This window comes from Arthrobacter sp. Y3221048 (genome assembly GCF_059092685.1).
On record NZ_JBNHHX010000002.1, the window covers coordinates 728,288 to 841,739 of the forward strand.

The window sequence follows — 113,452 nt, forward strand, 5'->3', positions numbered from 1 at the left end:
TCAGGCCGCGAACAACGTCCTCGAGCTCACCGGGCGGGATCTTGCATGCACACCCTCCGCCGTGCGCGTAGCCGGTGAGCCGGACTGCTGCGGCGGATTCTTCAGCTACGCCGGTGATCCCGTTCATGATCACAGCATAGGAGCGGCGGGCCGGTGTTACCATGCTCGTGGAGGCGTCCGGGTCCTGGTGGGCCCCCCGGTCTTCAAAACCGGTGAGGCCGAGTACCTCGGCCTGGCGGGTTCGATTCCCGTCCGCTTCCGCCAGCTGCTGCAGCTGAAGGTGACCCGGGGAAGGAGGGCCGTGGGCCAGAACGACCCGCGCCGACGCATTCCGCGCACCGACCAGCTGCTCGCCCACCCGGAGCTTCGCAACGCCCGCGTCCGCCTCGGCGACGATGTCATCCGCTCCACCGTTCGGGACGTGCAGGAACAGGCGCGTCGTGGCGACCTTGCTCCCGAAAACGTCGAGGCGACGGTTCTGTCCGCCGTGGCAGCCCGGGCGGCCACCTCGCTGACGCCGGTGCTTAACGCCACCGGCGTCATCGTCCATACGAATCTGGGACGCGCTCCGCTCTCCGGGTCCGCACGCCAGGCGTTGCTGTCGGCGGCCGGTTATGTCGACGTCGAGCTGGATTTACCCACCGGTGGGCGTTCCCGGCGCGGGGCGGGCGCGCGGAAGGCTTTGCTGGACGCCTGTCCGGCGGCCGAGGAAGCGCTGGTGGTAAACAACGGTGCCGCGGCCCTGGTGCTGGCCACCACCGCCCTTGCCGGGTCCCGGGAAGTGGTCATCAGCCGCGGCGAGCTCGTCGAGATCGGGGCCGGTTTCAGGCTTCCCGAGCTGATCGAGTCGACCGGTGCCCGCCTGCGCGAAGTGGGCACCACCAATCGGACGCACCTGGAGGACTACGCCTCGGCGATCAGTGCGCAGACCGGCTGCCTGCTCAAGGTGCACCCGAGCAATTTCCGGGTCAGCGGGTTTACCGCGGACGTCGGCATCGGCCAGCTCCGGTCCCTGGCCGAAGAACACCAGGTCCCGTTGGTAGTAGATCTGGGCAGCGGCCTGCTCCAGCCAGACCCGGTGCTGCCCCAGGAACCGGACATTTCCGGTGCGCTGGCTGCCGGTGCCGACGTCGTCATCGCCAGCGGTGACAAACTTTTGGGCGGCCCCCAGGCAGGACTGCTCTTGGGCCGAGCCGCCGTCATCACCCGCCTGGCCCGCCATCCGCTCGCGCGGGCGATGCGGGCAGACAAACTGACGCTGGCGGCGGTGGAAGCGACGATCACCGGAGAACAGACGCCGGTGGCAGCCGCCCTGCATGCCGATCCCGCCCGGTTGAGGCAGCGCACGGAGCGCTTGGCGGCCAGCGCCGGCGGTCGTGTGGTCGAGCACGACGGAAGGGTCGGTGGCGGGGGAGCGCCCGGGGTGCCGCTGCCCGGATGGGCCGTCGAGCTGCCCGAACCGGCCGCCGGATGGCTGCGGTCGGGCGACCCCGTTGTGTTGCCGCGGGTTCACCGCGGTGCCTGCCTGGTCGATCTTCGGTGCGTGCCCGAGGCCGACGACGAACGGCTGGCTGACGCCGTGCGTTCGGCTCTTGTACACGTCGAAAACCAGCAGAGAACCACAGGCTCCTGACATGTTCGTGGTGGCCACCGCAGGACACGTCGACCACGGGAAGAGCACCCTCGTGCGCGCCCTCACCGGAATGGAGCCCGACCGTTGGGCCGAAGAACGCCGCCGCGGCTTGACCATCGACCTGGGTTTTGCCTGGACCGTGCTTCCGTCGGGCAGGGACGTAGCATTCGTGGACGTGCCCGGACACGAGCGGTTCCTTTCAAACATGCTGGCTGGACTCGGTCCCGTCCCCGCGGTGTGTTTCGTCGTCGCCGTGGACGAAGGCTGGCAGGCCCAATCCAGCGACCATCGCGACGCCGTCGCGGCGTTGGGCATCAACCACGGGCTGGTGGTGCTGACCCGCAGCGACCGTGCCCCCGGCCGGGCCGGCGAGGTCCTCGCGCGGGTGCGGGCGGAGCTGGCCGGCACCGGGCTGCATGACGCGCCGGCAGTCACCGTGTCCGCGGTTACCGGAACCGGCCTCGACGAGCTGCGCAAGGTACTGGATACGACGCTGTCGTCAGTTCCCGCTCCGGACCCCTCGGGCCGGGTGCGCTTGTGGATCGACCGTTCCTTCACCGTCAGCGGTGCGGGAACCGTGGTGACCGGAACGCTGACAGCCGGATCGCTGGCCGTCGGCGACCGCTTGCAGCTCCTGGGCCACGGCAGCGTCCGGCCGGTGTCGGTGCGGGGCCTGCACAGCCGCAACGAAGCCTTTCCTTCCATCGGTCCTAGCAACCGGGTCGGCGTCAATGTGCGCGGCCTGGCCGTCGGCGACATCCGTCGCGGTGACGTCCTCTTGTCCGAGGACAGCTGGCCCCTCGTGGACAGCATCGACGTCCGCCGCACGATGGGTGCGGCCTTCCTCGACGGGCCGCGGCGCCTGCTCGCCCACATCGGCACTGCGGCCGTGCCGTGCCGGATGCGTCCGTTCAACGAGGAGCACGCTCGACTCACCCTCGAGCGGCAGCTCCCGCTGGTGATCGGGGATCGCCTGGTGCTTCGGGCCGAAGGCAGCCGGTCGGTGCTGGCGGGAGTCCAAGTCCTCGACGTCGACCCGCCCTCGCTCGACCGCCGGGGGGACAGTGCCAGGCGCGCCGAGAGTCTCGCGGCCATGCCTCCCGAGGGCGACGCGCTCATCGAGGTGGTCCGCCGGGGGGCTGTCCGGGTTGAAGACTTGCACCGGATGGGTGTTTCGGCGCCCGGCAGGGTCCCCGACGACGTGCGGGCGTTTGATGAGTGGTGGGTGCATGCCCCCGTCTTCGACGCCTGGCAGCGGCGGCTTCGGGCCGCTGCGCTGGAGCTGGGGGAGCGGGACCCGCTGGCGGCCGGCCTGTCCCGCGGAGCGGCCCTCGACCTGCTCGGACCGGCAGGGGGCGCGGTCCTCGACGCGGCCGTCCGGGAGGCGGGGCTGGAACAGATCGGCGGCTACATCCGCCTGCGGGGCCGGCCCGGCGATCTCGGTGCCGCGGAAGCCGGGGTCAGCACGCTGGAGCACCGCCTCAGGTCCGAACCGTTCGCCGCCCCGGAAGCCCACGATCTGAGGGCTCTCGGTCTCGGGAACCGTGAACTGGCCGCCGCCGAGCGCAGCGGGCGCCTGCTCCGGTTTGCCGGCGGGGTTGTGTTGCTTCCGCACGCACCCGCCCTGGCGATGCGGGAATTGGCCCGCCTGCCCCAGCCCTTCACGGCCAGTGAGGCGCGCCGGGCCCTGGGCACGACCAGGCGTGTGGCCATCCCGCTGCTCGAACACCTCGACGCACGGGGCTGGACCCGTCGGCTCGACTCCGGCCAACGGACCCTCGTGCAGCGAGCCCAGGCAACAGGCGGAGGCAGCCACGGGGACGACGGCGGACACAAATCAGTTAGCGACCGATAACTGAAGCTTGTCTCAGGCAACCGTTCTCACACGGCGCCTTACCCCTCCAACAGGCCTAGAACGCCGTGATTCCGGGCATCCGGCGGTTTGCGTCCGGGTCGGGCCGGAGTTTTCGCCCGGTGGCGGCCCGTGGCTTTAAGGTTGCATCTCGGTAACAACCGGATATGAAGCGAAGTTTTTATACCCAACCCGGGGGGTTCCGGTTTACGCTCTATTGCGTGTGAGACATGCCACGTTCGGCGGGAAGCTCGTTGAACTTCAGGCGACGCGGTCTATGTCCGTCCCCTGCAGCACTGCAGGGGGCCTTCCAAAGACAGAAACAAGGAGGCGGAATGCGTTTCGGACGTACTTCCAAAGCTATCGGGGTCGCGGCTGTAGCAGCCCTGGCCCTGAGCGCCTGCGCGAATTCGGGTGGCGGAAATTCCCCCGAAGGCACAGGCGATTCCACCGCGGCTGGAGCCGGTGGTTCCATCAGCGTCGCTGAAGTGAACGCCTTCAGCTCCTTCAACTCGGACACGGCCGTCGGCAACGTCGATATCAACTCGAAGATCTCGTACCTGACCCACGCGGACTTCAACTACATCGACAACGAACTCAACGTGGTCAAGAACGAAGAATTCGGCACCTACGAGAAGGTCAGCGAAGACCCGCTGACCATCAAGTACACGGTCAACGAGGGCGTCGCCTGGTCGGACGGCAACCCGGTCGACGCCGGCGACCTGCTGCTGGCCTGGGCCGTCTACTCCGGCCATTTCGACGATGCCACCTACAACGACGAGGGTGAAGTCGACAAGGGCACCGCCTACTTCTCCTACGCCGGCGACACCTCCGGCCTGGGCCTGACCGACAAGCCCGAAATCAGCGACGACGGCCGCTCCATCACGCTGAAGTACTCCAAGCCGTTCGCCGACTGGGAGATCTCCTACGGGGTCCTGGACAGCCCGGCCCACGTGGTGGCCGAGAAGGCCGGATTGGCGGACGAGCAGGCGCTGGTCGACCTGATCACCGAGAGCCCCAAGGGTAACCCGGACAAGCCGGCCGAGAACGAAGAATTGAAGGCCGTCGCCGATTTCTGGAATACCGGTTTCGACAGCAAGACCCTTCCTTCGGATGCCAGCCTCTACCTCTCCACCGGCCCGTTCATCGTGGACAGCATCACTCCTGATCAGTCCATGACCCTGGTCCGCAACGAGGCCTACGAATTCGGTCCGATGCCGAACGTGGAGGAGATCACCATCCGCTACATCGGCGCCGCTCCGGACCAGGTCCAGGCGCTGAAGAACGGCGAAGTGGACATTATCGCCCCGCAGGCCTCCGCGGACACCGTGGAACTGCTCGAAGGCCTGGAAGGCGTGACCGTCAACCGCGGCGAGCAGCTCTCCTACGACCACATCGACCTGAACTTCTCGGGCGTCTTCGAGGAAGCCAACGTCCGCGAAGCGTTCATGAAGGCCGTGCCGCGCAAGGCCATCGTTGACCGCCTGATGGCCCCGCTGGATCCGGAGGCCAAGCCGCTGGATTCGCAGTTCTTCGTGCCGGCGCAGGCCGCCTACGAGGACTCCGCCGCCAACAACGGCTCCGAGAACTACCAGGAAGCCGACATCGAGGGTGCCAAGGAGCTGCTGGCCGGCGCCACCCCCGAGGTTCGGATCATGTACAACAAGGACAACCCCAACCGTGTGGACGCCTTCACGCTGATCGAGGAATCCGCATCCAAGGCCGGCTTCAAGATCGTCGACGGCGGCCTGGGCGGCTCGGACTGGGGCTCCGCCCTGGGCGGCGGCACCTACGATGCCACCATCTTCGGCTGGATCTCTCCGGGCGTGGGCGTCAGCGGCGTGCCGCAGATCTTCCGCTCCGGTGCCGACTCCAACTACAACGGTTTCTCGAGCAAGGAAGCCGACGCCCTGATGGACGAGCTGATCGTCACCACGGAACCGGCGAAGCAGGACGAGCTCATCAAGCAGATCGACAAGATCGTCTGGGATTCGTTCTACGGCCTGCCGCTGTTCCAGCCGGTCGGCATCGATGCCTACAACAGCGACCGGATCGACGGTGTGAAGTACATGCCGAACCAGACCGGCGTCTGGTGGAACTTCTGGGAGTGGAAGGTTAAGTAACCGCCCCGCCTGTTCCTCGGCAGATAGCATGCAAGGCGTCGGGACCTTGAGCACCACGGTCCCGGCGCCTTGCGGCATTTACCACCGACTTTTCCCGCATAAGTGATTGGGATTTCCCAAATTCCGCTCGTGTGTAACCTGCATTACACTCACTGTGAAAATGCCGGATCCACAAGATCCGCAAACACATACCAACGAGGTTAAAACGCTATGGTGACCTACATTGTGCGGCGGTTATTCACCGCCGTGCTCATTCTCTTAGGTGCCTCCTTCCTGGTCTATCAGCTGACAGCGCTGTCGGGTGATCCCCTGCATGACCTCCGGGAGAGTAATGCCGCGAACAAGGAACAGCTCATGCAGCAGCGCATTGCGCTGCTTGACCTGGGGACGCCGGCGCCCATCCGGTACTTCGGCTGGCTGGCCGGCGCCGCCAAGTGCGTCGTCCCGTTCGTGGCGCAGTGCGACCTGGGCTACGCCGTCAACGGCCAGCCGGTCACCGTCGAACTGGGCCGGGCCATGGGCATGACCATTTTGCTGGTCACCGCGGCAACGGTCCTCGCCATCATCATTGGTGTTTCCCTGGGCATTGTTTCGGCACTGCGGCAATACAGCGCCCTGGATTACGGCATCACCTTCATGGCGTTCCTATTCTTTTCACTTCCCGTTTTCTGGGTAGCCGTCCTGCTGAAAGAATTCGGTGCCATCGGATTCAATAACTTCCTGAAGAACCCCGACATACCGCTGCAATCCATCCTCATCATCGGATTGATCAGCGCGGTCGTATGGTTCGTCTGCGCCAACGGCAGCTACAAACGGAAACTGGGCGCCGCCGGAATCGGTTTCCTGCTGGCTGCCGCAGTGTTCTGGGGTTTGTCAGTCACCCAGTGGTTCAAGACCCCCGGGCTCGGCCTGGTGGTTATTGCCATCAGCGGCGTCGGCATCGCCTTCGGCATCACCCTGCTGGCCGCGGGCCTGAAGAACCGCAAGGCCCTCTACTCGGCGCTGATCACCGTGGGCATCGGCGTCATCATCTACTTCCCGATCCAGCCGCTGCTGGCCCAGGCCACCGGGCTGATGATATTCCTGCTGGCCCTTGCCACCGTCCTGGTCGGACTCGCGGTCGGGTGGTTGATGGGCGGTTACGACCGCCGCCAGAGCATGAACGCCGCGGCGATAACCTCCTTCCTCGTCGGATGCCTCATCGCGCTCGACCGCTACATGCAGGCATGGCCTACCTACTTCACCAACGGGCGCGTCAACCAGCGGCCCATCGCCACCATCGGCTCGGAAACGCCGAACCTCAAGGGCGACTACTGGGTCCACGGCCTCGACACGTTCACCCACCTGCTGCTGCCCACCATCGCGCTGCTGCTGATTTCGCTGGCGTCCTACAGCCGCTACTCGCGGTCCTCGATGCTGGAGATCATGAACATGGACTACATCCGCACCGCCCGGGCCAAGGGCCTGGGCGAGCGCACCGTGGTCATGCGCCACGCGTTCCGAAACGCACTGATCCCGATCGCCACGATCGTCGCCTTCGATATCGGCGGGCTGATCGGCGGCGCAGTGATTACCGAGCAGGTGTTCGCGTTCGCCGGCATGGGCCAGCTGTTCATCCAGGCGCTGCAAAGGGTCGACCCGAACCCGGTGATGGGTGTCTTCCTCATCACGGGCATCCTGGCACTGGCCTTCAACCTTGTCGCGGACCTTGTCTACTCCGCGCTTGATCCGCGAGTGAGGGTAAAGGCATGAGCACCACAGCAACGAAACCCGTCGCAGCCACCAACGAGAATAAGGCCGGCCTCAGCCAGGGCCAGATCGTCCGCAGGCGCTTCATTGGCAATACGGCCGCCGTCATCAGCCTGGTGGTCTTCGGCCTGATCCTGCTGGTCGCCTATTCGTCCAGCGGGATGTTCGGCATGCCGGGCTGGTGGAAGTACACCCACAACGGGGTCAACGACATGGTGAACGGGGGAGCGCCCACCCTGCAGGTGTTCCCGTTCAGCCTGGGCGAACATCCGTTCGGCCAGGACCGCCTGGGACGCGACACGTTCGCCCAGACCATGCGCGGCGTGCAGATCTCCGTGGCGGTGATGTTCATCATCGGCCTCGTGGGCGGCGTCATCGGCGTGGTGGTCGGCGCGCTGTCCGGCTACTTCCGCGGCTGGGTCGAAGCCGTGCTGATGCGGCTGACCGACGTTGTCATCGTGATCCCGCTGATCATCATCGCCGCCGTGCTCGGCCAGGTCGCCGGGCGAGCCGTCGGGGCGAACGTGCAGCCATACTTCCTGGGCCTCTTCGTGGGCGCCGTGGTGTGGACCGGCCTGGCACGCCTGGTGCGCGCCGAGTTCCTGTCCCTGCGCGAGCGGGAATTCGTCGATGCCGCGCGGATCGCCGGCGCGTCCAGCGCACGCATCATCTTCAAGCACATCCTGCCGAACGCTGTGGGCGTCATCATCGTCTCCGTGACCCTGAGCATGTCGGCGGCGATCCTGCTGGAGACCAGCCTGTCCTACATCGGCATGGGCGTGAAGGCGCCGGACGTCTCGTTGGGCTCGCTGATCAGCCAAAACCAGGAAGCGTTCCAGACCCGTCCGTGGCTGTTCTGGTGGCCGGGCATGTTCATCGTGGCCATCTGCCTGTGCATCAACTTCATCGGCGACGGACTGCGCGACGCGTTCGACCCGCGGCAGAAGAAGTTCAATGCCAAGCGGGCGAAGGCAGCGGCGGTTTCCGCGCACCCCGAGACCGGAACCACCGCGACGACGGGTGTCTAGGATGCGCACCCGTCGCCTTCCCGACCACATGGGGCCCGGCTCAGCGGGCCAGCGTCACGACGCTGAGCACCGCGAGCACCGTCCCGACGGCGAGCACCGCCCAATTCGGTGTCCGTCCCACCGGGACGTTGTCGGCATCTCCGATGCTGATGCGGCCCGCGGCCAGAAGCTCCGCCCAGCGTTTGCGGACGTAGTACGCCGCTGCTCCGGAATCGGTGTTCGCGAGATCGCCCGGCCGGATCGACTGCGCCGGCCCGTAAGTGGTTTCCGGAAGCCCTTGGACGTGATCGGCGCGTGCACGGTGGACGCCGAACATGCCGGGAGCCGGCGCGGCCCACGAGGTGTACTTCCCGCGCGGAGTGACCAGGGTCAGCGCATATTTGGTGTCGACCGTCGCCAGTGCTGCCCAGGGCACGGAGGCAGTGCGCACCGGGTTGCGCAGCACCACGCCGTCGTCGCCAATCACGACGGCGGGATACCAGGCCAGCCACCAGGTCAGATAAGCGATGGCCAGCAGCGGCCAGGAGTCGAGCAGGCTGCCCGGGCCGTGCGTGAGCACCGAGGACGCCAGGCTGACCGCCACGATCGCCCAGACGATACCCGTGAACCAGGTCGCGGAGCGCGGACGGAAGACCGTGGAGCCGGCGGCAGCAGACGTTGTCATGCACCCATAGTTTCAGGACTGGGTCTCAGTTCTCCACTAGCATCAACCAACTGCGACAGGTTGGAAGGGAAAGACCAGCTATGACTGAAATCATTGATCCGACGCTGCCGGCAGGAAATCTGGAGACAGCCGGCGGCGCAGCACCCGTCCTGGAGGTCACCAACCTCAGCGTGGACTTCGGCGTGGACAAGGAGTGGGTGCCCGCCGCCATCAACCTCAGCTACGACGTTAAGGCAGGCGAAGTCCTGGCCATCGTGGGCGAATCCGGTTCCGGCAAGAGCGCCAGCTCCATGGCGCTGCTGGGCCTGCTGCCGTCCAACAGCCGTGTCACGGGGAGCGTCAAGCTCAACGGGCGCGAAATCCTGGGCCTCAGCAGCGCCAAGCTCCGGCAAGTGCGCGGCAATGACGTCGCCGTCATTTTCCAGGAGCCCATGACGGCGATGAACCCCGTGTACACGATCGGGTTCCAGATCGTGGAAACGCTGCGGCTGCACAACGCCATCTCGCCCGATGAGGCCCGGCAGCGGGCGCTGCGGCTGTTGGAGCTGGTCGAGCTGCCCGACCCGGAGAAAGCTTTCCGGTCTTATCCGCACCAGCTTTCCGGTGGGCAGCGTCAGCGCGCCATGATCGCCCAGTCGCTCTCCTGCGACCCCAAACTGCTGATCGCCGATGAGCCCACCACCGCCCTGGACGTCACCGTGCAGGCGGAAATCCTGGACCTGATGCGCAACCTGCGCAACAAGCTGGACAGCGCCATTGTGCTGATCACCCATGACATGGGCGTGGTGGCCGACCTGGCCGACAAGATCGCCGTAATGCGCCGCGGCCGCATCGTGGAGACCGGCACCGCGATGGAAATCTTCAACAATCCCCGGCACGAATACACGCAGGCCTTGTTGGCCGCCGTGCCCCACCTGGGCGGGCGTCCCGAGGACGGAACGGAAGTCGACCTCACGGCGGCGCTGGCCGCCGCGACCGGTGTCTCGTTGAGCATTGACGAGACCGAATTGCAGCGTCGCGAACGGGAAAACGCCGAAGCCCTGGCGCAGGCACGCCATGAGTCGACCAAGGGCGAACCCGTGCTTCAGCTGACCAATGTGGCCATCGAATATCCCAAACAGGGGCGGGTGCCTGCCTTCCGCGCCGTGGAGGGGGCCAACCTGTCCATCTATCCCGGACAGGTGGTCGGGTTGGTCGGGGAATCCGGATCGGGCAAGACGACGATCGGCCGCGCCGCCGTCGGACTGTTGCCCGTCGCGGAGGGCTCCCTGCACGTGGTGGGCCACGAGATCGCCGGCGCCCGGCCCAAGCAGCTGCACGCGCTGCGCCGCCACGTGGGCATGGTGTTCCAGGACCCGTCGTCCTCGCTGAATCCCCGGCTGCCGATCGGTGAGAGCATCGGCGAACCGATGTACCTCGCCGGCGTCGCCAAGGGCGCCACCCTGCAGCGGAAGATCGAGGCGCTGCTGGACCAGGTAGAGCTGCCGCGCGCGTACCGCAACCGCTACCCGCACGAACTCTCCGGTGGCCAGAAGCAGCGCGTGGGCATTGCCCGGGCGCTCTCGCTGGAACCGAAGCTGATGGTGGCGGATGAGCCCACCTCCGCACTGGACGTGTCGGTCCAGGCCACGGTGCTGGACCTGTTCCAGAACCTGCAGCAGGAACTGGGATTCGCCTGCCTGTTTGTCACTCACGACCTGGCTGTCATCGACGTGCTCGCCGACCGGATTTGCGTCATGCGCCACGGCCGGATCGTTGAGCAGGGCACCCGTGACGAGATCCTGCGCAACCCGCAGGAACTGTACACCCAGCGGCTGCTGGCGGCCGTACCGTTGCCCGATCCGGAGAAGCAGCGCGAGCGCCGCGAACTCCGCGCCCAGTTGCTCGCCGCCGGCGACTGACGGACACCTGCAATTCCGCCATTCATAGTGCCGAGCCCCCGCCCATGATGAAATAGCGGCGGGGGCTCAGCCGCCCCTGGCCGGCGCGGTGCCATGACGGCGCGGCCGGCCATCGCGCAATCCAGGAGTGTTAGTGGTACGCAGCATGAACATCGAGGCGATCGAAAAGGGCATTGGCGTCAGCTGGTCCGAGGTGGAGGAGTTCTTGGCCGGAATCGGCGCCAAGGAACTCACCCACAAGGACATCGCCGCTGCCTTGCACGAGTCGGGGCTCGCGGACGGTTGGTGGGCGCAAACGGCCACCGTCGCCTACGAACAGCAGATCGGCCGGCGCCAGCCGGGCCAGGACTGCGACGGGGAGTTCCAAACCTCGGTGAGCAAGACCGTCACCGGAAGCATGGACGAGGCGCGAAACAAGTGGGTTGCCGTGGTCGGCGGCGCGGAGGAATTCTCGGGCATCGCGGTCACCCGCGGACCCGAGTTAAGCGACACCGCCAAGTGGCGGTACTGGCGCTGCGGCTTGGCCGACGGCTCCCGGGTCAGCGTGCATATCTACGAAAAGCCGTCAGGCAAGTCCTCGATAGGCCTGCAGCATGAACGGCTCGAGTCGACCGAGCAGCTTGACCACTGGCGTGCCTACTGGAAAGCCAAGCTCGCCGAGCTCTCCTGAGGGGCCCGCGACCGGCCGTCACCGACGCCGGTGTTGAGTAAGTGGCCGTGTCCCGGCCCGCCGGGCCGCAAAACCCTCGGCGGTGGCCCGCTTTAGCATCCCTTTTCGCCAAATTGCAACCCAAATGGAAGCAAGGCCTGTTATCAGCGTCACAGTTGGCGCATATGCTGGTGCCACCTGAGCCTGCGCGGCTGCGAACCATGCCGGCGCGGACCGGTCCGGCGTCACAAGCCGCTGGATGGAGCACAGTACCTGAGGAGGCGGCATGCGTTTCGCTCGAACATCCCGACTGGTTTCACTGGCAGCCGCGGCAGCGCTCGCGGTGACGGCCTGCGGCGGTGGCGGTGGCGGCGGCGGTGGCACGGAGGGCGGAGGCGACGGGAACGCCGAAGCGGTGATCACGGCCAACAGCACGGAGCCGCAGAACCCGCTGGTCCCCACCAACACCAACGAGGTCGGCGGCGGCCGCGTGATAGACCTCATCTTCGAAGGCCTGATCAGCTACGATCCTGAGGGCAAACCGGTCAACGAGGTAGCGGAATCCATCGAGACTGAAGACGCGCAGAACTACACGATCACACTGAAGCCGGACCAGACGTTCACCAACGGTGACCCGGTGACCTCCAGCTCCTTCGTGGACGCCTGGAACTACGGCGCCGCCGTCGAGAACGCCCAGCTGAGCGCCTATTTCTTCGAAAGCATCGAAGGCTACGACGAGGTCAGCTCAGAGGGCGCGACCACGAAGGAGATGTCCGGGCTCAAGGTCGTCGATGACACGACCTTCAACGTGACGCTGAGACAGCCCGAATCCGACTGGCCATTGCGCCTGGGCTACACGGCTTTCGTGCCGCTGCCGCCCGTGGCCTTCGAGGATATGGAGGCCTTCGGGGAGAACCCGGTGGGGAACGGACCCTACATGCTGGGCGGTGACGGCGCGTGGCAACACGACGTGCAGATCGAACTGGTGCCGAACCCGGACTACCAAGGCACCCGGACCCCGCAGAACGGCGGGATTACCTTCAAGTTCTATTCGTCCTTTGAGGCGGCCTATCAGGACCTGCTCTCGGACAACCTGGACGTGCTCGACACCATCCCGCCGAGCGCGCTGGCAAACTTCAAGACCGACCTCGGCGAGGGCCGCTGGTTGGAAAAGCCCTATGCCGGCAACCAGACCATCGTCATTCCGCAGTACCTGGACGAATGGACCGGCGAGGCCGGCCAGCTGCGGCGCCAAGCCATCTCCCTGGCGATAAACCGGGACGAGATCACCCAGGTGATCTTCCAGGGCGGCCGGCAGCCGGCTGCCGAGTTCACAGCCCCCGTACTCACGGGCTACAGCGACAGCATCCCGGGCAACGAAGTGCTGCAGTACAACGAGGAGGAAGCCAAGCGACTGTGGGCGGAAGCCGACAAGATCGAACCGTGGGGCGACAGGACGTTCACCATCGCTTCCAACGCCGACGGCGGCCACAAGGAATGGATCGAAGCAGTCGCTAACGGCCTGAAGAACGTGCTCGGCATAGACGCCCAGTTCGAGTCCTATGCCACCTTCCCCGAGCTCAGGACCAAGGTCACGGCAAAGGAGATGACCGGCGCCTCACGTGCCGGCTGGCAGGCCGACTACCCGTCGCTGTACAACTTCCTCGGGCCGCTGTACGGCACCGGGGCGGGATCCAACGACGGCGACTACTCGAACAAGGAATTCGACCAGAAGCTGCGTGAAGGGCTGGGGGCGGCCACGCCGGAAGAGGGCAACCGGATCTTCAACGAGGCGCAGGAGATCCTGATGCAGGACCTGCCTGTCATCCCGTTGTGGTACCAGGTCCGGCAGGTCGGCTGGAGTTCCGTCGTGCAGGACGTGGACACTGCCTGGAACGGGGTGCCGATTTACCACCAGATCACCGGCAAGTGACCTCGAGGCGCTGCGGGCCCGGCCGCGGGCCGGCCCCGCAATGCCCCAAACCTGATCCCCCACCGAGAGGCAGGGTTGATGATCCATCACTTGGCGGCACGCAGGGCGCAAGGAGGAAGCTAGTGCTCTGGTACATCTTCCGGCGCTTCCTGCAGATGATCCCGGTGTTCTTCGGCGCCACGTTCCTGGTCTATTTCCTCGTTTTTTCCCTTCCGGGAGATCCCATCCAGGCACTGTTCGGTGACCGCGCCGTCAACCCCGCGGTGGCTGCCCAGCTTCGGGCGCAGTACAACCTGGACCAGCCGTTCCTCATCCAGTACGTCCTCTATCTGAAAAACCTCGTCACCTTCAATCTCGGCAACGACTTCTCCGGCAGGCCTGTTGCCGAGGTGCTGGCCCAGATCTTCCCGGTTACGGTCAGGCTGGCCATCCTCGCGCTGATCTTCGAAGCCGTCTTCGGCATCCTTTTCGGTTTGATCGCCGGACTGCGGAAGGGCCGGATTTTCGATGGGACCGTATTGGTCGCCTCGCTGATCGTCATTGCGATCCCGATTTTTGTCCTCGGTTTCGTCCTGCAGTTCCTCGTCGGCGTCAAGCTCGGCTGGGCCAGACCCACCGTAGGCGCCCAGGCGGGCTGGTCCGACCTGATACTCCCGGCCGTCGTGTTGGGCCTTGTGTCGCTGGCCTACGTGCTGCGCCTGACCCGAACATCGATCATCGAGAACATGAACGCCGACTACGTGCGTACCGCGATGGCCAAGGGATTGTCCCGGCCGCGCGTCGTCGTCGTGCACATCCTGCGGAACTCCATGATTCCGGTCGTGACGTTTTTGGGCGCCGATCTGGGAGCCCTGATGGGCGGGGCAATCGTGACCGAGGGAATCTTCAACGTCCCCGGCGTCGGCCAGCGACTGTACCAGTCCGTGCTGCGGGGCGAGGGCCCCACTATCGTGTCCATCGTCAGCGTGCTCGTGCTCGTCTACATTCTGGCCAACCTGCTGGTGGACGTGCTCTATGCCTGGCTCGACCCGAGGATCCGTTATGCCTAGAGAACCGCTGGAACGCGACAACCAGGCCATCGAGCATTTCGTTGCGCCCCTGGACGAAACTCCGGTGCTGGCCACCGACAAAGTCGACGAGGATGTGCAACCGCTCAGCCTGTGGGCCGAAGCGTGGCGCAACCTGCGGACACAACCGCTCTTCATCATCTCGGCGCTGCTGCTGTTGCTGGTCATTGTGGTGGCGCTCTTCCCGGGGATCTTCACACAGACGCCGCCAGCGCAGAATTGCCTGCTGGCCAATTCCGACGGCGGACCGGCGCCCGGGCACCCGCTGGGGTTCACCAAGCAGGGATGCGACGTCTATTCGCGCATCATCTACGGAACCCAGGCATCGCTTACGGTGGGTATTTTCGCCACGCTCGGTGCACTGCTGATCGGCGGGACGCTCGGCGCCATTGCCGGGTTCTACGGCGGTTGGCTGGATGCGGTGATCGCCCGGATCGGCGACGTCTTTTTCGCGCTGCCGCTGATCCTGGGCGCCATCATCATCATGCAGTTGCCGTTGTTCCGGGCCAACCGCAACGTCTGGACAGTGGTCATCACGCTGGTGGTCTTCGGCTGGCCGCAGGTGGCCCGCATCACCCGTGGCGCCGTCATTTCCGTGCGCAACGCCGACTTCGTCACGGCGGCCCGGTCGCTGGGCGTTTCCAGGCTCGCCGCCCTGGTCAAGCACGTCATCCCCAACTCGCTGGCGCCCGTCATCGTGGTGGTGACCGTGAACCTGGGCATCTTCATCGTCGCCGAGGCCACCCTGTCCTTCCTGGGCATTGGACTGCCGCCGGACGTGATGTCCTGGGGCAATGACATCTCCGCGGCCCAGGTGTCGCTGCGCTCCAACCCGGCCAGCCTGCTCTGGCCGGCGCTGGCGCTGTCCGTCACCGTGCTGAGCTTCATCATGCTCGGTGACGCCCTCCGCGATGCCCTCGATCCGAAGGCGAGGAAGCGATGACGCACCTTCGCGAGGTCGACGGCGCCGCGCCCCTGCTGCAGATCAAGGACCTGGCGATTACGTTCCGAACGTCCACCGGCGACGTGGAAGCGGTCAAAGACGCCCATCTGACGGTGATGCCGGGGGAGACCGTGGCCATAGTGGGCGAATCGGGCTCGGGCAAGTCGACCACGGCGCTGGCGACCATCGGACTGCTCCCGGAAAACGGCCGGGTCTCCGGCGGGCAGATCGTCTTCGCCGGGGAAGACCTGGCCGGCGCCAGCAGCCGGCGGATCGTGGAACTGCGCGGCAATTCGATCGGCATGGTGCCGCAGGACCCCATGTCCAACCTCAACCCGGTGTGGAAGATCGGTTTCCAGGTCAGGGAGACGCTGCGGGCCAACGGGCTCCGGTCCGACAATGCCGCGGTGGCCAACGTCCTGGCAGAGGCGGGGCTGCCCGATGCCGCCAGCCGTTCCCGGCAGTTCCCGCACGAGTTTTCCGGCGGCATGCGCCAGCGCGCCCTGATCGCCATCGGCTTGTCGTGCCGGCCGCGGCTGCTGATCGCCGACGAACCGACCTCAGCCCTCGACGTGACGGTGCAGCGCCAGATCCTGGACCACTTGGAATCGATGACCCGGGAACTCGGCACCGCCGTCCTGCTGATCACGCATGACCTGGGTTTGGCCGCCGAGCGTGCCCGCAAGGTGGTGGTGATGTACAAGGGCCGGGTCGTGGAGTCCGGTCCCGCCCTGCAGATCCTGCAAAATCCGCGCCACCCCTACACACGACGGCTGGTTGAGTCCGCGCCGTCCCTGGCCTCGCGGCGTATCCAGTCGGCGAAGGCCGCCGGCATCGAAACCTCGGAGCTACTGGCACCGGTCGGGCAGGAGGCCACATCCACCGACAACGTCATTGAAGTCAAGGACCTGACCAAGGTCTTCAAGCTGCGCAGCGGGTTTGGAAAGTCCACTGACTTCACCGCGGTGGACAACGTGTCCTTCAAGATCAAGCGCGGCACCACGATGGCGGTGGTGGGGGAGTCGGGATCCGGCAAGTCCACCGTGGCAAAGATGATCCTGAACCTCGAGTCGCCGACCAGCGGCCACATTGTCTTCGACGGCGTGGACATGACCGCCCTCAACGCCAAGGCCCTGCTTGCCTTCCGCCGGCGGGTCCAGCCGATCTTCCAGGATCCCTACGGGTCGCTGGACCCCATGTACAACATCTTCCGCACCATCGAGGAGCCGTTGCGCGTACACAACATCGGCGACCGCTTCAGCCGCGAAGCCAAGGTCCGGCAGCTGCTGGACCAGGTGGCGCTTCCGGCGTCCGCCATGCGCCGGTTCCCGAACGAGCTCTCCGGCGGCCAGCGCCAGCGCGTCGCCATCGCCCGTGCGCTGGCCCTGGACCCCGAGGTGGTGATCTGCGACGAGGCGGTCTCCGCGCTGGACGTGCTGGTGCAGGCCCAGATTCTGGACCTGCTGGCGGGCCTGCAGCAGGACCTGGGGCTGAGCTACCTGTTCATCACGCACGACCTGGCCGTGGTCCGGCAGATCGCCGACCACGTCACCGTGATGGAAAAGGGCAAGGTGGTGGAGGCCGGCACCACGGACAACGTCTTCGACTCCCCGCAGCGGCGGTATACGCAGGAGCTGCTGGCCGCCATTCCCGGTGCGAGCCTGGAGCTGCCGCCCGAGGTGGCCTGACCCCAGGACTCCAGCCCACTCACCGGCCCCGGCTCCGGGCCGGGTTAGGCCATGGGTGGCGTTGCGGATTACAATGGAGTGCCTACCCGCATCCGGGCACGGCGCTGGCTGTCCGATATTAGGCCCAGGTTCCATGTAATCCACGGAAGAGTAATCCCGCATGTCTGAAACCACCGCATCGACGCAGAGCGCCGTTCGCAGCGACCTTCGCAACGTCGCCATCGTAGCCCACGTCGACCACGGGAAGACCACCCTCGTGGATGCCATGCTGAAGCACACCGGTGCCTTCGCCAGCCACGGCGAAACCGAAGAGCGCGTCATGGACTCCGGGGAACTGGAACGTGAAAAGGGCATTACCATCCTGGCCAAGAACACCACCGTGTTCTACTCCGGCCCGTCCGCCCAGGGCGAGACCATCACCATCAGCGTGATCGACACTCCCGGGCACGCCGACTTCGGCGGCGAGGTGGAGCGGGGCCTGTCCATGGTGGACGGCGTGGTCCTGCTGGTCGATGCTTCCGAGGGCCCGCTGCCGCAAACCCGTTTTGTGCTGCGCAAGGCGCTGGCCGCCAAGCTCCCCGTCATCCTGGTGGTCAACAAGACCGACCGTCCGGACGCACGGATCGACGGCGTCGTCGCCGAATCGATGGACCTGCTGCTGGGCCTGGCCTCCGACCTTGCCGACGAAGTCCCCGATCTTGACCTGGACGCCGTCCTTAACGTTCCCGTTGTCTATGCCTCCGGCAAGGCCGGCCGCGCCTCGCTGACCCAGCCCGCCGACGGCACCCTGCCGGAGGACGAGGACCTGGAGCCGCTGTTCGCCACCATCATGGAGCACGTCCCGGCCCCGTCCTACGACCCCGACGGCGTGCTGCAGGCGCACGTGACCAACCTGGACGCCTCACCCTTCCTGGGCCGCCTGGCGCTGCTGCGCATCTACAACGGCACCCTGCAGAAGGGGCAGACCGTGGCCTGGGCCCGCCAGGACGGCCAGCTGAAGAACGTGCGCATCTCCGAACTCCTGGCCACCCGGGGACTCTCCCGCGTGCCGGCCGAATCCGCCGGCCCCGGCGAGATTGTCGCCGTCGCCGGGATCGAGGACATCACCATCGGCGAGACCCTGACCGACGCCGAGAACCCGCAGCCGCTCCCGCTCATCAAGGTGGACGATCCGGCCATCTCGATGACCATCGGCATCAACACCTCGCCGCTGGCCGGCAAGGTCAAGGGCGCGAAGGTCACTGCCCGCCAGGTCAAGGACCGGCTGGACAAGGAACTGGTGGGCAACGTCTCGCTGAAGGTGCTGCCGACCGAGCGCCCGGATGCCTGGGAGGTCCAGGGCCGCGGCGAGCTGGCACTGGCCATCCTGGTGGAGCAGATGCGCCGCGAAGGCTTCGAGCTGACCGTGGGCAAGCCCCAGGTGGTCACCAAGACCATCGACGGCAAGGTGCACGAGCCGATGGAGCACATGACCATCGACGTGCCCGAAGAGTACCTCGGCGCCGTCACCCAGCTGCTGGCCGCCCGCAAGGGCCGGATGGTGAACATGGCCAACCACGGCACCGGCTGGGTCCGGATGGAGTTCATTGTCCCGGCCCGCGGCCTGATCGGTTTCCGCACCCGGTTCATGACCGAAACCCGGGGCGCCGGCATCGCCGCGTCCATCTCCGAGGGCTACGAGCCCTGGGCCGGGCCGATCGAGTACCGCACCAACGGTTCGATGGTGGCCGACCGGGCCGGCGTGGTCACGCCCTTCGCGATGATCAACCTGCAGGAACGCGGTTCCTTCTTCGTCCAGCCCACCTCCGAGGTCTACGAAGGCATGATCGTGGGCGAGAATTCGCGGGCGGACGACATGGACGTGAACATCACCAAGGAAAAGAAGCTCACCAACATGCGTGCCGCTTCCTCCGACAGCTTCGAGAACCTCACCCCGCCGCGGAACCTGACCCTGGAGGAGTCCCTCGAATTCGCCCGCGAGGACGAGTGCGTTGAGGTCACCCCGGAGTCCATCCGCATCCGCAAGGTGGTCCTGGATGCCAACGAGCGGCTCAAGGCCGCCCGTGCGCGCGCCCGGGCATAAACTGAACCTATGACAGAGCAGAGGCAACCCGCCGGAGACCACGGCGGGTTGCCTTCCGCTGTTTCAGGCCAGGGCACCGAACGGCCCGAGGCACGACGGCGGCGTCCCGCCTTTCACGGGTGGGGCACGGCTGTCTTCGGCGCGCTGGTGACGGCGGTCGCGGGAACGGCCCTTCACTCGCAGATTCTCTATGTCGGGGAGTCAGGGTATCCGTGGGGCGCCGCGGCAGCCTTGCTGTTCGCCCTGGCGGTGATGGTCTGGGCCGGCCTCAAGACTCACAACGTTTTGATCGCCGGCCTGACGGGTGGTCTCACGTACGTCCTCGTCGGACTGATGGCGATGGCCCCCGGCGCCGAGCCGCTGATCGTCACCGGGACCACCGCGGCGGTGGAATTGCCGATCGCCATGGCGGGCCGGATCTGGATGATCGGACTGGTGTTCGCCACGATCGTGGCGCTGCTGGTCTGCGCCTGGGCGCTCAAGCCGCGGCGGGCCGGGACCTGATTCGGGCCGTCCGCGCGCCGGGCGTCAGTTGGCCGTCTGGTCCAGATGGTGGGCCATGAAGATTGAGGTTGCGGTGCCGTCCTCGTCGGCGGGCAACATCGCGTATTCCTCGAAGATTGCGCGGATCTTCCCCAGCATCTCCTGGCGGTGCGCGTCGTTGAGCTTAATGCCCATCCGGGTGGTTTCGATCTGGTCCGGGGCCAGGCCGTCGATTTCCTGCAAAAAGGTCTCTACCAGCACCGGTGCCGCGTCCGGCATCTTCGCGCCCCAGGACATCCGGGTGGCGCGGTAGGGGACTTCCTTGGCCCCCCGGTTGCCCTTTCGCGGTTCCTCGGCCTCCAGGAAACCGGTGTTGAGCAGCGTGCGCACGTGGTGCAGCGAGGTGGCCGGATTCAGGCCGAGCAGTTCCGCGATCTCTTTGTTGGTCCGCGACCGGTGGAGGCAGAGCCGGAGAATGCGCAGGCGTACCGGGGAGCTGAGCGCCCGCCCGGTGGCTTGCAGGTCCTGATCCGTAGGCATGTCTCCAGCATACGACACCAGCTGCCTAATGATTGACTTTCCCCAATCGCTGCCCGAGACTATGACCTGTGACTCAGGCACCCGCTCCACGGGGCTCCGGAACTGCCCCGGCAGCCGACGCTGCCCACCCGGGCGGCGCACCGCCGTCGTTGTGGCGGGACCCGAACTTCCTCACCTTCTGGTCGGCGCAGACCATCAGCCAAGTCGGCGTCCAGGTCGGCCAGCTGGCCGTCCCCGTTCTCGCGGTGATCGTTCTCGGGGCCAGCGAATTCCAAGTGGGTGTCCTCAATGCCAGCGCCACCGCTGCCTTCCTGCTGATCGGCCTGCCCGCGGGCGCCTGGGTGGACCGCTGGCTTAAGCGGCGGGTCATGATCACGGCCGACTTGGTCCGAGCCGCCGCCATGCTGTCCGTGCCGCTGCTGTGGTGGATGGGCGTGCTGCAGATGTGGCACCTGTACGCGGTGGCGGGCGTACTCGGCTGCGCCACGGTGTTCTTCGACGTGGCCTACCAGAGCTACATCCCGGTCCTGGTGCGCGGCGACCAGGTGGCGTCGGCGAACTCCAAGCTGGAGAGCACCGCGCAGCTGGCGAGGATGGGCGGACCCGCCGCGGGCGGCGGCCTGCTGCAGGTGATGGCGGCTCCGCTGCTGTTCCTCGCGGACACGCTCGGCTACCTTTTCTCGGCCCTGTTCCTGGTCCGCACCGCAGACCGCGAAGTGCCTGCACCGCGGCTCGGCCGGCGGCCGCTCGTGGTGGAAATCAAGGAAGGGCTCGGCTTCGTGGTGCGGCATCCGCTGATCAGCCGGATAGCGGCGTGCACGGGCCTGGCCAATTTCTTCGCCGGATTGGCCTTTACGCTGTTTCCCATCCTGGTGCTGCGCGAACTGGGCCTGGGCCCGGGCGCGCTGGGACTGGTCTACTCGGTCGCCGCGGCCGGTGGACTGCTGGGCGCGGTGGCGGCGCCCAAGCTGGCGAAGCTGACCGGCGAAGGGGCGCTGATTCCGCTGGCGAGCGTGGCGTCGGCGGTCTTCCTGGCGGCGATGCCGTTGTCGGTGCTGATGCCGGACACCGCCTCGGCACTGCTCCTGCTGATCGTCGGCGAGGCCGGCGTCTCCTTCTGCTCCCTGGTCTACAACGTGATGCAGGTGACGATGCGCCAGCGGGTCTGCCCGCCGCGGCTGCTCGGGAGGATGAACGCCTCGATCCGGTTCGTGGTGTACGGCGTATTGCCGCTCTCCGGGCTGCTGGCGGGCGTGCTGGGCGAAACCATCGGGTTGGTGCCCACCCTGTGGATCGGTGCGGCCGGGTCCGCGCTCGCCGCGGCGCCCGTGCTGTTCTCACCCCTGTGGGCGCTGCGGAAACTGCCGGACAGCTACGAAGGCTGACCGCCGGCCCGCGGGCGGCGCCGCGGAGGGGCGGGCGGCACCTGCTTGGCCGCGGCCACGGCCGACAAGGAAACGACGACGTCGCCGCGCCTGGTGCCCACCGTGCAGCTGTCGGCATCGACGGCCAGCAGCTCGCCGAGCACGTCGGTGAAGCCGCCCTCGATCCGGTAGCGGACCACCACGCGTGTTCCCGGTGCTGCTGCGGCCAGAAACGCGGCGGGGGTAGCGGGTATCACGTGACCATCTTAGGTGGGCCGTCCCCGGCTGGGGAGATAATGGTCCCAACCGATACGCTAGAGGGAACTGTTCAGAAAGGTGCTGACGGACGTGACGTACGTAATCGCACAGCCGTGCGTGGATGTAAAAGACAAGGCATGTATCGAAGAATGCCCGGTGGACTGTATCTACGAAGGTGAACGGTCCTTGTACATCCACCCGGATGAATGTGTCGATTGCGGCGCGTGCGAACCGGTCTGCCCGGTCGAAGCCATCTACTACGAAGATGACACTCCCGAGGAGTGGGCCGACTACTACAAGGCCAACGTGGAGTTCTTCGACGATCTGGGTTCCCCGGGCGGTGCCGCCAAGCTGGGCAACACCCACAAGGACCACCCGCTGATCGCCGCGCTGCCGCCGCAGAACCAAGACTGAACTCGATGAGTTCTTTCGGCCTGCAGTTGCCGGACTACCCGTGGGACGCCATGGCGCCCTACGCGCAAAAAGCGGCCGAACACCCGGGCGGCACGGTGAACCTGTCCATCGGCACGCCGGTTGACCCCACTCCGGCCGTCGTCCGGGACGCCTTGGCCGCAGCCGCCGACGCCCCGGGCTACCCGACGACGCACGGCACCGCCGAACTGCGGGAAGCGATCGTGGAGTGGTTCGGGCGCCGTCGAAACGTTCCCGGGATGGATCCGGAAGCGGTCATGCCCACCGTCGGTTCGAAGGAACTGGTCGCCTGGCTGCCCACCTTGCTGGGACTAGGGGCGGGCGACATCGTAGTGCGCCCCGTCGTGGCGTATCCGACGTACGACATCGGCGCCATCCTGGCCGGCGCGACCCCGGTGGCGGCCGACAACCTGGCGGATCTGGATGCGCAGACCAGGAGCCGGGTGAAACTGGTGTGGGTCAACTCGCCGGGAAACCCCACCGGCCTTGTGCGCGACCGGGCAGAGCTGCGCACCCTGGTGGAGGATGCCCGCAGCCTGGGCGCCGTCGTCGCCTCCGACGAATGCTACGCGGAGCTCGGCTGGGGCGCCTGGGACACCGCCCGCGGCGGGCAGGCCGTGCCGAGCGTGCTGGATCCGTACGTCGCGCAGGGCTCACACGAGGGCCTGCTGTGCACCTACTCGCTCAGCAAGCAGTCAAACCTCGCCGGCTACCGTGCCGCCTTCCTGGCCGGAGACCCGGCGCTGATGCCGAACATCATCAACAGCCGCAAGCATGCGGGCATGATCGTGCCGTTCCCGGTCCAGGCCGCGATGCGCGCCGCCCTGCGGGACGACGCGCACGTGCAGGAGCAGAAGGACCTGTACCGGAGCCGGCGCGAGCGGCTGCTGCCGGCGCTGGAGAATTTCGGCGTGCAGATCCGCCATTCCGAGGCCGGCCTTTACCTGTGGGGGACCGCGGGGGAAGATACATGGACCACCGTGGGCCGCCTTGCCGAGCTGGGCATTGTCATCGGGCCCGGCGTGTTCTACGGCGAGGCCGGCAGCGGCTACGTCCGGGTTGCGTTGACCGGCAGCGACGAACGGATCGACGCCGCCGTCGAACGGCTTTCCTGATCCCGGCGCCTGACTGTGGATATGAACAAAAATATATGTCTTGGATTAGATATATCCGTGACTCTACGGGTAGCGTTTTACCCGAGTATGTGCATGGTCAGTGCCACAAGCGCCGGCGTGCCCTAAGCTTCCAAACCTCCTGAAGGGGACTCAATGACTGAGCAGACCGGTGCCAAGCTGCACTTCGACGGCGGCGAACTCGAACTCCCACGGCTCAAGGCCGCCGAAGGCAACGACGGCTACGACGTATCCAAACTGCTGAAGCAGACCGGCGCGGTCACCTTCGACCCGGGGTTCATGAACACTGCGGCGACCACCTCCGCCATCACCTACATCGACGGCGACGCCGGTGTGCTCCGCTACCGCGGCTATCCGATCGAGCAGCTGGCCGAGCACTCAAGCTTCCTCGAAGTGTCCTACCTGCTGATTTACGGCGAACTGCCCACGCCCACCGAGCTGGAGTCCTTCGACCAGAAAATCCGCCGCCACACCCTGCTGCACGAAGAGCTCAAGGGCTTCTTCGGCGGATTCCCGCGCGACGCACACCCGATGCCGGTGCTCTCCTCCGCGGTCAGCGCCCTGTCGACCTTCTACCAGGACTCGCTGGATCCGTTCGACGACGAGCAGGTGGAACTCTCCACCATCCGCCTGATGGCCAAGCTCCCGGTCATCGCCGCCTACGCGCACAAGAAGTCCATCGGACAGGCCCTGCTCTACCCGGACAACTCCATGAACCTGGTGGAGAACTTCCTGCGCCTGAGCTTCGGCCTGCCGGCCGAGCCCTACGAGCTGGACCCGACCGTGGTGAAGGCGCTGGACCTGCTGTTGATCCTGCACGCAGACCACGAGCAGAACTGCTCTACGTCCACCGTGCGCCTGGTGGGCAGTTCCAACGCCAACATGTTCGCGTCCGTCTCCGCCGGCATCAACGCCCTGTTCGGTCCGCTCCACGGCGGTGCCAACGAGGCCGTGCTGAACATGCTCCGCCAAATCCAGGCCAGCGGCCAGGCCCCGGAGCAGTTCATGGAAAAGGTCAAGAACAAGGAAGAAGGCGTGCGCCTGATGGGCTTCGGGCACCGCGTCTACAAGAACTATGATCCGCGCGCCCGCCTGGTCAAGGCCACCGCGCACGAGATCCTGGGCAAGCTCGGCGGCAACGACGAACTGCTGGACATCGCCATGCGCCTGGAAGAGAAGGCGCTGGCGGACGACTACTTCATCGAGCGCAAGCTGTACCCGAACGTGGACTTCTACACCGGCCTGATCTATAAGGCCATGGGCTTCCCGGAGAAGATGTTCACCGTGCTGTTCGCCATCGGCCGCCTGCCCGGCTGGATCGCCCAGTGGCGGGAAATGATCAAGGATCCGCAGACCAAGATCGGCCGCCCCCGGCAGCTGTACACGGGTGCGCAGGAGCGCGAGTACCCGGCCCGCTAGTACGACGGCGGAGCACGCCTTAACGCCAACGGCCCCCGGCGCAATCCGGGGGCCGTTCGTTGTGCTTCAGGCGGAGATCATCGACGCGCTTAGCCGTTCGCAGCTTCCCGACCTTCGCAAGCTCAGGCCGGGTCCCTCGCTGCTCGCTTGCGCTCGTTCCTCGCTCGGCGATGCGCGCTTACGATAATCCCCGCCTGCCGCCTGCACCGTTTGGTCAGCCGGCGTAGCCGTTCGGGTTGTTCTTCTGCCAGCGCCAGTGGTCCTCGCACATCTGCTCGAGGTTCTTCACGGCCGACCAGCCGAGCTCGGCCAACGCGGCCGAAGGGTCGGCATAGCTGATGGCGGCGTCGCCCGGGCGCCGGTCGGTCAGCTCGTAGGGGATGTCGAATCCAGCGGCCTTGCCAAACGCGGCGAGCACCTCCAGCACGGACGAGCCCTTGCCGGTGCCCAGGTTCCAGCGGCGGACTCCGGGCCGGTCGGCAATGAAGTCCAAGGCCGCCAGGTGTCCGGCGGCCAGGTCCATCACATGGATGTAGTCGCGCACGCCGGTGCCGTCCGGCGTCGGGTAGTCGCTGCCGAAGACGCGGACCTTGTCCCGGCGGCCCACGGCCACCTGCGCCACGAACGGCAGCAGGTTGTTCGGCACGCCCGTCGGATCTTCACCGATCCGCCCGCTTTCATGCGCGCCGACGGGGTTGAAGTAGCGCAACAGGGCCACATGCCAGCGCGAGTCGGAATCGCCCAGATCGGACAGGATGTCCTCGATCTGCTCCTTGGTCCGGCCGTAGGGATTGATCGCGTCCAGCGGAAGCTTCTCGGTCAGCGGCACTTCCTCGGTGGCGCCGTACACGGTGGCAGAGGAACTGAAAACGATCGTGCGGACGTTGTGGGTGTCCATCGCGCGGAGCAGGTTCAGCGTGCCGCCCACGTTGTTGTGGTAGTAGTGCAAAGGTTTTTCGACGGACTCGCCGACGGCCTTCAAGCCGGCAAAGTGGATCACGGCGTCCACGGATTCGGCCTCCAACACCCGGTTCAGCGCGGCCTCGTCCAGGAGGTCGGCCTGGTGGAACCGTGCCTGCCGGCCGGCCAGCTCCTGGACCCGGCGCAGCGACTCTTCGCTGGAATTGGCCAGGTTGTCGAGCACCACCACGTCGTGCCCCGCCTCCAGCAGGGCGAGCGTGGTGTGCGAGCCGATGAAGCCGGTTCCTCCGGTGACCAAAATTCTCATGCCAACCAGCTTAGTAGCTCACCCCCCGTCTCCCCGGTACGGTCCGCAGCGGGTTCAGTACAGGGCTGGACAGCAAGGTCTAGAGTTGAAATACGGGCAGCGGGGGAACCCCGCGGGCGGCACCCGCAGCGGGAGCCACTGCAGATTAGCTGCGTCGTCGGTCCGAGCGAAAGGACGCGGACAGGATGCACGAGACGGGTGGGCCAGGGTGGCGGATCACCGCAGACACTTCGGGACACATGCTGCTGGCACTCTACCTTCGCGACGTCGCCGGCCTGGCCGGAGCCGGCTGGCCGGCGGTCTCGCCGGTGTTGCCGACGGTCCGCACCGCCGATCCCACCCAGCTGACCGCGCATGTCGGCGGCCCGGCGGCGCTGCGGGACGAGTGGGAGAAGTGGTGGGAGGACCTGGTCCGTGACCGCCCGGGCAACGCCGCGAAACTGGCACCGCCGTCCTTTCCCGCCTTCGCCGGCAGCCCCGCGCTGCAGCGGCTGCTGCAGGCCCACTTTGGCGCCGGGATGAGCTGGGCCCGGGCCCGGATGGCCGAGTACGGGAAATTGGCGCAGGAACGTGAGGCCAAGGGCACCACCGGGTTGATCCGCGAACTGGTCCAGGACCGGGAAATGGAACTCGGACGTGCCGCGCGGGCCTTCGAGCTGAAGCTCATCGAACTGCCGCTGTGCGAGCCGCGTGCCTGGTTCGTGGAGCCGGACCGGGTGCTGTTGTGCCAGACACTGATGGACGACGAAGGTGCCTTCCGCAGTTACCTTCAGCCGATCGTCGAGCTCATCGTCTAGCCGCGCGCGGGTAACTCAGGCGGCCGACCCCTGCGCCACGGTGATCACGACGTAGCCGGTGTCGCTATCAGCGCCGACCCAGCCGCCGTCGTCACGCTGCCAGCGCAGGCCCGCATGGGCAACCGACTCAAGGCCGAGCTCCTTGGCAGAAGCCACCGCCCACTGCGCCACGGCCCAGCCCCGCTCATCGGTTGCGGCCACCCGGACCTCCCGGCCGGCGACGGCCATCTCCAGGCCCGGATGCATGGCCTCCAGTTGCGCCAGGACGACAGCGGGGTCGCCGGCTGCCTCGGCATCCTTGAGCACACAGTTCAGGGCGGCAGGCGAGTGGCCGGTCAGTGCCGAAGCGAAGGCCTTGGCTTCGGGCTCATGGTCCGCGTAGGCCAGCGGATAGGCGCTGCGCTGGACGGTCTGGGCCGCGTCGGTCACCGGCATGGACTCATAGCCCGGGACCTGTTCGAGCACCTCGTAAAACTTGTTTGCCGCGTACACCGGGTCCTGCACCTGTTCCTCGGTGCCCCAGCCCTGGGACGGCCGCTGCTGGAACAGGCCCCGGGAGTCGGGGCCGGCCGTATCGCCGTAGTCGATGTTGCGCAGCTTCGACTCCTGGATGGCCGTCGCGAGGGCGATCGATGCGGCGCGTGCGGGCAGCCCGCGCCCGATGGCAATCCCGGAGATGAGCGCCGCGTTCGCGGCCTGGTCAGGTGCCAGTTCGAAGGTGTCTGAACCAACGACGGCGGTGCACCGCTCCCGGACCAGGGTTTGGGAACGGTCAATGAAGGTGGCGGCGAAGTAGGCGGCACCGCCGACCAGGGCCAACAGGACGATCAGGCTGAGCAGGCTGCGTGTCCTGCGTGCACGGGCTTGCCGGGACATGGCGGTGCCGTCCGGAACTGCTAGTTGGCGTGCAGGACCGCGTTGAGCTCGACGCTCTGGCCCTTGCGCGGCAGGACTTCCACCGCGCCGCTGGTGGAGTTTCGGCGGAACAGGAGATTGGGCATGCCGGAGAGCTCCACGGCCTTGACCTGGCGGTGGTCCCCGGTGGCAACGTCGATCAGGCTCACCCGGGTTCCGGCGGTGACGTACAGGCCGGCCTCGACCACGCAGTCGTCGCCGATGCTGATGCCGACGCCCGAGTTGGCGCCCAGCAGCACGCGCTCGCCGATGCTGATCCGTTCCTTCCCCCCGCCGGAGAGCGTGCCCATGATCGAGGCGCCGCCGCCGACGTCCGAACCGTCCGCCACGATGACGCCCGCGGAAATGCGGCCCTCGACCATGGAAGTGCCCAGCGTGCCGGCATTGAAGTTGACGAAGCCTTCGTGCATCACGGTGGTCCCGGCGGCCAGATGCGCGCCGAGGCGGACGCGGTCGGCATCGGAAATCCGCACGCCGGAGGGGACCACGTAGTCGACCATGCGCGGAAACTTGTCCACGCCGAAGACGGTGACCTGGCCGCGGCGGCGCAGGCGGCGGCGGACCGATTCGAAACCGTCCACGGCGCACGGGCCGAAGTTGGTCCAGACCACGTTGGGCAGCTGCCCGAAAATGCCGTCCATGTTCAGCGAATTGGGTGTGACGAGGCGGTGGGAGAGCAGATGCAGGCGGAGGTAGGCGTCAGCGGTGTCGGCGGGCGCAGCGTCCAGGTCGATGCTGCGTGTGAGTACCTCCAGATGGGTGCCGCGGTCCGCGTCGGCGCCGTCGGCGGCGTCGGCCTCGAGGCCGTCCTCCGCGTCCCGGGCGGCGCGGGCAGGGCCTAAGCCCGGGGCGGGATACCAGACGTCGAGGACGGTGCCGTTGTCGGTGACGGTGGCCAGGCCGGTGCCGTGGGCGGTGCGGGGCGCGGTGTGTGCGGTGGTGCTCGCGGTCATGGATGCAAGTCTACCGAGCGTGCCGGAGGCCCGGTGATGCCGGGAAGGTGAGCAGGCGGACGTCTGGCTAAGCTGGGGGAGTGACTCCCACCATCGCCCTGGACTTGACCGCCGACGTCGCCGACCTGACCGCGGCGCTGATCGACATCAACAGCGTGTCCGGCAACGAAACCGCCCTCGCCGACGCCGTGGAAGCCGCCTTGCGTGCCCTGCCGCACCTGAAGGTGGCGCGTGACGGCGACGCCATAGTGGCCCGCACGCAGCTGGGGCGGCCGGAGCGGGTTATCCTGGCCGGCCACCTGGATACCGTACCGTTGCCGGCCGTGCCCGGCTCCCGCGGTACGGTGCCGTCGGTGTGGGACGGAGACGTGCTGTATGGTCGCGGCGCCACCGACATGAAGGGCGGGGTAGCGGTGCAGTTGGCGCTGGCCGCCGAGCTGACCGCGCCGGGCCGCGACGTCACCTACGTTTTCTACGACCATGAGGAAGTGGACGCGTCGCTGAGCGGACTGGGCCGGCTGGTGCGCAACCACCCGCAGCTGCTGCAGGCCGACTTCGCCATCTTGCTGGAACCGACCGACGGAACCGTGGAAGGCGGCTGCAACGGCACGGCCCGGTTCGAAGCGAGCACGCTCGGCCAGGCGGCGCATTCGGCCCGCGCGTGGCGGGGCGTCAACGCGATCCACGCGGCGGCTGAGATCCTGGTCCGGCTCCGGGACCATGAACCGGCCACTGTCACGGTGGACGGACTGGACTACCGCGAAAGCCTGAACGCGGTGAAGATCAGGGGCGGCACAGCCGGCAACATCATTCCGGACAGCACCACGGTGGAAATCAATTACCGGTTCGCACCGGACAAGACACCCGGGGACGCCGAGCGGTACGTGCGCAACCTGCTGGAGGGCTTCACGGTGGTGTGCACGGATGCCGCGGCCGGGGCGCGGCCCGGCCTGAACCATCCCGCCGCCGCCGAATTCGTTGCCGCCGTGGGGGCGGAGCCGAAGCCCAAGTACGGCTGGACCGACGTGGCGCGGTTCAGCGAGCTGGGGATTCCGGCCGTCAACTTCGGCCCCGGCGACGCGCTGCTGGCCCACACCGACAACGAACACGTGCCGGCGCAGGCCGTCCGCGAGTGCCGGGCGGCGCTGCGCCGCTGGCTGACGACCTGACCGGCAGCGGCAGCCGGCGCGCCGGGCAACAGGGAAGGGGAGGACGCGCAGGCATCCTCCCCTTCCCTGTCGGACGGTCAGCGGCAGCCGGTCACACCTTGACGGCCATCGGCTGCGTGGTCAGCGGCGTGGTCTCGCCAGCGGTCCGGCTGCTCAGGAACTTGGAGAGCCAGTTGGCTACCCAGGACAAGGCGAAGTTGACGACGATGAAGAGGACGGCCGCTATCGTCAGCGACTGCAGGATCGGACCGGCGGAGCCGTAAATCTGCATCGACCGCAGCAACTCGGAGTAGGTGATGATGTAGCCGAGGGCTGAGTCCTTCAAGATCACGACGAATTGGCTGACCAGGGCCGGCAGCATGGCCACCAGGGCCTGCGGCAGTTCGATGCTGCGCAACGACTGGCCACGGCTCATGCCGATCGCCATCCCGGCTTCACGCTGGCCCTTGGGCAGGCCGAACACGCCGGAGCGGACCAGTTCAGCGATCACCGATCCGTTGTACAGCGTCAGGGCCGTCACGACGGCGTAAAACGGGATGTCCGCAGGGGTGCCGATTCTCAGCTGCCCAAACAGGAGCCAGAAGAAAATCATCATCAGCAACACCGGGACAGCCCGTAAGAGTTCGACGATCACTCCGCAGAGCCACCGGAGGGGGCCGTTTGAGGCGAGCCTGCCCACGCCAAAGAGCAATCCGAAGACCACGGACGTGAGGATCGAGACTGCCGCTGCCTTAAAGGTATTGATTAGGCCCGGCAGAATGGTGAACTGCCAGACCTCCCCGGTCAGGAACGGCGTCCACAGTTCGGGTGCCAACTGCCCTTTGTCGTTCAATCCGACGATGACGAAGATCGCCGCGCCGAGGAAGATCAGGATGCCGATGACGTTGGTGACCATGATCCGCGCACGGGCCTTCGGGCCGGGCGCGTCGAAGAGGACGCTCTGCTTGATGTTCATCGTGACACCGCCAGTTTCTTGGAGAGCCAAGTGGTCACCAGGCCGATCGGCAGCACGATGATCACGAAGCCGATGGCGAAGGTCGCGAAAATGGCCATGATGACATCCGGCCGGAACTCGATCATGGTTTTCATCAGCCCGGCGGATTCGGCGACCGACGCCGCCGTTGCCACCGTGGTGTTCTTGGTCAGGGCGATCATGGTGTTGCCCAGCGGTGCCACGGCGCCCCGGAAGGCCTGGGGCAGGATGACCATCCGGGCCGCCGGCAGGAAGCTCAGCCCGATGGCACGGGCGGCCTCGGCCTGTCCCAGGGGCACGGTGTTGACGCCGCTGCGGATGGATTCGCAGACGAAGGCCGCGTGGTAGACGGACAGCCCGACGATGGCCCAGAGGAAGAAGTTGAAGTCGAAATCGCCGGAGAGGTTCAGCTGAAGCTGGAAGACCGCCACCAGAATGCAGAACACCATGATGATGGTCAGCGGCGTGTTCCGGAAGACGTTGACGTACGCCGCGCCGGCCCAACGGAAGCTGGGCACCGGTGAAATGCGCATCAGGGCCAGGACGGTACCCAGCACCAACGAACCCAGGGCGGCCCAAAAAGCGAGCTGAATATTGACCCACAAGGCTCCGACGACGTCGTAGGTCTCCAGCGCCGTCAGGTAGCTCTGGAAGTACTCGGACAAACTGTCCATCCCCTTTCGGTGGGAAGAGGCAGGCCATGTTGTGGGGCGGGAGAGCCCCGCCCCACAACAGATGTTGCTAGGCGCAGGCTTCGCCCGGCTTCGGCGGGTTCAGGTCCTTGTTGTAGGAGTAGTCCACACCCTCGGTGTTCTTCGCGAGGGCTTCTTCCCAGGCACCTTCCTCGACCATCTTGTTGATGGCTGCGTTGATGTCCGCGCACAGCTCGGAGCCCTTCGGCAGGCCGACGCCGTAGTTCTCCTCCGAGAACGGGTTGCCGACCACCTTGTACTTGCCGGCGTTGTTCGGCTGCGCCGCGAGTCCGGCCAGGATGATGTCGTCGGTGGTCACCGCGTCGATCTGCCCGCCCTGCATGGCGGTCACGCACTCGGCGTAGCTGGGCCGCTCGACCAGGTTCACTCCGGCGGCGTGCTCGTCCTTGATGCGCTGGGCGGAGGTGGAGCCGGTCACCGAGCAGAGGTTCTTGCCGTTGAGCGCATCCGGGCCGGTGATTTCGGTGTCATCGGTCCGGACCAGCAGATCCTGGCCCGCCACGAAGTACGGTCCGGCGAAGTCAACCGTCTGCTTGCGCTCGTCGGTGATGGAGTACGTCGCGAAGATCATGTCCACCTGGTTGTTGGCGAGCATGTTTTCGCGGTTGGCCGACGGCGACTCGACGAATTCGATCTGGTCCTCCGAATAGCCCAGCTCGTTGGCCACGTACTTGGCTACATCCACGTCGAAGCCGGTGAACTGGCCGCCGGAGGAAAAGCCCAGGCCCGGCTGATCGTACTTGATGCCGACGCGGATGCCTTCGCCGCCGCCTGTGCCGCCGCCGGCAGTCTCGCCGCCGCCGCCTTCGCCGCCTGTGCCGCCGCCGCCACCGCACGCGGACAGCACGAGCGCGGCTCCGGCTGCCATGGCAGCCATTCCATAACGGGTCTTTCGCATATTCTCTCCTTGCGTTGTCGGCCCTCCGTCAGTGAAGGGCCAGGTGTGAGGGGTCAGTGTTCGAGGATTTTGCCCAGGAAGTCCTTGGCGCGGGTGCTCTTCGGATTGGTGAAGAATTCTTCCGGCGTGGCCTGCTCCACGATCTGGCCGTCAGCCATGAAGAGCACCCGGTCCGCCGCCTTGCGGGCAAAGCCCATCTCGTGCGTGACCACGATCATGGTCATCCCTTCGCTGGCCAACTGCACCATGGTGTCGAGCACTTCGTTGATCATTTCCGGATCCAGTGCCGAGGTGGGCTCGTCGAAGAGCATCACCTTCGGCTTCATCGCCAGTGCCCGCGCAATCGCCACGCGCTGTTGCTGGCCGCCGGAGAGCTGGGCCGGCAGCTTCTGCGACTGGTTGGCGACGCCTACGCGCTCAAGTAGGCTCATGGCCAGTTCCTTGGCCTCGGACGGCTTCATCCCCTTGACCTTGATCGGTCCCAGGGTGACGTTCTCCAGGATCGATTTGTGGGCAAAGAGGTTGAAGGATTGGAACACCATGCCGACGTCGGCCCGCAGCTTGGCCAGAGCCTTGCCCTCGGCCGGCATTCTCTCGCCGTCGATCAGGATCTCGCCGTCGTCGATGGTCTCCAGGCGGTTGATCGCCCGGCAGAGGGTGGACTTGCCGGAACCCGACGGCCCGATCACGACCACCACTTCGCCCTTGGTGACCTCCAGGTTGATGTCCTGCAGCACGTGGAGGGAACCGAAGTGCTTGTTGACGTTCTTCAGGGACACCAGCGGCTGGCCCGCCGGGACGGCGGACGTGGCTCCGGTTGCCGCCGCCGGAGCGGCAGGCGGCGTTTTACTGTGCGATGCGTCACTGGTCATGGAACGAATCTAGCGAAAGATTCCCTTCAAGCAATGCATTCGCGACCGAACCGCCGGAATCGTGATTTAAGAGCAACCTGCGCCCCGCACCGCTTGGACGCCGAATTGCCACTGAAACGGGGGAAACCGCCACGGATGGCCGGCGAATCTGTAGCCTTGGGAAATGACAAACCAGCAAGACATTCCGCTCCCGTCGCAACTTCCGGGCGCACCGAAAACCCGTTTCAAGGGACCAGTGGAGCTGCGGCGCCGCCAGGCGGACATCCCGCAGGCTGACCAGTACCTGCTGGACACCAAGGACCGGGCGGAGTTTACGCACACCGATCCCTGGCGCGTGCTGCGGATCCAGAGCGAATTCGTCGAAGGTTTCGGCACCCTGGCCGACCTCGGCCCGGCGATCAGCGTCTTCGGTTCGGCCCGCACCCGGCAAGGCAGCAAGCACTACGCCATAGCCGAAGAGATCGGGCAGCTGCTGGTCCGGCACAATTTCGCGGTCATCACCGGCGGCGGGCCCGGTTCGATGGAGGCGGCCAACAAGGGGGCCAGCGAGGCCGGCGGCGTGTCGGTCGGGCTGGGCATCGAACTGCCGTTCGAGCAGGGGCTCAACAACTGGGTGGACCTGGGCATCAATTTCCGGTATTTCTTCGCCCGCAAGACCATGTTCGTCAAGTACGCCCAGGGGTTCATCGTGCTCCCCGGCGGGCTGGGCACGCTCGACGAGCTGTTCGAGGCAATGGTGCTGGTCCAGACGAAGAAGGTGACATCCTTCCCGATCGTGCTGGTGGGCACGGCATTCTGGTCGCCGCTGATCGACTGGATCCGCAACACGCTCCTGGCGGAAGCAATGATCGCGGAGACGGATCTCGACCTGGTCAGTGTGGTGGATACCGCCGAGGAAGCAGTCGAGCAGATCATCTCCGGGTTGTCTCCCCGCTCCGGATTTTGACCCGGCGGGACGTCCTCTCTGGCACGATGGTGCTGTGAGCGCATTCCTCGTCTTCCTTGCCATTGCCGTTGCAGGTGCGGCCGCTGTTGCTGCATCCGGGCGGTGGGCCCGGAAGAAGGCAGCCGCTGACAGTGCGGACGGCGGCGGCACCGGCACCGCCTGGGAGCGAGGGCACGTGGCCGCCCTCCAGGGCCTGAGCGAGCACGAGGCACGGCTGCCGGCGGTTCTGCTGCCCGAACACCCCCGCGCCGAAGACCTGGACAGCGTCCGGTTTTCCACCGCCCTGCGGGGCTACCGGATGGACCAGGTGGATGAAGTGCTGGACGTCCTGCGGGCAGAGCTGGGAGCCAAGGAGCGCCTGATCCGGCAACTGAGCCAGGAACAGCCACAGCACGACGGCGGTGCCCACCCGGCTCGGGAAGGATGACGGGGGTGCAGGACCGCCTTCCGCGGACACGGGTGCTTCGGGAGGCCGTGCACGCGGAGCTTTCCTTCTGGCGCCGGCGGATCTCCGGCTGGCCGTGGTGGGTCCAGGTGTCCGCGCTCTACGCCCTTTCCCGGCTGTATTCGCTGCTGGTCTTCCTCGCGGTGGCCCGTCAGCAGGGCCCGAATCCGTGGACCCGCGCGCATCCTGACTATCTGTCCTTCATCGGAATCTGGGACAGCGCCTGGTACCGGCAGGTCTACCTGGAGGGCTATCCCACCGATATTCCGCGCGGCCAGGACGGGCGGGTCGACGAGAACCAGTGGGCGTTCTACGCTCTTTTCCCCGGCATCGTCCGCGTCCTGGCCACGGCCACCGGGCTGGGGTGGCAGTTGCTGGCACCGTTGGTTGCCACCCTCGCAGGCTTTGCCGCCGTGCTGCTCATCTACAAGATTTTCCGCCGCTATGCTCCCCACGGCACCGCGCTGTGGGCCGTGGTCTTCGTGGCGGTCTTTCCGGTCTCGCCGATCCTCCAGGTTCCGTACGCCGAATCGCTGAACCTGGCGCTGCTGGCGGCGGCACTGCTGCTGCTGTTGCAGCGGAAGTACGTGCTGGCGATCCCCGTGGTCGTGCTGATGTGCCTCTCCCGGCCCGTTGGCGTGCCCTTCGCCGCGCTCGCCGGCCTGCACCTGCTGTGGCGGATCAAACAGCGCCGCACCGATCCGCTCCAGACCCCGGAACTCCTCCGCGCAGCCGCGCTGGCGCTGGTCAGCTGTGCCGCGGCCCTCGCCTGGCCGGTGCTGGCCTGGTCCGTCACGGGCGAGATGACCGCGTACACCGAGACGGAAACCGCCTGGCGGGGCGAAGACCTGATCCTGTTCAGGCCCTGGTTCGACATGGGCGTGAACCTGTTCGGGCTGTTGGGCGGAATGATCGCCCCGCTGCTGCTGGTAGCCGCGGCGGCCTGGTTCCTCTGCTGCGCGCCGACCCGGAACATCGGGGCAGACCTGAGGCTGTGGTGCGCCTGCTACCTGGGCTATCTGCTGGCCTTTCTTCATCCGCAGACCAGCACCTTCCGGTTGTTGCTTCCGCTCTTTCCGCTGGCTTTGGCGGCGGCCTTCGTATCGCGCAGCCGGGCCTACCGTGTGTGCCTGGCAGTGATGTTCCTGGCGGGGCAGATTGTCTGGGTCACCTGGCTCTGGTCATGGGCCGAGCTGCCCGGTGGCGGGGACTATCCGCCCTAGCGCCAGCGGGTTGCCGAGGGACCGCGTGTCGCGGAAATTAGCACCCGGTTGTGATGTACGCGATAATGGGTAGTGGTTGGACATGGCGGCCGGGGAACCAAGGCCGCCGATGTGAGGTTGGCGGGCAGGGCGATCACGGATCGGGCTGCCCCATGGCGGAAGGGAATTCCCAGATGGCTGCGATGAAACCGCGTACCGGTGACGGACCGATGGAAGTGACCAAGGAGGGGCGGAGCCTCATCCTGCGGGTGCCCATCGACGGCGGCGGGCGTCTGGTGCTGGAACTCAACGCCGAAGAAGCGGGCAACCTCAAGGACTGCCTGCTCGGCGTCACCAGCGACGTGGCAAGCTAGGAACCGTTTGCTGTGAGCCGCGTTCCCTCCACCGCAGAGGAACAAACCGCCCGTCATCTGGAACAGGCCCTGATTGAACCGCAGATGGCGCGCGTCCTGGCCCTGCCGGCCCTCGGCCGCGGACAGTCGCCGGCCCAAGGTGCCGAGGAAGTCACCGTGCTGGCGGTACCCATCGGCGCAGGCGAGTTCAATGCTGAGCAGGTGACGCCGCAGCCGCGCCAGGGAGCCGCCGAAGCGGCGGCAGACTTTGGCGCCGACGTGGCGGCCCTGGCGGAGGTCCACGGGATCTCCGGCAAGGCAGGCGACGTGCTGGCGGCGCCGGCGCCGCCTCGCTCCGCGCAGCTGCCGGCGCGCCTGGTCTTGATTGGGCTGGGCAGTGGCAGCGCAGCGGAGCTGCGCAAGGCCGGAGCCGCCCTGGCCAAGGCGACGATGGGCACCGACCGGGTGCGCAGCACCGCCGTCGACGGCCTGCCGGACGAGTTGCAGCAGGCTTTCATCGAGGGATTCCTGCTGGGCGGCTACCGGCCGCCGCGCGCGGGCACGTCCGACGGGCCAAAACCGATGGCCGCGGTGCTGGAGCTTACCGGAATCTCGGCAGGGACTGCCGCAACGGCAGCTATCGGCGCCCGGGCCACGTGGTTGGCGCGGGACCTGGCGAACATGCCCTCCAACGTGAAGAGTCCGGAGTGGATGGCAGGCCAGGCCGGGCGCCTCGCCGCGTCCAGCGGCCTGGGTATCCGCACCTGGGACGAGCATCAGCTCGCTGCCGAAGGGTTTGGCGGTCTGCTGGCCGTGGGATCGGCGTCGCCGACTCCGCCCAGGCTGGTGCAGCTGGACTACACGCCCGCACAGGCCGGCGAGGACACCAGGCACATCGTCATCGTCGGCAAGGGCATCACCTTCGACACAGGCGGGCTGTCGCTTAAGCCGCGCGAACCGATGCTGCCGATGAAGACCGACATGGCGGGCGCCGGCGTCGTGCTGGCGGTGCTCGCCGCCGCAGCGGAGCTGCGCGTACCGCACCGTGTCACCGGGCTGCTCGCCTTGGCAGAGAACGCCATCGGCGCCGACGCCTACCGGCCCGGCGACGTGGTGACCGTCCAGGACGGCACCACGGTGGAGATCGGCAACACGGACGCGGAAGGGCGCATGGTGCTCGCGGACGGCCTCTCCTACGCCGCCGCCCGGCTGCAGCCTGACGTCTTGGTGGATATCGCCACCCTCACCGGCGCGGCGTCCATGGGGCTGGGCAGGCAGCATGCGGCGCTGTACGGCAACCGGCCGTCCTTGGTGCGCGCTTTCGAAGCCGCGGGCGAGGCCACCGGGGAGCGGGTCTGGCACATGCCGCTGGACGAGGTGGCGGACGAGTACGGCTTCGCGTTGGAATCCGGCATCGCGGACATCTCGCACATAGCGTCACAGCGTTCGAAGGTCGGCGGAGGATCGATCACCGCGGCGCTGTTCCTGCGCGAATTCGTCGGCACCTTCCCGTGGATCCACCTGGACATCGCCGGAACGGCCCGCGCGGACTCCGACCGGGCCGAGGTCACGAAGGGGGCCACGGGATACGGAGCCCGGCTGCTGCTGTCCTTCCTGCGCTCCTACCGCGGCTAGCGCAGGCGGTCGGACGGCCGGGCTGCCCGCCGGCAGGGCGCAGCGGAACGGTCAGCGTTTGACGGCCAGCAGCAGTCCCTCGCCGGTCGGCAGGATGGTGGAGAGCAACTGCTCGTTTTCCCGGATGGCCCTGCCGACCTTGCGCAGCGTGGTGGTGGATTCTTCGCGGATGGCCGGATCCGAGACCCGGTCATGGTCCAGGGCGTCGTTGACAATCAGCATGCCGCCGCGCTTGAGCAGCCGGACCGCTTGCTCCACGTACAGCGGATACGAGGGCTTGTCCGCGTCGACGAAGACGAGGTCGTAGGCGTTGTCGGTCAGCCGGGGCAGCACGTCGGCCGCCCGGCCGGAGATGGTGCGCGTGCGGTTGCCCGGAATGCCGGCGTCGACGAACGCCTGGCGGGCCGCGCGCAGATGGTCGACATCGGCGTCGATGGTGGTCAGCACCGCGGCCGGGGGGAGCCCGCGCAGGAGGCAGACCCCGGACACGCCGGCGCCGGAACCGATCTCCACCACAGTCTGCGCCTTGGTTCCCGCGGCGAGGACAGTCAAAGCAGCGCCGACCCCGGTGCCGACGGCCGCAACGCCCAGTTCATGGGAACGCTCACGGGCCCGAAGCAAGACGTCATCCTCGGCGGGGAGCCCCTCCGTGTAGGACCAACTCGTCTGCTTGTCGGCACTCATGTATCATCACTTTCTCTTCGGCTGTTCCGGGGAAACGGCGCAGGGCCGCAGTGCCAAGCCTACTGCCACAGTTGACGGGATCGGGCGCGTGCCGCGGCGTCGGGGCAGGCGCCGCCGGCCGGGGAAGACAGCCGGGAGCACTTAGCGGTATTTGTGCAGCCCGTTTACAGAATTCTCCCAGTTTTTTGGGCCAAGATGGGTACCCGGGACGCCGAAATCAGACCGGCAGCACGCCAGCCGCATTCCCGGACGCCCAGGAGGCGGGCGGCAGGCGGGCGGGTCGACGAAGGGGCACAAAGATGACGAAGCTTCAGGACGCCGCGTCGGACGCCGCGGCCGGCAACGATCAGTGGGTTGCTCCGACGTGGGAAGAAGTGGTCCGCAACCACTCCGCCAAGGTCTACCGACTGGCCTTCAGGCTCACGGGCAACCGGTATGACGCCGAAGACCTCACCCAGGAAGTCTTTGTCCGCGTCTTCCGGTCGCTGGATAACTTCAAGCCCGGCACGCTGGACGGCTGGCTTCACCGGATCACCACCAACCTGTTCCTGGACCAGGCCCGGCGCAAAAGCCGCATCCGGTTCGATGGACTGAGCGACGAAGCCGAAGCCAGGCTGCCCGGCAAGGATCCCGGCCCCGAGCGCAGCTTCGAATACAACAACCTGGACATCGATGTCCAGGCCGCCTTGGACGAGCTGCCGCCGGACTTTCGCGCCGCGGTGGTGCTCTGCGACCTCGAGGGGTTGTCCTACGACGAGGTCTCCGCGGCCCTTGGCGTTAAGCTGGGCACCGTCCGCTCGCGCATCCACCGCGGCCGGACCATGCTCCGGGAGAAGCTGGCGCACCGGGATCCCGCCGGCAAACGCGCGCGCCTGAAACTGCCCCGAATCGCCGGAGCCCACTGATCGTTGCCATGCTCCACCCGGAAAGAGAGCTGGCGGAGTATCTGGACGGCGAACTCTCCGATGACCGCCGCCCCGCACTCGAACGCCATCTTCAACGCTGCCGGCGGTGCCGCAAGAGCGTTGACGAGTTCCGCCAGATTCAGGATCGCCTCCGCTCGTTGGACGTGCCGCCCCCTGATGACAACCTGACCGCGCGGTTGCTGCGCTGCAGCCGACCCGGGGCTGCCGAGCCGGACGGGCCCCCGCCCGGCGCCGTGCCCTTCCGGGCCCCGGAAAACCGGCCCGCTGCCGTACCCGGCGCTGCCGCGGTGTCCGGTGCCGCTGCCCTCCCGGCGGCCGGCGGCTCCCGGACGGAGGCGGTGCCCGCGCGCAGGCCGGTCAGGCGGGTGCTGGCCGTCGCCGGCGGCGTGGTGGGCGGCTGCGCCGTGCTGACGTTGTCCGCGGCTTTCGTTTTGGGCGGCGAGACCCCGGAGGCGGACGCCGGCCAAGGCCTTGCCACAGGCACGGCCTGGGTGCCGGTGGCCGCGGATGCAGGCGCCGCCCGTCCGATCGCCATGGACAGCGCGGCACTCGAGGAGCTCCGGCGCAGTGGCTGGACCTGCCCGTTGCTGCCCGGGCTTGGCTACCGCATGCAGAGCGCGGAACAGACGATCGTGGACGGGCAGCCTGCCGTCCGGCTCGAGCTGAGCGACGGCAGCCACCGGGTGGTCGTCACCGAGCAGCGGCGCGGGGACGGGAGCGCGGACGGAACGGCCCGGGTGACGGATTCCGCGCCGCCGGTGAATGCCACCACGGGCCATCCCGTGACCATGGACGGGTTCCGGGAAGTCGCCGGGCTGAACCGGGCGGTGTGGATCCGCGGCGGCGAGGACTGGACCGTGGTGCTCCACTCCGACGAGGTGACGTACACGTTGTGGTCCGACCTTCCGCTGGCCGAGATGCCGGAGACGGTCAGCCACGTGGTGCTGTCGGAGAACTCCCGCCTCAAGCTCCCGGCGCCGTCGCCGGCCGACGATCCGCTCAGCCGCATCATCCGCGGGCTGGGCATGATGGTCAGCCCGCCAAGTGGCTGACCGGCCCGGCGAACGGGTAACCTTCAATCGTGTTTGGAATCAACGGCTCAGAACTGATCATCCTGGCAATCCTTGCCTTGGTGATCCTCGGACCTGAGCGGTTGCCCGAATACGCCGCGCAGCTGGGCAGGTTCGTCAAACAGCTGAAAACCATGGCCGCGGGCGCCAAGGAGCAGCTGCGGGAGGAAGTCGGCGACGACATCGTCGACATGGACTGGCGGAAGCTTGATCCGCGGCAATACGACCCCCGCCGGATCATCAAAGAAGCATTATTGGACGACGACGAGACGCCGCGTCCGGCCCCGGCGGCGCCGGCGGTCGCGGCAGCAGCCGCAACCGCAGCCGGCACGGGCATGTCAACCGGTTCGAGGGCGCCGGCGCGTCCGGCGGCCGGGCCCGCGGCACGGCTTGCCCCGGGCGAGGCGGCGCCGTTCGACACCGAGGCGACCTGACCGCGAAGCGCGGCATCCGTCGTCGCTCGGTGGCGCCCAGCGCGGTGCCCCTGCACGCGCTAGCGGGGAGTGACGCCCAGCGTGCGTCCGGCCAGACCGCGCGGACGCGCTGCCAATTCCGCCGCCATTCGCCGCAGTTCGGCCGCGGCGCCCCCGGATCCGGAGCCGTCTGCCCCGTCCAAGACGATGGGACGGCCGGCGTCGCCGCCGGCGCGCAGCCGGGGTTCCAGCGGGATGCTTCCCAGCAGCGGTACCGGCGTCTCCAGCACGGCGGAGAGCCGCTCGGCGACGGCAGTTCCGCCGCCTGAGCCGAAGACTTCCATCCTGGATCCGTCCGGCAGCGCCAGCCAGGACATGTTCTCGATGACTCCCGCCACCTGTTGCCCGGTCTGCGCGGCAATGGCGCCGGCGCGTTCCGCCACCTCGGCCGCGGCGCCCTGCGGGGTAGTCACCACCAGGATCTGCGAGGACGGGAGCAGCTGCGCGACGGAGATTGCCACGTCCCCGGTGCCCGGAGGCAGATCCAGGAACAGCGCATCCAGATCGCCGAAGTAGACGTCGGTGAGGAACTGCTCCAGGGCCCGGTGCAGCATGGGCCCGCGCCAGGCCACCGGCTGGTTGCCCGACACGAACATGCCGATCGAGATGACCTTCACCCCGTAGGCCACCGGCGGCAGGATCATCTCGTCCACCCGGGTGGGGGCCTGCGTGATGCCCAGCAGCCCGGGAACCGAGAAACCGTAGACATCGGCGTCGATGATGCCCACGCGCAACCCCTGGGCGGCCATGGCGCACGCGAGGTTGACGGTCACGCTGGACTTGCCCACCCCGCCCTTGCCGCTGGCCACGGCGTAGATGCGGGTAAGCGAGGACGGATCGGCGAACGGATTGCCGCGTCCGGCACCGCGCAGCTGTTCCTTGAGATCGTTGCGCTGCTGCGGCGTCATCACGTCCAGCTCCACCGCCACCCCGGAAACGCCCGGGACGGCTGCCAGGGCGTGCTCCACATCGGTCGTGATGGTGCCGCGCAGCGGACAGCCCGAGATGGTGAGCAGCACGCCGACGGTGACCCGTCCGCCGTCGTCAATCCGGACCTCCTTGAGCATGCCCAGCTCCGCGAGGGGACGGCGAAGCTCGGGGTCGATCACCGTTCCCAGCGCGCGCCTTACGGCGGCCGGATCCGGGTGTTGCGACAGGTGTGGATCAGTCATGGATCAGTTCTCCTGGCCGCCGCTTCCAGGCGGCGGCAGCTTGGGCAGCGAGGTCGTGGCATCGGAGGGCCGGCGCCGGCCGCGGCGGCGTTCGTCCCCGGACTCGTCGTCCAGCAGTTCTTCCAGCACCGAGCGCAGCTCGCTGCGGACGAAGTCGCGCGTGGCCACCTCGCGGATGGCGATCCGCAGCGCTGCCAGTTCGCGGGTCAGGTACTCGGTGTCCGCCAGGTTGCGTTCCGCGCGCTGGCGGTCCTGCTGCAGCGAGACCTTGTCCCGGTCGTCCTGGCGGTTCTGCGCCAACAGCAGCAGGGGAGCGGCGTAGGAGGCCTGCAGCGAGAGCATGAGGGTCAACGCAGTGAAGCCCAGCGCGGCGCTGTCGAAGCGCAGGTGTTCGGGTCCGAACGTGTTCCAGGCCAGCCAGAGCAGACAGAAAACCGACATCCACATCAGGAACTGCGGGGTGCCCATGAAGCGGGCGAAGGACTCCGTGGCCTTGCCGAAATAATCCGGGTTGGGCCTCAACCGGACCAGCAGGCGCGTGCGGGTCTCGCGCGGGGTGTCCAGTCCCGCGACCTTGATTTTCCGATCTGCCTTCTCAGCCAAAGCGTCCACCTCCGCTTACGGGGGAGTCGTCCTGCGCCCGCCAGTCGTCGGGCAGCAGATGATCCAACACGTCGTCAACCGTCACGGCGCCGACCAGCCGGCCGGCGCTGTTGACCACCGCCAGGGCATTCAGGTTGTACGTTGCCAGGGTGCGGGCCACCTCGCTGACATCGCTCAGGTCCAGCACCGGTTCCAAGTCCGAATCCACGATATTGCCCAGCGCCTCCGGCGGCGGATAGCGCAGCAGCTGCTGGATATGGACCACGCCCAGGTACTTCCCGGTGGGCGTCTCCAGCGGGGGCCGGCAGACGAAGATGGCCGACGCCAGCGCCGGCGTGAGCTCTTCACGGCGCACATGCGCCAGGGCCTCGGCCACCGTGGCTTCCGGGGGCAGGATCACCGGCACCGGCGTCATCATGGAACCGGCGGTGTTTTCCTCGTACTCCAGCAGCCGCCGGACGTCCTTGGCTTCTTCCGGCTCCATCAGCTGCAGCAGCTCTTCCTTCTGCTCCTCGGGCAGCTCGGCCAGCAGGTCCGCGGCATCGTCCGGATCCATTTCCTCCAGCACGACGGCGGCGCGTTCGGCATCCAGCGACGTCAGGATCTGCACCTGGTCGTCGTCCGGCAGCTCCTGGAGCACATCCGCCAGCCGGTCGTCCTGCAGCTCGCTCGCGACTTCCAGCCGGCGCTTCTGCGTCATTTCGTGCAGCGCCTCGGCGAAGTCGGCGGGTTTGAGGTCCTCGTGGCTGGCCACGAAGGTGGTGGCGGCCTGCGGTTCGTGGCGGGCGCCCTGGTAGGCCTCGTGCCAGTCCACGATCAGTGTCTCGTTGCGGCGCAGGCTGCGCAGCGGCGAGGTGGAATGGCCGCGCCGGACGAAGAGCTGGGACACATACCAGTCGCCGTCGCGGGACTGCTCCATGCCGATGTCCAAAATGGTTGCATCGCCGCTGCCGTCGGCGAGCGTGACGCGGCGGTCGAACATCTCGGCGACCACCAGGGTTTCGGCGCCGCGCTGCTCGAACCGGCGCAGGTTTACCAGCCCGGTGCAGATGACCTGCCCGGCGGTGATCGAGGTGATCCGGGTCATGGGGACGAACACGCGTTTTTTACCGGGGACCTCGACCACCAGGCCGACCACCAGGGGCGGTTTGGCAGGGCCGTAGTCGAGGACGACGACGTCGCGCAGCCGGCCCAGGCGGTCTCCGAGCGGGTCGAAGACGTCCAGGCCGAGCAGCCGGGCTACGAAGACGCGGTTGGTTTTTGTGCTCACCCCTTTAGGCTACGTGCTGGGCCCCGAAATCCGGGATTTGGCGGGCCAGCCGGACCCGCGCAGAGGCGCGCCCGGGCGGCGGCGGAGGGTGCACGAGGGGTTCCCACGTTCACCTGAAGCGATACCCGAACCACTGGTTGCATATATCAGCGACAATGGGGGTATGTCGATGCTTGGCCGTACAGATTCCCGGGACCTCAGCCGTACCCTTCCGCAGGGCGAGTTGATCGGTAACTACCGCTCGTATCTGGATGCCCAGAAGGTGGTGGACTATCTCGCGGACGAGGAATTCCCCGTCCAGCACGTGAGCATCGTGGGCAACGACCTGAAGACCGTCGAGCGGGTCACCGGCAAGCTCAGCTATCCGCGGGTCGCCCTCTCCGGCGCGGCCACCGGCGCGTGGTTCGGACTGTTCGTCGGCTTGCTGCTGATGCTCTTCGGCGGCGGCGAAACCTTTGTGCTGCTGATCTCGTCGATGGCCATGGGCGCGGCCTTCTGGATGCTGTTCGGCATCATTTCCTACGCACTGCAGCGCGGCAAGCGGGACTTCACCTCCACCAACCAGGTCATCGCGACCAGCTACGACGTGGTGGTGTCCACCGAGGTGGCACACGAAGCCCGGCGGCTCGCCGCGCAGTTGCCGATGGCCGGCACCGCGCGCCCCGGCCAGCCGGCAAACCAGGGCCAGGCACCCCTCGGGCAGCAGCCTCCTGCCGGCCAACAGCCGCAGGCCCCGGAACGCCCGGCCCAGTGGGGCGAGGACCCGTACCGCCAGGGCGGCAACGCCCCGGCGCAGCAGCCCCAGCCCGGCCCGGCCCAGCCCGACGCGGCCCAGCCCGGCGTGACCGGCCAGCCCGTGCGCGGACGCTTTCCCGATCTGCCCGACGGCCGCCCGCAGTACGGAATCCGCGTGACTCCCGAGCCCGCCCAGCCCCGGCCGGCCGGCGAGACCGAGCCCGGCGGCAGCCCCCAGGCCGGCGAGACCGAGCCCGGCGGCGGCAGCCACCAGACCAGCGAGACCCAGCCGGGCACCAGCCCCCGGGCCGGCGAGGCCCAGCCTGGCGCCACCCCACGGGCCGGCGAGGGGGACGCAGGCTCCTTCCGCGACGACGACCGCCCCGGCACGTAGCCCGCACGCCACCAGCCTCGCACGCGAATGGGAAGGGATCCGCCGTTGCAGACGGCGGATCCCTTCCCATGTGGCGTTGCTTCGGCGGCTGTCGCCGGAGTCGTTAGTCCCCTCAGGTGCCGTAGATGCCGGCCATCCAGGACTCCACGTCCTCGGGCTTGCGCGGCAGGGCCGCCGACAGGTTCACCGGACCATCGGAAGTCATCAGGATGTCGTCCTCGATCCGCACCCCGATGCCGCGGTATTCGGCCGGGACGGCCAGGTCTTCGTCCTTGAAATAGAGTCCGGGCTCGATCGTGAACACCATGCCCGGGGTGAGCACACCGTCCAGGTACAAATCGCGCTTCGCCTGCGCACAGTCATGAACGTCCAGGCCCAGGTGGTGGCTGGTGCCGTGCGGCATCCAGCGCCGGTGGTGCTGGCCCTCGGGGGAGAGCGCTTCGGCCAGGGGAACCGGCAACAGGCCCCACTCGTCCAGGCGTTCGGCGAGCACGGTGACCGCGGCAGTGTGGACGTCACGGAACTTCACGCCCGGCTGCGCCGCGGCAAAACCGGCGTCGGCAGCATCGAGTACCGCCTGGTAGATTTTGCGCTGGACCTCGGTGAACGTGCCGTTGACCGGCAGCGTACGCGTCACGTCCGCGGTGTACAGCGAGTCGGCTTCCACCCCTGCATCCAACAGCAGCAGGTCTCCGGCCTTTACCTGCCCGTTGTTGCGGATCCAGTGCAGGATGGTCGCGTTGTTGCCGCTGGCGGCGATGGTGTCGTAGCCCAGGTCGTTGCCTTCTTCGCGTGCCCGGGCGAAAAACGCGCCTTCCACCACGCGTTCGCCCCGCTCATGCGTCAGCGCGCGCGGCAGCACCTTGACCACCTCATGGAAGCCGTTGACCGTCGCCTCCACGGCCTTCTTCATCTCCTGGACTTCCCACTCGTCCTTGAGCAGGCGCAGTTCGGACAGCGCTTCGGAGAGCTTGCCGTCGAGCTGGTCGGATTCCTCCAGGTCCACGCCGGTGTTGATCCGGGACGTGTCCACGAGGGCGTCCACGTTCAGGTCGACCTCGCGCAGCAGCCGAATCCGCATCCCGCCCACGTGAACAACCCCTGCGTCCTTGGTGATGGCGACTTCGAGTTCGCCCAGGTCGGCGGTGGGCAGGCCCAGCCGACGGTTCAGTTCCTCCAGGGTGGGCCGGGGACCGATCCAGAACTCGCCGTACCGGGCGTTGGCGTAGAACTCGGCGGAATCCCGGCCGGACATCGGGCGGAAGTAGAGGGTGGCCCGGTGATGGCCGCCGTCGTCACCCGCGCCCGCCTCGGTGGGCTCCATGACCAGCACGGCGTCCGGCTCATGGTCCAGGCCCAGGCCGGTCAGGTGGGCGAACCCCGAATGCGGGCGGAAGCGGTAGTCGGTGTCGTTGGAGCGGACCTTCAACGGGCCGGCCGGAATAACCAGGCGCTCACCGTGGAATTTCTCGGAGAGCGCCCGACGGCGGTGCGCGGCGAAGGGCGCGACGGCTGCCTGCTCCGGGGCGGACGAGCCGGCCGGAGCCCAGTGGCTGCCCATAAACTCCTTGAAGGCATCCGATTCAGGACGCTGGGAACGGTTGTTGACGCGGTCTTCCAGCGGCTGCTCCCCGGCGGGCTGCTGTGAGGCGTCTTCATTTCGGTAAGTACTCACCGTCCCATCGTCTCATCGGCCCAAGGCGCTGCCAACATCCGCGGGCGGCGGGGATCCTGGCGTAAATTGGTCGTGTGAAGATCGACCTGCATGCGCATTCCACCGTTTCCGACGGCACCGAACCTCCCGACGAAGTGGTGCGTGCCGCGGCAGCCGCCGGTCTTGACGTCGTGGCGCTCACCGACCACGACTCGACTGCCGGGTGGGAAGCGGCGCGCACCGCCGCCGTCGAGTCGGGCATCGGTTTCGTGCCGGGCATGGAGGTCACGTGCCGTACCGTGGCGGGGATCAGCGTGCATGTGCTCTCCTATCTGCACGACCCCGCCCACCCCGGCTTGCTGGCCGAAATCAACAAGGCACGGGACGCGCGCATGACCCGGGCCGAGCGCATGGTGGAACTGCTCGCCGAGGACTTCCCGATCACGTGGGCGGAGGTCACGGCCCGCGTCGGCCACGGAGCGACGATCGGCCGGCCGCACATAGCCGACGCCTTGGTGGCAGCCGGAATTGTGTCCGACCGCAGCGAAGCCTTCGCCCGGATCCTGACCGCCCACTCGCGCTACTACGTGTCGCACTACGCCCCCGACCCGGCCACCGCCGTCGCACTGGTGCGCGAGGCCGGGGGAGTGCCGGTCTTTGCCCATCCGGTGGCCAGCAGCCGGGGCCGGGTGGTCGGCGATGCCGTCGTCGAGGAAATGCTCGACGCAGGGCTGGCCGGGGTGGAGATTGATCACCGGGACAACCCGGAAGAGGGCAGGGAAGAGCTGCGCCGGCTGGCCGCCAAGCACGATCTGATCATCACGGGATCCAGCGATTACCACGGTGCGGGCAAGCCGAACCGGCTGGGCGAAAACACCACCGACCCGGCCATGCTGGACCGCATCCTCGCCGCCGGGACGGGTGCCGCGGCGCACCTTCCCGGCCGCATCGTCCGCTGATTGGATACGCCTTTGCTGCGGCGGGCCCCGCTGGTTCAGGTCGCGGGCTGTGCTGCCGCGACCTCGCCGGCGCCGATACTGACCTCGCCGACCGCGGACTCACCGGCCGCGGCCTCGCCGGCCTCAACCACGGCCGCATGGCGGCCCAGGCGTTTGCGCATGACGTCGATGGCCTGCGGATTCTGGTCCACGCACACGAACCGCCGGTCCATGCCGGCGGCCACGGCGCCGAGGGTCCCGGAGCCGGCAAAAAAATCCAGCACCCAGTCGCCCGGCCGGCTGCTCGCGGCAACCATGCGGCGCAGCAGCCCTTCGGGCTTCTGGGTAGGGTAGCCGGTCTTTTCCCGGCCGGTGGGGGAGACGATGGTGTGCCACCAGACGTCGGTCGGGAGCTTGCCGCGTGCGGCCTTCTCCGCCGTCACCAGGCCCGGAGCCATGTACGGCTCGCGGTCTACTTCCGCGTTGTCGAAGTGGTAGGCCTTCGGGTTCTTGACGTAGACCAGGATGTTGTCGTGCTTGGCCGGCCAGCGGTTGCGCGCGCGGGCGCCGTAGTCGTAGGCCCAGATGATCTCGTTCAGGAAGCTCTCGCGGCCGAAGAGCATGTCCAGCAGCACCTTGGCATAGTGCACCTCGCGGTAATCCAGGTGCAGGTAGAGTGTGCCGTCGTCGGCCAGCAGCCGCCAGGCTTCGGAGAGACGGGGCTCCAGGAAGGACCAGTAGTCGTCGAACGCGTCGTCGTAGCTGGCGAGTGTGCCCTTGACCGTCTGGTACGACTTCCCCTTGAACCCGATGCGGTCGCCTTCACCATCGGCACTGCGCACCATGGAGGTCTGCTGCCGGACCTGGACCCGGCCGGTGTTGAACGGCGGGTCCAGGTAGATCAGGGTGAAAGCGCCGTCGGGCAGCGTGGGCAGGAAGTCGGCGTTGTCCGCGTGGACCACCAGCGAGCTGCCGTCGGGCCTCCACGGGATACCGGCCACTATTCCCCGCTGGCGCCGTCGGTGACCTGCTGTGCGGTCCCGGTGACGACCTCGCCGTTCCGGCGGCGGGTGCGTGAACGCTTCCGGCGCGGCTTGTCGGCCGGGGCGACGGCCGTGGTCTCCGCGGGTGCCTCCTCGCCGCTGCGGCGCTGCCGGGGGTTGCCCGCATCGGACCGGCCCTGCGGGCCGCCCTGGCGTGCCCCGCCGCGGCGGACACCGCTGCGGCCGCCGTCCTGCCGCTGGCCGCCGGAGCGGGCAGGGTGCTTGCCGGTCTCGCCCAGGTCTTCGAGCTTCTCGGCGTCGATGCCTGCGAGCTTGCGCTGGCTGCGCGGAAGCCTGCCCTTGGTGCCTTCGGGGATGTTCAGGTCGGTGAACAGGTGCGGGGAGGAGGAGTAGGTCTCTTGCGGTTCCGGTACGTCCAGGCCCAGTGCCTTGTTGATCAGGCCCCAGCGCGGGACGTCATCCCAGTCCACAAAGGTGACGGCGGTGCCCTTGTTGCCGGCACGGCCGGTCCGGCCCACCCGGTGCAGGTATGCCTTCTCGTCTTCGGGGCACTGGAAGTTGATCACGTGCGTGACGTCTTCCACGTCGATGCCGCGGGCGGCGACATCGGTGGCGACCAGCACGTCCACCTTGTTGTTGCGGAACGCGCGCAGCGCCTGTTCACGGGCGCCCTGGCCGAGGTCGCCGTGGATGGCGCCGGCGGCGAATCCGCGGTCGATCAGCTCCTCGGACAGCTTGGCGGCAGTGCGCTTGGTCTTGGTGAAGATGATGGTCCGGCCGCGGCCCTCGGCCTGCAGGATGCGGGCCACGACCTCGTCCTTGTCCAGGTTGTGCGCCCGGTAGACAACCTGGCGGATGTCCTTCTTGGTGATGCCTTCGTCGTCCGGATCGGCGGCGCGGATGTGCGTCGGCTGCGTCATGTACCGCCGGGCCATGGCGATCACCGGCCCGGGCATGGTGGCGGAGAAGAGCATGGTCTGGCGCACGGCCGGGGTGGCGGCCAGCAGGGTCTCGACGTCCGGCAGGAAGCCCAGGTCCAGCATCTCGTCGGCTTCGTCCAGGACCACGATGCGGACGTTCTTCAGGCTCAGGTGCTTCTGGCGGTGCAGGTCGATCAGCCGGCCGGGGGTGCCGACCACGACCTCGACGCCCTTCTGCAGCATCTCGATCTGGGGTTCGTAGGCACGCCCGCCGTAGATGACCGCGACGCGCGCGTTGCGCTGCTTGGAGGCGGTGGTCAGGTCGTTGCCGACCTGCACGGCCAGTTCGCGCGTCGGCACGACGATCAAGGCCTGCGGTGCACCGGGCACCGGAAGCTTGTCGAAGCCGTCGTCGTCCGGGCCCACCACGCGCTGCAGCGCGGGGATGCCGAAGCCCAGGGTCTTGCCCGTACCGGTCTTGGCCTGGCCGATGATGTCGTGGCCGCCGAGGGCCACCGGCAGGGTCATGGCCTGGATCGGGAAGGGGTGGGTGATGCCGGCGTCGAAAAGCGACCGCACGATGTCGGCGCGGACGTTGAGGTCGGCGAAGGTCTGCTTGGGCAGTTCGTGCGGGCGTTCGTCGGAGGCCAGCACGGCCTCGACGACCAGCTCTTCGGCGCTGTTGTCAGCGTGGATGAGCTGTTCGCCAGCCACCTGGATATTTTCAGTGTTCAATTACATACCGTTCATTCAGGCGCCGACGCCGGCGGTGCTCAACGGTCCTGCAGGTGCTGCGGGAGCGGAACAAGGCGGAAGCGTGGCGCAACCAGTGGAAGCCGATCGCGGGCTAACAACTGCTTTCCCGGCCGGCCAATGAGGCAGCCAAGGAGGTTAAAGATCGCGTAGGGACGGATCTGTTGATGGATTCACTTCACTCAATCAACGACCGGGCATCCAGTACTACACGGTTAACTCTACCGGTCGTTGGCAAACCGGGCCCTCCGGCGCACCGGGCGGGGCCTTAACCGTCGGCCAGTTCGAAGTGCAGGCGCCGGTCCTCGATGTCCGCCAGCGTCAGCCGAACGCGCACCGTGGCCCCCGCCTCCAGCACTCCCGAGCATCGTGCGGTGACCGGCGGGTCGCTGAGTTGGACCACGCCATACGGCTCCTGGCCGCCGTTCCCGCTGCCTTTGCCCCTGCCCGCCACCAGCACTTTCCCGTTTCCGTTGCCGTTGCGGCTTCCGTTGTCGTTGCTGTTCCCGTTGCCATTGCCGTTGCCGTTGCTGTTCCCGTTGCCGGGGTAGCGGGTGCCGGTAATGACGACGGCGTCGAACTCCTCCCCGACACGGTGGCTGAGCAGCGCCGTTTCGACGGCGTCCAGCGCAGCGCGGTCCACCCGCCCCGCCAGCTGGTCGGAAGCCGCCATCAGCTTGGGCAGTTCGTCCAGCGCTTCCCGGGCCCACTGCGGAACAGGTTCGCCGGCGCACAGGGCGTGGCAGATGACCAGCACGAAACGGTCCACCAGCCGGCGCAGGGGAGCCGTGGCGTGCGCGTAGGGTGCGGCGATGGCCGCCTGCTGCCGTTCGGGCGGGAGTTCGCCGACGAACGGGGTGTAGCCGGCACCGCGGAACAGCGCGGTCGCCCCGTGCATCAGGGCCAACTGCTTGGGATCGGTGGTGTCCAGGCTGCGCAGATAGTCGCCGTAGGCCATCTCATGCGGCCACGGGAACCCGAGCGCCTCGGTCTGCCGGCGGTACTGGGCTTCGGCGTCCGCGTCCGGGCCCGGCATGGTGCGCAGAATCCCGATCCTGCCCTCCAGCATGATCTTGGCCGCGGCCATCCCGGTCATCAGCGAGATCTGGGCGTTCCAGTCCTCCACCGGCAACGGCGGCTTGGTGACAATGAAATAGTGCCGGCCGTCGTGGGCGATCTCCTGGTCGGGGACATTGAGGCTGGCCCCGCCGCGCTCGCGTTCGAGCTCCACCCGCTTGCTGCCCACTTCCTTTAACAGCAGGAGGGTGGGCGCCGCGTCGCCCGAATCGATGTCCTGCTGCACCTGCTCGTAGTTCAGCTTGGCCCGGCTGCGCACCCTGGCGCGTTCCAGCGTGGCCGCCGTGACGCGCGCACCGGCGTCGAGCTCGAATCGCCACACGTAGGCCGACCGCAGCTGGTCTGCCAGCAGCGACCCGGCCTGTTCGCCGATGACGTCGGGATGCAGCGGAATCCGTCCGTCCGGGGCGTAGATGGTCTGGCCCCGCCGCCGGGTTTCGGCATCCAGTTCGCCGCCGGCTTCCACAAAAGCGGGGACATCGGCGATCGCGTACCAGACCGTGTACCCGCCGTCGTTGGACTCTATGTACAGGGCCTGGTCCAGATCGGTGGACGAGGGCGGGTCGATCGTCACGAATTCCAGTGCCGTCAGATCGGTCTCCGGCAGCCGATGGGCGGCCACGGCGGCCCGGGCTTCCGCGAGTGCGCCCGCGTCGAACTCCTGCGGCAGGTCGAACTCTGTCCGCAGGTCCTTCAGCACCCGTGCCAGCAGATGCTGGGACTCGTTGACCTTCGGATCCAAATGCGGGTACGGCACACGGCCAGCCTAACGGCAGCCGCGCCGAAATGGGACGCTACCCTTGGATTTATGAGCACCGTGAGCCCCGTTCCCGCAGCGCCTGGAGAGGAATCCGGCCGCCGCCGGCAATTCCTGATCGATCTGTACGGCGTGATGGCCTACGGCGAGCTGTCCGCCTTCGAGCGGTTTTCCTCCGACGCACGCTTTTCGCCCACTCTGCATGACCGGGCCGCGGTCGGCCGGCTTGCGGTGACCGAGTTCGAACATTTCGAGGCGGTGGCCGCGCAGCTGGAGCAACTCGGCGTGGACGTGGAAACGGCCATGGCTCCCTTCCAGCCCTCCATCGATGCCTTCCATGACCGGACGCGCCCGGCCGACTGGTACGAGTCCCTGATGAAGGCCTACGTCACCGACGGCGTGCTGGGCGACTTCTACCTGCACATCGCCGGAGCCCTCGACGGCGAGACGCAGAAGCTGGTCGCCCGGATCAAGGAAAACACCGAGCAGATCTCCTTGATCGCGGCCCGGTTGAAACAGGTGCTGGCCGACGATCCGCGGCTGTCCTCCCGGCTGGCGCTGTGGGGGCGCAGGCTGGTGGGCGAGGCCTTGACCCAGGCCCAGCGGATCGGGATTGAGCGCGCCGTGCTGAGCGAGCTGATGCGTGGGCAGGACCCCGACCGGCAGGCGGAAGCCACCCTAGAGTTGTTTGCCCGGCTGACCCAGAACCATTCACGCCGAATGAACGATTTGGGCCTGACGGCCTGAGGGAAGCCTTCAGCCCGGCCGGGTTCGCCGGTAGGCTGGCGGCACAGGCGGCCCCATGCTGCGGGCAGCGGGGCCGCGCGGCAGACCGGGAGGGCATCGTGGGACGTGCGAAAGACGTACTCGGCAGTGAAGAAATCGACCGGCAGCTGCGCGGGCTGCCGGAGTGGCGCTATGCGGGCGGAGCGCTGGTCAGCGCGTTCAAGCTGGACAACGGGCGCGAGGCGCTGAATTTTATTGCCGCCGTCGGTGACCTGGCCGAGGAGCAGCGGCACCACCCCGACCTGGACTGGCGGTACAACAAGGTCTTCCTGCGCTTCACGTCGCATGACGCCGATTCCGAAGTCACGACCCGTGACGTGTCCGCTGCGGCAGCGGTGAGCGTGCTGGCCCGCAAGCTCGCCGCGGACGCTGACCCGGACAGCTACCCGGACTAAGCTTCGCTCAGCCCAGCAGGGCGGTCAGCTGTTCGGTATCCCGCTGCACGCGCCGGCGTCCGATCCACCAGGCACCGGCCCACGCGGCCGGGATGGAAACGCCCATCGGCAGCAGCCAGGACAGGAAGTGCACTCCCGGTTCGGAGCCCAGGCCGGCGACCATGAGGATCAACCAGAGCAGCACCGCCGCCGCCACCGCGATCCCGGGCAGCAACAGCACCCCGTAGGCATGGCGCCGTCGGTCCACCGCCCAGGCAATGAGGCCGACGGCGGCGGCGACCAGCACCAGCAGGACCAGTGGGACCATGGGTGGTTACAGGGCGCCGAATCCGACGGGTCGCGGCCCCTCGGCGCCGATTTCGACATAAGCCAGCACATTGGACGGGATGATGACCAGGCGTCCCTTGGCGTCGGTCAGGCGCAGCTCGGCGCCGCCGTTCATGGCGCGGCTCGCAATCTCAGCCACTTCGTCCGGCGACTGCGACGAATCGAGCACGATTTCACGGCCGACGTTCTGCATGCCGATCTTCACTTCCACGCTGATGCCTCCTGGTTAATGCTGTAAGCCGGGTGGGTTCCCTACTGGCGAATCTATCCTAGGGTTCCTTCGGGAAGCGTGAAATTCCGCGCCAAGCTAAACGGTAAATCAGTTCGCTTGCGGCGTCCTGGTCCAGTTCGCCGCCCGAGCGCAGCCAGTGCCGCGCGCTGATCTGCGCCATGCCGGCCAGGGCCCGGCCCAGCAGGGTGGCCTCGACCGCCGACAGCTTGGTGTCCTCGGCGATGACACCGGCGATGGCGCTGGCCAGCCCCGCATTGAAGTCCTCCAAGCGGGCGCTCACGTCGGGATCGTTGTTCAGGTCGGATTCGAAGACCAGCCGGTGCGCCTGGCTGTCCTGGGCGATGAACTGGTAGTAGGCCCGGATGGTGGCATGCACGCGCTGTTTGTTGTCCGTCGTCGAGTTCAGTGCCGCCATCAGCATCGCGTTCAGGGATTCCAGATGGTGATCCAGCAGGGCCAGGTAGAGTTCCCGCTTGCCGGGGAAGTGCTGGTAGAGCACCGGCTTGCTCACGTTCGCGGCGTCGGCGATCTCGTCCATCGCCGCGGCGTGGTAGCCGTTGACCACGAAGACCTCGTGTGCCGCCTGCAGCAGCTGGCGCCGCCGTTCCTCCCGCGGCAGTCGGGTGGGCTTGGCGGCTGAGCGGGGTTCTGTCGTCACGGTATTACACGGCCTCTTCCGGCGCTGCGGTCAGGAAACTTACAGCGCCACGGTGCAGTAAGTGTCAGTCCCGACCAGTTTACGCACCAGCAACCCGCTGGGGCGTAGATTGGAACAATGAGCACCTTGGAGAGCGGGCAGCTGCCGCCGCTGGTGGAACCGGCCGGGTCCCTCAGCAGGGAGGAGACCGAGCGGTATTCGCGGCACCTGATCATTCCCGAAGTGGGCATGGCCGGCCAGCTGAGGCTGAAGAACGCGAAGGTGCTGGTGATCGGTGCCGGCGGCCTCGGTTCGCCGGCCATGCTGTATCTGGCCGCTGCCGGCGTGGGCCGGATCGGGATCGTGGACGACGACGAGGTGGAAGCCAGCAACCTGCAGCGCCAGGTCATCCATGGCGTGGCGGACCTGGGGCGCAGCAAGGCGGCCTCGGCACGGGACAGCATCCTGGCGCTGAACCCCGGCGTGGACGTGGTGTTGCACGAGGTCCGGCTGGACACCGGCAACGCCCTGGAGATTTTCGCCGGCTACGACGTCATCCTGGACGGCACGGACAACTTCGCCACCCGGTACCTGGTCAACGACGCCGCGGCGCTGCTGGGCAAACCCTACGTGTGGGGCTCCATCCTGAGGTTCGACGGGCAGGTCAGTGTCTTCTGGGACGCCCACGGGCCGAACTACCGCGACCTTTATCCGGAGGCGCCGCCGCCCGGTTCCGTGCCCTCCTGCGCCGAGGGCGGCGTGCTCGGCGTGCTGTGCGCACAGATCGGCTCCGTGATGGTCAATGAAGCAATCAAGCTGATCACCGGTATCGGGCAGACTCTGCTGGGCCGCGTACTGGTCTTCAATGCCCTCCAGATGAGCTGGCGGGAGCTGAAGGTGCGCAAGGATCCCGAGGCCGAGCCGATCACCCGGCTGGTCGACTATGAGGCGTTCTGCGGCGTGGCGCCGGTGCCCCAGGTCGAGGGCGGCCGCGCGGTGGACGCGCCCACCCTGGCCCGGATGCTGGCCGACCGCGCTGCCGGCCGGGGCGACTTCCAGCTGATCGACGTCCGGGAACCGGGCGAATACGACGTTGTGAACATCCCGGGCGCGGTCCTGGTCCCGAAGGGACGCATCCTTTCCGGCGAGGCCCTGGACGACCTGCCGCGGGAGAAGGACCTGGTATTCCACTGCAAGTCGGGCGTGCGGTCGGCCGAGGTGCTGCAGAGCCTGCTGGCGCAGGGCTACACCCGGGTAGCCCACCTCGACGGCGGGATCCTGGCGTGGGTCAGGGACGTGGAGCCCTCGAAACCGGTGTACTAGGCCTGGCCTGCTGCGGCGGCGGTCGGGCTGCGGCGCTGTCCCAGCGTCAGGCGGTGGCGGCGTCTTCGCCGTGCCCGGCGACCGGGCAGGACGCCGGGTCAGCTGCCCGGGGCAGGGCGGGTTCTTCGAGCGTGATGCCGTACAGCGCTTCCAGGGCGGCGATGTACCGCTCCTGTTCGCCGTTGGCGGCCAGTTCCCGCGCCCGCACGGTGGGCAGGTGCAGCAACTGCTTGACCATGCGGCGCATGGCGAATTCGACTTCCTGGGCCGGGCCGGTGCAGCCGTGCTGGGAGCGCACTTTCTCGAGCTCGTTCTCCAGCACCTGCATGGTGTGCTTGCGAAGTGCCACGATGGCGGAGTCCACGCTGCGGGCCTGCCGGCTGGCCTCGAAGCTGCGGGCCGCGTTGGCGACGATTTCGGCCGCCTGCTGGACCGATTCGGCCTGTTCCTCGGGGGCGGCCATGCGCACCGACTCCAGTGTGATCAGCTCCACGCCCTCGAGCGTGCCCACGGCGGGGTCAAAGTCGTGGCTCAGCGCGAGGTCGATGATCGTCAGCGGCTTGTCGACGCCGGTGCGCACGCCGGCCACGCGCTCGGCACTGATCTGGTTGTCGCTGCCGCTGCATCCGATGACGACGTCGGCGGAGGCGATCGCGTCGTCCAGCGCCGCGTGGGTCAGCGGGACGCCGCCGCGGGTCTCGGTAAACGCCGCGGCGCGGCCGGAAGCCGAGTAGACGCTGATCCGGGTGCAGCCGCGTTCGCGCAGCAGCGCCATGGTGGCTCCGGCATACGCGCCGGTCCCGAAGAGTACAACCTGCTTGTCCGACCAGTCCTTCTCGACGGCCAGATCGGTGGCGAGGTCGAGCGCGACGGACACGATCGAGAGCCCGCGGCCGCCGAGGGCCGTCTGCGTGCCCACGTCCTTGGCCGTACGGGAAGCGGTCTGGAAGAGCCTGACCAGCCCCCCGCTCGCGGTGCCCTTCTCCTGCGCCTCGATCAGGGCCCGGCGCACCTGGCCGGCCACCTCGCGTTCGCCGACGACGGCCGAATCCAGGCCCGCCCCGACCGCGAACAGGTGCCGTGCAACATCCTCGCCGGTGTTCAGGTCGAAGGAGCGGGCAACCAGCGCATTGTCCAATCCCGAGCAGCGGCTGATCTGTTCGATGAGCGCGGCGCGGGCGGACTCCAGGTCGGACTCGCTCTCGGTCTCGCAGTAAACTTCCACCCGGTTGCAGGTCGCCAGGACCACCGCGCCGGTGACCGGGGACCCGTCTGCGAGCACGTCTGTATCGATCCGGGAGGTGCCGGCGCTCAGGCGGGCCACCGTTTCCAGATCGACCTTGGAATGGGTTGCAACAAGTGAAAGTAAGACCACAGCGCCTCTATCTTAGCGGGAAGCCAGCGTCGGCTTCTCCAAGCTTGGCCCATTAACCCGGCGTTAATCTGATTTGGGGCGCCGTGGGCGCCGGTGATATTGGCCACTCGGGCCGGTGGTCGCCGCCGCCCCGCGCACCTCGGCGCTGCCCGCGGTTGGCCAGAAGCATGGCCGCTGGACCAGAATCTATGTCATGACACTCAATGCTTCCCATCCCTTGCTGGATGGGCGTACCGCCGACTCGGACCTGATAACCGCCTACCGCGGAGGGAAGCCGGGGCGCCGTCCCGTCTGGTTTATGCGGCAGGCCGGGCGCTCACTGCCCGAATACCGGGAAGCGCGGCAGGGCATCGCGATGCTGGATGCCTGCCTGAAGCCAGAACTGGCAGCGGAAATCACCCTGCAGCCGGTGCGGCGCCACGATGTGGATGCCGGTATCTTCTTCTCCGACATCGTTATCCCGTTGAAGCTGGCCGGGGTGGACGTGGACATCGTTCCCGGTGTCGGCCCGGTCCTGGGTGCCCCCGTCCGCACCGCCGCCGACGTCGCCGCCCTGCCGGAACTCACCGACGAGGCGCTGGAACCGATCCGCGAGGCGGTCCGGCTGACGGTGGCTGAGCTGGGTGCCAAGCCGCTAATTGGTTTCGCCGGCGCCCCGTTCACGCTCGCCGCGTACATGGTGGAGGGCCGGCCGTCCCGGGACCACCTGGGGCCGCGCACCATGATGCACGCCGACCCGGAGACCTGGAATGCCTTGGCGGGCTGGGCCGCGGACGCGTCCGGCAAGTTCCTGCGAGCGCAGCTGGAAGCGGGCGCCAGCGCGGGGCAGCTGTTCGACTCCTGGGCCGGTTCGCTGTCCCTGGCAGACTACCGCCGGCGCGTGGCACCGGCGTCGTCGCGCGCGCTGGACCATGTCCGCCATCTGGGCGCGCCGCTGGTCCACTTCGGCACCGGCACGTCCGAACTGCTCGTGGCCATGCGCGACGTCGGGGCTGACGTCATCGGCGTCGACTACCGGCTGCCGCTGGACGAGGCGAACCGCCGGCTGGACGGACGCACGCCGCTGCAGGGCAACATCGATCCGGCGCTGTTGTCCGCGCCGTGGGAGGTGCTGGAGGCCCATGTCCGCGAGGTGCTGGCCGCCGGCAGCGACGCTCCGGGCCACGTGGTCAACCTGGGCCACGGCGTGCCGCCGGAGACCGACCCGCAGGTCCTGACCCGCGTGGTCGACCTGATTCATTCCGTGGCCCCGTAGCCATGCAGCACCCGCACCCGCATCCCGCCCGCCGTCCCGAACGGCAGGCCGGGCGCAAGCCCCGGCCGGGCACCGCCGTCGTCATTGGCGGCGGGATCGGCGGCCTGGTCGCCGCCCGCGAGCTGGCGCTGGCCGGCGTCGAGGTGACGGTGCTGGAACGCGCTCCCCGGTTCGGCGGCTGCGTGACCCGGCACGAGGTGGGCGGGCTGGTGCTTGACGCCGGCGCCGAATCTTTCGCCACGCGCTCCAGCGTGGTCTCCGACCTGATCGGCGAACTCGGCCTGGGCAACGACATTGTCCAGCCGAACCCGGCCGGCGCCTGGATCCAGCTGCCGGACGGTGCCCAACGGCTCCCCAAGACGGGGGTGCTCGGCATTCCGGCCGACCCCTCCGATCCGGACGTGGTGCGTGCCATCGGCCGCCGCGCGGCGCTGCGGGCCTCGGGCGACAAGGTCATGCCGCTGGGTTCGCTGCTGCGCCGCGAGCAGCTCAGCCTGGGCCAGCTGGTGCGCGCCCGGATGGGCGAAGCCGTGCTCCAAAAGCTGGTCGCGCCGGTGGCAGGCGGGGTCTACTCGGCGGATCCGGATGTGCTGGACGTGGACTCGGTGATGCCGGGGCTGCGCGCCTCGGTGGCCGCCCACGGGTCGCTGACCGCCGCGGTGGGTGCCATCCGGAAAGCCGCCCCGGCCGGTTCCAACGTGGCGGGCATCGCCGGCGGCATGGGCCGGTTGACAGAGGCCCTGCTGGCCGACCTGAAAGCCCGCCACGTGGCACTGCGCACCGGGGCGGAAGCCACCGCCGTCACCCGGCACGACGGCGGCTGGCTGGTCGAGTCCCCGGCCGGGGCGTTCCGGGCGGACGCCGTCATGATGGCAGCCGACGGCGCTGCCGCCGTCCGGCTGCTGGCCGGCACGGTGCCCGGGCTGGCCGGGCTGGAGCCCGAAACCGGACCCGCGGTCTCGCTGGTGACGCTGGTGGTGGACCTGCCCGACCTCGACGCGATGCCGCGGGGCACCGGGATGCTGGTGGCGCCGTCGGTCCGCGACGTCAAGGCCAAGGCGCTTACCCATGCCACCGCCAAATGGCCGTGGCTGGCGGACGAAGCCGGTCCGGGAAGCCACGTGCTGCGGCTGTCCTACGGACGCGCGGTGGGGCAGCAGGGGGCCGAGGACTTTACCGGTTGGGCCGACGACGAGCTGTACCGACAGGCGCTGGCCGATGCCAGCTTCCTGATGGGCGTGGCTGTGGGCGACGACGACGTGGTGGGCTCGAAGGTGGTGCGCTGGATCGGTGCGCTTCCGTCCGCCACCGTGGGGCACCGCGACCGGGTGGCAGCGGTGCGCCGCGAGGTGCTCCCGCACGCCGGGCTGGGCATCACCGGGGCCTGGCTGGCCGGCACCGGGCTGGTGGCCGTGGTGGGGGATGCGCGGCGCCGTGCACGGGACCTCGCCGCACGGCTGCGGCCCGCGGCGTCCTGATCTTCTACAATGTGTAGAAACACAGTTTTCGATTAATTACGATGCAGAAGGCAGACTGGTAAGCATGAGCGAATCGGCAAGGTCAGAGTCAGCAATCCCCGCCGCCGGCGGCACCGACGAGGAACTGTTCTACACCCTCTGGACGGTTTTCAAGCGCACCGGCGCACCCGCGGATCCGTCCGCTGCCGCAGCGTTCGATGAGACGGTTGCCGAACTCGCCGGCCGCAATGTCACCCTGCGCGGAGCGTACGATGTTTCCGCCATGCGCGAGGACGCCGACGTGATGATCTGGCTGCACGGCCCGCAGCCGGACGAACTCCAGGCGGCGGTACGCGACATCCGCCGGACGCAGCTGTTCGCCCCCACCGAGATGGTCTGGTCCGCGATGGGCGTCCACCGCGATGCCGAGTTCAGCAAGAACCACGCCCCGGCCTTCTCGCTGGGCAAGGAGCCGGAGTCCTGGCTCTGCGTCTACCCGTTCGTGCGTTCCTACGAGTGGTACCTGCTGCCGGCCGAGGAGCGCGGCAAGATGCTGCGCGACCACGGCCTGCTCGGCCGCGACTTCCCGCAGGTGCTGTCCAACACGGTGGCCTCGTTCGCGCTGGGGGACTGGGAATGGATCCTGGCCCTGGAAGCTCCCGAACTGATCGATCTGGTCGACCTGATGCGCCACCTGCGCTACACCGACGCCCGCAACCACGTGCGCGAAGAGATCCCGTTCTACACCGGCAAGCGCATCAGCACTGCCGATATCGCCGAGGTGCTGCGGTGAACCAGTCAGCCGAACCGTCCTTTGACCCGCGTGCCGGCGTCGCCGCCGACGGGACCATGCAGCCGAAGAAGTACGACGCCCTGCTGCTGGCCTCCTTTGGCGGCCCCGAGGGCCAGGACGATGTCATTCCGTTCCTCCGCAACGTCACCAGCGGCCGCGGGATCCCCGATGAACGGCTGGAGGAAGTCGCCACGCACTACCGCGCCAACGGCGGCATCAGCCCCATCAACGCGCAAAACCGTGCGCTGAAGACGGCGCTTGAGGCCGAGCTCGCCCGCCGCGGGCTCGACCTGCCCGTGCTCTGGGGAAACCGCAACTGGGATCCCTACATCACCGACGTTTTCAAGGAAGCGTACGACGCCGGCCACCGCCGCGTGCTGGCGGTGACCACCAGCGCCTACGCCGGCTATTCCAGCTGCCGCCAGTACCGCGAGGACTTCGGCATGGCCCTGGTCGAGACCGGGCTGGCCGGCAAGCTGGAAGTGGACAAGGTGCGCCAGTACTTCGACCACCCGGGCTTCGTGGATCCGTTCGCCGAGGGCCTGGCCGAGGGCCTGGGCCGGGTGCGCGCCGACCTGGCCGCCCAGGGCGCCGCGGACGCGCCGATCCACGTGCTGTTCGCGACCCACTCCATCCCCATCGGCGACGCCGAAAACGCCGGGCCGCGCGGGGTGGAATACGAGGGCGGCAGCGCCTACGTGGCGCAGCACCTGGCCACCGCCCGGGCCGTCCTGGAACGCGTGCCGGGAGCAGCCGGCGTCGACTGGTCCCTCGTCTACCAGTCCCGCTCCGGCGCGCCGCATGTGCCGTGGCTGGAGCCGGACATCAACGACGCGCTCGAAGAGCTGCCCGCCCAGGGGGTGAAGGGCGTGGTCATCGTGCCGCTGGGCTTTGTCAGCGACCACATGGAGGTGATGTGGGACCTGGACACGGAGGCACTGGAGACCTGCCGCAGCCTCGGGCTGGCCGCCGCCCGCGTTCCGACCCCGGGCGTGCACCGGAAGTTCGTCGAGGGCCTCGTGGACCTGGTCTGTGAGCGCACGATGAAACAGCACCGCGCCGACCGTCCTGCGCTGACCGACCTGGGACCCTGGATGGACGTGTGCATGCCCGGCTGTTGCGCCAACCGCCGCGGCGAGAAGCCGACGGTGGCCGGCATGGATTCGACCGTAGGGGTGCCGCAGCCATGACCGTTAAAGTCCGCATCGGCACCCGCGGCAGCGCCCTGGCGGTCACCCAGACCACCACCGTGGCCGAGGCGCTGGCCGCCGGCGGGGCCCTGGAGTATGAACTGGTCCGGATCAAGACCGAGGGCGACGTGCTGCGGGGGCCGCTGGCCCAGATCGGCGGAACCGGAGTCTTCACCGCCGCCTTGCGCGAGGCGCTGCTGGACGACCGCTGCGACGTTGCCGTGCATTCGCTCAAGGACCTGCCCACCGGCGTGGCCGACGGGCTGCAAATTGCCGCCATTCCCGCCCGCGTAGACGTCCGCGACGCCCTGTGCGCCCGGGACGGGCTGACCCTGGCCGGGCTGCCGGCCGGGTCCAAGGTCGGCACGGGCTCCCCGCGCCGGGCAGCCCAGCTGCGTGCCGCCCGCCCCGACCTGGACGTGGTGGATATCCGCGGCAACGTGGACACCCGGCTGGGACGGGTCAAGGGGCTCACGGGCGAAGAAAGGCACGAGGGAAAGCACGCGGATCTTGATGCCGTGGTGCTCGCCGCGGCCGGGCTGGCTCGGCTGGGACGCACCGAGCACGTCACGGAGCTGCTGGATCCGTCGGTCATGCTGCCGGCCCCCGGCCAGGGCGCGCTGGCCGTTGAATGCCGGGTGGCCGACGCCGCTTCCGGAACGGCGCTGGCCGCTGCGCTGGCCGACTACGACGACGCGGACAGCCGCCTGGCGGTGACGGCCGAACGGTCGCTGCTGGCGCGGTTGGAAGCCGGTTGCAGCGCCCCGGTCGGGGCGCTGGCATCGGTCGACGCCGGCTCCCTGGTGCTGCGGGCGGTGGTCTGCAGCCCCGACGGCAGCCGGCTGCTGCACGGAGAGCGGACGGTTCAGGCAGCCGGTTCCGAAGATGCCGTGGCCCTGGGCGCCCGACTGGCTGAAGAGCTGCTCGGGAAGGGCGCCGGCGACCTGATGAGCCTGGTTGGGCGCTGACGATGGCGTTGCTGTGGCAGCGCGGCGCGCCGGACAACCAGCTTCAGGGGCTGCGGGTGGTGCTGCCGCGCAGCCCTGACCGGGCGGCCGGCATGGCCGCCGAACTGGTCCGCCGCGGCGCGTCCGCCAGCGTCCTGCCGCTGATCGACTTCGAACGGACGGACAAGCCGGACGAACTGGATCAGGCACTCACCCTGCTGGCGCAGAACAAGGCGGTCTGGCTGGTCATCACCAGCATCACGACTGTGCGGGCGCTGAAGGCCTGCGCACTGGAGCGTGGCACCAGCCTCGCGGCGCTGGCAGGGGACACGAAGATTGCGGCCGTCGGAAGCCCCAGCGCCAGGGCGCTGGAGGCCGAGGGCCTCACCGTCGACCTCGTGCCGCCCGGCAGCATGGACGCCGTCGGCCTGGTGGACGCCTGGCCGCTGCCGCCGGAAACCGCCGGCGGTCCGGCCGAGCGGATGCTGGTCCTGCTGCCCCAGGCCGACATCGCCGCGCCCACGGTGTTCGAAGGCCTGATGGCGAAGGGCTGGCAGGTGCTGCCCGTGACCGCCTACCGCACGGTGGACTACCCCGCCCGTCCCGAGCTCCGCCTGACCGCGGAATTGGAGATCGCGGCCCACGAGCCCGCCGACAACCTGGAACTCATCACCGCCGCGGATTTCCGCAGCCGCGCCGGCAGCGGCACCATCGATGCCGTCGTCCTGACCTCGCCCAGCGTCACCAGGAGGCTGGCCGGCCTCCTTGACCCGTGGCCGGCCAGACTGCGGCTGATCGCGATCGGCGCCAGTTCCGCGCGGCAGGCCGCCGAACTGGGCTTGGAGATCGCCGCCACCGCTGCCGAACCGACGCCGCCCGGCATCGCCGACGCCCTGGCCCGGTCGCTTGAAAACCATCCCACCGAACCCGAAGGAACGCCATGAGCTTCCCCTACCACCGGCCCCGCCGACTGCGGGCCACCGAGGCGATGCGCCGGATGACCGCGGAGGTCCGGACCCACCCGAACCAGCTGATCCTGCCCGCCTTCATCCGCGAAGGCCTCAGCGAACCGGTGCCGCTGCAGTCCATGCCGGGCGTGGTCCAGCACACCGCCGAGACGCTCAAGCGCGCGGCCGCCGAGGCCGTGGAGCTGGGCCTCGGCGGCATCATGCTCTTCGGCATTCCGCAGGTGCGCGACGCCACCGGCAGCGCCGGGGTGGATCCCGACGGCGTACTGAACCGCGCCATTGCCGAGGTGAAGGCGGAGGTCGGGAACGACCTGGTGGTGATGGGCGACGTCTGCCTGGACGAATTCACCGACCATGGCCACTGCGGCGTGCTGGCTCCCGATGGCACGGTGGACAACGACGCCACGCTGCCGATCTACGCGGAGATGGCCGTGGCCCAGGCCGCGGCCGGCGCGGACGTGCTCGGCCCCTCCGGCATGATGGACGGCCAGGTCGCGGTGATCCGGCAGGCACTCGACGAGGCCGGCCACCAGGACGTCTCCATCCTGGCGTACGCCGCAAAGTATGCCTCGGCCTTCTACGGGCCGTTCCGCGAAGCGGTGGACTCACAGCTGACCGGAGACCGGCGGACGTACCAGATGGATGCCGCCAACCGGCGCGAAGCCATCCGCGAAGTGGAACTGGACCTGGCGGAAGGCGCGGACATGGTCATGGTCAAACCCGCCATGAGCTACCTGGACATCCTGTCCGATGTGGCGGAGATGTCTCCGGTGCCGGTGGCCGCGTACCAGATCTCCGGCGAGTACGCGATGATCGAGGCAGCCGCAGCCAATGGCTGGATCGACCGGAAGGCGGCAATCCTGGAATCTGTCCTGGGCATCCGCCGCGCCGGTGCCGACATGGTGCTGACCTACTGGGCCCCGGAAATCGCCCGCTGGCTGAAGTAGACGTTCACCCTGGCCGCCGCGTGCCGCGCCACACCACCCTGCCCGCAGCGGATTCCGCTGTCCCGAAAGGACCCAAGACCATGACTGAAGCCGTCCGCTCCGAGGAACTCTTCGAACGCGCCCGCCAGCTGATGCCCGGCGGGGTGAATTCCCCGGTCCGGGCCTTCGGTTCCGTCGGCGGGACCCCGCGCATGATGGTCGGCGCCAAGGGGGCGTACCTCACCGACGCCGACGGGCGCGAGTACGTTGACCTCGTGTGCTCCTGGGGCCCGGCCTTGCTGGGCCACGCCCATCCGGCCGTCCTCGAGGCGGTGCACACGGCCGTGGACCGGGGCCTGTCCTTCGGTGCCTCCACGCCCGCCGAGTCCGAGCTGGCGGCCCTGGTCGTCGGCAGGGTCTCCGCCGTCGAGCGCCTGCGCATGGTCTCCACCGGCACCGAAGCGACGATGACCGCCGTACGCCTGGCCCGCGGCTATACCGGCCGCAACCTCGTCGTGAAGTTCGCCGGCTGCTACCACGGGCACCTGGACGGGCTGCTGGCCGCCGCGGGCTCGGGCGTGGCCACCCTGGCACTGCCCGGTTCGGCCGGTGTCACCGAGGCGACAGCCGCGGAGACCCTGGTGCTGCCGTACAACGACATCGCCGCCGTCGAGGAAGTTTTCGCCGCCCGCGGCAGCCAGATCGCCGCAGTCATCACCGAAGCGGCCCCGGCCAACATGGGCGTGGTCACCCCCGCCGACGGTTTCAACGCGGCCCTGTCCCGGATCACCCGGGAACACGGAGCGCTGCTGATCCTGGACGAGGTGCTGACCGGTTTCCGCACCGGCTATGCCGGCTACTGGGGCCTGACCGGGGGAGCCGAGGGGACCGCCGATCCGTTCGTGCCCGACCTCTTGACCTTCGGCAAGGTCATCGGCGGCGGCATGCCCGTGGCGGCCCTGGGCGGCCGCGCCGACGTGATGGATTACCTGGCGCCGTCCGGTCCCGTCTACCAGGCAGGCACGCTCTCCGGCAACCCGATCGCCATGGCCGCCGGGGTGGCGACGCTGACCGCCGCGACGCCGGATGTCTACGCGACGATCGATGCCCGCTCGCTCGAACTGCAGGCCGCGCTGACCGCCGCCCTCTCCAACGCCGGCGTGGACCACAGCATCCAGACCGCGGGGAACCTGTTCAGCGTGGCCTTCGGCACCTCGGCCAACGGCGTTCACAACTACGCCGATGCCCAGGGCCAGGAGGCCTTCCGCTACGCCCCCTTCTTCCATGCCATGCTCGACGCCGGCGTCTACCTGCCGCCGTCGGTTTTCGAGGCCTGGTTCCTCTCCGCGGCGCACGACGACGCCGCGATGGAGAAGATTTTCGCCGCGTTGCCGGCAGCCGCCCGGGCCGCCGCGGCAGCCACGCCGCCGGCCTGACCGCAGCTCCGGGACCCGCGGGACGGGGTCCGCATCCGGCTGCCGTCCGGTCCCCGGGAGACGGGCATGGCAGACTGATGCTGACGGCGGTACACGGAACCGCCGCGCGAACCCAGGAGAGTGCAGATGGGCCTGTTCTCCAGGCGCAGGCAAACGCAGGAAAATCACGACGCCGAGGCTGCCCGGCCCGAGGGCGCCCCGGTGCGTACGCCGCCCCACCCGGAGGCGGCGTACGACGCCGTGCCGCCCCAACCCGAGGCCGGCCCGGCGCCCGCGCTCTCCCGGCCGGATCCCGGCCCCGCCCCCGTGCCCCGCGCGATGTGGTCCGACGGCCTGGGACGGACGGCCACGCGCTCCGCCCAGCTGCTGCTGACGCTGCTGCTGGCTGTGGTGGTGATTTACGGGCTGCTGCAGGTGAGGCTGCTCGTCATTCCCGTCCTGATCGCCCTGATCCTGGCGGCGGCCGTGGGCCCGGTGGTGCGGCTGCTGCGCAGCTGGGGTTGGTCCGCGGCGCTGGCTACGGCAACCGCGTTCCTCGGGATCCTCGTGGTGCTCGGCGGCGTGATAACCGGGATCGTCTTCGCGGTCCGCAACGAATCGGATGAACTGGTCAGCTCCGCCCGCGAGGGCTGGATGCAGCTTCAGCAGTTCCTGGCCAACTTCCCGCTGCCGGTCAGCCAGCAGCAGATCGACGAGGCGCTCGCCGGGGTGGTCGACTTCCTGACCAGCGCCACGGTTGGACGCAGCGCGCTGAGCGGGTTGTCGACGGCGGCCGAAGTCGTCACCGGGGCCGTCCTGATGGCTGTGATCCTGTTCTTCTTCCTCAAGGACGGCCCGCGCATTTGGCGTTTCCTGCTCAGCTGGTTCCCGGCGGTCCGGCGGCCGCAGCTGGAACTGGCCGGTTCGCGCGCCATGGACGTGCTGGGCAGCTACGTGCGGGGCACGGCCACCGTGGCGGCCGTTGACGCTTTCTTCATCGGCCTGGCCCTGTTCATCCTGCAGGTGCCGCTGGCGTTGCCGCTCTCGGTGCTGATCTTCATCGGCGGATTCATCCCGATTGTCGGTGCCACGGTCGCCGGTGTGTTGGCGACCCTGGTGGCCTTGGTGGCCAACGGGCCGCTGGCCGCGCTGGTGGTGATCGCCGTCGTGGTCATCGTGCAGCAGCTGGAAGGCAACTTCCTGCAGCCGGTGGTGATGGGCCGCTCGGTGGACCTGCACTCGCTGGTGATCCTGTTGGCCCTGACCGCGGGGACCATCCTGGGCGGCATCATCGGCGCGGTCCTGGCCGTTCCGGTCACGGCCGTCGGCTGGGTGGTGATCCAGGTGCTGTCGGGGAGGGCCACCGCCGAGGACCCCGCGCCGGCCCGGCCGGGCCGCTGACCAGGCGCCGGCGGGCCGCCGCGGGGCAGGTACCAGCGGGCCAGGAACGGGAAGGTCCCCGGCAGCCGAAGCTTCCGGGGACCTTCCTGGCGTCGGCTGCTGCCGCTCACACCGGCGGCGCCGGACTGTTTGCTAGAAAGCGGGGAAGACGTCGCCGTTGGGCCACGTTTCCTCGATGAACTTCTTCACGTCCGGCGTGTGGAGCAGCTCTTCGAGCTTGGCGATGCCGGGATTTTCGTCACCGGCGTTCCAGGCCAGGAAGTTGGCATACGGGTTGTTCTCGGAGGACTCGACGACCACTGCATCGTCTGTGTTCAGCCCCGCATCCAGGATGAAGTTGCCATTGATGATGGCCAGGTCGATCTTCGGATCCTCGATCAGCTGGACCAGGATTTCAGGCTGGTTCTCCTCGAATTTCAGGCCCTTGGGGTTCTGCTCGTCGGTCAGCGTCAGGGCAGCCGAATCGTCCTCGATCCCGGTCAGCAGGCCCGCCGTCTCGAGCATCTTGAGCGCACGCGGCTGGTTGCCCGGATCGTTGGTGATCGCAATGGTTGCGCCCTCGCCAAGGTCGTCGACGCTCTTGTGCTTCGACGAGAACCCGGCGTACGGCTCAATATGGATGCCTTCGCCATGTTCGAGGTCGTAGCCCTTGTCGGCCACCTGCTGCTCAAAGAAGTCCAGATGCTGGAAGTAGTTGGCATCCAGCGAGCCATCGCTCAGGGCAATGTTCGGGGTCTGGTAATCGGTGAATTCCTTGATCTCCAGATCGATTCCGGCCTCCTGGGCCAGGTTCTCATCCACAAACTCCAGGATCCGGCCCTGCGGCACGGGGGTGGCGCCTACGGTGACAGTGACGGGATTGGCCGGATCCAGCGTGGTCTCGGCGCTGGGGGTGGATTCGGAGCCACCGCAAGCCGTCAGCGCCAAGGCCGCAGCCAGGCCGGTACCAATGAGCGTTAGTGCTTTACGCATCTGCGTGCGTTCCTTTCGAATGACCGGGCTGGCCGAGGGCGGCTCGTCCCGGAAGTGGTGCAGCTAGCGGCTACTGGCTGCATTCTTCCGCTGCCCGTCAGGCAGGCGGGAAGCTTGGGGAGCGGGACGGCAGTGTCCCGACACGGTCGTGGCGCCGCGGTTCAGACAGCGGTTTCCGGCTCATGGCGCCGGCGCTTCTGTGAGCCGGCGGTGGAAGCGCTGCGGTGGTCCACCCGCCGGGCCGCGGCATCGCCGACCCATTGGATCAGCTGGACCAGGACCACCATGATCACGATGGTGACCACCATGACCGTGGTGTCGAAACGCTGGAAGCCGTAGTTGTAGGCGAGCTGGCCGAGGCCGCCGCCGCCGGTGAGTCCCGCCATGGCGGAGTATCCCACGAGCGTGACCAACGTCGTCGTCAAGGCAGCCACCAGCCCGGGCAAGGCCTCGGGAACGAGGACCTTGGCCACGACCTGCAGGCGGGTGGAACCCATGACGAGGGCCGCGTCGATTTTGCCGGAGCTCACGTCCCGCAGCGCGGTCTCCACCAACCGGGCGAAGAACGGCACCGTGCCGATGGTGAGCGAGACACAAGCGGCCAAGGCCCCGATCGACGTGCCGGTGATGACCCGTGCCAGCGGGATCAGCGAGATCATCAGGATGGCGAACGGGATGGACCGGGTGATGTTCACGATGATGTCCGACACGATCCGGTTCGTCACCGGCATGGGCCGCAGCCCCGCGGGCGCACTGGTGTAGAGGAAGATGCCCAGCGGCAGGCCGATCAGCAGGGTAAAGGCCCCCGAGACCCCGACCATCAGCAACGTTTCGCCGATGGCTTCCGGCAGGGCGTTGGTGATGCCCGGGTTGGTCGTCAGTTCGTCAAAGAAGTTCATGCCGCCTCCTCCTGGAGGACGCGGACGGCAACGCCCTGGCCGACCAGGTGCTCGGTGAGGGCAGCCGTGTCCGCTCCGGCCGGCAATTGGATGCGCAAATGGCCGAACTGGGTGCCGGCCAACGACTCCACGCTGCCGGCCAGGACGTTCAAGTCCAGGCCGAAGGCCCGGGCAGCACCGGTCAGCACAGGCTCCGACGCCCGTTCGCCGGAATAAAGGATTTCCAGCATCGTGCCGCCGCCTGTCGCCTCCGCCGAAGGCAGCGGCAGCAGCGTGCTGGAAAGGCGGCCGCCCAAATCGGCGGCGACCTCACGCAACGGGCCGTGTTCGACGATCCGGCCGGCCTCCAGCAGCGACACCGAATCACAGATGCGCTTGATGACCTGCATCTCGTGCGTAATCACCAGCACGGTCAGTTGGAGCCGCTTGGTCAGATCGCGGATCAGGGTCAGGATTTCGTCGGTGGTCTTCGGGTCCAGGGCTGACGTGGGCTCATCGCAGAGCAGGACGTCCGGGTCGGAAGCCAAGGCGCGGGCGATGCCGACCCGCTGCCGCTGGCCGCCGGAGAGCTGCGACGGGTAGGCGTCCTCAAACCCCTCCAGGCCGACGAGCTTGATCAGCTCCGAAACCTTGGCGCGGATGGACGCTTTGGGCGTCTTGACGATCTCCAGGGGATGCGCCACATTCTGGGCGGCGGTGCGGGAGTCCATCAGGTTGGCGTGCTGGAAGATCATCCCGATGCGGCGCCGGGCCGACCTCAGGTCGGCGTCGCGGGCGGCACTGAGCTCAGCCCCGTTGATCGACACCGACCCGGACGTCGGGCTGTCCAGGAGGGTCAGGCAACGCACCAAGGTGGACTTGCCGGCACCGGAATGGCCGACGATGCCGTGGACGGTGCCCTTGGGAACGGACAGGCTGACGCCGTCCAGGGCTACCACTTCGCGGCCGCCTTGGCGGTAGACCTTGCGCAGGTCGGTAACGGTGATCATGGAACCTCGGGAAATTGATTTCTGGAGCGTCGACAGCCGCCATAGCATGTGCTGCCATCAAGGATTAATTATGACAGCCGCGACAACGCGCCAGAATTCGACGGGACGTTGCGTCATACGGCGACCCGAAGTTGACAGCGCCGCGCTGAGTCGGGGGGCCTGGGGTGGTGCAGGGCGGAAGCGTCAGACGGCCGCGGGCATCAGGCGCACCGGCCAGACACCGTCCACGACTGCTTGCGGATCCTTGCGCCGCAGCCAGGCCTCGAAATTTGCCGCCTGCTGGGCGCACCAGTCGATCTGCAGGGCATGCAGCTCGGACGCGTCGATGCACAAGCCTGCGTAGCGGCGGGCGAGGGCATCCGCGACGCCGATGGTGGCCAGGGCATCGGCCGCCGACGTATGCGCGGCGTCGAGCCGGACACCGTAGAGTTCGCACAGCGCCGCCAAGGTGCGCTTCCCCCGCCGATAGCGGTCCATCTGCTTGTCCAGGACATACGGATCGATCACTGGAGCCGCCACCGGAGCCGTCAGGCCGTACCGGGAGCATTCGTGCGCCAGCACGGTGAAATCGTAGGCAGCGTTGAAGGCCATGACCGGAATGCCCGCGTCGAAGTAACCTGTCAGGGCCTCGGCGATACCGGCGGTGGCAAATGCCGCGGGCAGGCCCTCGCTGCGGGCCCGCTCGGTGCTGATCCCGTGGATAGCCGCGGCTTCCGCCGGGATCTCGACTCCGGGGTCTACGAGCCACTCCCGCTCCTGCAGCGGCTGTCCCGCTTCGTCGACCAGGACGATCGACGCCGTCACGATCCGCGCGCTGTGGGGATCACGGCCCGTGGTCTCGAGATCGAATGCCGCGCGGGGACCGGTATGCCAGCTGTTCATGTCCGCAACGCTATCCGGCGGATCCGACAATTCCGGGGAGGCGCCGCGGGGTGTGTGCAAGCCGGCGCCTGCCGTCAGCCGGTGCAGGGCGGGCGGGACGACCAAATTACACTGGTGTAATGCGCGATGCGATAGTAGAGGCGGTCCTCGACCTCGCAGCAATCATTCCGCGGGGCCGGGTGCTGTCGTACGGCGATGTCGCCGAGCTGCTCGATGCCGGTGGCGCCCGGCTGGTCGGCAGGATCATGTCCCTGCACGGGGCCGCGGTTCCTTGGTGGCGCATCATTCGCGCCAACGGTTCACTGCCCGATGAGCTGATGGAACAGGCCGTCGCGCACTACCGCCGGGAAGGCACACCCTTGGCGGAGCCGGCGTGGCCGGCCAGGGTGCGCATGGCGCAAGCCCGCTGGGTGCCCGGGCCTGAAGAATTTGCAGCGATTGAGGAGCTCCGGCGCAAAGTGTCCGAAGCGGCTGATGGGATGGGGCCATGATCGAGACCAAGCCATCCGCCGGGTTGAAGCTCGTCCGGCCCGAAACCAGGTCCGCCGGTGCGCCGCTTCCGAGCCCGGACCAGGCGCAGGTCATCGACCTGCCCGCCGGCTGCGGCCCGGTACTGGTCCTTGGCGGCCCGGGTACAGGAAAATCGACCGCTTTGGTGGAGCACACGGTCCGTCGCGTGGAGGAAACCGGGCTGGACCCGGCGAACCTGCTGTTCCTGGCCCCGAACCGTCTGGCGGCCGCGCGCCTGCGCGACGCGCTGACCGGGCGCCTCAACCGCAGCCTGGGCACGTCCCCGACCAGGACCTGGTCGGCCTACGCCTTCGACCTGATCCGGCGGGCACGGGTGGAAGGACTGCTGCCGCTGGTGGAGCGGGCGCCCCGGCTGCTGTCCGGGCCCGAGCAGGACCAGATCATTGCCGAACTGTTGGCCGGCCATCGCGCCGGCTTCGGCCGGGGGGCCGGCTGGCCGGAAGACCTGCAGCAGGCTCTGACCACCCGCGGCTTCCGGCAGGAGGTCCGCCAGCTCTTCGACCGGCTGACCGAGTACGGCAGCACCGCGGGGCAACTGGAGCAGATGGGCGGTGAGTATGGCCGGCCGGACTGGATCGCGGCGGCCCGGCTGTATCGCGAGTACCGTGACGTGATTGACCTCCGGATGCCCGAGGCCTTCGACCCCGCCGGAATCATCACCTCGGCACGCCAGCTGCTGTTGGAGCATCCCGGCCTGCTGGACCGGGAGCGCAGCCGCCTCCGGCTGATCCTGGCGGACGACCTTCAGGAAGCCAATCCCGCTGTCTTCGAACTCCTGGCCTTGCTCGTGGAGGGACAGGATGCCGTGCTCGCAGCCTCGCCGGACACCGTCGTCCAGGGGTTCCGCGGTGCCCGTCCGGATGTCCTCGGCAAGCTGCCCGGGCTGGTTGGCACACCGGACAGGCCGCTCCAAACGCTGGTCCTGACCAGCTCGCACCGGATGGCGCCCGGCATCGCAACCGCTTGGCAGTCCGCTGCGGCCCGGATCTCCCAGGTCGCCGGGGCACACCGCGCCCGTGACCTCGTCCATCCCGGTGCGGAAGCAGAAGCGGGGGGCGGAGCCGAACCCGCCCACGACGCCGCGGACCGGAACGGCGTGGCCGCCGCCAGCGCCCACGTGGTCGCGTCGCCGATCCACGAGCACCGCTATGTCGCGCAGCGGATCCTGGAAGCCAGGTTGTTCGAGGGGTACCGGCTCAGCGAGATGGCTGTGATCGTCCGGACCGGCGGCCAGCTCTCGGCCCTCGCGCGCTACCTCACCGGCCAGGACATCGCGGTCAAGGTCCCGGTTGCCGAAACCGCGGTGCGCGACGAGGCAGCGGTCCGGCCGCTGCTGGACGCGTTGGCCGTGGCCTTGGAGCCGGAACTTCTCACCCCTGACGCTGCCGTCGCCCTCCTGACCTCCAGGATCGGCGGCGCGACGGCGATCGACCTGCGCCGCCTGCGCCAGGCACTCCGGCGCGAAGAGCTGCTCGGCGGCGGAGGCCGGTCCAGCGATTCGCTCCTCGTGGAAGCCCTCGGCGACCCCGCTTTCCTCGGCACGCTCGGAAGGGAAGGCGGATCCGCCAGAAGGATCGCGCGGATGCTCAAAGCCGGTCGGGACGCGGCGGCCGAGCCGGGCGCCAACGCCGAGACCATGCTGTGGGCACTGTGGTCCGCCGCCGGGCTCTCCGATCGCTGGGCTGCACAGGCATTGCAAGGCGGACCGGTCGGCGTGCGGGCCGACCGGGACCTCGACGCCATGATGGCGCTGTTCCAGACCGCCGAGCGGTATGTGGACCAACTGCCCGGCTCGAGCCCGCGGCAGTTTTTGGAATACCTGTTAAACCAGGAATTGCCGATGGACAACCTCGCGCCGCGGGCCCAGGTGCGCGAAGCTGTCGAACTGCTCACGCCAGCCTCGGCGGCAGGCCGGGGCTGGCCGCTGGTCATCGTTGCCGGCGTCCAGGAAGGAGTGTGGCCGAACACCAGGCTGCGTGGGGAGCTGCTGGGCAGCACGGAGTTCGTGGAGGTTTTGGAGCACGGCGTCGAGGACGCCCGGCGGATCGACGCGGTGACCAGGCTGCGGGAAATCCGGTACGACGAATTGCGCAGTTTCTCCACGGCGATCTCGCGCGCCGAACGCCGGCTGATCTGCACGGCAGTGCAGTCCGAAGACGCCCAGCCGTCCCAGTTCCTGGATCTGGTTGACCCCTGGCTCGACCCGGAAACCCCCCGGCCGGCGACCGAAGTCCTCCGGCCGCGAACCGTGCGTGCTTTGGCAGCGGAACTCCGGCAGGCTGCGCAGCAAGCCGCGACCCGTCCGGAACAGGCGTCGGATGCTGCAGCCGTGCTCGCTATGCTGGCGGCCAGCCCGGTTCCGGTCCCGGGGGCGCACCCGCGCGACTGGTGGGGCCTCCAGCCGCTGAGCAGCACGGCACCCGTCGTGCCGGACGGGGAACCCGTCCCGGTCTCTCCCTCGAAGGTAGAGGCCGTCCAGAAATCTCCGCTCGACTGGTTCATCCAAGCGGCAGGAGGCGAAGCGGCCACCGATTTCGCCCGCAGCCTGGGCACCCTGGTCCACGGAATTGCGCAGGACTTTCCCGAGGCCACGGGAACGGAATACGTTGCCGAACTGGTCCGGCGCTGGCCGCAGTTGGGGATGAAGGAGAACTGGGAGGGACGGCTGGACTTCAACCGTGCCGAAGGGATGGTTCGGAGGCTTGCCCAGTACGTCATCCAGATGCGCGCGGAGGGCCGGAGCCTGGTCGGCGTGGAACAGGACTTCTCCGTGGACCTGCAGGGCCCGGAACGCGTGGCCAGGCTTCGCGGGCAAGTGGACCGGTTGGAACTGGACGCCGAGGGGCGGCTGCATATCGTGGACCTGAAAACGGGTCGGGCTGCCCCCACCAAGGCAGAACTGGAGCGGCACCCGCAGCTGGGCAGCTACCAGGCAGCGGTCCAGGCCGGAGGATTCTCCGAGCATGCATCTAGTGCCGGCGGCGCTTCCCTGGTCCAACTGGGACAGGACCTGAAAACGGTCAAGGTCCAGCAGCAGGAGAGCCTGGCCGACGGCGACGAGTGGGCCACAGCGATGATCCATGAGGCCGCGGCGCTCATGGCGGGTTCGGAATTCGAGGCCCGGCACGATCCGCAGCGTACCGGCAACGGCGGCCACGGCTGCCGTGCTCCGGAAATTTGTCCCCTGTGCGCAGAAGGAAGGCAGGTCACCGAATGAGCATCGGAGCGGTCACCACCACCTACAGCCCGGAAGAACTTGCCGGGCTGCTGGGCCAGCATCTGCCGACAGCGGAACAGGCGGCCATCATCAGCTCTCCGCTGCAGCCGATGCTGGTCATCGCCGGCGCGGGCTCCGGCAAGACAGCGACGATGGCCGACCGCGTGGTCTGGCTCGTGGCCAATGGCCTCGTCCGCCCGGATGAAATCCTCGGTGTCACTTTTACCCGCAAGGCCGCAGGCGAGCTGGCCGCCCGGATCCGCGCGCAGTTGGCCAGGCTGGACCGCAAGGGCCTTCTGCCGCAGGAGGCCGACGACGCCGCCGGACTGATGGAACCGAAGGTCTCGACCTACCACTCCTACGCCAACGGTTTGGTCAGCGACTACGGGCTGCGCCTGGGAATCGAACGCGACGTGGTGCTGTTAGGCACCGCGCAGTCCTGGCAGCTGGCCAGCCACTGCGTGGAGGCGTACGACGGCCCCATCGAGCACCTGGCGGCCAGCAAATCGACCCTCGTCAACGCCGTGATGCAGTTCGCCGGGGAATGCTCCGAACACCTGGTCACCCCGGACCATGCAGCCGGCTATCTGGCGGAGGAGGTGGAGCGGATCGCTGCACTTCCCTATATCGAGGGCAGCACGAAGCCGGCCAAGCAGGACGTGCGGAAAATGCTGGACCGGCTGCGGACCCGGATCACCGTGGCCAACCTGGCCGCCGGCTACAACCGGGCCAAGCGGGAACGCGGTGTGCTGGATTTTGGCGATCTCGTCTCCCTCGCGGCCCGCATCGGCCGCGAAGTGCCGCAGGCCCGCCAACTGGAGCGCAGCCGATACAAAGTGGTGTTGCTGGACGAATTCCAGGACACCTCCCACGCCCAAATGGTGCTGTTCTCCGAACTGTTCGGGGACGGGCATGCCGTCACCGCGGTCGGCGACCCCAACCAGTCCATTTACGGCTTCCGCGGTGCCTCCGCCGGCCAGCTCTTCGCTTTCCGGGAGCATTTCCCCCTGGTCGACGACGACGGCCGCAGGGCCCCGGCTCCGGCCGGTTTCCTCACGGTGGCCTGGCGCAACAGCCAAAACATCCTGATGATGGCCAACCGGATTTCGGCACCGCTGAACCGGGAAGATCCGAACCGGCCGCGCCCCGGAAGGATCAGCGTTCCGCCGCTGCGCCCACGGCCGGGAGCCACGGACGGAACGGTGGCACTGGGACGCTACGCGACCGAGGCGGAGGAGACCCTCGCCCTCGCCGACGCGATCGAACGAGCGCGGATGACGGTCTTCGCCCGGGATCCGGAAACGGGCCGTGCCGAACCCGTCAGCACCGCCGTGTTGTGCCGGCGGCGGGCACAGATCCCCGGCATCGCCAAGGCACTCGACGAGCGGGGCATTCCCTACGAAATCATCGGGCTGGCCGGGCTGCTGGCGCAGCCGGAGATCGTGGACCTCGTGGCAACCCTGCGCGTCCTGGCCGATCCCGGACGCTCCGACGCGCTGATGCGGTTGCTGGCAGGGGCCCGCTGGCGGATCGGGCCGGCCGACCTGATGGCCCTCGCCGATTGGTCCCGGTTCCTGGAGAGCCGGCGCCGATCGGCAGCGGCAGGCGAGGCGGCCGACCTGGACCGGGATGAGGCAGCGGGGGAGCCCGTCGTCGAACAGGACCTGGCCGAGGCCGCGTCCCTGATCGAGGCGCTGGACCGGCTGCCCAAGCCGGGCTGGACCTCGCGCCACGGACGATCGCTGACGCCCATCGCGCTTAAGCGTCTGGAGCGCTTGGCAGAAGAGGTCCGCTACCTGCGCAGCTTCGTCGGCGATGACCTGACGCTGCTGCTGGGCGAAGTGGAACGCACCATGCTGCTGGACATCGAAGTTGCCTCCAAGCCGGGCCATAGCATCCACCAGGCGCGGCGCAACCTTGATGCGTTCCACGATGCAGCGGCCGCATTCATGCAGACATCACAGCGAGTGGACCTGCTGGCCTTTTTGGCATGGCTGGAAGCAGCTGCCACCGAGGAGGGGGGCCTGGACATGGCGCAAGTGGACGTGCGGCACGATGCCGTGCAGCTGCTGACGGTCCACGCTTCCAAGGGCCTGGAGTGGGACGCGGTCTTCGTCCCGGGACTCAACGACGGCGCCTTCCCCTCCTCCTCGGACAACCGGTGGAGCAGCGGCCACGCCGCCCTGCCCTGGCCGTTGCGCGGCGACCGGTCCGACCTTCCCCAGTGGGATACCGACCAGCCGGACCAGTTGTCCTGGCTGAACGCGGAAACAGACTACAAGTCGGAAGTCCAGGCGCACGGTGAAGACGAAGAGCGCCGGCTGGCCTACGTCGCCTACACCCGGGCCAAGCACCTGCTGGTCTGCAGTTCAGCCGGCTGGACCGGCACCAAGGTCAAGCCAACCGCGGCGTCGGCCTTTCTGACCGAACTGCACGAGATGTCACACGACGAACCCACCGCAGTGCAGGTGTGGAAATGGGTAGGGGACGAGGAACTCGGGCCGGAGAATCCGTTTCGGGCCGAAGTGGAAACAGCCTTGTGGCCCTTCGATCCGTTGGAAGGACCGCAGGTCTACCGCAGCGGTATCCCGCAGCGGCACCGTGCAGGCCGCCGGGCGGCCATGGAACAGGCCGCGCAGGCAGTGCTCGGGTCGCTGGCACAGGACCGGCAGCCGGCCGCGGACTCCGAGTGGGCACATGAAGCCAGGTTGCTCCTGGAACGGCACAATGCCGCCCCCACCGCCGGCGAGGTGGAGCTGCCGGCGCATATCTCCGCGTCGCTGCTGGTCGACTTGGCCGACGACCCGGACGAAGTCACGCGGCGCCTGCGGCGTCCGGTGCCCCGGAAACCCGGCCTGGCCGCCCGAAAGGGCACCGCCTTCCACAGCTGGATCGAGGAATACTTCGGCACGACAGGGATGTTCGATCTCGAGGACTACCCGGGGGCGGCGGACGCCTACGTCGACGAGGCCTATGAGCTGGCCGGCCTGGTGGAGACGTTCAAGGCCTCCGAATGGGCCAACCGGGTCCCGGCAGCCATTGAGGTGCCGGTCGAGACCCGCGTCGGCGGCGTCGTAGTGCGTGGACGCATCGACGCAGTGTTCCGCGACGCCGACGGCAGCTGGGACCTGATCGACTGGAAGACCGGTACGGCGCCGACGGGCAGGCAAATGTCGGTGAAATCGGTGCAGTTGGCCGTCTACCGGCTGGCGTGGGCGCGCCTGCACGGCATCAACCTGGACCGGGTTAAGGCTGCCTTTTACTACGTTGGGCAGGACAAACTGGTGCGCCCGCACGATCTGGCCGGCGAAGCGGAACTGGAATCGGCGGTGTTGCGGGCCTACGCCTAGGGCCGGCCACGGGAAGGCCGCGCGGCAGCAGCGTCAGCGCTGCTGGTTGATGATCGGAATCGCGCTGGTGTCCGCGGACGCAGGGTCGGCTTCCTTGGCCGGCCGGGCCTCGTCCCCGGCGGCCGAAGTGCCTTCAGCGCTGCTGTCCTCCGGCGGCGCAGGCTCCGCGGCGTCCTGCCTGGCTGTGGGGGATGCCGCAGATGCGGGATCGCCGGCCGGACCCTCAACCGGGAGCAGCGTGACCTTGGGAGCGGGCTCCGCGGCACGGTTCCGGCCCTCGGAACCCGCGGCCGGTTCCCGGGCCGGAGCCGCAGGCGCAGCCGCAGACACCGTGGGGGGAGCGGCAGGCGGCGGGGGAGCGGTCACACTGATGGGCTGGCCGCCGTGTTCGGCGACATCGGATTCGAGCTCGTTCAGCATGTCGACTGCTTCGTCAACCATGGTCTGGTCGCCGGCTGCCAGTCCGCGGACCAGCCATTGGGCGAGCGCGAATTCGGCGGACAGCGCTGCCCGGCGCATCAGGTGGGGATCGACCGGGTCCTTGCGGTATTTCCGGTAGGACTCCAGCACGACGTCGGCGAATGACTGTTCGTGCACGGCCACCAGCCACGCAAAGTCGTCGGCCGGGTCGCCAATGCGCAGGTCGGTCCAACCGGTCACGGAGCTGACGCTGCCGTCATTGACCAGCAGGTTGTCTTCGTGCAGGTCGCCGTGAACCACGCACGGGTTGAACTTCCAGAGGGCCACGTCCTCCAGGGCGTGCTCCCAGCGGCGCAGCAGGGCCGGCGGTATCTTGCCGGTGGTGGCAGCCTGGTCCAGTTCGTTGAGCTTGCGCTGGCGGAACTGGTCGGCGGTGTAGCTGGGCAGGTCCGCGGCATCGACCATGCGCTGGGGTAGGTCGTGGATGCCGGCCGTTGCCCGTCCGATGGATACCGGGACGGCGGCGCCGGCGGCGACCAGCGCTTCCAGCGCCAGCATGTTCCCCGGCACGTGGTTGTAAACGAAGGTGCGCAGCTCGGACTGCTGGACGGTCCCGGCGACCGTGGGCACCTGGAAAGGCAGCTCCGCGCGGATGGCAGGCGAGAAGGCCCGGAGCACCAGCAGTTCCGTTTCCAGCCGCATGCTGGCCTCGGCGTGTTTCGGGGAACGCACGCGCCACCGCTTGCCGGCCGCATCGGTGAGTACGGCGGACTGGAAATCCGCCGCATCGTCTGGCAAACCGGCAACGCCCGTGGGCGTCAACCCGGGTACGGCCGCGCTGGCTATCGCCGCCAGCTCCAGGGGTGTCTTTCTCACGTAGTCCACCGTACGTGCAACCGGTACCGGCAGCCCGGCCACGGCCGCGGCGAGTCGCCGGAAGGGTGACGCAGGCCGCACCGGCAGGCACCGCCGTCGCGCAGTCCACAGCGGCGGCGGCGCGAATAACAGTCCGGGCGCTGTGGTGAGTACGGTAGAGAGCATGAGTCTTAGCACCGCCGCTGCAGGGTTCCCGCCGCTGGGCCAGCTGATGTTGGCGCGCACCACCATGGACCGCGGCTGTGAGCGACGCAGCCATCCCGGCCTGGTGGACGGCATCTGGGACAGGGACACCACCCACGTGATGCTCATTTCCGACGGCAAGACGCTGGTACGCGGCGGAAGGATCGTGTTGCTTCCGAGCAGTGAACGGACCGCAACAACGTTGTCCGTCTACCTCGGACGGGCCGTGGAAGGCGCGGATGTGCCCGTCGGGACGGACATTGTCCTGTCCGTGTTGGCGGAGGGTGCAGAAGCGGCCGGCTACGACGGCGAGTGGCTGGGCCTGCGCGATGTGGCGGGGGAGCTCTCTGCGCAGGACGCGGGGCTGTTTGTGGAGGCCGCGGCGATTTCCAATTGGCACCTGACCCACACCCATTGCCCGCGCTGCGGCCACCGCACGGAGATCGAGCAGGGCGGTTGGGTGCGCCGCTGTCCCGCCGACGGAAGCGAGCACTTCCCACGCACGGATCCCGCGGTCATCGTTTCGGTCGTCGACGAGGACGACCGCCTGCTGCTCGGCCGCAACAGCGCATGGCCGGCCAGCCGCTATTCGACCCTGGCCGGCTTCGTCGAGCCGGGGGAGTCGCTCGAGGCCGCGGTGATGCGGGAGATCGAGGAGGAGTCCGGCGTCGTGGTGCACTCGCCCCGATATCTCGGTTCCCAGCCGTGGCCGTTCCCCGCATCGCTGATGATCGGCTTCACGGCCGTAGCGACCGACGCGGCGTCGGTGCCCGATGGCGTGGAGATCCTGGACACACGCTGGTTCAGCCGGAAGGAACTGGCCGCGGCGCTGAGGGCCGACGAGGTCCAGGTGGCCAGCGGCATTTCGATTGCGCGGGCGATGATCGAGCACTGGTACGGCGGCGAGCTGCCGCAGGCCGGACGATGAGCGCCGCCGCCGCCGGGCCCCTCCCGGACAGCAGCCTCGAAGACCAGATCCTGGCCGGGCTGGACGACGAACAGCGGCAGGTGGCCACCAGCCTGGCCGGACCGCTGTGTGTCCTCGCCGGAGCGGGCACCGGCAAGACCCGCGCGATCACCCATCGGATCGCCTACGGCGTCCACACCGGGGTGTATACGCCGCAGCGGGTGCTGGCCGTGACGTTCACCGCGCGCGCAGCCGCCGAAATGCGGACGCGGCTGCGCGACCTTGGTGTCGGCGGAGTGCAGGCGCGCACGTTCCACGCCGCGGCGTTGCGCCAGCTGCAGTTCTTCTGGCCGCAGGCGGTCGGCGGTCCGTTGCCCGGCCTGCTGGACCACAAGGCAAGCGTGATCGCCGAATCTGCCCGGCGCCTGCGGCTGACCACCGACCGTGCCGCCATCCGCGACCTGGCGGCCGAGATCGAGTGGGCCAAGGTTTCCATGCTCACGCCCGACAGCTATGTCCGCCGGGCGGCCGGCCGTGCCGCACCGGCAGGCTACGACCTGACGACGGTGGCGCGGCTGTACCAGGCGTACGAGGACGTGAAGACGGACCGGAACATCATCGACTTCGAGGACGTCCTGCTCATCACCGTGGGGATCCTCGAGGAAGACTCGAAGGTGGCGGCCGCCGTACGGGACCAGTACCGGCACTTCGTGGTGGACGAATACCAGGACGTCTCGCCGCTCCAGCAGCGGCTTTTGGACCTCTGGCTGGGGGACCGCGAAGAACTCTGCGTGGTCGGGGACGCCAGCCAGACCATCTACTCCTTCACGGGAGCGACCTCCCGCCACCTGCTCGAGTTCACCAAACGCTTCCCCGGAGCCGACGTCGTGAAACTCGTCCGGGACTACCGCTCCTCGCCGCAGGTCGTGCAGCTGGCCAACTCGCTGCTGGCCGCCCGCACCCGGCAGCCGTCGCGGGGCACGGACAGCTGGCCGACGCCGCTGGAGCTCATCGCCCAGCGTCCGGCCGGGCCCGAGCCCTCGTTCACGGAATGTGCCGACGACGAGGCGGAGGCGTCGCAGGTGGCCACCCGCATCCGCGGACTGCTGGACGACGGCGTGGCCGCTGCCCAGATAGCGGTGCTGTTCCGCACCAACGGCCAGTCCCAGGCCTACGAACAGGCGCTGGCCAGCGCCGGTATCGGCTATCAGCTGCGCGGCGGAGAGCGGTTCTTCCAGCGGCGGGAGGTCCGCGACGCGATCCTTCAGCTGCGGGCCTCGTCCCGTGCGGCCGGAACTGAGCCCGTGCCCCAACTGGTCCGGGACGTCCTGGCGAACCTGGGCTACACCCGGGAGGCTCCGCAGACCGGCGGAGCTGTCCGGGAACGCTGGGAATCGCTGGCCGCGCTGGTGGGACTGGCCGATGAGCTGGACACCGCCCGCGGTTCCGCAGCGGGCGGTGTGTTCACCATGCTCGACTTCGTGGCGGAGCTCGACGAACGGGCGGCCTCGCAGCATGCTCCCACGGTGCAAGGTGTCACCCTCGCCTCGCTGCACTCGGCGAAGGGCCTGGAATGGGACGCAGTCTTCCTGGTCGGTTTGAGCGAGGGGCTGATGCCGATCTCCTTCGCCGACACTGACGAGGCCGTGGACGAGGAACGCCGGCTGCTCTATGTGGGTATTACCCGTGCCCGCCAGCACCTGGCCCTGTCCTGCTCGCTGGCCCGGACCCCGGGGGGCCGCGCCAACCGCAAACCGTCGCGGTTCCTGGACGGGCTGCGGCCGGCCTCTTCCTCCTCGGTCCGCGGCGCGTCGGGCCAGCGCCCGGCTCGGCGCAAGCAGGCCGCGCCGGCGGTTTGCCGCGTCTGCGGCAGCCTGCTCGGCAGCGGGGCGGAACGCAAGGTCGGCCGGTGCAACAGTTGTCCTCCCACCTACGAGGAGTCGACGTTTGAGGCGCTGCGCGAATGGCGCAAGGACACGGCCAGCGAAGCCTCGATGCCCGCCTTCGTGATCTTCACCGACGCCACCCTGGTGGCCATCGCCGAAGCCCGGCCGCAGTCATTGCAGGAGCTGTCCAGGCTGGCCGGAGTGGGGCCGTCCAAGCTGGAGCGCTACGGCGAGGATGTGCTGCGCGTCCTGGCGGCGAACTGAGCCTGCAGGCGCCCGCGGCCAGTGCGCGCTCAGGATGCCGGGGCCGGCACGCAGCCGCAGGCCGGGTGCGGCGGATAGGCGTGCCGCGACACGGTGCCGTCGCCGCTGTCGAGTTTGAGCACGGCGGAAAAACTGCCGGGCTGGTTCCGCCCGTCCAGGAACAGCAGTGCCTGCATCGCCGCCAGCCCGGCCGCGGCTACCGACTGCGATACTTCGTCGGCCGGGCCCCGGTCTGCCGCCGGCGCGAACGGACGGCTGGTTAACCGGGCAACGACGTCGGGCCACGCCGGATCGGCGTCGGCGCGGTGCAGTTCCACGCAGCCAAGGCAGCTTGTCTGACCGGGAACCACCAACGGCCCGATCAGGGTGTCCTGCTCGCGCACCAGGACGCTCAGGTGGGGGTGGCCCCGGCTCATGAGCGCCGCGGCGACCCGGGGGTCGGGCACGTCGCGGTCCACGTAGACGGCCAGGCTGAGCGCCCGCGGAAAGATGCCCGCGGCGCCCTGCTCCGCGGTCGCGCCGGGCAAGAGGTGGCAGGAGACCGTGGGATCGATCTGGTGCACCGCCCGCCGCACGGCCTGCCCGCGGCCCAGGCCGATGTCGGCGACCCGGAAGGCCCCGGAACCGACATCCGACGGGCCGGCCACCGCCGGGTCCTCCAGCAGAAGAGTGCCGACGCCGGCCGCCGCCAGGGCGGTGGCCAACGCTGCGCCGGTGCGTCCCAGCCCGATCAGTTGCACTATGCAGCGGCCGCGGGCGGCGAGCTGTCCTTCACCGTCGGCCGAGTAGACCGCCGACCAACGGCGCGCATCCGGCGCGAGCCGGTCGGCGCGCAAACCGGACAGGCGTTCCCCGCCGGAGTCCGGCAACAGGACCGGTGCCAGCGCCGCCAGCAGCGACGCGGCCCGCTCCTTATCCAGGCCGCAGCCTGCCCGTACGTCGTCCAGATCGGCCGATTCGATCCCCTGGCACAGCCGGCGCAGGAAGCGCCGGTCCGCTTCCCCGGTTCCCTCGATCACCAGTCCGCCGGCACCCAGGCCGAACTGGACGCTGCCCGCGGCGCCTTCGAGCGTGCGCAGGCCGGGATTGATCCTCAACTGTGCCACCGCCACCCTCCTCGCCGCCAGCCCGTGGTCCGGGCGCGTCCCGGTCCTCCATGCTGGCACGGCGGTGGCAGGCGCCGGACGGTTATCCACAGAAAACGGGCAGCGGGCGTTCGCGGATGCGGACGGTCGGAGACACCCGGTAACCTCATCGCATGTCCCGAGCAGAACAGACCCAGGAATTCCCCGACACCGCAACGCCTACGCGGCCGGTGCCACTGGTGGCCGGCACGGGGGAGCGGGTGGCCCTGACCACATCCAACGGCGCCCCCGTGGTGGTCAAACGGTCCGCGCGCCGGCGCCGGACCGTCTCGGCCGCCTGGCGGGACGGAGCCGCCGTGATTTCCATTCCCGGCCATTTTTCGCAGGCGCAGGAACGGGAGTGGGTGCAGCGGATGCTGGCCAGGCTCGAGACGCGCAGCTCCCGTCCGGCGGGACGGACCGCTGCGAGCGACACGGACCTGGCCCGGCACGCAGCGGAGCTGTCGCAGCGTTACCTGGCCGGCAACGCCATCCCGACCAGCATCCGGTGGGTTTCCAACCAGAACGACCGCTGGGGGTCGGCGACGCCGGCACGGGGCACCATCCGCATCTCGGACAAGATCAAGGACATGCCCGGCTGGGTCATCGACTATGTGATCCTGCACGAGCTCGCGCACCTGCTGGAGGCAGGCCACGGCCCGCGCTTCTGGCAATTGCTGCAGGCCTATCCGCAGCTGGAACTGGCCAAGGCCTTCCTCTCCGGCGCGGCCTTTGCCATGGGCCGCGGCCTACAGGACGAGGACGATGTGGACGGCGCCGGGGCCGCCGAAAGCGACAGCTAGCTCCGGTCTCCGTTTCCGGTACCTTCCGGCACTGCCGTCGGCGGTGCCGGAGGGACAGCTAGCTCCGGTCTCCGTTTCCGGTACCCTCCGGACCGCCGTCTCCGGTACCGGAGTCCTCACCGTCGGCGGGCCCGTCCGGGCCGCCATCGGCGGTACCGTCCGGCTTCCCGGCATCGCCCTCGCCGGGCTGCTCTTCGAATCCGCCGCTCAGGAGCTTTTGCAGGGCCTCGTCGACTTCTGCCTCGGAGGCGTCCAGCAGTTTCCGGCGGGCGCTGAAGCCGGCAGGATCGTCCAGATCCTCCGCGGTCGGCAGCAGGTCGGGGTGGTGCCAGATCGCGTCGCGCCCCTCGACCCCGCGTTCCTCCTTAAGGGCGGACCACAGGGCGGCCGCATCCCGCAAGCGGCGGGGCCGCAGCTCAAGTCCGACCAGTGCGGCGAAGGCGTGTTCCGACGGGCCGCCGGTGGCGCGCCGCCGCCGGACCGTTTCGCGCAGCGCCGGGGCGGAGGGCAGGTTGGCCGCCGCGCTGGCGGTGAGCTCGTCCACCCAGCCCTCGACCAGCGCGAGCGCTGTTTCCAGCTTGGCCAGGGCGGCCTCCTGGTCCGGCGTGCGCTTCGGCATGAACACCCCCTGCGAGAGTGCCTGCTGCATGGATTCGGGGTTGGTGGGATCCAGGTCGCGGGCCACTTCCTCGATCCGCCCCATGTCGATGTGGATGCCGCGGGCATAGCTTTCGATGGCGCCCAGCAAATAGCCGGACAGCCACGGGACGTGGGTGAACAAGCGGGTGTGCGCAGCTTCCCGGATCGCCAGGAAGAGCAGCACGTCCTGCCCGGGGATGTCCAGGCCCTCGCCGAAGGACTTAACGTTGGCCGGCAGCAGGGCCATCTTGCCCTCCACCAGCGGGACACCGATGTCGGTGGAACTGACCACATCCTTGGCCAAGGCCCCGACAGCCTGGCCCAGCTGCATGCCGAACATCGCGCCGCCGAGGTTCTGCAGCATGGAATGCGCCCCACCGAGCATCTGCTTCATTTCCTCCGGCACCTGCTCGGTCAGCGCACTGGTCAGCGCGAAGGCGATGCTGTTGGCGACCGGCTCCGTCAGCCGCTTCCAGGTCGGCAGCGTTGCCTCAACCCACTCGGCACGGGACCAGGCCCTGCCGATCAGGCCGGTGCCGGGCATGCTCGTCACCGGATCAAGCCACATCTCGGCCAGCCGGAGCGCTTCGTCGACGGCGCGGCCCTGTGCTGACGAGACGGACGGATCGCTGTCCGAGGCCGCCACCTTGCGGGCGCTTTCATGGGCCAGTTTCCAGTTGACAGGACCTTCGGCGGGGGCACTCATCATCGCCTGGACCTGCTGGAACATCTGCGCAAGGGCATTCGGGTCGGAAGGCAGTCCTGCCGCCTTGGCAATTTCCGCGGGATCCATTGCCCCGGCCTGGCCGCCGAAGAGCTTGGCGAACATCTCCGCCAGCGGATCCTGCGGGTCGTCGTCGGGCTGCTTAGGGGTCATCACTACCACCGGTCCTCGAGGGTTGGAGCGGGCACGGGTCGAGCGGCTGCCGGGGAGGCGGCGGGGGCTGTGCCCGGGATGTTGCGTGAGTCCCACGTTACCGGCAGCCGGGATTCCTTGTCGCGCCGGAGAAGGGCAGTTCGCTCAAGGCCGAGCAGCGCAGCACCACCGATGCCGGGCCGACGGCGTACGCTAGAGCAGGCGCCGCGAGCGCCGTCGGGCGGCAGCGCGTGAGGTGTGCGACCCGGACAGCAGCGAGAGGGAAACCAGCAGGTGACACAGTCCACCAACAAGGGCACCGAGCACGGCACGGACGGCTGGGCCGCCAACGCTCCCGGTCCGCAGCCGGCCGCGCCGCAGGCCCGAAACCGCAGGCAGCCGGTCATGGCGACCGCCGCCGTCGTTGCCGTCGTGGCCGGTGCGGCAGGGCTGGCGCTGCCGGCAGGCTACGTCATCGAGATACCCGGTCCTGCCATCAACACCATCGGTGAGGTCTCCGGCACCCCGCTGATCGAGGTTCCGGACCGCCCCACCTACGAGACTTCCGGTGCCCTGGACCTGACGACGGTGTACGTGGAAGGCGGGCCCAACTCGAACGTCAACATGCTGCAGGTCCTGGCCGCCTGGCTCCACCCCCAGCGCAGCGTGGCACCGGCCGACCTGGTCTATCCGCCGGACGTGACGCAGGACGACATCCAGCAGCAAAACGCGGCGTTGATGGCGTCGTCGCAGGAGTCATCGGTCGCGGCTGCCCTGACCCAGTTGGACGTGGAGTACTCGCAGACCCTCTCGGTCGCCGACTTCACCCCGGACGCGGCGGCGGCAGGAGTATTGGAGCTGCAGGACGCGATCCGGACCATCAACGGCCGGCCGGTCACCGGTATCGAGGTGCTGCGCGAGGAGCTCAACGCCAGCGCGGGCGCCCCGGTGGAACTGGGCATCGCGCGCGACGGCCGCGAGGAAACCGTGGATGTGGCACCGCAGGCCAACGACGAGGGCGACTACCAGCTGGGCGTCCTGCTGGGCACCGAATTCGACTTCCCGTTCGAGGTGAAGATCCAGCTGGACAACGTGGGCGGCCCCAGCGCCGGCATGATGTTCGCGCTTGGCATCATCGACACCCTGACGGAAGGGGAAATGACGGGCGGGAAACACTTTGCCGGGACCGGCACCATCGACGCGGAGGGCACCGTCGGGCCGATCGGCGGGATCCGGCAGAAAATGATCGGCGCCCGGGAAGCCGGCGCCACCGTGTTCCTGGCGCCGGAAGCAAATTGCGCGCAGGTGGCCGGCCGCGTCCCGGAAGGGCTGCAGGTTGTCCCGGTGGCGACGCTGGACGACGCCGTTGAAGCCGTGACGTCGATCGGCGAGGGCGGCGACGCAGCCGCCCTGCCCGGCTGCAGCTGATTCGTTTCAGCAGCGGCCCGGTCACATTCCGGCAACAGTGCCGGCCCGTCCCGGCGCCGCGGTTCGCCGGGGCCGGTGTTGACAAGGCAGAATGGGAACGGAACCCTCCGAGGCGTCCGTTCGTGGCATCTAGGGGGAGTGTCCCCAGCAGCGGCGGTTTCGCCGTGATGCCACGCATGTAGACAACGAGGTAACGAGTGACGTTCGGACAAGACCGGTCTTACGGCGACCGGCCAACACCGCTTAGCAGTCCTGGCAAGAAACGTTCCGCATTGGTGCCCACCCTGATCGTGGTGGCCGTCCTGGTAGTGGGCTTCGTCTTCTTCTCCCAAATCTACGCAGACATCCTCTGGTACAACCAGCTGGGCTACCTGGAAGTCATGCTCAAGGAAACCGGCACCAAGATTGCCATCTTCCTGATTGCCTTCCTGATCATGGGCCTTGCCGTCTACTTCAGCCTGCGAATGGCCTACCGTTCGCGCCCGGTGTACGCGCCGGACAGCTCGCTGCAGGACAACCTGAACCGTTACCAGCAGCAGCTGGAGCCGGTGCGGCGTTTGCTGATGATAGGCATCCCGGTAGTCCTGGCCGGGTTCGCCGGCACCGCCGCCGCCTCGGCGTGGCAGACCGTCCTGCTGTTCTTCAACCAGCAGCCGTTTGGCCAGACCGATCCGCAGTTCGGCCTGGACTACAGCTTCTACATGAACACCCTGCCGTTCCTGGGCTTCATCAACGGCTTCCTGATCAGCGTGGTGCTGATTGCCGGCATCGCCGGGCTGCTGACCCACTACCTCTACGGCGGGATCCGGCTGGAGGACAAGGGGTTCTTCGCCTCCACCGCGGCGAAGATCCATGTGGCCGTCTTTGCCGCACTGTTCCTCATCCTGCAGGGCGTCAACTACTGGCTGGACCGCTACGCCACCGTGCAGTCCGACGCCGGAAACTGGACCGGTGCGCTGTACACCGACGTCAACGCCGTGATTCCCACCAAGGCCATTCTGGCCGTCGCCGCCGTGCTGGTGGCCATCCTCTTCATCGTCTCGGCCTTCATCGGCCGCTGGCGGCTGCCGATCGTCGGTACCGCCATGCTGATCGTCACCGCCATCCTCGCCGGCGGGGTCTACCCGTGGATCGTCCAGCGCTTCCAGGTGATTCCGAATGAGCAGGACGTCGAGGCCCAGTACATCGAACGCAACATCGGCCTCACGCGCCTGGCGTACGGTCTGGACGACGTCCAGACCATGAACTACGAAGCCACGGTGGACGCGGAAGCCGGCGCGCTGCGCGAGGACGCCGAGACGACGGCGAATATCCGCCTGCTGGATCCGAACCTGGTGTCGGACGCGTTCGCGCAGCTGGAGCAGTTCCGCCAGTACTACCAGTTCGACGAGACGCTCAACGTGGACCGCTACACGGTCGACGGCGAGGTGCAGGACACCGTCATTGCCGTCCGCGAACTGAACACCGCGGGCGTGCCGGCCGGCTGGGTGAACGAGCACCTGCTCTACACCCATGGCTACGGCGTGGTTGCGGCCGCCGGGTCCCGCGTGGAGCCGGACGGCAAACCGTCCTTCATGCTCTCCGGGATTCCGTCGCAGGGCGTGTTGGGCGACGACTCGACCTACGAACCCAGGATCTACTTCGGCGAAGCATCTCCGGACTACTCGATCGTCGGTGCGCCCGAGGGCAGCACTCCGATCGAAATCGACCGGCCGCAGAGCGCCAATGCAGAAACCGATACCCGGAACACGTTCGACGGCGATGGCGGTCCCAACATCGGCAACTGGTTCAACCGGTTGGTCTACGCCCTGAAATTCCAGTCGACCGACCTGATGCTGTCGGACGCGGTCAACTCGGAGTCGCAGATCCTCTACGACCGCGATCCGCGCCAGCGTATCGAAAAGGTCGCTCCGTACCTGACGGTGGACGGCAACGCCTACCCCGCCATCGTTGACGGCCGCGTGAAGTGGATCGTGGATGCCTACACCACCAGCGAGCACTTCCCGTACTCGACTCCCCAGCAGCTGGAGTCGGCCACCATTGACTCCGGGACCACCGGGGGCGCCACCGTGGCGCTGCCGGCGGAGGAAGTCAACTACATCCGCAATGCCGTCAAGGCAACGGTGGACGCCTACGACGGGTCCGTGAACCTGTACGCGTGGGATGACCAGGATCCGCTGCTCAAGGCCTGGACGAACGTGTTCCCGACGACGATCAAGCCGTACAGCGAAATGTCGGCCGACCTGATGGCACACGTGCGCTACCCGGAGGACCTGTTCAAGGTGCAGCGGGAGCTGCTCACCAGGTACCACGTGACCAACGTCAACCGCTTCTACGAGAACTCCGATGCCTGGAGTGTTCCCACGGATCCGACGCTGGGCGAGGGATCGACCGTCAAGCAGCCGCCGTACTACCTGTCCCTGCAGATGCCCAACCAGGACGCGGCGTCCTTCTCGCTGACCACGCCGTTCATTCCGTTTGCCGTTCCCGGCGAGCAGGCACGCAACGTGCTGTACGGGTTCCTTTCCGCCAACGCGGACGCGGGCACCGGCGAGGACGGTGTGAAGTCCGAGGACTACGGCACGCTGCGGCTGCTCGAACTGCCGCGCGACATCACCGTGCCCGGTCCGGGCCAGGCGCAGAACCTGTTCAACTCGGACACCGAAGTCTCGCAGGCGCTGAACCTGCTGCGCCAGGGTGCTTCCGAGGTGAAGAACGGCAACCTGCTCAGCCTGCCGGTCGGCGGGGGCATGCTGTACGTGCAGCCGGTCTACGTCCAGTCCTCCGGCGCTTCCTCCTACCCGATCCTGCGCCGGGTGCTGGTGAGCTTCGGTGAGGAAGTCGGCTTCGCCCCGACGCTGTCCGAAGCCTTGGATCAGGTGTTCCAAGGCGACTCGGGTGCCACCACCGGCGACGAAGAGAACGTCGGTGAGACACCGGCGACGCCGGACGCTCCGGAAACCAGCGCCGAGGAGGATCTGCAGGCGGCCCTGCAGGCGGCGCGCACCGCGATCCAGGAGGGACAGGCCGCGCTGGCGGAGGGCGACTTCGCCGCCTACGGCGAGGCCCAGGAGCGGCTGCAGGCGGCGCTGCAGGACGCCATCGACGCCGAGGCAGCGATCTCCGGTGCCACCCCCGAAGGCGGCGCAGAGGGGGCAACGGAGCAGCCTTCTCCGGAGGCGACCGAGGGCAACTGACCGATTTGCTTCGCTACCCCGCGGCCGGTAATGTATTCACTGCGCCGCGGGGTGGAGCAGTTCGGTAGCTCGCTGGGCTCATAACCCAGAGGTCAGAGGTTCAAATCCTCTCCCCGCAACCAAGAGCTAAGGCCCCGTCCGATGTCATATCGGGCGGGGCTTTTGCGTGTCCGGGACCACAACCCGGGCCGGTAGAATGGTTTCACCCGTCCCCGATTTTCCCTCGGAAAGATCGTTGTTGTCCCATGCTGGAATCAGTGAGCAGCTACGCCCTGGCCGCCGGAGTGGCAGCCTTGTTCAATCCATGCAGTCTGCTCCTGTTGCCGGCTTGGCTCCTGACGGTCGCCGTGGGCAGCTGGCGCACCCCGCCCGCTGCTGCCGTGCGCCGGTCCGCACTGTCCGCGCTTGTCTTGACCGGCGGCTACATGACGTCCTTCTCGTCGGCGCTGCTGGCCGCAGGAAATCCGGCAACCGCTGCCGGCGTCCTGGCCTACATTTCGGCCGGGACCGGGATGCTGCTGGTCCTGCTGGCGTCCTTCCTGGTGGCAGGCGGGCGTGTCCGGCTGTTGCAGGCAGCTGCGGCGGGGGGCGGATCATTAGTCCGGCTCAGCGGGATGGCTGTTGCCGGGGCGGTAGTCGGGCTGGCATCACTCGCGCCACAGCTGCCGGAATTGCTGGCCGCGGCCGGGGAGCAGGGCGCAGCCGAAGCCCCTGTCGCCGGCTTGGCCGCCTACGTTCTGGGCCTGCTCGCCAGTTTCGGGCTGCTGTGCGCCGCTGCGTCGTCGCTCGGGGCCGGCGCCGGCCGCCGGTGGCCCGAGGCCGGGACACTGCTGGAAAAGGCCCAGGGTTACCTGCTGCTGCTCGCCGGGCTGGGCACCGCCTACTACGCCTTTTTCGCTGTCCGGAATGCCGCAGGGCACGAGGTCGAGGACCGGCTGATCGACGCCGCGCACGGCGTCCACGGGTTGCTCACCGACGCGCTGCAGGCCGTCCCCGCCTGGTTGGTTCCGGCTGCCTACCTGGCACTGACCGGCTGGTTCCTGCTGCGCAGGCGGCGTCCCGGGCCCGAGGAAACAGGGTCCGGGCCGGACCAGGCCGCCACCCCTGCTCCTGCCGTGGCGCCGGCCGCGCAGGCCGTGCCGGCGGTCCCCAAGGCGGGGTCCCGCCGTCGTCCGCCGCAGCAGGACGGGGGAGCGGCCGCAGCACCGCGGGGGCGGAGTGCCCGTGTGCCGGACGCAGCGGAGCACCGTCCCCGGCATTACAATCCCAAGGCCCTGCGCCGCGCGCGGGCCGTTGCCTCCCGGCCGGGGGGCTTCACCGGCCGCCGCCTTCTCCGGGTCGTAAAGCCGCGCCGTTGACGCGGTCGGACCACCCCGTGAACAGGGTCCCGTGGCCCCACAAGAAAGCTCCGGGCCACACCAGGGAAGGTGCGGCCCGGAGCCATTCATGCGTGAGGGCCTGGACGGCTGGTGCTCAGTAGCTTTCTGAGGTAGTTTCCTTGCCGGCCTCCAGCGACGACGGGGCCGGGCTGGTGCCGGACTTCAGCGCTGCCAAGCGGGCCTCCACCTCCGTCTGCTCGCCGAGGTCTTCCAGGCTCTCGAACTGGGCATCCAGGCTGGAAGCGGAAAGCTCGGCCTGGCCGCGTACCTTTGCTTCCTCGCGGCGGATTTTCTCCTCGAAGCGGCCGACTTCGCTGGTCGGATCCAGGATGTCGATGCTCTTGATGGCGTCGTGGACCTGCGACTGGGCCTGCGCGGTCTTGGCGCGGGCGATCAGCTCATCGCGCTTGTTCTGCAGCTCGTTGAGCTTGGACTTCATCTGGTTGAGGCCCTGCTTGAGCTTTTCGACGATTTCGGTCTGCGAGGAGATCGTCGGCTCGGCGCCCTTGGCTTCGTTCTCGGAGGAGATCTGGCGCTGGATCGCCACCTTGGCGAGGTTGTCGAACTTCTCGGCGTCGGCGGCGTGGCCCGAGGTGCGGTATTCGTCGGCCTTGCGGCTGGCGGCCAAGGCCTTGGCGCCCCAGCTGCGGGCGTTCTCGAGGTCTTCGTTGTAGTCGTCCTGCAGCATGCGCAGGTTGCCGATGGTCTGCGCGACGGCGCTTTCGGCTTCCGCAATGTTGTTCGTGTAGTCGCGGACCATCTGGTCCAGCATCTTCTGCGGATCCTCCGCCTGGTCGAGCAGGGCGTTGATGTTTGCCTTGGCCAGCTGGGCCATGCGGCCGAATATTGAGTGCTTTACCACGGTGATGCCTTTCGATCGGGATTACTCGAACTGTTTGCCTTCCAGGCAGCCCACATGGCTGCCCGGCCTGTCGGTCTAGAAGTTGCCGCCGGCGCCGCCTCCGTCGCCGAAGCCACCGAAGCCGCCGCCGCCACCGCCGAACCCGCCGAAGCCGCCGCCGCCGAAAACGTCACCGCCTCCGCCGCCCCCGAAGATTCCGCCGCCGCCGTGCGAGCCGTGGCCGCCGTGCAGGATGGAATCGATGAGGATGCCGCCGAGGATCGCCCCGCCCAAGCCGCCGCCGCGACCGCCGAACATCCCGCCGCCGCCGAAGCCGCCCATGCCGCCGCCGAAACCGTCCACATCCTCCTGGGCCATCTGGCTGGCCTGCTGTGCCAAGGCATTGGCTTGGCGGGCATAGTTGAGCGCCTGCTCCGGATCCGAGTCGGCGATGGCCAGCGCATGGTCGAGGTTCCGTTCCGCCTCGGCCAGCCGTGTGCGTGCCTCGCTGCGAACGCCGCCGCGCCGGGCCTGAATGTAGTCCGACGTGCCGGAAATCTGCGCCTGCGCGGACATGATGGCGTGTTGCAGGGCCTCACGGGCACGCCGGTTGCGGTCCTGGGCGTCCCGGATCCCGGAGAGCGAGGCATCCAGGGGCTCCATGGCTGCCTCCAGCCGCTGCACCATCATGATCGGATCGACGCGTCCCCCGGCGACCTCCTGCCGGACCGCGGACACCGCAGCTTCCAGCCCGGCCAAGGGGCCCGTCAGCTCGGGGTGCTGCCCCGAGGCGATGATGGCCCTGGCCTGGGCGATGTCCTGCGTCGCGTCGGCGATGGTGCGGTCCATGCTGTTCCGGGCGTCGTCGAGGTCCTTGGCCGTCTTGGCGATGGCCTCCAAGAGGATGTTGGCCTGGTGCAGGCTCTCCTCGGCCGCACGCACGGCAATCACGGCGGCGCTGCGGTCTCCTTCGTCGAGCTTGTCCTGCGCGGTGTTGGCTGCGTTCTCGACGAAATCCAGCCGCTCCCCGGCCTGGCCGATGTTGTCGGCCACCTGTTGCAGCGCGCTGTCGGCAAAACGGGCGCGAAGCTCCCGCAGCCGGGCCGTGCCGTCATCCAGCCTGCCGCGGGTTTCCCGGGCGGCGGCCCGGGCCCGCTCGAGCGCCTGCGGTGCGGTTTTTTCCAGCTCCCGCAGCGCGTCGAAGTCCTCTTTGTGTGCCTGGAGGGAATCGTTGACCGCCTCGCAGCGGCGGATGATGTCGCCGAGCCAGGCACGCTGCTCTTCTTCGGTGTCCGGAATATGGTCATCGAGCTGCTGCTGCAGCTTGAAGGACTCCATCATGTGGGACTTGGCCGCGGTGATGTCCTGGCGGAACGGCTGCACGGCTTCGTCGCCGTACTGGGCCATGGCGAAGCCCAATTCCTGCTCGCTGGACTTGATCGCGTCGTCGGCGGCCACCAGCAGGCTGCCGGCCTTCTTGCGAAGGTCCTCCACGGACATGGCGTCATGCGGATCCAGCGGCCGGCCGTCGGGGCCGGTCTGCAGCTGCGGCTGCGGGCGCTGGTTCTTGTTCCGCTTGGACCGGGCATACAGCAGTGCCGCGCCGCCGCCGACCACCACGACGCCGCCAATGAGCAGCACCGGGCCCAGCGAGCCGCCCCCGCCACCGGAATCAACGGAACCGTCGCCGCCGGTGGCAGCGTCCTCGACCGCCGCCACGGCGGTCAACGCGGCTTCCGCCCAGTCCGATTGGCCGAGGGCCGGCCGGATTGATTGCGCGATGTTCTGGTCCCGGGAGACGACGGGGTTGTCCTCGGCCGACTGGAACAGGTATTCGCGGCCGTCGACGGAAACGGCAAGCAGGCTATCGACGGAGCCCAGCGAGTTCAGCTCCGCCGTGTCCAGCACCCACTGGTCGCGGTCGGCCGGCTCGGTGAATTGATCCACGAAGACGATGTAGACGTTCAGGCCTTCGGACTGCTGCAGCTCGCGCACGGCGTCCTCGACCTCGGCCGTCCGGCCGCCCAGCACACCGGCCTGGTCCACCACGAACTCGCCCGGCGGGATGTCGACCGGCGGCACGGCGAGCGCCAGTGCTGCCGGCGCAAGGAAGACTGCCGTCAGGCCGGCTACGGCCGCCAGACGCCTGAGCGGTGAGCGCATAAAGGTCCCTTCAGCAACGCAAGCTGGGGCCGTGGCGCCCCGGCTCGTCAACGTGGTCCTGGCCCCGGCCGGGGCGGATCCACCCACTGGTGATTCTATGGTCCGCGTTTGGCACCGTCCACCACCGCCCTCCGCCGGTGGCGAACGCGGGAGCAGCCCTTTTCCCGGCTCTGGAACGCCCTGCTTCATCGTTCCACCACGGTTCGGCATCGGGCACGGCCGACGGCGGGGACCGCGGCCGCCGTGCGCATCCGGCTGGTTTCCAGAGTCCTTACAGGAAACGTGCGAGGTTATCCCAGCGAAGCCGTGCATAGTGGAGGGCAGACCAAGAAAGGACCTGCCATGAGCGAGAACAACCAGGAACCGCAGCAGCGGCCCGCCCGGCCCATGCCCCCGCTGCCGGAGAATCCGCCGGCCTCCCGTGCCGGGGAGCACCCGGCGTCAGCCGACGAGACCCAACCGTTCCGCCGCCCGGCAGCTGAGGCGGCCGGGCAGGTCCCGGCACAAGACCAGGCCCGGCAGGAGCCCCGGAACGCCACAGCCCAGCAGCCCCGGTACGGCCAGAACGCCCCGGGCACCTTCGGCCAGTATGCCGCGCCGGCCTACGGCCAGGACAACGCGGGCAGCCACGGCGGCTACGGGAGCCAAGGCCAGGGCTCCGGTCACGGCAGTGGAAGTTACGGGTCCGGCTACGGGAACGCGACAGGTTCCGGGTATGGGAACGCGACGGGCTCAGGCTCCGGTTACGGCAATGGAAGCCACGGGCTGGGCTCCGGCTACGGCTTCGGCGGCGGGCAGCCGGCCGGGGCGAGCACCAAGAAGCGTTTTGGCACCGGGACGTTGATCGCCGGGATGCTGCTGGCCGGTTTGGCGGGCGGCGGAGTCGCCGTAGGCTCGCAGGCACTGGCTGACGGCTCCGCGGGCACCGCGATTACCGGCAGCGGGCCCGAGCAGTTGATCGTGAACAACACGGACTCGGTCAACGAGATCACCGCCGCGGCGGCCAAGGCCTCGCCGAGCGTGGTGACGATCTCGGTGGCCAGCGGCAACACCGGCGGGTCCGGGTCGGGCATCATCCTGGACACGGAGGGGCATATCCTCACCAACGCGCACGTGGTGACGCTGGGTGGCCAGACTGCCAATCCCGACGTCGAGGTGCGCACCAGCGACGGCGGCGTGCACCGGGCCAAGGTGGTCGGCACCGATCCGCTGTCGGACCTGGCCGTGATCAAGACCGACGCCAAGGGCCTCACGCCCGCGACGTTTGCCGACTCGGACAAGCTCAACGTCGGCGACACCACCATTGCCATCGGCGCGCCGCTGGGCCTGGCGGGCACCGTCACCGACGGCATCGTGTCCACCTTGAGCCGCACCATCAGCGTCTCGTCCTCCGCCGTACCGGAAGATTCCGGCGACAGTGCCCAGCCCGGTCCGGGCGACCAGTGGAACTTCCAGTTCCCCGGCGAGGAACGCTCCTCGAACCAGGGCAGCATTTTCCTGAACGTGATCCAAACCGACGCGGCGATCAACCACGGCAACTCCGGCGGGCCGCTCGTGAATACCAACGGAGAGGTCATCGGCGTCAACGTGGCCATCGCGTCCTCCAGCGAGGACAGCGGCAGCATCGGCGTGGGGTTCTCCATCCCGAGCAACTACGCGCAGCGGATCGCCCAGGACCTGATCGAAGACGGGACGGCGAGCCACGGCCAACTCGGTGTGACAGTGACCGCCAAGCCCTCCGGCAATTCTTCCGGCAACACCCAGTTCTCGGTGGGGGCGGCCGTCGTGGAGGTGGTTGAGGGCTCGCCGGCACAGGAGGCCGGCCTGCAGAAGGGCGATGTCATCACCCGGGTGGAAAACCGGGTCATCGGCGACAGCCAGTCCTTGACCGCGGCCATCCGCGAACACGCCGCCGGCAGCACGGTGCAGGTCACCTACCTGCGCGGCGGCGAAGAACGCACCGCCGACGTGACCCTGGGCGAAGGCCAGGCCTGACCCGCACGTCCCCGGGGCGCACCTGCCGCCCCGGGTGGCGCACACGGCAGCGCCGCAGGTGTTTACCGCCGCGGCGTTGCCGGTAAGGTTAGGGTGTTTGCAGCGACCCGCAACACCCGCGCGGGCCGCGGACGGCGGAAGGAAGTTCAGCGAGGATGCAAAAAGCAGCAGGCACAGCCTTGAACATCGTGGTGCTGGTGAAGCACGTACCGGACGCGCAGTTCGACCGGCACCTGACCGGCGATCCGGCGACGGTGGACCGGTCGGAGAGCATCCTGTCCGAACTGGACGAATACGCCATTGAATCCGCCCTGCAGTTGGCGGAGGAGCGCGGCGGGCCGAAGGCCGGCAACCGGGTGATCGCGCTGAGCATGGGCCCGGCAGCGGCGGCCACCGCGGTGAAGAAGGCGCTGCAGATCGGCGCCACCGAAGGCCTGCACGTGAACGATGATGCCCTGGCCGGCTCGGACGCCGCCGGAACGTCGCTGGTCCTGGCGGCCGCCGTCCGCAGCCTCGGCGACGTCGACCTGGTGCTCACCGGCATGGCCTCCACCGACGGCGAAACCTCGCTGGTTCCGGCGCAGCTGGCCGAACGCCTGGGCCTGCCGCAGCTGACCTTCGCCGCCAGCCTTGAGGTGGACGGGACCACCGTGCGCGCCCGCCGGGAGGGCGATACCCACGCCGACAGCCTCGAAGCGGAACTGCCCGCGGTGGTATCGGTCACCGACCAGATCAACGAACCGCGTTACCCGAACTTCAAGGGCATCATCGCCGCCAAGAAAAAGCCCGTTGCCACCGTGTCGCTGGCGGACCTGGGCATCGAACCCAGCGCGGTCGGCACCGCAGGCGCCTGGACCGCCGTCGCCAAGGCAGAAGCGCGGCCGCCGCGGTCGCAGGGCACCATCATCACCGATGAGGGCGACGCCGGGATCCGCCTGGTGGACTTCCTGGCCGCCCAGAACCTGCTCTAGTCCGCCACGGAAACCGCGAAGGATATCGGCACCATGACTTCTGTTCTTGTCTTCATCGACCGTCCCGGCCAAGCCCTGCACAAGATCCAACGGGAACTGCTCACGCTCGCCCGCAGCATCGGAGAACCGGTGGCAGCATTGAACGGCGATCTCACCGACGCCCTGCGGACCGAGCTCGGGGAGTACGGCGTGGGCACCGTCTACGTGCCGGCCGCGGACGTGGACGGCGCCCTCGTGGCCCCGAAGTCCGCCTTCGTGGCGGCAGCTGCGCGCCAGGCCGTTCCGGCCGCGGTGCTGCTGGACAACACCTTCGAAGGCAAGGAGATCGCGGCCCGGGTCGGCATCAAGCTGTCATCCGGGGTCATCACCGACGCCATTGACGTCTCGGCCGACCTGACGGTGACCAAGAGCGTGCTGGCCGGCGCCTACACCGTGCAGGCCAATGTCACCGAAGGCACGCCGGTCATCACCGTGAAGGCCAATGTTGTGGCCGAAGCTCCGGCGGCCGAAGCGGCGGTGCCGCAGGTTGTGACGGTCGAGGCCGGGGACTTCGGCCCCGCCGCCCGCATCACCGAACGCACCGAGAAGGCCGCCAGCGGCCGGCCGGACCTGACAGAGGCACGCGTCGTCGTGGCCGGGGGCCGCGGCACCGGCGGCGATTTCTCGCCGATCGAAGACCTGGCCGACGCCCTCGGCGGGGCGGTGGGCGCGTCCCGGGCCGCCACCGATGCCGGCTGGATTGAGCACTCGGCGCAGGTGGGGCAGACCGGCAAGACCGTCTCGCCCCAGCTGTACATTTCCGCGGGCATCTCCGGGGCGATCCAGCAGAAGGCCGGCATGCAGACGGCCAAGGTGATTGTTGCGGTCAACAACGACGCCGACTCGCCGGTCTTCGAGATCGCCGACTTCGGCATCGTGGGCGACCTCGCCACCGTATTGCCGCAGGCCGCCGCCGAGATCCGCCGGCGGAAGGGCTAGCCGCGGTGACCGTTGAGGAATTCCAGCCGGAACGCGTCCTGGTCTTTGCTGCGCACCCGGACGACCTGGACTTCGGTGCCGCCGGCACCATCGCCCGCTGGACGGCAGCGGGCGTTCAGGTCAGCTACTGCATCATGACCGACGGCGACGCGGGCGGCTTCGACGAGGCCCAGCGCGCCGGAATCGTCGAACTGCGGGCAGCCGAGCAGGCCAAGGCCGCAGCGCTCGCCGGCGTCACCGACCTGCATTTCCTTCATCAACCCGACGGTTACCTGGAGCCTACCCACGACGTGATCCGCCAGGCGGTGGAACTGATGCGCCGCATCCGTCCCGACATCGTGCTCTCCATGCATCCGGAGCGCGCCTGGGACCGGATCCAGAAGAGCCACCCGGACCACCTGGCCTGCGGCGAAATCGTCACCCGCGCGATCTACCCGGCCGTGGAGAATCCCTACGCCTATCCCGAACTGCTCGAGGCAGGGCTGGCCGCCTACAAGGTGCCGTTCCTGTGGTTCTACGGCGGGCCGCGGGAGCGCGAGAACCACTACGTGGACATCACCGCCCACGTCGACACAAAGCTGGCCGCCATCCGGATCCACGCGAGCCAGCATCCGGACCTGGCCGCGATGGACGCCCGCGTGCGCCAGAACCTGGCGGAGAACGCCATGCGCGGCGGCCTGCCCGGACGCAGCGCGGAAGCCTTCCACGTGGTGGGGATCAATACGCCGGAAACCATCGCCGGATTCTGACAGGCTGTCGGCTGGCCGATCTGCCCTCGCGGCGGCACCGTGGCTGGTTGCCCCACGCGGCAGCACTGTGGCAGGCCTGCGCCGGGCGTCGCACCCGGCCTCGGCTGCGCCGGGCTACGGCGTGGCGAGCGGAATGACGACGGCGAACGGCAGGCTGGGGGACTCGGCCCCGCCGGGTGCCTCGATAGAGACCGCAAGTTCGCGGCTGGTGGAGATGCCGTCGATGACCACCGGGTTGCCCGAGGTGATGTCGGCGGCGTCGATGGTCCCGGCCGACACCGGTGCCGAGCCGTCCAGCGGAAGCCGCCAGACTTGGTACGTGCGCCCCTCGGACGCCTGGACGCCGCGGAACGTCAGGACGGCGGCGTTCTCGCGGAGCGACACCGAGGCGTCCACTGTGCCGCCTCCCTCCAGCTCCTGCTGGCTGGAGAAGACGTCCGGAGCAGCCGTGACGTCCTGGTCCGAGGTTCCGCCCAGGGTTTTCGCTACGGCGATGGCCCCCACCACCACCACGACGGCGGCCAGGGCAAGCAGCAGCCACTTGGTCACGGCCGGCATCGGCCGCCGCTCGGTGTCTTCTGATCCGCCGGTGAGCTGGTCGGCGTGCAGCACGGAGACGTCGTCATCCGGTGCGTAGTCGTTGTCCCCGGTGGAGTTACCGGGGCTGGCCAGGCGATCAGATGGCTGGGGCGTATCCATAGGTTTCAAGTCTATCCGTCCGCGGGGGAGGCAGGGTCCAGCCCGACACGCCGGGGCATCCCGTCGCGTAGGCGCTACAGTTTCGCCCCGGCAAAACCGTGCTGCCGCCAGGCCTCATAGACGGCGATGGAGGCCGAGCTGGCCAGGTTCAGCGACCGCAGCGACGGAAGCATGGGCAGGCGCAGCCGCGCCGTGACGTGCGGATCCTGCTTGACCGATGCCGGCAGCCCGACTGACTCCGGCCCGAACATCAGCACGTCGCCGGGAGCGTAGGCGACGTCTGTGTAGGAGCGCTCCCCGTCGGACGCAAAAGCGAAGACCCGCTCCGGCTGCAGGGCGTCCCACGCCGCTTCCAGGTCCGCGTGGACCCGGACCACGGCAAGATCGTGGTAGTCCAGCCCGGCGCGGCGCAGCTTGGAGTCTTCGAAGGTGAAGCCCAGCGGTTCGACCAGGTGCAGTTCGGCCCCGGTGACCGCCGCCAGCCGGATGGCGTTGCCGGTATTGCCGGGGATTTCGGGAGTGTAGAAGAGGATGCGGAACACGGATTCCATCCTAAGCGCGCCGCGGCCGCGGCCCGGCATCCGCCGTCGGGCCCGGAAGCAGGACGTCAGGCGTGCATGCCGCCCAGCAGCTTGGCGAGCGAGGGGACGTGCACGGTGTTCGGCGCCGGGCCGGAGGACAGGAACTGTTTGAGTTCGCGCACCAGCCGGGCCGCGTTGACCACGTGTACCGGGACGATCCCGTCCGGGTCGTAGCCGCGCGTGTAATCGATCACCGGTTCGTGGAGGTTGCCGTCCGCGGAGTGGATCACCGTCCAGCCGGTGACATTGAGCTCCGGAAAAAGTTCCTGCATCCTGCGCACCGCCGGTGCCAGCCTCGGCGGTTCCACGATCCGCCCGTCCTTGTGCAGGGTTCGGCCGTCCCAGCGGAAGTTCCCCCGCGGCAGCAGCATCGAATCAATCAGTGCGAGCCGGTAGCCCGCCAACAGTGCGTGGTCGATGAAGCCGTTGTCCGCCGGCGAATGCAGGCCGTTGACCAGCCGGGCGGACGGGATGGCCGGCAGGATCTGCCGGCTGATCAGCTGCACCGTCAGCGCCTCGCGGCGCAGCCTGGCTCCGGCACCGAAGATGCCACGCTTTCGCGGCACCCCGTGGATGTGCTGGCGGGCTATGCTCTCCGGCAGCGCAGGGGATTCGTCCGGGGAGCCGTAGGCGGGAACGTAGACGGGGGAGTCCGCCGCCGACGGGCCGCGTTGTCCGGGCGCAGAGTGTCGGGGACCTGGGCCGGCCGCGAAGGTTCCGGTGCCGTCCGGCGAGGCGCCCGGATCGGCGGCACCGTAGGAACGGTCATAGCGGGACCTGGCCTGCGGGTTGCTGAGGATTTCGTAGGCCAGGCTGACGCGGCGGAACTCGGCGGCGTCCCCGCCGTGGTCCGGGTGCGTGGCACGGGCGGCCCGGCGGTAGGCGGCCTTGATCTGGTGCGCCGTGGCATTGACCGGCAGCCCCAGGACGTCGTAGTGGGATAGGGGAATCACCGGCCGCCTCTCTGTAGGGTCTCGGGGTCCTGCGCGAAGCCAAGTGTAACCGCCACCTGCCGGCCGCCTGTGCCGTACCGCAGCGGCGGGCCGTCGCGATGCCACAATGATCTGCTGTGACTTCGCCGCCGTCCTCCTCGCCTATCGCCGTTGCCGTCAACCCGCACGCGTCCTTCGGAGCGGCCGCCGGTGCCGGAGCGGAAGTGATGGCCGAACTCGCCCAGCGCGGCCGCCCCGCCGTCGAGCTGCGGGCGGAAACGTGGGCTGCGCTCGCTGACCTGGTTGCCGGCGTGCTGCGCCGCGGGGTCTCCGCCCTCCTGGTAGTGGGCGGTGACGGAATGGTTCACTTAGCAGTCAACGCGCTGGCCGGTTCACAGGTTCCGCTGGGCATCGTGCCGACAGGCACCGGAAACGACTTCGCCCGGCTGTTCGACCTGCCCGCCGGGCCGGTCGCCGCCGTCGGGCATTTCCTGCGCGCCCTGGAGCAGCCCCGCAGGGTGGACCTTGGCCGGGTGACGCATCCGGACGGTTCCACAGCCTGGTTCGCCGGGGTCCTCTCGGCCGGCTTCGACGCGGCGGTCAACGACCGTGCCAACCGCTGGAGCTTCCCCCGCGGCCGGCTGCGCTATCCGCTGGCCATGCTGCGCGAACTCGCCGCCTTCCGCCCCATCCGCTACCGCCTGGTCGTGGACGGCGTGCCGCGGCAGACCGACGCGATGCTCGTGGCCGTGGCCAATGGCCGCTCCTTTGGCGGCGGGATGCGCGTCGTGCCGGAGGCGGCGTACGACGACGGTTTGCTGGATCTGTTCATCGTCTCGCCACTGTCCCGTCCCGCCTTCGTCGGCATCTTTCCGCGCGTCTATGCCGGCCGGCACATCAGCCATCCGGCGGTCCACATCGAGCAGGTCAGGACGGTCCGGTTGGAAGCTGCCGGCGTCACCGCTTACGCGGACGGCGAGCGGGTGGGGAGGCTGCCGGTGTCGGTGGACGCGGTCCCCGGCGCGCTGTTTGCGGCGGTGTAGCGCAGCAGCAGCATGGACCCGGACTCGAGCACCTGCCGCAGTTGGAGCCGCTGCAGCGACTCGCGCGCGCCGGGAAGGTGGTCCGATATCCGCTTGGCGGTCCCGCCGGCCAACACCGGGCTGATGGTCAGGCACAGCTCGTCCACCAGTCCCGCCGCCTGGAAGCTGCCGAAGAGAAGGGGCCCGCCCTCGCTGTGGATCTGCTCGTAGCCGCGGGCTGCCAGCGCTTTCACCACCCGCGCCGGTTCCACCCGGGCGGTGCCGGCGTCGAGCACGTCGGCCACCGGTTCCAGTGCGCGGCGCCGGGTCGCGGGCGACGCGGCGCTGGTCAGTACGATCGGCCGCACGGGCGCGGCGGTGAAGAACGCGCTGCCCGGGTCCAGGTCCAGCGACGCTGAGACCACGGCGACAGGCGGGTGCGGACTCATGCCGCGGTCCAGGCGCCACGCCTGGGACTCGGCCGAGAGCAGCTGGCCGCCATAGCCTTCGGCCCGAATCGTTCCGGCACCGACCACCAGGACGTCGGCCAGCCTGCGCAGCAGCAGGAAGACCCGCTGGTCCACCTCGTCACCCAAGGTTCCGGAGCGGCCGGCATAGGTCGCGGCGCCGTCCAGGCTGGCGACGAAATTGAAGCGGACCCACGGGCCGGAGCGGGGGAGTTCGCCGTACCAGGCCAGCAGTTGCTGGTCGGTGGCCTGTTCCGGTCCTGGCGGCAGGAGGCGGCGAATCGGGCGGGTCACGGCGCCGCCGGTTCGTTGACGTCGCCCATGTTGTGCTTCAGGTAAGACGGTTCCCGCCAGCCCATCACGGCCTCGGTCATCCGGATGGCAGAACTGGCCTCGGCGACGTTGTGCATGCGCAGGATCCGCGCACCGTTCATGATGCACATCACCGCGGCGGCCAGTGAGCCGGAGAGCCGTTCCTGCTTGGGCTGCGCCAGTGTCTCGCCGATGAAGTCCTTGTTGGACACCGCCGCCAGCGCCGGGTAACCGAGGGAGGCGATTTCGCCGAAGCGGCGGGTGATTTCCAGCGAATGCAGCGTGTTCTTGTTCAGGTCGTGGCCCGGGTCGACGATGATTTTCCCGGCCGGAATGCCCAATTCCAAGGCCAGCTGAACCTTGCGCCGCAGGAACTCCGCGACGTCGTCGACCACGTCGTCGTACCGGGGGCGGGGATACACGGTGCGCGGGGCGGCGAGCGAGTGGGTGATGACCAGATGCGCGCCGCCTTCCGCCACGACCGCCGCCAGCTCCGGATGGTGCAGGCCGGTGGTGTCGTTGATGACGTTGGCCCCGGCGCGGATGCTCGCTTCGGCAACCTCGGGCAGGTAGGTGTCGGCGGAAATGATGGCGTCCGAACCGGCCCGCACGGCCTCGATCACCGGAACGATCCGCTCGGCTTCCTGGCGCGCGGACAATGCCGGGCCCGGGGCGAACGGCACGCCGCCGATGTCCACCCAGTCCGCGCCGGCGGCCACCGCCGCCAAGGAGGCGTCGATGGCCGCCTGCCGGGTGAAGGTGCGGCCGGTGTCGTAGAAGGAATCGGGGGTGCGGTTGACGATGGCCATCAGCGCCACGTGGCGGCGGAAGTCGATCCGGCGGACGCCGAAGTCATGCACCGGGTGGTACAGCTCGGGCAGGAAGGCGCTGGACGGCGTCCGCACCGTCAGTGGCTGGCTCACAGGCTGGTCAGCTCCTTGTCGGGATTGGACAGGTCCGCGGCATGCACGCTGCGGCCGGATCGGATGAGGTCCTGGATGGTTTCCTGGACGTCCCAAATATTTACATTCATACCAGCCACCACCTTGCCATCGCGCAGCCAGAACGCGATGAACTCCAGGGCGTCGAGGTCCTGGTAGTTCCCCCGGAACACCGGCTCGCCCCGCGCCGACCACGGGAAATAGCCGGAGTACTCCATTCCGATTCCGAACTGGTCGGTATAGAAGTACGGGATCTCGTCGTTGGACGGGTTATGGCCCAACATGGCGGACGCGGCGTTCTTCCCTTGGGCCAGGGCGTTCGCCCAGTGCTCGCTGCGCAACGGTGCGCCGTAACCGGGATGGTAGGCACGGGCAACGTCGCCGGCAGCATAGACATGCTCCGCGGAGGTGCGCAGCGTCTGGTCGGTGTCAATGCCGCTGGACACGGCCAGCCCCGCAGCTTCGGCCAACGCGGTGTTCGGGACGGCGCCGATGGCCACCAGAACCGCGTCGGCGAGCAGGCGCTCGCCGTTATCCAAAACAATGCCGGTGACCTTGCCGTCCTCGCCGAGGATTTCCACGGGCCAGCGCCGGGTGCGCAGCAGGACGCCCTCGCGGCGGTGGGTATCGGCGAAGATGCTGCCGACGGCGTCGCCCAGCGCGGGGGCGAGCGGGATGTCGCCGCGGCCCAGGACCGTGACCTCGTTTCCGAGCTGGCGGGCCGTGGCCGCAACCTCCATGCCGATCCAGCCCATGCCGATCACGACCAGCCGCTGGTCCCCGGAGGCCAGCACGGCGTGCAGGCTCTGGCTGTCCGCCAGCGTGCGCAGGTAGTGCACGCCCCCCAGCCCGGCGCCGGGCAGTTCCAGCCTCCGCGGCGATGCCCCGGTGGCCAGCAGCAGCTGCGAGTACTCCAGCGTGCCTGCATCGGAGAGCGTGACAGTACAGGCAGCGGGATCGAAGGATACTACCGTGGTGCCGCGCAACAGTTGGACGCCGTGCTCGTCATACCAGCCGGGCGGCTGCACCAGCCCCGACTGTGCGTCCTCCCGTCCTGCCAGGAAGCCCTTGGAGAGCGGCGGCCGAAGATAAGGGTGTTGGTCCTCGGCACCGGCCAGCACGATCTCGTCCCTGAAGCCGCCGCTGCGCAGCTCCTTGGCGGCGGTGGCTCCGGCCAAGCCGGCTCCGGCGATGACGATCGGGTTCCCTGCCATGGCAGCGCTCCTTCATGTGCCGGCGGGCACGCAGCGGGTCCGCCCCTGGCAGCCGATCTGATGGAAGCACCGGCGGCTGCCTGTCCGGGCAGGGCCAGATGTTCTAAAATGGGTACATCCGACTTTAGAAATCAGTTCCGGATAAGTCAATGCACCTGCCACCGGAAGGGGCGCCATGGCCGACCAGCCGCCACCCGGACTCTCTGCCGTCTCGGCCCTGGGCGACGACGTGCGCCGCCGCCTCTTCGAATTCGTCCGCTACAGCGCCGGACCGGTCACCCGGGACCAGGCCGCTGCCGCCCTGGATTTGCCGCGCAGCACCGTGTCCCTCCAGTTGGACGCGCTGGCCGGGCACGGGCTGCTGACCATCGAGTTCCGCAAACTCAGCGGTAAATCGGGACCGGGCTCGGGCAGGCCGGCCAAGGTCTACGCGGCTGCGGTGCCGGAAGTATCGGCCTCCGTGCCGGAGCGTGCCTATAACCTGGCCGGCGACTTGCTGGCCACGGCGGTGGAGGAATCGGCCAGGACCGCCCGCCCGGCGCACGAACTGGTGGCCGAGGCTGCCCGGGCCAAAGGCCTTGAGCTGGGGGCCGGCGCCGGCGAGCTGGAGGCAGCCCTGGCCGCGGCAGGCTACCGGCCGCTGCCGGACGGGGCCGGTTATGCGCTGGGGAACTGCCCGTTCCACCTGCTGGCCCGCAGCCATACGCAAACGGTATGCGGCCTGAACCTCGCCCTGCTGGAAGGAATGCTGGCCGGCTGTGCCGACCAGTCCCACGGCGTCGCCGCAGATCCGGACGGGCCGTTCTGCTGCGCCAGGATCAACCGGCGCTGAGCCGCCTGCCGGCACCGGGCCGCCCCGGGTTCGGAAGGAGCGCTGAAACCAGGCGCACCGGGGCATGTAAAATATTGGCGTGCCCGTGTACCTTGACCACGCGGCGACCACGCCCCTTACGGCGCAGGCCCTGGCCGCACTCACCCATGAACTCAGCCGCAGCGGCAACCCCTCCTCGCTGCACGGCTCCGGCCGGCGTGCCCGCAGGGTGGTCGAGGAGGCCCGCGAGACCATCGCCGCCGCGGCCGGAGCGCATCCGTCCGAGGTGATTTTCACCTCCGGCGGTACCGAAGCCGACAACCTTGCCGTCAAGGGCCTGTACTGGGCCCGGCGTGACGCCGACCCCCGGCGGCGGCGGATCCTGTGCTCGCCGGTGGAGCACCCTGCCGTGCTCGACACGGTGGAATGGCTGGAAAAGCATGAGGGCGCCGAGGCGGTCTGGCTGCCGGTCGACGCCCACGGCGTGGTCTCAGCCGAGGCCTTGCGACGGGAGATCGAAGCGGACCCTGCCGCGGTGGCGCTGGTCACCGTCATGTGGGCCAACAATGAGGTCGGCAGCGTCCAGCCGGTGGCAGAGATCGTCGCCGCCGCGCAGCCGCACGGGATCCCGGTCCACTCGGACGCCGTCCAGGCGTTCGGCCACCTGGGGGTGGATTTTAAAGCGTCCGGTCTGGACACCCTGGCCGTCAGCGGGCACAAGATCGGCGGCCCGGTCGGGGTCGGTGCGCTGCTGGTCCGCCGGGACGTGAAGCTGACGCCTGTCCAGCACGGCGGCGGACAGGAACGCGACATCCGGTCGGGCACGTTGGACACCCCGGCGATCGCAGCGTTCGCCGCGGCCGCGGAGGCCGCCGTCGGGCAGTTGCCGGAAGAAGCCGCACGGTTGGCGGGACTGCGCGAAAAGCTCATCGCCGGCGTCGCGCGCAGCGTCCCGGAGGCGGTGTTGCGGGGCACCCCGGACCCGCACCACGAGGGCCTGCGGCTGCCCGGCAACGCGCATTTCACCTTCCCCGGCTGTGAGGGCGACTCCCTGCTGTTCCTGCTGGACCTGGCCGGCGTGGAGTCCTCCACCGGGTCGGCCTGCACCGCGGGAGTGCCCCGGCCCTCGCACGTCCTGCTGGCCATGGGGTTGAGCGAAGAAGAAGCCCGCGGAGCACAACGCTTTACCCTCGGGCATACAACAACCGAGTCAGACGTTGACTCACTGGTGGCAGCGCTGCCGGAGGCATACGCGCGGGCCAGGAAGGCCGGGATGGCCGGCCACGTCTCCAGCATCCAAACCGCAGGCACCCAGTCCGGCTGACGCCTCAGCGGACCGGGCCGGTGCGGTGGGGCGCAGGGCTTGGCGGCCGCGGCGGACACAGACAACGAATCAGTAGGGAAACGAATTCATGAAGGTACTGGCAGCGATGAGCGGCGGCGTGGACTCCGCTGTGGCGGCGGCACGGGCGGTGGAGGCCGGCCACGATGTGGTGGGCGTGCACCTGGCCCTGAGCCGGATGCCCGGCACGCTGCGCACCGGCAGCCGGGGCTGCTGCACCATCGAGGATTCGCGCGACGCCTGGCGGGCGTGCGACATCCTGGGCATCCCGTACTACGTCTGGGACTTCTCCGAGCGGTTTAAGGAAGATGTGGTGGACGATTTCATCGCCGAATACGCCGCCGGCCGGACGCCGAACCCCTGCATGCGCTGCAACGAACGGATCAAGTTCGCCGCCCTGCTGGAGAAGGCGCTGGCGCTGGGCTTCGACGCGGTGTGCACCGGCCACTACGCCAAGGTGGTGGAGGACGCGCAGGGAAACCGCGAACTGCACCGCGCCGCCGACTGGGCCAAGGACCAGTCGTACGTATTGGGCGTGCTGACCCACGAACAGCTCAAGCACTCCATGTTCCCGCTGGCAGAAACGCCGTCGAAGGCCGAGGTGCGTGCGGAGGCCGCACGGCGCGGGCTGTCCGTGGCGAACAAGCCGGACAGCCACGACATCTGCTTCATTTCCGACGGCGACACCCGCGGCTGGCTGGCCGAAAAGATCGAGATGGAGTCCGGTTCCATCGTTGACCAGGACGGAAAGGTCGTCGGCGAGCACGAGGGCGCCAACGCGTTCACCGTGGGCCAGCGCCGCGGACTCAAACTGGGCCGGCCGGCACCCGACGGCAAGCCGCGGTTCGTGCTGGAGATCCGGCCCAAGGAGAACAAGGTAGTGGTGGGACCCGAGGACCTGCTGGCCGTCGACCAGATGCGCGGCATCAAAGTCTCCTGGGCCGGCCTGCCGCTGCCCGAGGTCCAGTCGCACACCGAGTTCGACTGCATGGTGCAGGTCCGCGCGCACGGCGACCCGGTGGCGGCGCGGGCCCAGGCGGAGGTCGGCGACGACGGCCGCCAGCAGTTGGTCGTGACCCTCATCGAGCCGATGCGCGGCGTGGCCCCGGGCCAGACCATGGTGCTCTACCAAGGAACCAGGGTGCTGGGCCAGGCAACCATCGACTCGGCGCGGTCGTTGAGCTGGGACCCGGCCAACGTTTCCTGAAGGCGCAAGTTTCGGGGAGCGGGAACCTTCTTCCGGCCGGGCCGGACGCGAACGTCCTCCGGCCGGGGCCGGCCCGGAGGACCGGCGGTACTTCATAGAGCGGTAACCGGTGCGTCGCCTGCGCGGGCCGAACCATAAACTGGTGGCATGACCGAGCCCCACCTTGCCGATGACTACGACCCGACCGCCAGCTCCCTCTCCGACCAGGTAGCGCCCGAGGTGATGGCGGAGCTGTTGGCTGTGCGCGGAAGCATCGACAACATCGATGCGACGCTGGTCTACCTGCTGGCCGAGCGGTTCAAGGCGACCCAGCGGGTGGGGTACCTCAAGGCCACGCACAAGCTGCCGCCGGCCGACCCGGACCGCGAGACCGCCCAGATCAACCGGTTGCGGCGGCTGGCCGAAGAAGCGCATCTGGATCCGGCCTTCGCCGAGAAGTTCCTGAACTTCATCATTTCCGAGGTCATCAGGCACCATCAGGCCATCTCCGACGAGCACAACGGCGGTAACTGAGATGGCAGCCGGTTCCGACGTGCCTGCCGCCGCCGCACCTGCCGCCGGCGGGCGGCCCGCCCACGTCAGCGCCACCGGGCTGGGCAGCTGGCCCGGCGCGGAACCAGCCGAGGCTGCACGCATCGTCCGCGGTGAACTCGGCGAGCCAAACCTGCCTCATCTGGTCGAACTGCCGGACCGCGGCCCCGGGTCGGACCCGACCGGACGAACCGCGGGCATGCTGGAGGGACTGTTCATCGACCTGCAGCCGCACGGTTGGCGCCTGGTGGACCGTCCGGGCCAAGATCACCGCAGGGCTGTGTCCGCGCTGCGCACCGACCTGAACGTGCTGGCCGATGTGGCCGGCGCCGAAGACCGCCCCGGCAATCAACTCAAGGTCCAAGTGCGCGGGCCCATGTCCCTGGCGGCAAACCTCCACCTGCACAACGGCGAACGTGCCCTGATCGACGCCGGCGCCCGGCGGGACCTCGCCCAGTCGCTCGCGGCAGGTGCGGCCGGACACCTGGCCAACGTCAGGGCCGCGCTGCCGGCCGGCACGGATCTGGTGGTCCAGTTGGAGGAGCCGGAGCTCGATGCCGTGCTGGCCGGGACCATTCCCACGGCCAGCGGATACCGCACGCTGCGGTCGGTCGCGGCCTCGGAAGCGGCCGCCGCCTGGGACCTGGTGGCCGCCGCCCTGCGCGCTGCCGGAGCCGTGGAAGTCGTCGCCCTGATCCCCGCCGCGGATTCGTCCCTCGACGCCGTGGCCGCCAGCGGCCTGGACGGTTTCGCCGTCCCCACAGGCGCGCTGACCACCCGGCAGTGGGAAACCATCGCTGCCGCGGTGGAAGCGGACCGAACGGTGTGGGCAGGCCTCATCGACCCGGCCGCAGGCACCGTCCCGCAGGTCAGCGCGCTCGTGGATTCCGTCGTTCGCCCCTGGCGGCAGCTGGGCCTGCCGTTGACGCAGCTGCCCCGGTTGAGGGTCACGCCGTCCTCCGGCCTGGCCGGACACGCACCGGACACGGCGCGCGCGGTGGTCAAGCGGCTCACCCAGGCGGCGGACGCGCTCAACCAGGTTGTCGCGGAGGCTTGAGCCCGAGGGCCGGCCCACCACCGCAAGGCAGAACCGGCTGACTCCTTAGGACACGAGGCTGTACGAGAAGGACCCGGAGTATTCCAGCACGGTGCCGAACTGGCGCTGGATGACCTTCGTCCGGATCCGGAAACGGCGCTCGGATCCATCCCACCACTGTTCGGTGAAAGCCGCGGCATCCAGCAGCAGCGGAAGGCCGATGCTGAGCGGGCCGGCCGACAGCCGGCAGCGCCGCGAGGCCAGGCGCATCCGGCCGTCGGTGCCGACCGAGCACGCCACGTCCGTCAGCAGGCGGCCGCTGCGGCCCAGGGCGCCGACGGCAAGGCCCAGATCGCGGTCCCAGCTGGTCCGGTCCTCCACGATCCGGGTCCGGTGGTGGAAGCTGAGTGTCCTGACGGCGGTGAGCTCCGGCTCGCCGCGGGCATTCAGGGAGGCCCGGTTCTCGATCCTGAAGGGCACATTGTGCTGGTACTCGGGGAACAAGGCGTTGTCGGCGCTGGTCAGGCCGAGGAACGGCCGCAACGCCGGACGGGGGCAGCCGGCGACGTCGAACACGCCGGAGCCGATCCCGCCGGCTCCGGTTCCGCCGTCGTCCGCGCCGGGCGGGGCGAGCGAAAAGTATTCCTGCAGTTCGGGCTGGAGCAACCGGAAGTCCGGCCCCAGCGCCATCTGGTAGACGGAAACCACAGCATCACCACCCGCGCCGGGAGGCGGGCCGGCGGCCACTCATGACGTTGACGGGATCCACGGCGGCTACAACCGTCCGGCGGCTTTGAGCCGGATGTACATATCCGCCAGCTGAGGGGGCAGTTCGTGCGGGGGAGCGTCCACCACTTCCGCGCCGAGCTGGCGGATCTGTGCGGCGACTGCTGCCCGTTCCAGCACGGCGCGCTCCGCGGCGGCGGCCCGGAACGTGTCATCGACGGTGTCTCGGACGGTGCGCAGCCGATCCACGTGCGGATCGTTGACCGAGGCGACCACCACGGTGTGCTTGGCGCTCAACTGGGCCAGCACCGGCAGCAGCCCCTCCTCGGCCGCTCCGGAATCCAGCGCGGTCAGCAGCACGACCAGGGACCGGTGCGAGGACAAGGCGTGGATTTCCGCGGGAATCTGCGACCAGTCCGCTTCGATCAATTCCGGCTCCAGCGGGGCCATGGCGTTGACCAACTGGTTGAGCAGGTTGCCTTTGGTCGCGGAGGCGACCTTGGCCCGTGGCCGCCGGTCGAAGGCCAGGAAATCCACGCGGTCGCCGCCGCGCTCGGCGAGCACGGCCAGCAGCAGGGAGGCTTCGATTCCGGTGTCCAGCCGCGGTTCGTCCTCGATCCGTGCGGCCGAGGTGCGGGAGGTATCGAGCACGATCACCACCCGGCGGTCGCGTTCCGGACGCCAGGTGCGGACGACGACGGCCTGCCGCCGGGCGGTGGCGCGCCAGTCGATGGAGCGTACGTCGTCGCCGCGCACGTAGTCGCGCAGCGAGTCGAACTCGGTGCCGGCGCCGCGGACCTGCACCGCCACCCGGCCGTCCAGCTCGCGCAGCTTGCGCAGCTTGGACGGCAGGTGCCGCTTGGAATGGAACGGCGGCAGCACCCGCAGCCGGCCGGGCAGGCCGATGGTGACCTGGCGCGCGGCCACTCCCAACGGCCCCAGCGACCGGATCGTGACATGGTGCGACAGCAGGTCGCCGCGGCGTTGCGGTGTCAGCTGCACGTCGACCAGCCGCCGTTCCCCCGGTGCAAGGCGCACCCGCTGCTCCGGATTGGCGGCCCCGGCCGAGGGCTGCCAGCCGTCCCGCACCACCGCCCGCAGCCGGGTGCGGCCATGGTTCGCCAGCAGCAACCCGGCCGTCACGGATTCTCCCAGCCGCACATTCGACGGCAGCCTCCGCTGAAGCCCGACGCGGCGCGGCGAAAGCGCCAGCACCAGGTCAACGCCGACGGCC

The 113,452-nt window shown here is 68.5% G+C and carries 100 protein-coding genes and 2 tRNA genes (2 of these 102 cut by a window edge); 62 read left to right on the forward strand and 40 right to left on the reverse strand.

Annotation, left to right across the window (positions count from 1 at the left end; translation table 11 throughout):
* Positions 1 to 127, reverse strand: the start of a protein-coding gene (gene selD, locus AC5RVS_RS08135) for a selenide, water dikinase SelD (protein WP_494107752.1). 887 nt of this gene lie to the left of the window's left edge; the window shows 127 of its 1,014 coding nt (coding positions 1-127); it begins with the start codon at positions 125 to 127; its stop codon lies beyond the left edge, outside the window.
* 42 nt (positions 128 to 169) lie between these two features.
* Between selD and AC5RVS_RS08140 the strand changes: the two genes are divergently transcribed.
* From AC5RVS_RS08140 to AC5RVS_RS08165, 6 genes are all read left to right on the forward strand, one after another.
* A tRNA-Sec gene (locus AC5RVS_RS08140) sits at positions 170 to 264 on the forward strand.
* A 37-nt stretch (positions 265 to 301) separates the two neighbouring features.
* Positions 302 to 1,633 (forward strand): L-seryl-tRNA(Sec) selenium transferase, encoded by a 1,332-nt coding sequence (gene selA / locus AC5RVS_RS08145; protein WP_494107753.1) that lies wholly within the window; start codon positions 302 to 304, stop codon positions 1,631 to 1,633.
* Between the two features lies 1 nt (position 1,634).
* Positions 1,635 to 3,488, forward strand: a complete 1,854-nt coding sequence (selB, locus tag AC5RVS_RS08150) for a selenocysteine-specific translation elongation factor (protein WP_494107754.1) — start codon at positions 1,635 to 1,637, stop codon at positions 3,486 to 3,488.
* A 332-nt stretch (positions 3,489 to 3,820) separates the two neighbouring features.
* On the forward strand, positions 3,821 to 5,608 hold the full coding sequence (locus AC5RVS_RS08155) for an ABC transporter family substrate-binding protein (protein ID WP_493989052.1): 1,788 nt from the start codon (positions 3,821 to 3,823) through the stop codon (positions 5,606 to 5,608).
* A gap of 210 nt (positions 5,609 to 5,818) precedes the next feature.
* Entirely contained in the window at positions 5,819 to 7,360 is a 1,542-nt protein-coding gene (locus AC5RVS_RS08160; RefSeq protein WP_493989053.1) for an ABC transporter permease, read from the forward strand.
* Positions 7,357 to 8,385 carry an ABC transporter permease gene (locus tag AC5RVS_RS08165; RefSeq protein ID WP_493989054.1) on the forward strand — a complete coding sequence of 343 codons (1,029 nt, stop codon included), beginning with the start codon at positions 7,357 to 7,359 and terminating at the stop codon, positions 8,383 to 8,385. Before AC5RVS_RS08160 ends, AC5RVS_RS08165 begins: the two co-directional genes overlap by 4 nt.
* Positions 8,386 to 8,425: 40 nt before the next feature.
* Here the strand turns inward: AC5RVS_RS08165 and AC5RVS_RS08170 are convergent, their stop codons facing one another.
* Positions 8,426 to 9,049, reverse strand: a complete 624-nt coding sequence (locus AC5RVS_RS08170; RefSeq protein ID WP_493989055.1) for a PH domain-containing protein — start codon at positions 9,047 to 9,049, stop codon at positions 8,426 to 8,428.
* A gap of 80 nt (positions 9,050 to 9,129) precedes the next feature.
* Here AC5RVS_RS08170 and AC5RVS_RS08175 point away from each other — a divergent pair, with 80 nt between their 5' ends.
* The 8 genes from AC5RVS_RS08175 (at position 9,130) to AC5RVS_RS08210 (ending at position 19,817) form a co-directional block, all read left to right on the forward strand.
* The gene (locus AC5RVS_RS08175) at positions 9,130 to 10,950 is read left to right on the forward strand and encodes an ABC transporter ATP-binding protein (protein WP_494107755.1); all 1,821 of its coding nucleotides are present in this window, start codon (positions 9,130 to 9,132) and stop codon (positions 10,948 to 10,950) included.
* Positions 10,951 to 11,083: 133 nt separating this feature from the next.
* Positions 11,084 to 11,620 (forward strand): hypothetical protein, encoded by a 537-nt coding sequence (locus AC5RVS_RS08180; RefSeq protein WP_493989057.1) that lies wholly within the window; start codon positions 11,084 to 11,086, stop codon positions 11,618 to 11,620.
* A 265-nt stretch (positions 11,621 to 11,885) separates the two neighbouring features.
* Complete coding sequence (locus AC5RVS_RS08185; protein ID WP_494107756.1) at positions 11,886 to 13,532, forward strand: peptide ABC transporter substrate-binding protein; 1,647 nt, start codon at positions 11,886 to 11,888, stop codon at positions 13,530 to 13,532.
* A gap of 122 nt (positions 13,533 to 13,654) precedes the next feature.
* Entirely contained in the window at positions 13,655 to 14,581 is a 927-nt protein-coding gene (locus AC5RVS_RS08190) for an ABC transporter permease (protein ID WP_493989059.1), read from the forward strand.
* Positions 14,574 to 15,542: an ABC transporter permease gene (locus tag AC5RVS_RS08195; protein WP_494107757.1), complete on the forward strand. Its 969-nt coding sequence runs from the start codon at positions 14,574 to 14,576 to the stop codon at positions 15,540 to 15,542. Before AC5RVS_RS08190 ends, AC5RVS_RS08195 begins: the two co-directional genes overlap by 8 nt.
* Positions 15,539 to 17,230: a dipeptide ABC transporter ATP-binding protein gene (locus tag AC5RVS_RS08200; protein ID WP_493989061.1), complete on the forward strand. Its 1,692-nt coding sequence runs from the start codon at positions 15,539 to 15,541 to the stop codon at positions 17,228 to 17,230. The genes AC5RVS_RS08195 and AC5RVS_RS08200 overlap by 4 nt, the downstream gene beginning before the upstream one ends.
* A 160-nt stretch (positions 17,231 to 17,390) precedes the next feature.
* On the forward strand, positions 17,391 to 19,313 hold the full coding sequence (typA, locus tag AC5RVS_RS08205) for a translational GTPase TypA (protein ID WP_493989062.1): 1,923 nt from the start codon (positions 17,391 to 17,393) through the stop codon (positions 19,311 to 19,313).
* A gap of 9 nt (positions 19,314 to 19,322) precedes the next feature.
* Complete coding sequence (locus tag AC5RVS_RS08210; protein ID WP_494107758.1) at positions 19,323 to 19,817, forward strand: hypothetical protein; 495 nt, start codon at positions 19,323 to 19,325, stop codon at positions 19,815 to 19,817.
* Between the two features lie 24 nt (positions 19,818 to 19,841).
* Here the strand turns inward: AC5RVS_RS08210 and AC5RVS_RS08215 are convergent, their stop codons facing one another.
* The gene (locus tag AC5RVS_RS08215; protein WP_493989064.1) at positions 19,842 to 20,336 is read right to left on the reverse strand and encodes an ArsR/SmtB family transcription factor; all 495 of its coding nucleotides are present in this window, start codon (positions 20,334 to 20,336) and stop codon (positions 19,842 to 19,844) included.
* A gap of 68 nt (positions 20,337 to 20,404) precedes the next feature.
* Here AC5RVS_RS08215 and AC5RVS_RS08220 point away from each other — a divergent pair, with 68 nt between their 5' ends.
* Positions 20,405 to 21,721, forward strand: coding sequence for an MFS transporter (locus AC5RVS_RS08220; protein WP_494107759.1), 1,317 nt, complete (start codon positions 20,405 to 20,407; stop codon positions 21,719 to 21,721).
* Here the strand turns inward: AC5RVS_RS08220 and AC5RVS_RS08225 are convergent.
* Positions 21,709 to 21,957: a putative acetyltransferase gene (locus AC5RVS_RS08225; protein WP_493989066.1), complete on the reverse strand. Its 249-nt coding sequence runs from the start codon at positions 21,955 to 21,957 to the stop codon at positions 21,709 to 21,711. The two genes, AC5RVS_RS08220 and AC5RVS_RS08225, sit on opposite strands and share 13 nt — an antisense overlap.
* A 91-nt stretch (positions 21,958 to 22,048) precedes the next feature.
* On the opposite strand from AC5RVS_RS08225, the gene fdxA reads away from it, so the two are divergent.
* The 3 genes from fdxA to AC5RVS_RS08240 all read left to right on the forward strand — a co-directional run bounded on the left by fdxA (position 22,049) and on the right by AC5RVS_RS08240 (position 24,942).
* A complete protein-coding gene (gene fdxA / locus AC5RVS_RS08230; protein ID WP_127511272.1) occupies positions 22,049 to 22,372 on the forward strand; it encodes a ferredoxin in 324 nt (107 codons plus the stop codon).
* A gap of 5 nt (positions 22,373 to 22,377) precedes the next feature.
* On the forward strand, positions 22,378 to 23,505 hold the full coding sequence (gene dapC / locus AC5RVS_RS08235) for a succinyldiaminopimelate transaminase (RefSeq protein WP_494107760.1): 1,128 nt from the start codon (positions 22,378 to 22,380) through the stop codon (positions 23,503 to 23,505).
* Positions 23,506 to 23,658: 153 nt separating this feature from the next.
* Positions 23,659 to 24,942 carry a citrate synthase gene (locus AC5RVS_RS08240; protein ID WP_494107761.1) on the forward strand — a complete coding sequence of 428 codons (1,284 nt, stop codon included), beginning with the start codon at positions 23,659 to 23,661 and terminating at the stop codon, positions 24,940 to 24,942.
* Positions 24,943 to 25,156: 214 nt separating this feature from the next.
* Here AC5RVS_RS08240 and galE read toward each other — a convergent pair whose 3' ends face one another.
* Positions 25,157 to 26,170: a UDP-glucose 4-epimerase GalE gene (galE, locus tag AC5RVS_RS08245; protein ID WP_494107762.1), complete on the reverse strand. Its 1,014-nt coding sequence runs from the start codon at positions 26,168 to 26,170 to the stop codon at positions 25,157 to 25,159.
* Positions 26,171 to 26,355: 185 nt separating this feature from the next.
* Between galE and AC5RVS_RS08250 the strand changes: the two genes are divergently transcribed.
* Positions 26,356 to 26,967, forward strand: coding sequence for a hypothetical protein (locus AC5RVS_RS08250; RefSeq protein ID WP_494107763.1), 612 nt, complete (start codon positions 26,356 to 26,358; stop codon positions 26,965 to 26,967).
* Between the two features lie 15 nt (positions 26,968 to 26,982).
* On the opposite strand, the gene AC5RVS_RS08255 is transcribed toward AC5RVS_RS08250, so the two are convergent.
* Positions 26,983 to 27,843, reverse strand: coding sequence for a hypothetical protein (locus AC5RVS_RS08255; protein WP_494107764.1), 861 nt, complete (start codon positions 27,841 to 27,843; stop codon positions 26,983 to 26,985).
* 20 nt (positions 27,844 to 27,863) lie between these two features.
* Positions 27,864 to 28,835: a 2,3,4,5-tetrahydropyridine-2,6-dicarboxylate N-succinyltransferase gene (dapD, locus tag AC5RVS_RS08260; RefSeq protein WP_494107765.1), complete on the reverse strand. Its 972-nt coding sequence runs from the start codon at positions 28,833 to 28,835 to the stop codon at positions 27,864 to 27,866.
* Between the two features lie 80 nt (positions 28,836 to 28,915).
* On the opposite strand from dapD, the gene dapE reads away from it, so the two are divergent.
* On the forward strand, positions 28,916 to 30,004 hold the full coding sequence (gene dapE / locus AC5RVS_RS08265) for a succinyl-diaminopimelate desuccinylase (RefSeq protein ID WP_494107766.1): 1,089 nt from the start codon (positions 28,916 to 28,918) through the stop codon (positions 30,002 to 30,004).
* Positions 30,005 to 30,095: 91 nt separating this feature from the next.
* Here the strand turns inward: dapE and AC5RVS_RS08270 are convergent, their stop codons facing one another.
* The 4 genes from AC5RVS_RS08270 to AC5RVS_RS08285 all read right to left on the reverse strand — a co-directional run bounded on the left by AC5RVS_RS08270 (position 30,096) and on the right by AC5RVS_RS08285 (position 33,460).
* On the reverse strand, positions 30,096 to 30,959 hold the full coding sequence (locus AC5RVS_RS08270; protein WP_494107767.1) for an amino acid ABC transporter permease: 864 nt from the start codon (positions 30,957 to 30,959) through the stop codon (positions 30,096 to 30,098).
* The gene (locus AC5RVS_RS08275; RefSeq protein WP_494107768.1) at positions 30,956 to 31,651 is read right to left on the reverse strand and encodes an amino acid ABC transporter permease; all 696 of its coding nucleotides are present in this window, start codon (positions 31,649 to 31,651) and stop codon (positions 30,956 to 30,958) included. Before AC5RVS_RS08275 ends, AC5RVS_RS08270 begins: the two co-directional genes overlap by 4 nt.
* 67 nt (positions 31,652 to 31,718) lie before the next feature.
* Complete coding sequence (locus tag AC5RVS_RS08280) at positions 31,719 to 32,588, reverse strand: glutamate ABC transporter substrate-binding protein (RefSeq protein ID WP_494107769.1); 870 nt, start codon at positions 32,586 to 32,588, stop codon at positions 31,719 to 31,721.
* Between the two features lie 53 nt (positions 32,589 to 32,641).
* A complete protein-coding gene (locus AC5RVS_RS08285) occupies positions 32,642 to 33,460 on the reverse strand; it encodes an amino acid ABC transporter ATP-binding protein (protein WP_494107770.1) in 819 nt (272 codons plus the stop codon).
* A gap of 163 nt (positions 33,461 to 33,623) precedes the next feature.
* On the opposite strand from AC5RVS_RS08285, the gene AC5RVS_RS08290 reads away from it, so the two are divergent.
* The 5 genes from AC5RVS_RS08290 (at position 33,624) to AC5RVS_RS08310 (ending at position 38,041) form a co-directional block, all read left to right on the forward strand.
* Positions 33,624 to 34,406, forward strand: coding sequence for an LOG family protein (locus AC5RVS_RS08290; protein ID WP_493989078.1), 783 nt, complete (start codon positions 33,624 to 33,626; stop codon positions 34,404 to 34,406).
* A gap of 34 nt (positions 34,407 to 34,440) precedes the next feature.
* Positions 34,441 to 34,833: a DivIVA domain-containing protein gene (locus tag AC5RVS_RS08295; RefSeq protein WP_494107771.1), complete on the forward strand. Its 393-nt coding sequence runs from the start codon at positions 34,441 to 34,443 to the stop codon at positions 34,831 to 34,833.
* The gene (locus tag AC5RVS_RS08300; RefSeq protein WP_494107772.1) at positions 34,830 to 36,074 is read left to right on the forward strand and encodes a hypothetical protein; all 1,245 of its coding nucleotides are present in this window, start codon (positions 34,830 to 34,832) and stop codon (positions 36,072 to 36,074) included. The genes AC5RVS_RS08295 and AC5RVS_RS08300 overlap by 4 nt, the downstream gene beginning before the upstream one ends.
* A gap of 173 nt (positions 36,075 to 36,247) precedes the next feature.
* Positions 36,248 to 36,427 carry a DUF3117 domain-containing protein gene (locus tag AC5RVS_RS08305; protein ID WP_127511285.1) on the forward strand — a complete coding sequence of 60 codons (180 nt, stop codon included), beginning with the start codon at positions 36,248 to 36,250 and terminating at the stop codon, positions 36,425 to 36,427.
* A gap of 12 nt (positions 36,428 to 36,439) precedes the next feature.
* Positions 36,440 to 38,041, forward strand: a complete 1,602-nt coding sequence (locus AC5RVS_RS08310; RefSeq protein ID WP_493989081.1) for a leucyl aminopeptidase family protein — start codon at positions 36,440 to 36,442, stop codon at positions 38,039 to 38,041.
* Between the two features lie 51 nt (positions 38,042 to 38,092).
* Here AC5RVS_RS08310 and AC5RVS_RS08315 read toward each other — a convergent pair whose 3' ends face one another.
* Entirely contained in the window at positions 38,093 to 38,725 is a 633-nt protein-coding gene (locus AC5RVS_RS08315) for an O-methyltransferase (RefSeq protein ID WP_493989082.1), read from the reverse strand.
* Between the two features lie 299 nt (positions 38,726 to 39,024).
* Between AC5RVS_RS08315 and sigE the strand changes: the two genes are divergently transcribed.
* Genes sigE through AC5RVS_RS08330 form a run of 3 tightly spaced genes read left to right on the forward strand, consistent with a single transcriptional unit; the run spans position 39,025 to position 41,155 of the window.
* Positions 39,025 to 39,630 carry an RNA polymerase sigma factor SigE gene (gene sigE, locus AC5RVS_RS08320; RefSeq protein WP_493989083.1) on the forward strand — a complete coding sequence of 202 codons (606 nt, stop codon included), beginning with the start codon at positions 39,025 to 39,027 and terminating at the stop codon, positions 39,628 to 39,630.
* Between the two features lie 8 nt (positions 39,631 to 39,638).
* Positions 39,639 to 40,703: an anti-sigma factor family protein gene (locus AC5RVS_RS08325; RefSeq protein WP_494107773.1), complete on the forward strand. Its 1,065-nt coding sequence runs from the start codon at positions 39,639 to 39,641 to the stop codon at positions 40,701 to 40,703.
* A 29-nt stretch (positions 40,704 to 40,732) separates the two neighbouring features.
* Positions 40,733 to 41,155: a twin-arginine translocase TatA/TatE family subunit gene (locus AC5RVS_RS08330; RefSeq protein WP_493989085.1), complete on the forward strand. Its 423-nt coding sequence runs from the start codon at positions 40,733 to 40,735 to the stop codon at positions 41,153 to 41,155.
* Between the two features lie 59 nt (positions 41,156 to 41,214).
* On the opposite strand, the gene AC5RVS_RS08335 is transcribed toward AC5RVS_RS08330, so the two are convergent.
* Genes AC5RVS_RS08335 through AC5RVS_RS08345 form a run of 3 tightly spaced genes read right to left on the reverse strand, consistent with a single transcriptional unit; the run spans position 41,215 to position 44,239 of the window.
* Positions 41,215 to 42,366, reverse strand: a complete 1,152-nt coding sequence (locus tag AC5RVS_RS08335) for an Mrp/NBP35 family ATP-binding protein (protein ID WP_494107774.1) — start codon at positions 42,364 to 42,366, stop codon at positions 41,215 to 41,217.
* Between the two features lie 3 nt (positions 42,367 to 42,369).
* The gene (locus AC5RVS_RS08340; RefSeq protein ID WP_494107775.1) at positions 42,370 to 42,978 is read right to left on the reverse strand and encodes a DUF1003 domain-containing protein; all 609 of its coding nucleotides are present in this window, start codon (positions 42,976 to 42,978) and stop codon (positions 42,370 to 42,372) included.
* The gene (locus AC5RVS_RS08345) at positions 42,962 to 44,239 is read right to left on the reverse strand and encodes a magnesium transporter MgtE N-terminal domain-containing protein (protein ID WP_493989088.1); all 1,278 of its coding nucleotides are present in this window, start codon (positions 44,237 to 44,239) and stop codon (positions 42,962 to 42,964) included. Before AC5RVS_RS08345 ends, AC5RVS_RS08340 begins: the two co-directional genes overlap by 17 nt.
* A gap of 163 nt (positions 44,240 to 44,402) precedes the next feature.
* Here AC5RVS_RS08345 and AC5RVS_RS08350 point away from each other — a divergent pair, with 163 nt between their 5' ends.
* Positions 44,403 to 45,368: a YflT domain-containing protein gene (locus tag AC5RVS_RS08350; protein WP_494107776.1), complete on the forward strand. Its 966-nt coding sequence runs from the start codon at positions 44,403 to 44,405 to the stop codon at positions 45,366 to 45,368.
* Positions 45,369 to 45,480: 112 nt separating this feature from the next.
* Here the strand turns inward: AC5RVS_RS08350 and AC5RVS_RS08355 are convergent, their stop codons facing one another.
* The gene (locus tag AC5RVS_RS08355; RefSeq protein WP_494107777.1) at positions 45,481 to 47,043 is read right to left on the reverse strand and encodes an aminopeptidase P family protein; all 1,563 of its coding nucleotides are present in this window, start codon (positions 47,041 to 47,043) and stop codon (positions 45,481 to 45,483) included.
* A 74-nt stretch (positions 47,044 to 47,117) separates the two neighbouring features.
* Here AC5RVS_RS08355 and AC5RVS_RS08360 point away from each other — a divergent pair, with 74 nt between their 5' ends.
* Positions 47,118 to 47,981 carry a PHP domain-containing protein gene (locus AC5RVS_RS08360; protein ID WP_493989091.1) on the forward strand — a complete coding sequence of 288 codons (864 nt, stop codon included), beginning with the start codon at positions 47,118 to 47,120 and terminating at the stop codon, positions 47,979 to 47,981.
* 35 nt (positions 47,982 to 48,016) lie between these two features.
* Here the strand turns inward: AC5RVS_RS08360 and AC5RVS_RS08365 are convergent, their stop codons facing one another.
* The 3 genes from AC5RVS_RS08365 to AC5RVS_RS08375 all read right to left on the reverse strand — a co-directional run bounded on the left by AC5RVS_RS08365 (position 48,017) and on the right by AC5RVS_RS08375 (position 52,471).
* The gene (locus tag AC5RVS_RS08365) at positions 48,017 to 48,961 is read right to left on the reverse strand and encodes a DNA-methyltransferase (protein ID WP_494107778.1); all 945 of its coding nucleotides are present in this window, start codon (positions 48,959 to 48,961) and stop codon (positions 48,017 to 48,019) included.
* The gene (locus AC5RVS_RS08370) at positions 48,961 to 50,580 is read right to left on the reverse strand and encodes a DEAD/DEAH box helicase (RefSeq protein ID WP_494107878.1); all 1,620 of its coding nucleotides are present in this window, start codon (positions 50,578 to 50,580) and stop codon (positions 48,961 to 48,963) included. Before AC5RVS_RS08370 ends, AC5RVS_RS08365 begins: the two co-directional genes overlap by 1 nt.
* 325 nt (positions 50,581 to 50,905) lie before the next feature.
* Positions 50,906 to 52,471 carry an RNB domain-containing ribonuclease gene (locus AC5RVS_RS08375; RefSeq protein WP_494107779.1) on the reverse strand — a complete coding sequence of 522 codons (1,566 nt, stop codon included), beginning with the start codon at positions 52,469 to 52,471 and terminating at the stop codon, positions 50,906 to 50,908.
* Between the two features lie 51 nt (positions 52,472 to 52,522).
* Here AC5RVS_RS08375 and AC5RVS_RS08380 point away from each other — a divergent pair, with 51 nt between their 5' ends.
* The gene (locus AC5RVS_RS08380) at positions 52,523 to 53,218 is read left to right on the forward strand and encodes a ferritin-like fold-containing protein (protein WP_494107780.1); all 696 of its coding nucleotides are present in this window, start codon (positions 52,523 to 52,525) and stop codon (positions 53,216 to 53,218) included.
* Between the two features lie 98 nt (positions 53,219 to 53,316).
* Positions 53,317 to 53,652 carry a 4a-hydroxytetrahydrobiopterin dehydratase gene (locus AC5RVS_RS08385; RefSeq protein WP_494107781.1) on the forward strand — a complete coding sequence of 112 codons (336 nt, stop codon included), beginning with the start codon at positions 53,317 to 53,319 and terminating at the stop codon, positions 53,650 to 53,652.
* A gap of 7 nt (positions 53,653 to 53,659) precedes the next feature.
* Here AC5RVS_RS08385 and AC5RVS_RS08390 read toward each other — a convergent pair whose 3' ends face one another.
* The 3 genes from AC5RVS_RS08390 to AC5RVS_RS08400 are packed head-to-tail and all read right to left on the reverse strand — an operon-like array spanning position 53,660 to position 54,869.
* A complete protein-coding gene (locus AC5RVS_RS08390) occupies positions 53,660 to 53,959 on the reverse strand; it encodes a hypothetical protein (RefSeq protein WP_494107782.1) in 300 nt (99 codons plus the stop codon).
* Between the two features lie 6 nt (positions 53,960 to 53,965).
* Complete coding sequence (locus tag AC5RVS_RS08395; protein ID WP_136784705.1) at positions 53,966 to 54,190, reverse strand: DUF3107 domain-containing protein; 225 nt, start codon at positions 54,188 to 54,190, stop codon at positions 53,966 to 53,968.
* 58 nt (positions 54,191 to 54,248) lie between these two features.
* Positions 54,249 to 54,869, reverse strand: coding sequence for a TetR/AcrR family transcriptional regulator (locus tag AC5RVS_RS08400; RefSeq protein WP_493989097.1), 621 nt, complete (start codon positions 54,867 to 54,869; stop codon positions 54,249 to 54,251).
* A gap of 117 nt (positions 54,870 to 54,986) precedes the next feature.
* Here AC5RVS_RS08400 and moeB point away from each other — a divergent pair, with 117 nt between their 5' ends.
* Positions 54,987 to 56,171, forward strand: coding sequence for a molybdopterin-synthase adenylyltransferase MoeB (gene moeB / locus AC5RVS_RS08405; RefSeq protein ID WP_494107783.1), 1,185 nt, complete (start codon positions 54,987 to 54,989; stop codon positions 56,169 to 56,171).
* A gap of 46 nt (positions 56,172 to 56,217) precedes the next feature.
* Here moeB and AC5RVS_RS08410 read toward each other — a convergent pair whose 3' ends face one another.
* Positions 56,218 to 57,546 carry a glutamyl-tRNA reductase gene (locus AC5RVS_RS08410; protein WP_494107784.1) on the reverse strand — a complete coding sequence of 443 codons (1,329 nt, stop codon included), beginning with the start codon at positions 57,544 to 57,546 and terminating at the stop codon, positions 56,218 to 56,220.
* Positions 57,547 to 57,739: 193 nt separating this feature from the next.
* Here AC5RVS_RS08410 and hemE point away from each other — a divergent pair, with 193 nt between their 5' ends.
* From hemE to AC5RVS_RS08455, 9 genes are all read left to right on the forward strand, one after another.
* Entirely contained in the window at positions 57,740 to 58,801 is a 1,062-nt protein-coding gene (gene hemE, locus AC5RVS_RS08415; RefSeq protein WP_494107785.1) for a uroporphyrinogen decarboxylase, read from the forward strand.
* Between the two features lie 2 nt (positions 58,802 to 58,803).
* The gene (gene hemG / locus AC5RVS_RS08420; protein WP_494107786.1) at positions 58,804 to 60,279 is read left to right on the forward strand and encodes a protoporphyrinogen oxidase; all 1,476 of its coding nucleotides are present in this window, start codon (positions 58,804 to 58,806) and stop codon (positions 60,277 to 60,279) included.
* A 64-nt stretch (positions 60,280 to 60,343) separates the two neighbouring features.
* A complete protein-coding gene (hemQ, locus tag AC5RVS_RS08425) occupies positions 60,344 to 61,051 on the forward strand; it encodes a hydrogen peroxide-dependent heme synthase (RefSeq protein WP_493989102.1) in 708 nt (235 codons plus the stop codon).
* Positions 61,052 to 61,107: 56 nt separating this feature from the next.
* Positions 61,108 to 62,241 carry a ferrochelatase gene (locus AC5RVS_RS08430; RefSeq protein WP_494107879.1) on the forward strand — a complete coding sequence of 378 codons (1,134 nt, stop codon included), beginning with the start codon at positions 61,108 to 61,110 and terminating at the stop codon, positions 62,239 to 62,241.
* Entirely contained in the window at positions 62,238 to 63,209 is a 972-nt protein-coding gene (gene hemC / locus AC5RVS_RS08435; RefSeq protein ID WP_494107787.1) for a hydroxymethylbilane synthase, read from the forward strand. Before AC5RVS_RS08430 ends, hemC begins: the two co-directional genes overlap by 4 nt.
* A gap of 2 nt (positions 63,210 to 63,211) precedes the next feature.
* The gene (locus AC5RVS_RS08440; protein WP_494107788.1) at positions 63,212 to 64,132 is read left to right on the forward strand and encodes a uroporphyrinogen-III synthase; all 921 of its coding nucleotides are present in this window, start codon (positions 63,212 to 63,214) and stop codon (positions 64,130 to 64,132) included.
* Complete coding sequence (hemB, locus tag AC5RVS_RS08445) at positions 64,129 to 65,103, forward strand: porphobilinogen synthase (protein ID WP_493989105.1); 975 nt, start codon at positions 64,129 to 64,131, stop codon at positions 65,101 to 65,103. The genes AC5RVS_RS08440 and hemB overlap by 4 nt, the downstream gene beginning before the upstream one ends.
* A gap of 80 nt (positions 65,104 to 65,183) precedes the next feature.
* Positions 65,184 to 66,518, forward strand: a complete 1,335-nt coding sequence (gene hemL / locus AC5RVS_RS08450) for a glutamate-1-semialdehyde 2,1-aminomutase (RefSeq protein ID WP_493989106.1) — start codon at positions 65,184 to 65,186, stop codon at positions 66,516 to 66,518.
* A gap of 126 nt (positions 66,519 to 66,644) precedes the next feature.
* A complete protein-coding gene (locus AC5RVS_RS08455; protein WP_494107789.1) occupies positions 66,645 to 67,898 on the forward strand; it encodes an AI-2E family transporter in 1,254 nt (417 codons plus the stop codon).
* A gap of 132 nt (positions 67,899 to 68,030) precedes the next feature.
* Here the strand turns inward: AC5RVS_RS08455 and AC5RVS_RS08460 are convergent, their stop codons facing one another.
* From AC5RVS_RS08460 to AC5RVS_RS08475, 4 genes are all read right to left on the reverse strand, one after another.
* Complete coding sequence (locus AC5RVS_RS08460; protein WP_493989107.1) at positions 68,031 to 68,870, reverse strand: MetQ/NlpA family ABC transporter substrate-binding protein; 840 nt, start codon at positions 68,868 to 68,870, stop codon at positions 68,031 to 68,033.
* A 161-nt stretch (positions 68,871 to 69,031) separates the two neighbouring features.
* Positions 69,032 to 69,769, reverse strand: a complete 738-nt coding sequence (locus AC5RVS_RS08465; protein ID WP_493989108.1) for a methionine ABC transporter permease — start codon at positions 69,767 to 69,769, stop codon at positions 69,032 to 69,034.
* Positions 69,766 to 70,758 (reverse strand): methionine ABC transporter ATP-binding protein, encoded by a 993-nt coding sequence (locus AC5RVS_RS08470; protein WP_494107790.1) that lies wholly within the window; start codon positions 70,756 to 70,758, stop codon positions 69,766 to 69,768. Before AC5RVS_RS08470 ends, AC5RVS_RS08465 begins: the two co-directional genes overlap by 4 nt.
* Positions 70,759 to 70,941: 183 nt before the next feature.
* Entirely contained in the window at positions 70,942 to 71,640 is a 699-nt protein-coding gene (locus AC5RVS_RS08475; RefSeq protein WP_493989110.1) for a 3'-5' exonuclease, read from the reverse strand.
* Between the two features lie 119 nt (positions 71,641 to 71,759).
* On the opposite strand from AC5RVS_RS08475, the gene AC5RVS_RS08480 reads away from it, so the two are divergent.
* From AC5RVS_RS08480 to AC5RVS_RS08490, 3 genes are read left to right on the forward strand one after another with little or no spacing between them, the layout of a single operon-like run.
* Positions 71,760 to 72,131: an MGMT family protein gene (locus tag AC5RVS_RS08480; RefSeq protein WP_493989111.1), complete on the forward strand. Its 372-nt coding sequence runs from the start codon at positions 71,760 to 71,762 to the stop codon at positions 72,129 to 72,131.
* Positions 72,128 to 75,388, forward strand: a complete 3,261-nt coding sequence (locus AC5RVS_RS08485; protein ID WP_494107791.1) for an ATP-dependent helicase — start codon at positions 72,128 to 72,130, stop codon at positions 75,386 to 75,388. The genes AC5RVS_RS08480 and AC5RVS_RS08485 overlap by 4 nt, the downstream gene beginning before the upstream one ends.
* Positions 75,385 to 78,738, forward strand: coding sequence for an ATP-dependent helicase (locus AC5RVS_RS08490; protein ID WP_494107792.1), 3,354 nt, complete (start codon positions 75,385 to 75,387; stop codon positions 78,736 to 78,738). The genes AC5RVS_RS08485 and AC5RVS_RS08490 overlap by 4 nt, the downstream gene beginning before the upstream one ends.
* 33 nt (positions 78,739 to 78,771) lie before the next feature.
* Here the strand turns inward: AC5RVS_RS08490 and AC5RVS_RS08495 are convergent, their stop codons facing one another.
* Positions 78,772 to 80,034: a macrolide 2'-phosphotransferase gene (locus tag AC5RVS_RS08495; RefSeq protein WP_494107793.1), complete on the reverse strand. Its 1,263-nt coding sequence runs from the start codon at positions 80,032 to 80,034 to the stop codon at positions 78,772 to 78,774.
* Between the two features lie 163 nt (positions 80,035 to 80,197).
* Between AC5RVS_RS08495 and nudC the strand changes: the two genes are divergently transcribed.
* Positions 80,198 to 81,145, forward strand: a complete 948-nt coding sequence (gene nudC, locus AC5RVS_RS08500) for an NAD(+) diphosphatase (RefSeq protein WP_494107794.1) — start codon at positions 80,198 to 80,200, stop codon at positions 81,143 to 81,145.
* Positions 81,142 to 83,274: an ATP-dependent DNA helicase UvrD2 gene (locus tag AC5RVS_RS08505; protein ID WP_494107795.1), complete on the forward strand. Its 2,133-nt coding sequence runs from the start codon at positions 81,142 to 81,144 to the stop codon at positions 83,272 to 83,274. The genes nudC and AC5RVS_RS08505 overlap by 4 nt, the downstream gene beginning before the upstream one ends.
* A gap of 29 nt (positions 83,275 to 83,303) precedes the next feature.
* On the opposite strand, the gene AC5RVS_RS08510 is transcribed toward AC5RVS_RS08505, so the two are convergent.
* Positions 83,304 to 84,380: a TOMM precursor leader peptide-binding protein gene (locus AC5RVS_RS08510; RefSeq protein ID WP_494107796.1), complete on the reverse strand. Its 1,077-nt coding sequence runs from the start codon at positions 84,378 to 84,380 to the stop codon at positions 83,304 to 83,306.
* A gap of 152 nt (positions 84,381 to 84,532) precedes the next feature.
* Between AC5RVS_RS08510 and AC5RVS_RS08515 the strand changes: the two genes are divergently transcribed.
* The gene (locus AC5RVS_RS08515; RefSeq protein WP_494107797.1) at positions 84,533 to 85,201 is read left to right on the forward strand and encodes a M48 family metallopeptidase; all 669 of its coding nucleotides are present in this window, start codon (positions 84,533 to 84,535) and stop codon (positions 85,199 to 85,201) included.
* A gap of 58 nt (positions 85,202 to 85,259) precedes the next feature.
* Here the strand turns inward: AC5RVS_RS08515 and AC5RVS_RS08520 are convergent, their stop codons facing one another.
* Positions 85,260 to 86,717: a zinc-dependent metalloprotease gene (locus tag AC5RVS_RS08520; protein ID WP_494107880.1), complete on the reverse strand. Its 1,458-nt coding sequence runs from the start codon at positions 86,715 to 86,717 to the stop codon at positions 85,260 to 85,262.
* Positions 86,718 to 86,990: 273 nt separating this feature from the next.
* On the opposite strand from AC5RVS_RS08520, the gene AC5RVS_RS08525 reads away from it, so the two are divergent.
* From AC5RVS_RS08525 to AC5RVS_RS08540, 4 genes are all read left to right on the forward strand, one after another.
* Positions 86,991 to 88,124, forward strand: a complete 1,134-nt coding sequence (locus AC5RVS_RS08525; RefSeq protein ID WP_494107798.1) for a YlbL family protein — start codon at positions 86,991 to 86,993, stop codon at positions 88,122 to 88,124.
* A gap of 272 nt (positions 88,125 to 88,396) precedes the next feature.
* Complete coding sequence (locus tag AC5RVS_RS08530; RefSeq protein WP_493989121.1) at positions 88,397 to 91,321, forward strand: UPF0182 family membrane protein; 2,925 nt, start codon at positions 88,397 to 88,399, stop codon at positions 91,319 to 91,321.
* A 45-nt stretch (positions 91,322 to 91,366) separates the two neighbouring features.
* Positions 91,367 to 91,443: transfer RNA gene (locus tag AC5RVS_RS08535), tRNA-Met, on the forward strand.
* A gap of 135 nt (positions 91,444 to 91,578) precedes the next feature.
* Positions 91,579 to 92,679: a hypothetical protein gene (locus AC5RVS_RS08540; protein WP_494107799.1), complete on the forward strand. Its 1,101-nt coding sequence runs from the start codon at positions 91,579 to 91,581 to the stop codon at positions 92,677 to 92,679.
* A 115-nt stretch (positions 92,680 to 92,794) separates the two neighbouring features.
* Here AC5RVS_RS08540 and AC5RVS_RS08545 read toward each other — a convergent pair whose 3' ends face one another.
* Both AC5RVS_RS08545 and AC5RVS_RS08550 read right to left on the reverse strand, forming a co-directional pair.
* The gene (locus tag AC5RVS_RS08545; protein ID WP_493989123.1) at positions 92,795 to 93,562 is read right to left on the reverse strand and encodes a PspA/IM30 family protein; all 768 of its coding nucleotides are present in this window, start codon (positions 93,560 to 93,562) and stop codon (positions 92,795 to 92,797) included.
* A gap of 75 nt (positions 93,563 to 93,637) precedes the next feature.
* Positions 93,638 to 95,704 carry a TPM domain-containing protein gene (locus AC5RVS_RS08550; RefSeq protein ID WP_494107800.1) on the reverse strand — a complete coding sequence of 689 codons (2,067 nt, stop codon included), beginning with the start codon at positions 95,702 to 95,704 and terminating at the stop codon, positions 93,638 to 93,640.
* Between the two features lie 342 nt (positions 95,705 to 96,046).
* Between AC5RVS_RS08550 and AC5RVS_RS08555 the strand changes: the two genes are divergently transcribed.
* The 4 genes from AC5RVS_RS08555 (at position 96,047) to AC5RVS_RS08570 (ending at position 100,397) form a co-directional block, all read left to right on the forward strand.
* The gene (locus AC5RVS_RS08555) at positions 96,047 to 97,699 is read left to right on the forward strand and encodes a S1C family serine protease (protein ID WP_494107801.1); all 1,653 of its coding nucleotides are present in this window, start codon (positions 96,047 to 96,049) and stop codon (positions 97,697 to 97,699) included.
* A gap of 155 nt (positions 97,700 to 97,854) precedes the next feature.
* Complete coding sequence (locus tag AC5RVS_RS08560; RefSeq protein ID WP_494107802.1) at positions 97,855 to 98,670, forward strand: electron transfer flavoprotein subunit beta/FixA family protein; 816 nt, start codon at positions 97,855 to 97,857, stop codon at positions 98,668 to 98,670.
* Positions 98,671 to 98,703: 33 nt separating this feature from the next.
* Positions 98,704 to 99,648 carry an electron transfer flavoprotein subunit alpha/FixB family protein gene (locus AC5RVS_RS08565; protein WP_493989127.1) on the forward strand — a complete coding sequence of 315 codons (945 nt, stop codon included), beginning with the start codon at positions 98,704 to 98,706 and terminating at the stop codon, positions 99,646 to 99,648.
* A 5-nt stretch (positions 99,649 to 99,653) separates the two neighbouring features.
* Complete coding sequence (locus tag AC5RVS_RS08570) at positions 99,654 to 100,397, forward strand: PIG-L deacetylase family protein (protein WP_494107803.1); 744 nt, start codon at positions 99,654 to 99,656, stop codon at positions 100,395 to 100,397.
* A 114-nt stretch (positions 100,398 to 100,511) separates the two neighbouring features.
* On the opposite strand, the gene AC5RVS_RS08575 is transcribed toward AC5RVS_RS08570, so the two are convergent.
* The 3 genes from AC5RVS_RS08575 to AC5RVS_RS08585 all read right to left on the reverse strand — a co-directional run bounded on the left by AC5RVS_RS08575 (position 100,512) and on the right by AC5RVS_RS08585 (position 102,630).
* Entirely contained in the window at positions 100,512 to 101,096 is a 585-nt protein-coding gene (locus AC5RVS_RS08575) for an anti-sigma factor (RefSeq protein ID WP_493989129.1), read from the reverse strand.
* Positions 101,097 to 101,170: 74 nt separating this feature from the next.
* Positions 101,171 to 101,638, reverse strand: coding sequence for a tRNA (cytidine(34)-2'-O)-methyltransferase (locus AC5RVS_RS08580; protein WP_493989130.1), 468 nt, complete (start codon positions 101,636 to 101,638; stop codon positions 101,171 to 101,173).
* A gap of 65 nt (positions 101,639 to 101,703) precedes the next feature.
* The gene (locus AC5RVS_RS08585; protein ID WP_493989131.1) at positions 101,704 to 102,630 is read right to left on the reverse strand and encodes a J domain-containing protein; all 927 of its coding nucleotides are present in this window, start codon (positions 102,628 to 102,630) and stop codon (positions 101,704 to 101,706) included.
* Between the two features lie 116 nt (positions 102,631 to 102,746).
* Between AC5RVS_RS08585 and AC5RVS_RS08590 the strand changes: the two genes are divergently transcribed.
* Positions 102,747 to 103,652, forward strand: coding sequence for a diacylglycerol/lipid kinase family protein (locus AC5RVS_RS08590; protein ID WP_494107804.1), 906 nt, complete (start codon positions 102,747 to 102,749; stop codon positions 103,650 to 103,652).
* Here the strand turns inward: AC5RVS_RS08590 and AC5RVS_RS08595 are convergent.
* Genes AC5RVS_RS08595 through AC5RVS_RS08605 form a run of 3 tightly spaced genes read right to left on the reverse strand, consistent with a single transcriptional unit; the run spans position 103,574 to position 106,565 of the window.
* Complete coding sequence (locus tag AC5RVS_RS08595) at positions 103,574 to 104,392, reverse strand: pyrimidine reductase family protein (RefSeq protein WP_493989133.1); 819 nt, start codon at positions 104,390 to 104,392, stop codon at positions 103,574 to 103,576. The genes AC5RVS_RS08590 and AC5RVS_RS08595 overlap by 79 nt on opposite strands.
* Complete coding sequence (gene folP / locus AC5RVS_RS08600) at positions 104,389 to 105,333, reverse strand: dihydropteroate synthase (protein ID WP_494107805.1); 945 nt, start codon at positions 105,331 to 105,333, stop codon at positions 104,389 to 104,391. The genes AC5RVS_RS08595 and folP overlap by 4 nt, the downstream gene beginning before the upstream one ends.
* Positions 105,330 to 106,565, reverse strand: coding sequence for an NAD(P)/FAD-dependent oxidoreductase (locus AC5RVS_RS08605; RefSeq protein WP_493989300.1), 1,236 nt, complete (start codon positions 106,563 to 106,565; stop codon positions 105,330 to 105,332). The genes folP and AC5RVS_RS08605 overlap by 4 nt, the downstream gene beginning before the upstream one ends.
* Positions 106,566 to 106,740: 175 nt before the next feature.
* On the opposite strand from AC5RVS_RS08605, the gene AC5RVS_RS08610 reads away from it, so the two are divergent.
* The 5 genes from AC5RVS_RS08610 to AC5RVS_RS08630 all read left to right on the forward strand — a co-directional run bounded on the left by AC5RVS_RS08610 (position 106,741) and on the right by AC5RVS_RS08630 (position 111,513).
* Positions 106,741 to 107,397, forward strand: coding sequence for a helix-turn-helix transcriptional regulator (locus AC5RVS_RS08610; protein WP_494107806.1), 657 nt, complete (start codon positions 106,741 to 106,743; stop codon positions 107,395 to 107,397).
* 79 nt (positions 107,398 to 107,476) lie between these two features.
* The gene (locus tag AC5RVS_RS08615; RefSeq protein WP_493989136.1) at positions 107,477 to 108,700 is read left to right on the forward strand and encodes a cysteine desulfurase family protein; all 1,224 of its coding nucleotides are present in this window, start codon (positions 107,477 to 107,479) and stop codon (positions 108,698 to 108,700) included.
* A gap of 88 nt (positions 108,701 to 108,788) precedes the next feature.
* Positions 108,789 to 109,925 carry a tRNA 2-thiouridine(34) synthase MnmA gene (mnmA, locus tag AC5RVS_RS08620; RefSeq protein ID WP_494107807.1) on the forward strand — a complete coding sequence of 379 codons (1,137 nt, stop codon included), beginning with the start codon at positions 108,789 to 108,791 and terminating at the stop codon, positions 109,923 to 109,925.
* Positions 109,926 to 110,072: 147 nt separating this feature from the next.
* A complete protein-coding gene (locus AC5RVS_RS08625; protein WP_493989138.1) occupies positions 110,073 to 110,438 on the forward strand; it encodes a chorismate mutase in 366 nt (121 codons plus the stop codon).
* Between the two features lies 1 nt (position 110,439).
* Complete coding sequence (locus AC5RVS_RS08630; protein ID WP_494107808.1) at positions 110,440 to 111,513, forward strand: uroporphyrinogen decarboxylase/cobalamine-independent methonine synthase family protein; 1,074 nt, start codon at positions 110,440 to 110,442, stop codon at positions 111,511 to 111,513.
* A gap of 45 nt (positions 111,514 to 111,558) precedes the next feature.
* Here the strand turns inward: AC5RVS_RS08630 and AC5RVS_RS08635 are convergent, their stop codons facing one another.
* Both AC5RVS_RS08635 and AC5RVS_RS08640 read right to left on the reverse strand, forming a co-directional pair.
* Positions 111,559 to 112,200 (reverse strand): DUF4166 domain-containing protein, encoded by a 642-nt coding sequence (locus AC5RVS_RS08635; protein WP_494107809.1) that lies wholly within the window; start codon positions 112,198 to 112,200, stop codon positions 111,559 to 111,561.
* A 66-nt stretch (positions 112,201 to 112,266) separates the two neighbouring features.
* Positions 112,267 to 113,452 carry the 3' portion of a DUF58 domain-containing protein gene (locus AC5RVS_RS08640; RefSeq protein WP_494107810.1) on the reverse strand. It continues 107 nt past the right edge of the window, so only the last 1,186 of its 1,293 coding nucleotides appear in the window; the start codon falls outside the window, past its right edge; the stop codon is at positions 112,267 to 112,269.

What these genes read in the sequence shown, in the direction of transcription:
- AC5RVS_RS08565 (WP_493989127.1), top strand. Translation starts at nt 98,704, where the DNA reads ATGACTTCTGTTCTTGTCTTCATCGACCGTCCCGGCCAAGCCCTGCAC.
- AC5RVS_RS08210 (WP_494107758.1), top strand. Translation starts at nt 19,323, where the DNA reads ATGACAGAGCAGAGGCAACCCGCCGGAGACCACGGCGGGTTGCCTTCC.
- AC5RVS_RS08315 (WP_493989082.1), bottom strand. Translation starts at nt 38,725, where the DNA reads ATGAGTGCCGACAAGCAGACGAGTTGGTCCTACACGGAGGGGCTCCCC.
- AC5RVS_RS08430 (WP_494107879.1), top strand. Translation starts at nt 61,108, where the DNA reads ATGCAGCCGAAGAAGTACGACGCCCTGCTGCTGGCCTCCTTTGGCGGC.
- AC5RVS_RS08475 (WP_493989110.1), bottom strand. Translation starts at nt 71,640, where the DNA reads ATGAACAGCTGGCATACCGGTCCCCGCGCGGCATTCGATCTCGAGACC.
- AC5RVS_RS08290 (WP_493989078.1), top strand. Translation starts at nt 33,624, where the DNA reads ATGACAAACCAGCAAGACATTCCGCTCCCGTCGCAACTTCCGGGCGCA.
- AC5RVS_RS08215 (WP_493989064.1), bottom strand. Translation starts at nt 20,336, where the DNA reads ATGCCTACGGATCAGGACCTGCAAGCCACCGGGCGGGCGCTCAGCTCC.
- AC5RVS_RS08300 (WP_494107772.1), top strand. Translation starts at nt 34,830, where the DNA reads ATGACGGGGGTGCAGGACCGCCTTCCGCGGACACGGGTGCTTCGGGAG.
- AC5RVS_RS08455 (WP_494107789.1), top strand. Translation starts at nt 66,645, where the DNA reads ATGGGCCTGTTCTCCAGGCGCAGGCAAACGCAGGAAAATCACGACGCC.
- AC5RVS_RS08175 (WP_494107755.1), top strand. Translation starts at nt 9,130, where the DNA reads ATGACTGAAATCATTGATCCGACGCTGCCGGCAGGAAATCTGGAGACA.
- AC5RVS_RS08325 (WP_494107773.1), top strand. Translation starts at nt 39,639, where the DNA reads ATGCTCCACCCGGAAAGAGAGCTGGCGGAGTATCTGGACGGCGAACTC.
- AC5RVS_RS08350 (WP_494107776.1), top strand. Translation starts at nt 44,403, where the DNA reads ATGTCGATGCTTGGCCGTACAGATTCCCGGGACCTCAGCCGTACCCTT.
- AC5RVS_RS08610 (WP_494107806.1), top strand. Translation starts at nt 106,741, where the DNA reads ATGGCCGACCAGCCGCCACCCGGACTCTCTGCCGTCTCGGCCCTGGGC.
- nudC (WP_494107794.1), top strand. Translation starts at nt 80,198, where the DNA reads ATGAGTCTTAGCACCGCCGCTGCAGGGTTCCCGCCGCTGGGCCAGCTG.
- AC5RVS_RS08605 (WP_493989300.1), bottom strand. Translation starts at nt 106,565, where the DNA reads ATGGCAGGGAACCCGATCGTCATCGCCGGAGCCGGCTTGGCCGGAGCC.
- moeB (WP_494107783.1), top strand. Translation starts at nt 54,987, where the DNA reads ATGAGCACCTTGGAGAGCGGGCAGCTGCCGCCGCTGGTGGAACCGGCC.
- AC5RVS_RS08250 (WP_494107763.1), top strand. Translation starts at nt 26,356, where the DNA reads ATGCACGAGACGGGTGGGCCAGGGTGGCGGATCACCGCAGACACTTCG.
- AC5RVS_RS08195 (WP_494107757.1), top strand. Translation starts at nt 14,574, where the DNA reads ATGCCTAGAGAACCGCTGGAACGCGACAACCAGGCCATCGAGCATTTC.
- sigE (WP_493989083.1), top strand. Translation starts at nt 39,025, where the DNA reads ATGACGAAGCTTCAGGACGCCGCGTCGGACGCCGCGGCCGGCAACGAT.
- AC5RVS_RS08625 (WP_493989138.1), top strand. Translation starts at nt 110,073, where the DNA reads ATGACCGAGCCCCACCTTGCCGATGACTACGACCCGACCGCCAGCTCC.
- AC5RVS_RS08275 (WP_494107768.1), bottom strand. Translation starts at nt 31,651, where the DNA reads ATGGACAGTTTGTCCGAGTACTTCCAGAGCTACCTGACGGCGCTGGAG.
- AC5RVS_RS08460 (WP_493989107.1), bottom strand. Translation starts at nt 68,870, where the DNA reads ATGCGTAAAGCACTAACGCTCATTGGTACCGGCCTGGCTGCGGCCTTG.
- AC5RVS_RS08560 (WP_494107802.1), top strand. Translation starts at nt 97,855, where the DNA reads ATGCAAAAAGCAGCAGGCACAGCCTTGAACATCGTGGTGCTGGTGAAG.
- AC5RVS_RS08515 (WP_494107797.1), top strand. Translation starts at nt 84,533, where the DNA reads ATGTCCCGAGCAGAACAGACCCAGGAATTCCCCGACACCGCAACGCCT.
- AC5RVS_RS08505 (WP_494107795.1), top strand. Translation starts at nt 81,142, where the DNA reads ATGAGCGCCGCCGCCGCCGGGCCCCTCCCGGACAGCAGCCTCGAAGAC.
- AC5RVS_RS08555 (WP_494107801.1), top strand. Translation starts at nt 96,047, where the DNA reads ATGAGCGAGAACAACCAGGAACCGCAGCAGCGGCCCGCCCGGCCCATG.
- dapD (WP_494107765.1), bottom strand. Translation starts at nt 28,835, where the DNA reads ATGACCGCGAGCACCACCGCACACACCGCGCCCCGCACCGCCCACGGC.
- AC5RVS_RS08465 (WP_493989108.1), bottom strand. Translation starts at nt 69,769, where the DNA reads ATGAACTTCTTTGACGAACTGACGACCAACCCGGGCATCACCAACGCC.
- AC5RVS_RS08170 (WP_493989055.1), bottom strand. Translation starts at nt 9,049, where the DNA reads ATGACAACGTCTGCTGCCGCCGGCTCCACGGTCTTCCGTCCGCGCTCC.
- hemL (WP_493989106.1), top strand. Translation starts at nt 65,184, where the DNA reads ATGACTGAAGCCGTCCGCTCCGAGGAACTCTTCGAACGCGCCCGCCAG.
- galE (WP_494107762.1), bottom strand. Translation starts at nt 26,170, where the DNA reads ATGAGAATTTTGGTCACCGGAGGAACCGGCTTCATCGGCTCGCACACC.
- hemC (WP_494107787.1), top strand. Translation starts at nt 62,238, where the DNA reads ATGACCGTTAAAGTCCGCATCGGCACCCGCGGCAGCGCCCTGGCGGTC.
- AC5RVS_RS08270 (WP_494107767.1), bottom strand. Translation starts at nt 30,959, where the DNA reads ATGAACATCAAGCAGAGCGTCCTCTTCGACGCGCCCGGCCCGAAGGCC.
- AC5RVS_RS08165 (WP_493989054.1), top strand. Translation starts at nt 7,357, where the DNA reads ATGAGCACCACAGCAACGAAACCCGTCGCAGCCACCAACGAGAATAAG.
- dapC (WP_494107760.1), top strand. Translation starts at nt 22,378, where the DNA reads ATGAGTTCTTTCGGCCTGCAGTTGCCGGACTACCCGTGGGACGCCATG.
- AC5RVS_RS08575 (WP_493989129.1), bottom strand. Translation starts at nt 101,096, where the DNA reads ATGGATACGCCCCAGCCATCTGATCGCCTGGCCAGCCCCGGTAACTCC.
- AC5RVS_RS08160 (WP_493989053.1), top strand. Translation starts at nt 5,819, where the DNA reads ATGGTGACCTACATTGTGCGGCGGTTATTCACCGCCGTGCTCATTCTC.
- AC5RVS_RS08280 (WP_494107769.1), bottom strand. Translation starts at nt 32,588, where the DNA reads ATGCGAAAGACCCGTTATGGAATGGCTGCCATGGCAGCCGGAGCCGCG.
- AC5RVS_RS08305 (WP_127511285.1), top strand. Translation starts at nt 36,248, where the DNA reads ATGGCTGCGATGAAACCGCGTACCGGTGACGGACCGATGGAAGTGACC.
- AC5RVS_RS08155 (WP_493989052.1), top strand. Translation starts at nt 3,821, where the DNA reads ATGCGTTTCGGACGTACTTCCAAAGCTATCGGGGTCGCGGCTGTAGCA.
- AC5RVS_RS08335 (WP_494107774.1), bottom strand. Translation starts at nt 42,366, where the DNA reads ATGACTGATCCACACCTGTCGCAACACCCGGATCCGGCCGCCGTAAGG.
- AC5RVS_RS08470 (WP_494107790.1), bottom strand. Translation starts at nt 70,758, where the DNA reads ATGATCACCGTTACCGACCTGCGCAAGGTCTACCGCCAAGGCGGCCGC.
- hemB (WP_493989105.1), top strand. Translation starts at nt 64,129, where the DNA reads ATGAGCTTCCCCTACCACCGGCCCCGCCGACTGCGGGCCACCGAGGCG.
- AC5RVS_RS08485 (WP_494107791.1), top strand. Translation starts at nt 72,128, where the DNA reads ATGATCGAGACCAAGCCATCCGCCGGGTTGAAGCTCGTCCGGCCCGAA.
- typA (WP_493989062.1), top strand. Translation starts at nt 17,391, where the DNA reads ATGTCTGAAACCACCGCATCGACGCAGAGCGCCGTTCGCAGCGACCTT.
- hemQ (WP_493989102.1), top strand. Translation starts at nt 60,344, where the DNA reads ATGAGCGAATCGGCAAGGTCAGAGTCAGCAATCCCCGCCGCCGGCGGC.
- AC5RVS_RS08380 (WP_494107780.1), top strand. Translation starts at nt 52,523, where the DNA reads ATGAGCACCGTGAGCCCCGTTCCCGCAGCGCCTGGAGAGGAATCCGGC.
- AC5RVS_RS08185 (WP_494107756.1), top strand. Translation starts at nt 11,886, where the DNA reads ATGCGTTTCGCTCGAACATCCCGACTGGTTTCACTGGCAGCCGCGGCA.
- AC5RVS_RS08200 (WP_493989061.1), top strand. Translation starts at nt 15,539, where the DNA reads ATGACGCACCTTCGCGAGGTCGACGGCGCCGCGCCCCTGCTGCAGATC.
- AC5RVS_RS08240 (WP_494107761.1), top strand. Translation starts at nt 23,659, where the DNA reads ATGACTGAGCAGACCGGTGCCAAGCTGCACTTCGACGGCGGCGAACTC.
- AC5RVS_RS08440 (WP_494107788.1), top strand. Translation starts at nt 63,212, where the DNA reads ATGGCGTTGCTGTGGCAGCGCGGCGCGCCGGACAACCAGCTTCAGGGG.
- AC5RVS_RS08285 (WP_494107770.1), bottom strand. Translation starts at nt 33,460, where the DNA reads ATGACCAGTGACGCATCGCACAGTAAAACGCCGCCTGCCGCTCCGGCG.
- AC5RVS_RS08255 (WP_494107764.1), bottom strand. Translation starts at nt 27,843, where the DNA reads ATGTCCCGGCAAGCCCGTGCACGCAGGACACGCAGCCTGCTCAGCCTG.
- AC5RVS_RS08550 (WP_494107800.1), bottom strand. Translation starts at nt 95,704, where the DNA reads ATGCGCTCACCGCTCAGGCGTCTGGCGGCCGTAGCCGGCCTGACGGCA.
- AC5RVS_RS08390 (WP_494107782.1), bottom strand. Translation starts at nt 53,959, where the DNA reads ATGGTCCCACTGGTCCTGCTGGTGCTGGTCGCCGCCGCCGTCGGCCTC.
- hemG (WP_494107786.1), top strand. Translation starts at nt 58,804, where the DNA reads ATGCAGCACCCGCACCCGCATCCCGCCCGCCGTCCCGAACGGCAGGCC.
- AC5RVS_RS08480 (WP_493989111.1), top strand. Translation starts at nt 71,760, where the DNA reads ATGCGCGATGCGATAGTAGAGGCGGTCCTCGACCTCGCAGCAATCATT.
- selB (WP_494107754.1), top strand. Translation starts at nt 1,635, where the DNA reads ATGTTCGTGGTGGCCACCGCAGGACACGTCGACCACGGGAAGAGCACC.
- AC5RVS_RS08630 (WP_494107808.1), top strand. Translation starts at nt 110,440, where the DNA reads ATGGCAGCCGGTTCCGACGTGCCTGCCGCCGCCGCACCTGCCGCCGGC.
- mnmA (WP_494107807.1), top strand. Translation starts at nt 108,789, where the DNA reads ATGAAGGTACTGGCAGCGATGAGCGGCGGCGTGGACTCCGCTGTGGCG.
- AC5RVS_RS08490 (WP_494107792.1), top strand. Translation starts at nt 75,385, where the DNA reads ATGAGCATCGGAGCGGTCACCACCACCTACAGCCCGGAAGAACTTGCC.
- hemE (WP_494107785.1), top strand. Translation starts at nt 57,740, where the DNA reads ATGACACTCAATGCTTCCCATCCCTTGCTGGATGGGCGTACCGCCGAC.
- AC5RVS_RS08520 (WP_494107880.1), bottom strand. Translation starts at nt 86,717, where the DNA reads ATGACCCCTAAGCAGCCCGACGACGACCCGCAGGATCCGCTGGCGGAG.